This window comes from Pseudoalteromonas sp. MSK9-3 (assembly GCF_003590335.1).
In the GTDB taxonomy this organism is placed as follows: domain Bacteria; phylum Pseudomonadota; class Gammaproteobacteria; order Enterobacterales; family Alteromonadaceae; genus Pseudoalteromonas.
Genome location: NZ_MIET01000011.1, coordinates 1 through 115343 on the forward strand (window position 1 = coordinate 1; position 115343 = coordinate 115343).

Here is a 115343-nt window from a genome sequence, read left to right on the forward strand (position 1 = left end):
AAAGTATTGTTTTAAATCTTGGGTGCTTAGAGTATCGGGTGAGCGATCAAAGTAGAGCGTGATGCGACGAACAGCACGAGCGTATGCATCAATGGTAGCGGGTCGTTTACCTTGTAATTTTAAGTTGGTAAGATGTTGAAGATAAAGGAAGTCGAAATGTTTTTGTTCGAGGTCATTCATGGTATTAACTCCGGCGTGACACCACCAACATGGCGGTGTTCCAGAGTTTAAGTATGAATGATGTTTTTCTGCCGCTTAGCGGCTCGTTCAACAAGTTGCTCAAAACGGATTTCATAGACTGTGGCGCTTTTTGCTTTTTGCTTTTCTGCTTCGCAGGCAAAAATCATCCCAGTTTATTCCACCGTTTAGCAAAGCGTTATATTTCTTGGAGATTTAGCATTTGAATTATAGGGAAGTTATATCTTCAGTGGATGTAGGTTATGGTTATATAAAATCAGGGGTATTTTTTTCTATTCTATTCTATTTTATGCTGTTCTTCTATATATCCTCAAACAAAATGGCGCTTGGGACTTTATTGTTAATTCTCCCGAAATATCAAAAGAAGTTTTAGCTGCGGCTGCATTCGTACTTTTTTTTATTATCGCTATCTTTTTATTTTGTGGGGCTTTGATTTTACGTGGAATACGTGAAGTCAAAGCGAATGCAGACTGGATCGCTGCAGTTAAAAATAAGGCTGTTGAATTAAAGTCGCCAAGTGATAAGTTGCAAAGTAGCTTGTACTTTGAAGTTTCAGACTTAAATAAAATAGAAAAAGAAGTTATCGATCTTGGGGATAATGATGAGTCAATAACTTGGACTTTTTTCCTTCAAAGTTCTTCTGATATTTCATTTGAATCATTTGGGGAAATTGATCTAGATTCTTTGGCAAACTATATTACCAGTAGTTTTAAGGTTCCATTTATCGTTAGAAATATCGATACTCAAGGCAAAGAAATATCAAATTTTGACTGACCCCCCCAAAAAAATTGACGTGCAAAATAGGGTTTTTACGATTTAACGAAATAGTTAATTCAAGTGAAGAGGCCATGAAATTAGCACGAACGAGTTAGCAGCAGAGCTTACTGAATTAAATCAATGTGTTAACCTGCTTAAGTGTTCGGACTAGAAAAGTGCGTGTGTGGTGTAAATATCATTGATAAATCGGCGTAAATTAGCTCTAATGGCAGGATAAAACGTACTGAGTAATGCAGGGATGGCTTAATCACGAAAGACAAGCCGATAAAATAGGCTCGAAACAAGTTACGCCACTAAAAGCAAATAGCAAATCTTCGCAGCATAAATAAAACCAACTCTGACACACTGAGCAGGTAGCGGCTCAGTCCAAGAAGCGATTATGCAGCACAAACAACGTGCCGCGTAAATACTAAATAGTTAGGCATCAAATGGATATCACAATACGGAAAGCTGAAATAAACGATAGGTCTGTACTAAATATGTTGTGGCAGTTTTATCTGTATCATCAAAGCGCATTTAGTCTAGAAGATTTAGATTCTGACGGTCGATATGACGTAGATGAGGAATACCTTAGCAGCGCTCTTACCAATGAAGAGGATTGCACAGTTTACCTTGTTTATATATCAAACCAGCTAGCAGGATTTGCTACTGTTGAGCCCACTGAAATTGCTGGCAAGGAAATGCCTGAGTTAGCTGATATATTTATTCTGCCCAAATACCGAAAACAAGGCGCCGCAAAGTTTGTAGTTCAACAGTTGATGCAAATTGAAACTAATCACTGGCATGTGGCTGTGTATTTAAACGATATTGTGGCATTAAAATTTTGGAATACGTTATTTCCTAAATTAAATATCGAACATGTATATAAAGTTGAGCCAGCTGAAACCGAGGGCTTTCACGAGTTTGTGGTGATAAATACCTAACAAGAGACTATGGCGTCAATAGTTAATTTAAAACTTTTGGCGCTAAGCATCGAATTTAGGATCACAATCACCTTCCTGACACACGCAATAAGGATAATTTCAAATGCGTGTCAACTTTTAAACTCCTTATAACTTATGAAACGGGTATGCTCTTTCAATTGATCGCAGTATTAAGTCTTATTGCAGATGCTTTATTGGTTACATATATCGCGTATGTCTGATCAACCCTTCAATGTTAGATTTTTTGTTGTTAATCACCTTCAGGGGGAATAATAAAGCAAAGTATTTTCTATTTAACTTCCATGGCTGGATATGTCCCGTTGTTGTCTTGAACAGGTATCTACGAGTGCTGGGTGCAACATTATACTATGTACTTCTTTAACAAACCGGTACGTAATAATGAAAAAAGCACTATTAGTGATAGATACACAAGATTCATTCTTTAAAACAGACTATTGGCAAGAGAGAGACTTTGAGTCGTTTAAGCAAAATCTAGCTCAATTGACACAGACTTTCAAACAGAATAAGAATCCAATCGTTAAAATTCTTCACGCTAGAGAAGATGTTGAAGAGAGTCCGTTTAACCCCCAATGTGGTCTTGTTAAACCAATGGCGTTTTTAGAGGATAAATTTGATAAAACTTTTTATAAATCGGTGCACAATGCCTTTACTGACACGGGGCTTGAGATGTGGCTTAAGCGTCAACAGATCAAAACGCTTGTTATAACCGGGATCAGAACAGAGCAATGCTGTGAAACAACCGCTCGTATTGCCTCTGACCTTGGTTTTAATGTCGAGTTTGTAACCGATGCGACCCTTACATTTGATATGACTTGCGCAATTTCTGGGAATAAATATACTGCTGAAGACATTAAAGCACGGACAAACTTAGTGTTAGCGCAAAGGTTTGCCACAATACATTCGTATGCAGATTACCAATAGGCACTTCAAGTAAGATGACGCACTCATATACTAACTTTTACTTTGTACTTTTAGCACAAACTTTACCTCTTGATTTTGCAGGCCCGTTACAGGTTTTATTAGAGGCCAAGCGCCAAGGAGTTAAACTAGATATTAGGTATGTCAGTGCGTCAAATAGCTTAGAACTAGATGGGGGGTTACAGTTGCAAGCGCTGTCAGCCTTGCCATCAAAGTTGAATGACAATGATGTTTTGATTTTGCCTGGTTGTAACAACGCATTTCACACTTTCGATAATGCGCAATCGAAACAAGTGGTAGAGTGGCTAAAAACGACCGTCACCAGCCAAACTGTGCTGACTATTTGTTCCGGCGCGATCTTAGCTGCAAGAGCTGGGTTGCTAAAACACAAATACTATACAACACATTATCAGCTAATTGAAAAAATGCGTGTGGCTTTTCCTGAATGCAAGGCATTAGAAAATCGAATTTTTGTAGATGATAAGAATATATTAAGTAGTGCAGGAATAAGTTCTGGTATAGATATGGCCCTCTATTTTGTCGCATCTCGATTTGGTGAAAAAATCAGTGCCAGTATTGCACAAGAAATGCTTGTTTACTTTCGAAGAACTGGGCATGAACCACAATTAAGTGCTTGGCTTAAACACAGAAATCATATGCACCAAGCAATCCACATTGTTCAGGATACAATTTGTGAAAATGTGGCCGAAAACTTCACCAACAAAGCTTTAGCTGCATTAGTTTTCGTATCTGAACGCCAATTAAGTCGGCTGTTTAGCATGCATTTAGGGCTAACCATCGGTGAATACACTGCTCAAATAAAAGTTGCCCGTGCAAAAGAGCTACTGCAAAAAAGTACTCATACGATAGAAGTGATCGCCCAGCAATGTGGCTACTCGAGTAGCCGCCACTTTCGCAGAGCTTGGACTAAATATGAACGGACCACTCCTCAGGTATTTCGCCAAAACCACAGAGCGCCAGAGTAGGGGCCTCTTTGGTTATGTTAGAGGGAGACTGATAAGTAGAATTACTATAAAGGGCTTTATGTGTGGGCAACTTCAGTTATCACACGATTAATTTTAAACGTTGCATGACTCAGTTTTATCAGAATATCAAGTTGCCACTTTTGAATTCAAGTGATGGGCTGTTTAAACCCAGAGAGCGCGTGTAATGAGCGTTTAACTTACTTTTTATACTGCATATAAATATAACTCACCAGCTATAAAAAGTGCCTGAGCATTTAGCTGCACTCAGGCATATCTATAGTGTTAAAGCTAATTAGCTAACAGGTTGTTTACAGAGTGTCGTCCAACCACTTAAAGAACTCACGTTGCCAAACAATACCGTTTTGTGGTGTCAGCACCCAGTGATTTTCCTCAGGGAAGTAGAGGAAACGGCTTTCTAAACCACGCAACTTTGCAGCTTGAAAAGCTTGAATGCCTTGACCTAAAGGAACACGATAATCTTTACCCCCATGGATCACAAACATCGGTGAATCCCATTTATCTACATAATTGATTGGGTTAAACTCATTATAACTTTGGTTAATTGAGGCATTACTTTGATCCCAATAAGGGCCGCCAAACTCATGGTTAACAAAAAATACTTCTTCGGTCGTACCATACATGCTGCGAAGGTCAAAAATTCCACAATGTGAAATAAATGTTTTAAAGCGTCCATCATGGTTGCCCGCTAAGTAAAAGGCAGAGTAGCCGCCAAAACTTGCACCGATGGCACCAATACGTTTTTTGTCTACATATGGTGCTTTGGCAACATCGTCAATCGCATCTAGGTAGTCTTGCATCGGCTTACCACCCCAATCTTGAGTAATATCTTCGTTCCACTGTACTCCGTGGCCAGGCATACCTCTGCGATTAGGCGCTACGACGATATAGCCTTGAGAAGCCATTACTTGGAAGTTCCAACGAAATGAGTAAAATTGTGATAAGGCCGACTGAGGGCCACCTTGTAAATACAGTAAGGTTGGATATTTTTTGTTTTTATCAAAATTAGGTGGATAGATCACCCAAGTGAGCATGTCATGACCATCCTTTGTGGTGACCATGTGTTTTTTCACTGTCGGTAAGTCCAAGCCTGCATAAAAGTCATCATTTACCGTGGTCAGGGCCGTTAAGGCTTTTTTATTCAGGTCGAAACGGAAGATTTCTGATGCACGGTTCATGCTGCTACGGGTGACAATTAACTGGTTGTCTAATGCAGCTACAATGCCATTAACGTCGAATTGCCCCTGTGTGAGCTGTGTTATTTTCGGTTTGGACTGAGTATTTACAGCTACTTGGAATAGTTGGACAGTGCCATCTGTGGGGGCAACAAAGTAGACGTGTTTACTGTCAGAGCTCCATTTAAAGCTGTTGACCGTGCCATCCCAATGTTTGGTTAAGTTTATTTCTTTGTTTTTGACCCGTACTATTATGTCGTTCTTATCAGCCTCATAACCTGGCTTGTTCATTTGTAACCAAGCTAACTGCCCATTTGCTGAAAACGCCGGATATTTATCATAACCGAGGTTACTTTCGGTTATATTTGTTGTTTTTTTACTGGCAAGGTTATAACGATAAAGGTCGGTATTCGTACTAGTGACATACTCGGCCCCAGTGAGTTTTTTACTCACATAGTAAATATTTTCCCCTTTAGGGCCCCAAATATAATCACTTGACCCGCCAAAAGGGGCTGTTGGGCTAGAGTGAGGTTTACCTTTCATGATGTCGACTTTAATTTCAGTCGCTAAGTCTTGATAAAATACATGGTTAAAGCCACCGTCATTCCAGGTGTCCCAATGCCGGTAGTTTAAGTCATCAAACACATATGCGTTGGCTTGTGACAGATCTTTATGTCTGTGGGTAGCTAATACGGATCCAATATTTACTTTTTCATGGAACAGTTTTTTGCTGCCATCAGGTGAAATGTTACTGTCTTGTAAAAGACCTTGATAGGCTTCTAAAAGCTGAGGGCTCCCACCTTTTAGCGGTATTTGATACACTTTGCTAGCAAAGTCATTATTTGCAACACTGGGTGTGGTCACACTATAAATAACCTGATCTTTTGTTTTATTTAAGCCCAGCGCGGTCACACGTTTGACTTGCCAAAGCTTTTCTGGGGTCATCACTTCTTGAGCCGACGCTCCCACGCTGACTGCAAAGCCTAAGCCTGCAGATATAATCACTCGCAACATAGCGAAATGCCTCCGATAATTGAAACTCGCCTAGACTACATAAATTGATAGTAAACTCAAAGAAATCGAGATAATTTACAGACAACCTTTTGTTTATATGAGTTATGCTGAGCCTGGTCCTTAAATTGCAGTATTTGTATACCGCGTAGTAACTTGTTTATTTTCTAAGTCGATGAAATGCTTTTTAGCACACCAGTCAAACTCAGTGTTGTTTAAATTGAACACCTGAATGTGCGTTACGTTGCGCCAGAAAGTACATTATTGAGTGCGGTATTGAGTAGCAATGTACCACTACCAGGTCCAACAGTAAGTAACTTCGCGCCAGTCGTTGGCTCTCCGTTATAGCGCCTTACGTAGATTTCACCATCTGGGCAGCGTTCAAAATAGGTGTAGTGAGGTTCACTTCCAATTATTGTGCAGCCTTTGACCCGCAAAATTGAGTTAGGTAGGGCGTTGCAAAGCTCTTTAATAGCGGCGTAGCTTGGCAGTGGAGGGAGGTCTATAGAACTAGATGCCCAATGTGCTTTGTGATGCTCAAGGTGCTCAGCTTGATTCTGTGAAGGGGTAACTTCAGGTAATTGTTCTAAATCGAGCGCGTCAGACGATATTATATTTGCGCTGGGGTTTAGCGATGACAACTGAGCTTTAACGTCGTTTATTCGGCTTTTATCTACGCTATTTTCGTGTGTAAGTACAATGAGTGAAGAGACTTGGACTTGATTAGCCTCAAGCTCGTTGTGCTCTGCACGTAATTGCCAATTTTTAACATCAACCACAGATATTTGAATAGGCGGTAAAAAGCGCTCATTGATCCCAACGCCTAAAAACCCCATGAGTGAACACGCATCAGTTGTACCATTTGCCTCAATAAGGGTTATGCCTTTTTCGCGTTTTGGAATACGGTTTACTGCTTCTCGCAATTCTGTGATGCCACTGCAACAAATACAACTCCCGCTGAGTGCTTTTAAGTATTGAGGGTCTATGTCATCACTTAATTGGTCGGTATCAAGCTGTGCATTTTCGTAATCATTTAACACCACGAAAGGCTGCCACTGTTTTTCTACTGCGTTATTTACGAGTTTTTTTAGCAAGGTTGTTTTACCTGCTCCTAAAAAGCCCACAATTACTACGATTGCTTCCATTTTACTTCTCTTAATTAGCACTGCGTTATTGATTTGGTAGCATGATTTAACTGAAATATAGCGTAATCGTCATTACACTATATTTCATACTATACCGATGTATTTAATGTATTATAAACAGCTGCATAGCTTGTTTTAGCGATTAAACATTAAAGGCATCGCACTTGTATGATGATCTAGAATGTCACCATGATCATAAACACATTGCCCATTGACAAAGGTATATCTGATACTGTGTGAGAATTGGTGGTCAATAAAGGGTGACCACGCACAAAGATAGTTATTATTTTTATGTGTTACTCGCTCACTGGCTGATGCGCTAACCGCCACTAAATCAGCAAAGTATCCTTCACGTATAAAACCACGTTGATGTATTTTATAGCGTTTTGCTGGGTTATGGGATACTTTTTCCACCATTTTTTCAATGCTGATAACGCCTCTCTTAACCTGATCTAACAAACTTAATAAAGCATGTTCTACAAGTGGCAAGCCAGCTGGTGCATCGCTGTAAGCCGCTTGCTTTTCTAGCCATGTGTGCGGCGCATGATCTGTCGCAATGATATCAATTCGATCCTCATTGATGGCGTTTAGCAAAGCCAGCCTGTCATGCTCTGATTTAATGGCTGGATTACATTTGATCAAATTACCTAATCGGTCATAGTCTGACTGGTTAAACCACAAATGATGTACACAGGCTTCAGCTGTTATTTTTTTTGTTTCTATCGGACCGGACGCAAATAATGCTAACTCTTTGGCTGTCGTAATATGCAATACGTGCAAATCACTATTATATTTTTTAGCAAGGTCGACCGCATAAGACGATGAAGCATAGCAGGCTTCGACATCTCTGATCTGGGGGTGGTGCTGGATTGTTAAATTTTGTGATGAGAGCTTGGCTAGATTTTGGCTGATGATATCGCCTTTTTCACAATGAGTGGCGATGAGCGTAGGGCACTCCCTAAATATAGCTTCTAATGCTTGTGGGTGCTCCACTAATAAGTCACCCGTTGATGCGCCCATAAATACTTTTACGCCACATACAAGCTTGGGATCACAGGCTTTTATTTGCTCTAAGTTGTCAGGTGTTGCGCCTAAATAGAACGAGTAATTTGCCAAAGAGTTTTGCGCTGCAATATCATGTTTATGGTTGAGTGCTAATCGTGTTGTGGTCGCGGGGCTAACATTGGGCATTTCCATATAACTTGTGATCCCTCCAGCAACGGCAGCCCGAGATTCACTGGCGATACAGCCTTTGTACTCAAGACCTGGCTCTCTAAAGTGCACCTGATCATCAATCATACCTGGAAGTAATAAGTCGCCCTCCAGATCAATTACCTGGTAGTGGCCTTTTGCGCTTATTTCAGAGGCAATAGTATCTATTGTGTCGTTACAGATCAGTAAATCGGCATCAAAAGTATTATTCTCATTAACGATTTTTGCATTCTTAAGTAGGGTTTTTTTCATTTTTAGGACCAAGTTATTTAAAAATCTAATGGCAGTTTTTTCGTGTTAATGTGCCTGTTTTTGCAGCGTTATGAGAGTCATGTATTACTGACTTTGCCGCTTAAGGGCGCGTTATTTGAGTCTTGTTTAAATGGACATTTATAAGTGAATATCGATTTTGTGTTATGTTATATTATAACACATTAATACAAAGGAAAAGCCCATCATTAGACGTTTGTCGTATTGGGTTAGTTTTATACAAATTAACAGGGGAAACCGTGGGGATTGTCGTTTTCAGTCTAAATAAGATTAGTTCCTATTTCCATTAACACCATTTGATATGTTATAACAATATATATATTGAATGAGTGAAGAGAATGTAATGATAAAAACTGAAGTTGTAATTGTTGGAGCCGGGCCTGCCGGTTTAGGGTGTGCTGCACTGCTCAAGCAAATGGGAATTGAAGATACCGAATTAGTCGTTTTAGAGAAAGGTGAAATAGGTCAAACTTTTTTACAGTGGCCTGAAAGTATGCGCTTTATTACACCTTCTTTTCCGTCAAATGGTTACCATCAGACAGACTTAAATGCCATTACTCCAGATACTTCACCAGCCTTTTCGATTGGAAAAGAACACCTTGATGGTAAAGAGTATGCACAGTACTTAAGTATGGTCACCCAGCATTACAATATTAAGGTTGAAACAAACACGTGTTTAAAGCGTGTTGTAAATTTGGCTGATGAAGATGGCTTTGAATTAGAAACTGAGTCAATGACTATTCGTTGCATTTACCTTATTTGGGCCGGAGGTGAGTTTCATAGCCCAAATTTATCAGCGTTTCGTGGTGCTGAACTATGTAAACACAATAGTGAAATCTCGCAATGGAATGACTTAGACAATGGCGAGTACTTGGTAATTGGGGGTTACGAAAGTGGAGTAGATGCAGCCTATAATCTCGCGAATACCGGCAATAAAGTGACAGTATTAGATTTTATTGGGAATGATGACACCAATACCTATGACCCAAGTTTAGTATTGTCACCTTATACTGCAGAGCGTTTAGCCAACTTAAGTACGCGTGGCAATGTTGAATTAGACGATAAGTTTAGAGTCGAAAGTGTTGTAAAAGGGGATAATGGATATACCGTCACATCGTCTTGCGGCAAGGTTATCTCATCAAAGTTCCCACCTATAAACTGCACTGGTTTTGATATAAACCTAGGCCCTGTGTCTAAGTTATTTGACTATCAAGCAAATGGATATCCGTCTATCAATAAGTTTGATGAATCTAGTAAAGTCAGCAATCTGTTTTTAGCTGGATCTCGTTTGTACCATGATCCAACTTTATTGTGTTTTATATATAAATTTAGAGGTCGTTTCTTTGCTCCATGTAGTGTAATTGGCGAAGAACTGGCACTCGATATGTCGATATTACGGCATTATAAAAAGTCAGGCATGATACTCAATGACTTAGATTGCTGTGTTGAGCAGGAGTGTTTTTGCTGATGCCACAGCATATTGAAGTACAAACATATTACCCAGAACCTCAGCAAGACAATCATTGGTTACTCATTGGTAAAGAAAGTGTCGGGAAGACTGCGTTTATAGAACGGCTGGTCGGTAATAAACCAACCAGTAGTAACTTGCAAGGAAGCTCGTTATTTTGCCATGAATACAGTTGGAACGACTACGCCATTATTGATACGCCCGGTATTCAAACACACATGGACAGTGTGGTCACATCACAGGTATTAAAGAAGCTTCATAGCAATAGGCAAGTTATATTGATGGTAAAGTCGACAGACTTGATTGACGATTTGCACGACCTTTGGCCATTAATACAAAACCGTTCAGGCATTGTGGTAGTCACTTATTGGGACAAAGTGAAGCATAGGCCTGATGTTGCTCAAGAAGTAGCGCGTTTACGAAAAACGACTCAGCTTGAATGGATCACGGTAGATAATAGGTGTTTAGACCAGCAGCAGCGGATCACTATTGATAATGCACTCAAGCAAGCAAGTATTTTTCCAAGTGAGCCACCAAAAATACTCGGAAACTGGTCGGTTGTGCCCAAAAAGGCATTTTTTGAAATGCCGATTGTTGGCCCGTTATTGTCTCTTATGTTGCTTGTGTTACCAGCTTTAATCTCGGTATTGAATGCTAACGCTTTTGCTGACTGGCTTTATCCTGATGCAGAAGGTGGGGTTGATTGGCTAATAGCGCGCTTTGGTGTCATGCCAGATGTATTGCATCACATGCTAATTGGAGAGTACGGCGTCATTTCAATGCTGCCTTTTCTATTGTTGTATGCATTACCAACGGTACTAATTTTTTCTGCCATTATCGCATTGTATAAAACAACGGGGCTAGTAGATAGGTTATCGTACTGCTTAGACCCGTTCATGCATAAGCTTGGGCTTAGCGGGCGTGATTTAGTAAGAGTGATTATGGGGTTTGGCTGTAACGTACCAGCCATTATTCAAACCAGAAATTGTTCATGTTGTACGCGAGGTACTTGTGTATCAGCTATCTCGTTTGGCTCAGCCTGTTCCTATCAACTTCCAGCTACGATTGCTGTATTTTCCGCAGCGGGAAAACCATATTTGGCGTTACCATATTTGCTGTTTCTGGGGGTTACGACGTGTTTATATCTGCTGCTAACAACCAGCAAATCGCAAAGGCGGGCGTCAATGTCTACCAACTTACTAAATCGGGGTTTTTTACAGCCGCCTAATATTAGGTTTGCACTAAGTGAGATGTTTGGCGTGATCAGAGAGTTTATAACGACAGCTTTACCTCTTTTCATTGGCATTTGCTTTGTTGCCGGCTTTTTATCTTGGTTAGGCTTTATTGACTTTATAACGGCGCTAATTGCACCGTTTATGACGTTATTGAATTTACCTGAAGGGGCTGCAATTGCGGTTATTTTGGGGGCGATCCGCAAAGATGGATTAGCAATAGGGCTCATTGAAAGTTCATCTCAGAGTTTAAAAGTGGTAGGAATGTCTGATGTTCAGTTATTGGCGGCGGTCTACCTTGCGGGTGTGATGTTACCGTGTATCGTGTCTTTACTTACTATCGTACGAGAAATGCGCTGGCACTTTGCGGCTAAAATGGCGTTACGACAAATGACTTGTGCGTTTGTGTTTACCGCGGTGCTTAGCTGGGGGTGGGGTTAATAAGACGTTTTTAAGGTGCGTGATTCACTCATAGCCATTTGAAAATAAGGACTATGAGTGAATATCATCTGTTATAAGACCCAATCATATCTGATGCTGATTGCGTCTATAATTCGACTTACTCAAGTCCTTTTTTGGTGTACAGCGTAACTTTGTCAGTTACTAGTGTGACTTTTATGTGTTTGCTGTCATCACCCCAAGTACAATTTGTATGCAGTGTTTTTTCTTCACAGTTGTCTGCCGAGCCTAGGATTTGTTCAAGTGCAGCTTTATCCATTCCTACTTCTACTTTATTGTAGTTCTCAAGCGTCACTTTAGAACAGCCAGCAAGTGTCAGTAGCCCTGCAATAATTATTAGCTTTTTCATGTCTTTTCCTATTGTTAGTGTTTGTACTTTCTAATTTGAAATATGATCCCGAGTTTTGGATGATCTAAGTAATGCATATCACCACTGTACACTCTGGTATATTGTGACATACGTGCTGTTTGTGTATCGCCAGTATCAATGTCGTATCGAATATCAAGCTCTGTGGTCACATATAAATAATGTCGAACATGTATTTTTATGAGCCCTTCAATTTGCCAGCTGTCCTGTTGAACACTTGGTTCAATGGCGAGTTTTTTGGGCAATAAACTCACATACCCCTGCTGCGAAACAGCTTCCGATATACGATAGCTAACTGGTTCTACAAAACGTTTACCAGCAAATATTTTAATAAATGGCGCGCGTCGTTTGCTTTGCTCTGGGAATCGCCATCCAGTATGCAATAGCGGCTTTAAGCCTTTGCGCTTTAATTTACTCACCGTGTCATCAAATTGCAGCTGTTGTTTTGATAACAAATAAATATTATCCATATGTTCTTGTGATAATGCATATGGCGTCAAAGGCAGCGTATCAAATTTTGCTAAATAGTCCGCGTCATCCTTACATAACCATGACGAATTACCATTGGTTAATTTGACATTTAACGGGCGTGGATCAAAAAAGCTATCGCCCGCTAAGCATTGTTGCTGCCCTTGTGCATTGAAGCCTTCTGATAGTAAGTTTCGCTTTTTTTTGCCGTCAATTGGCTTATGCTCCAAGCTAAAGTCTTCGCGTAATAAAGGCGAAGACTTTTGTTCAAAGGCGATCAGCTCAACTTCAAACCAGCGCACGGCGTGGGCATTGCACGTCCATGCAAGCGCGATAATGAAACCAAGTGTTCGTTTTACTCCATGCATTTAATTTAGCGCCTTTTTCTCAAAATCATCCATCATTGCATTGATTAATTTCATTCTCTCTTGGCCATTTTTCTCTTCTATTGCAAAACGCAATTTGCTTGCGCCCTCCATTTTATAGATGGACGGATTGCTTTGTATCAAACCTATAATGAACGCTGGGTTAACCTTTGTCGAGCTGTTAAATTCAAAGTATCCACCTTTTATATTTGCTTCGACTTTATTGATGCCAAGTTGACTCGCTTTAAGTTTAAGTGCTTGTATTGCAAATAGGTTCTTAGCAGCATCAGGCAACAGGCTAAATCGGTCTATTAGTTCAACCTGTAATTCATCGAGTTCGAGTAAATCGGTTGCACTGGCGATACGTTTATACATACTCAAACGGATGTTCACATCTGGAATGTAATCATCAGGCAGTAACGCTGGCACTTTTAAGTCAACGTCTGATTGCTTTTGTAATAGGTTTTCAAGTGTGGGTTCTTTACCGTCTTTGAGTGCTTGAACTGCTTGTTCAAGCATTTCCATATAAAGTGTAAAACCAACAGATTGAATTTGACCACTTTGGTCGTCGCCGAGTAGTTCACCCGCGCCACGTATTTCTAAATCGTGGGTTGCGAGTGCAAAACCGGCACCCAACACTTCTAAAGATTCGATAGCTTGCAAGCGCTTAACAGCATCTTTGGTCAACGTTTGTGTGTTACGAGTGAGTAAGTAGGCATAGGCTTGATGATGGCTTCGCCCAACTCGACCGCGAAGTTGGTGCAATTGCGCAAGGCCGAGCTTGTCAGCACGGTCCATAATGATGGTATTGGCTGATGGGATATCTATGCCAGTTTCAATGATGGTTGTACAGACTAATACATTGTGCTTTTGATGATAGAAGTCTCCCATTAACTGCTCAAGCTCTCTTTCTCGCATCTGGCCGTGGGCTACGGCTACGCTTGCCTCAGGCACCAAAGCGGCAATATCAGAGGCCGTTTTATCAATGGTTTCAACATTATTGTGCAAGAAGTAGACTTGGCCACCCCGTTTTATTTCTCGTAAAATAGCTTCTCGGATCAAATCGTCATTACGTTCTTTAACGAAAGTTTTGACCGCCAAGCGTTTGGCTGGTGCGGTGGCGATGATAGATAGGTCGCGCATACCGCTCATGGCCATATTTAACGTACGTGGTATGGGTGTTGCGGTAAGCGTTAGTATGTCTACGTCTGATCTTAGCTGCTTTATTTTCTCTTTTTGACGCACCCCAAAACGGTGCTCTTCATCAACAACGAGTAACCCTAAATCATTAAACTTAATGTTTTCTTGAATAAGTTTATGCGTGCCAATCACAATGTCTATGGTGCCATCGTTTAGCTTATCTAGGGTGGCTTTTTGGTCCTTTGCACTGTTAAATCGAGAAAGTACACCGACTTCAATGGGTAAATCAGCAAAACGGTCTTTAAAGTTCTCAAAATGTTGCTGGGCGAGCAAAGTGGTAGGCACCAGTACTGCCACCTGTTTGTTGTCGTTAACGGCTGCAAAAGCACCACGCATGGCAACTTCTGTTTTACCAAAGCCTACATCACCACACACCAAGCGGTCCATGGCTAGGTTAGATTGCATGTCTGCTAACACGGCTTCAATGGCGTTTCGTTGATCGTCGGTTTCTTCAAACGGGAAGCTGTCGCTGAATTCGCGATAAGCTGCCCCATCTATCTTAAATGAAAAGCCTGGTTTACTTTGCCTTTTCGCATAAATATCTAACAGCTCGGCGGCTACATCTCGTACTTTTTCGGCAGCACGTCGTTTGGCTTTTTCCCATACATCAGACCCGAGTTTATGTAGTGGGGCAGAAGCCTCTTCACCGCCGGAATAACGGCTAAGCATATGTAATGCAGACACCGGCACATATAGCTTTGCTTCGTTGGCGTACGTGATGGTGACAAATTCGGTGGCAACGCCAGCTGCATCTATGGTTTGTAGGCCAAGATAGCGGCCAACACCGTGGTCTAAGTGCACTATGGGCTGCCCTTCTTTGAGTTCCGCTAAATTACGGATCAAAGAGTCTTGGCCTTGTTCGTATTTGTGTTTTCTACGCCGGCGTTGTGATACTTTGACACCGAGTAGTTCTTGTTCAGTTATGATACTTAGGCTAGGCTCGCCGCTAAGGTAAACGCTTTGCTCAAGGGGACTTACTACTAAGCCCACATCACTTTTACTGCTAATAAATTTTTGAAAGGTATCGAACTCTTTAAGCTTCAGTCCGGTTGGTTTTAGCAAGGTGAGTAATGATTCTCTTCGCCCGTCAGTTTCTACGCTGAATACCACGCGTGCTTTTTGTTTTTTCTGAGCTGTAATGTACTTTAAAATATCAGCATAGGGATCGGTGTGTTTATGATCAATACGAACGTTTGAAATCGTTTTAGCTGATAAGTTCGTCTGTCCAGCTTTAGTGCCAAGTTTGGCTTCACTCAAGCGAATTCGAGGGTGGCGGTTAAAGTTTTTAAATAACTCTTCAACCGGTTGATACAAACGCACAGGTTCGAGTAGCGGCCTAAGAGGGTCGACCTTTCTGTTTTCATAGCGTTTATATACATCTAACCAAAACTCTTCAGCGGCATTTTCTATGTCACCCAAGTGCATAACGGTGGCATTGTCGGGTAAATAATCGAAGATGGTGCCTAAGTTTTCATAAAATAAAGGCAGGTAATATTCTATCCCTGATGGCCAGTTTCCTTTCGTCACTTGCATGTAGATAGAGTCTTGCTCTGCGCTGGCACCAAATGCACTGCGATAGCCAACTCTAAAACGCTCAATATCTTCTTCATTGGTCGGAAATTCATGCGCAGGTAACAAATCGATTTCACTTACCTTGTCACTTGAACGTTGAGTTTCAATGTCAAATAAACGAATGGTGTCTAATTCATCATCGAAAAAGTCAAAGCGATAAGGCGTCGTGCTTCCCATTGGAAACAAATCAACAATAGAACCTCGAACTGCAAATTCGCCATGCTCCATAACTTGTTGGACGTGACGGTAACCTGTTTCAGTTAGTGAGCTTTTCAGTTGCTGGGCATCCACGGTGTCGCCCACTTTAAACTGTAGTGCATTGCCATAAATAAATGCCGGCGGTGCTGTTCGCAGCATTAACGTCGCTACAGGGACAATCACCACGCTTTGTTTTTGCTTTTTAAGGGCATTTAGCGTTGCTAAGCGTTGCGATATGATGTCTTGGTGCGGTGAAAAGTGATCATAGGGAAGTGTTTCCCAATCAGGAAAGACCATGACCTGTAAATCTGGTAATAAATATTCTAACTCAGTTTCAAGGCGCAGGGCAGAGGGCGTATCTGGGGTGACGATAACAACCAATTCTGGGTTGTTTTTGATCCCTTCGCTTAATGCAATACTTAAACCGCTGCCGCTTAGTTGGCCCCAGTGTATTTTATCCTGTGAATTTTTAACCCAAGGTAATTCGCTCCAATGCGCTGACGCCATTGAGTACTCCTAATCTATTATTCTAATTGTTAATCGCGGTAAATTTTACAAAGATCTTGATAATGGTCGATTCTTCTATCACGTAAATAGGGCCAAATCCGACGCACAGATTCACTGCGTGCTTGATCAAGCTCTACAACCGCTGTTTGTTCTTCGTTTTCACTGGCATGTAGCAGCATTTCACCTTGCGGGCCGGCCACAAAAGAGTTACCCCAAAATAATATGCCATCACTTTGCTTGCTTGGATCAGACTCGTGACCAACCCGGTTTACACTGATGACGGGTACTCCGTTAGCAATTGCATGGGCACGCTGTGAAATGATCCAGGCATCTCGTTGTCTAATTTGTTCTGCTTGGTCGTCTCGAGGGTCCCAACCAATGGCGGTTGGATAAATTAAGATCTCGGCTCCGGCCATTGCCATTAGGCGTGCACCTTCAGGAAACCATTGATCCCAACACACTAATACGCCGAGTTTCCCAACCGAAGTGTGGATTGGTGTAAATCCCATATCACCGGGTGTAAAATAGAATTTTTCATAAAAGCCGGGATCATCAGGAATATGCATTTTTCTATACTTTCCTGCAATGCTGCCATCATTCTCAATGACAACGGCGGTATTGTGATATAGGCCTGTGGCCCTTTTTTCAAATAAAGAAGTTACTATAACCACGTTAAGTTCTTTGGCTAATTGACCATAAAAATCAGTGCTTGGGCCTGGGATCGGCTCGGCTAAATCAAAAAGGCCTGTTTCTTCAGTTTGGCAAAAATATAAGCTACGGTGAAGTTCTTGCAGTACCACAAGTTTGGCGCCTTGGCTTGCTGCTTCACGAATGCCTTGTTCTGTTTTTTGTATATTACTGGCCAAGTCGTCGCTGTTACTGTGTTGGACAATGCCAACTTTGAGTGGTTGAGCGCTCATAGTGTGTTCCTACTTTAAAAAGCCACGGGGTAGTTGCATCGTAATACAATGCAAACTGCCAAATTGATGAATAAGTGGTAAACAGTCAATGCCTATTGCCGTGTGGTTAGGGTATGCTTTTTGTACTTGCTGAACAGCTAAGCTGTCATGGTCATCGCCGTATATTGGTACTAATACCGTGTTATTTAAGATCAAATAATTTGCATATGTGGCTGGCAAGCGCTCATTGTCTTTATTAAAAATCGGCTTTGGCCAGGGTAAAGGAATTAAACTATAAGGTTTGCCTTGCGCCGTTATAAATGACTCTAGTTGCATTTTCATCGCGGTTAAGGCATTAAAGTGCTCATCATCAGCACTGTCACAAGCAACATAAACGAGGGTGTTGTTAGGCGCGAATCGAACCAACGTATCGATATGGCTATCGGTATCATCGCCTGCGAGGTATCCATGGTCAACCCATAAAAACGCGTGTGCTCCGAGTTGCTCAGATAATGTGGCTTCAATTTGTGTCTGACTTAGCGTTGGGTTTCGATTTGGATTTAGCAAGCATTCAGATGTAGAGAGTAAGACGCCTGATTCGTTAATTTCAATACCGCCGCCTTCAAGTACAAACTCACTGGAGTGAAACGCGACTTGCTTATTCATAACCTGCGCTGCAAGTTGTTTATTAATATTGTTATCGAGGTCTGCGGCATATTTGTTGCCCCAGCCATTGAAAACGAAATCAACAACGCGTAACTCACCGCTAGGGTTGGCTGTAGTTAGCGGCCCGTGATCTCTAGCCCATGTGTCATTACAAGGGGCTACCACAAATACGATGGTGCTCATATCAACATCGGCTTCAGCTAATAGAGCGAAAATGTGCATTTTCAGCGCGTCTGAGTGGGCAACGATCAGTACTTTTTGTACTTGCGATATTTGCTGGCACAAAGTGACGTAGACAGGCTCTACATCAGATAAAATATCCACCCAGTCGGTGTTTTTATGGGGCCACGTAAGCATGATAGCATCTTGCGTTGCCCATTCAGGTAAAAGTCTAAAGCTCATGATGTTACACAAATAAATTTCTAAGCAATTAGTTTATCATTCTTAGCTATGCTGTCAGCTATTTTGTGCTTTATTCTGTGCTAACTGACGCTTTTTTAGTTGTCTGGTTTGTGCATGTAAACTTGCTCTTACGACGAGTTCTTGGTCTGAGTCTCTAATTTGAACAAAGGCAAGGGTATGTTGTATTTTTTCAGGTTCAAGACGCTCAGTTGCAATCACCTGTGTATAACAATAAATTGCACTGGCTTCATGGTTTAAAAAAAGCTTTGTTCTCAGGTGTGTTCCGATGGCCATTTTTTCAGGTAAGGTTACTTTTAAACCTCCTCCGCCGTAACTATCACAGTAGACATTGTCTTCATCAGGCTGCTCTGTTGCTAAAATATGGCTCATGATAAGATCTATTTTACGAGACTGAGCTTGTAAAAATGATGCAAGCTCGGTAGCGACATCCCCTAAATTCCTTAACGGACGTAACGCGTTGCTGTCTAGTTCATTGATCTCGTTTGCGAGCTTGAACAGTGCGGGAATATTGCTTTCGAGTTCCGCTTGAGTTTGTGGCACTTGAGTGCTCTGGACGACAAATAAATTGACTTGATTACTATCGTCTACTTGGAAGTATTCGTCGAAAGTACTTTGTAGGCTACCGCTCATATATAGTTCTATAACTGACTTTTTATTTAATCTTAACGGCTTATACTAAAAAACGCCAACTTTGCAGTTGGCGTTTATTTTTATAGGCTAAGAGTTAAACAAGTCCTTCTTGTGTTTCGACATGTTCTTTTTTATGTTGCATTGCAATTTCATCTGCTAATTCTTGCTTCTTTCTGGTTTCTGTTAGTTTACGGTTAGTGAGCCAAAAGAAAAACAAGGGAACAAAGAATATTGCGAGGAATGTCGCTGCTATCATACCTCCCATTACCCCTGTCCCAACGCTGTGCCGTGCGCCAGCACCTGCACCTGAGCTTAAAACAAGCGGGACCACGCCCAATATAAAGGCCAATGATGTCATAATAATGGGTCTAAAACGTAACCTCGCAGCCTCAAGTGCCGCTGCACTGGCACTCCAACCCTGTTGGTATTTCATCAGCGCATATTCAACGATGAGTATGGCATTTTTACTAGCAAGACCTAGTAGCGTGACAAGTCCAATTTGAAAATACACATCATTAGTGAGGCCAGCTATCCAAACAGAAATAAGTGCGCCAAACGTGCCAAAGGGCAGTGCTAACAATACAGATAAAGGCAAAGACCACCGTTCATACAGTGCAGCGAGTATTAAAAACACCATGATCACTGCAAGTCCAAGGGCTAAACCGGTTGTGCCTGAACTTTGCTTTTCTTGGTAGGCAGATCCTGTCCAGTCGTAAGTCATGTCGGGCGGTAATACTAACTTAGCAATACGTTCCATTTCTGCAATGGCTTGACCAGAGCTATATCCCGGCGCAGCTTCGCCCAATAATTTAACCGCTGACAAATTGTTATATCGCTCTAAGTTTTCGGGCCCTCTGCTATACTCAACTTTTGTGAATGCTGATATAGGCACCATGTCTCCTTGGTTATTCTTCACATAAATTCGGCCCACGTCTTCTGGTGTCATTCTAAACTCAGCTTCAGCTGATAGTAGTACTTGCCAGGCTCGCCCAAATTTATTGAAATCATTGACGTAATAGGTGCCTAAATTAGCGCCCAACGCTGTAAAAGCACTATTAATATTTACTCCCATTGCGCGTGCTTGCTCTCGATCCATGTGAACTTTGAGCTGCGGTGCATTAGGCCGCCATAATGTTTGCAAGCTTGCCAATACTGGGCTTTTTTGTGCTTCAGCCATCACTAATTGCATACCTTGCTTTAGCTTTTCATGACCGCCAGCTCCTTTATTTTGTAAGTAGACTTCAAAGCCGCCAGTGTTTCCTAGGCCAAATATCGGTGGAGGGTTAAAGGCAAGTACTAGCGCTTCATTAATATGCGCCGTTTTCATATAGAGTTCACCAACGAGTGACTTCGTATCTATTTCTCTTTCGTCCCAGTGCTTTTGGGTGACAAATAGCGTTGCGGCACTATTTTTGTAACCGCCTCCGATAAAGTCAAAGCCCGTGAAAGCGACAACATTTTCATTCGCTGGATTTGACTGTACGGCTGCTATGACTTCATCAACCACTTTTGCGGTGCGCTCTAATGACGCACCATCGGGTAAGAAAATCGCTGAGACATAATATCCTTGGTCTTCATCAGGTACTAATGAGCCTGGTGTATTTTTCCATAGTAAACCTGTTGCGGTGATCATGGCTGTGACTAATACTAACCCCAACAAGCCCCGTCGCACCATAAAGCTTACAGCACCCACATACTTACCGGTTATCTTGGTAAACCATGCGTTAAACCATAAGAAAAAAGCGGCTGTTTGTTTATGCTCTTGTTTTAAAATAAGCACACACAGGGCAGGGGTCATTGTTAATGCAACAACACCAGACAAACTCACCGCAATTGAAATTGTGATGGCAAACTGTCTGAATAATTCACCGGTTAACCCGCCTAAGAAGGCGATTGGCACGAACACTGAACACAGTACTAACACAATGGCAATGACGGGGCCACTGACCTCTTTCATAGCTTGTATTGCCGCATCTCTGGCTGATGCTTTTTGTTCATGCATGATACGCTCGACATTTTCTAACACGACGATTGCATCATCAACCACAATACCAATTGATAGCACCATGCCGAATAAAGTTAAGGTATTGATCGAATAACCTAGCATATACATCCCCGCAAATGTACCAAGTAAAGAGACGGGGACCGCTAAGGTTGGAATGAGCGTAGCGCGCCAATTTTGTAAAAATAAATAGACTACCAAGAACACCAAAACCATGGCTTCAACGAGCGTTATGATCACTTCTCGGATTGATACTTCCACAAAACGGGTCGTGTCGTATGATGTTACATGTGCTAAACCAATGGGGAACTGCGTTTTTAACTCTTCAATCGTACGATTAACTTGGTCAGCGACGTCTAACGCATTGGCACCAGGCTGTAGGAATATGCCAAGTAAAACTGCTTCTTTACCATTGAATGTACCCGCAAAATCGTAATCCTTTGAGCCCAATTCAACGCGGGCAACATCTTTAAGCCTTAGATTTGACCCATCAGGGTTAGCACGAATTATGATGTTATCAAACTCTTCGGGTGTAGATAGGCGTCCTTGTGCAGTAACGCTGTAGACTAACTCTTGGGCATGCTCAGAAGTGGGAGTTGCACCAATTTTCCCCGCTGCATATTGGGAATTTTGCTCGCGAATAGCGCCTGCAACTTCTTCCACAGTAACAGCGAGTTGGCTCATAATGTCGGGTCTTAGCCATACACGCATTGCATAATCTTTTGCACCGAAAATTTGCACACTGGTTGTGCCGGGTATTCGTTTAATGCGGTCTAGAATGTTCATTGTTACATAATTAGAAGTCCACAAACTGGTCCGAGTGTTATCGGGGGAGTAGAAAGCGTGTACCTGTAAGAAACTAGATGAACCTTTAGTCACTTGCACGCCTTGTCGACGAGTCTCTTCAGGGAGTCTTGCTTCAACTTGTTTTACCCGGTTATTAACGTCTACCGCGGCTTGGTCAACATCAGTGCCAATTTCAAACGTAACGGCAATGGTCGTTGCACCCGCACTGGTGCTGGTTGAACTCATGTACATCATGCCTTCAACACCCGTAATAGCATTTTCAATGGGCGCTGCGACAGTTTGTTCTAGCACTTCTGCTGAGGCACCAGGGTAAGCTGCGGTAACTTGCACGACAGGGGGGGCGATTTCTGGATATTGCGCTACAGGCAAGCTGCGCATAGCGGCAAGACCAGCCAATACAATGACGATAGAAATAACAAATGCGAATATAGGTCTATCAATGAAATAACGAGAGAACATGGTGTTACTCTCCTTCACTTACGATAGTAATGGGCATACCTGGAAAGAAAATGCGTGCAATACCTTCTGTGATCACAGGCTGCCCATCAGTCAAGCCACTCCTGATCACCCAAAAATTACCATCATTGACTCTTACCCATTCACCCACTTCAACGGGGGCGGGTAGCGCAACCATTGCGCCTTGCTCATTTTCAGTGGCGACATAGACGAATTTACCCGTGCCATTGTCTAAGACTGCACGTTGAGGCAAGAGGACGGCATTATTACGCACTGCGCCAATAAGTTGAACACGGACAAATTGACCTGGTCGTAGTTGGCCATTTGGATTATTTACCTTGGCCTGCATTTCACTGGTGCCGGTGTAGCGATTAACGCGTACATCACTAAAATTGACTTTTCCTACATTATTGTGTCGTGAGCCATCTTGTAATATTAGCTGAGCTTCAAACTCGTTATTCGTGGGTAGAGTTAAACTGCCACTGTCGACATCTTTGCGCATTTGCAACTGCTCTCGCTCAGAAAACCCAAACCTTACCCGCATCGTATCTGTTTCTGTGAGCTGAGTGAGTAATATTTCGGGACCAGATACATAGCTTCCTTCGGAAATAAGCTCACGACCAATAATGCCAGATACAGGTGATTTGACTTGGGCATATTCCAGATCGAGTTTAACTTCATTTAAGACGACCTTTGCAGAAGCTAAGTTTGCAACAGCAATATCATAGTTAGATGCAGCGTTATCAAAGTCTCTTTTTGATACTGAACGCTCATTTTTTAGCTTGCGTAATCTATCACGCTCTCGCTGAGCTTGCTCTACACTTGCTTGTGCGGCATTAAGCTCTGCTTGCGCTTTTTCAACTTCTAACGTAAAAGGCACAAGGTCGAGTGTAAATAGTGATTGGCCTGCAGCTACTTTTTGACCCTCTTCAAAGTTGCGAGATGCGACAATACCGGATACTCGAGCTCGAATTTCTACCTCTTTATTACCTGCAAGTGTGGCCGGTAATTTTATTGTGATAGGGGTAGACTCCCTTGTGACTTTTTGAATACTAACTTGTGCGGGTGGCATTCCACCTGGCGCAGCGGCTGGCGGGGCTTCTTGACATGCACTTAAGAGCGCAACAGAAGTCATTGCGATAGAAAAAAGTTTTACACGACTGCTAAACTGGGGGTACATAAACACTCCAAATCCTATTTTTATGCCATTTAATTGATTTATAGACATAAGTGTTATTGTGAGTTGGCAATATAGTGGGTCAGGAGGATTGACAACTCAAAAAGACTACCTTGCACTGTTCATTTCATACCCTATAACGAATAAAGTAAAGGCTGAAGGTCGACTTTTGTGCAAGTATACGCAAGTGTATACCGATTTTAAATCTAGGTAAACGGTGTCGTGTACTTTTTATTTCGCCAAGTTTTGATTAAAATAAGAGACTCATACTCTGAATATAAGCTCACTATGCCAGACTTTTCCGTAAAACAGCAGGATATACTGCAAGCGGCTATTGCTCAATTTGCACAGTTTGGTCTTTCAGCAACCACAATGGAAGGGATCAGCAAAGCTGCGAATGTGTCAAAGCGAACACTGTACAAGCACTTTCCAACTAAAGATGCGCTCTTTGATACGGTTGTAGCTCAGCTTATTGAACGGATCACCCCGTTAACGGCGATTCAATTTATTCCACATTATCAATTTGACACACAACTTAAGCATTTGGCTATGAGTGCCCTTGAGTTATTAAACGATGAAGATTATTTAACGCTGTCGAGAATTGTGATCATTGAGTCTATGCGGTCTAGAAAACAAGCAGACAGTTTGAATCAACGATTTATTGACTGTGAGAAGGCAATGTTACAATGGTTTAAAGATGCTTCAAATACAGATTGTTTAGGATCAATCAGCCCTGAATTTGCAGCCGGTTTTTTTTGGGGGGCATTAAAAAAGCTCAGCTATTGGGACCAAGCAATCAGTTGGAAAGCGCCGCTAGATGAAGCAGCGCTTAACGAGTTAGTGGAGCAGGTGTGTAATATATTTTGTAACGGGGTTACTCAAGGCCAATAAAACCACCTGTTTGGTGCGCCCATAGCTTAGCATACACGCCTTTCATGCTAAGCAATTTCTCATGAGATCCCTCTTCAATTATTTTTCCGCCATCCATCACTATCAGCCTATCCATTTGAGCAATAGTGCTCAAGCGATGAGCAATCGCAATAACGGTTTTGTCTCCCATTAGGTCGTTTAGACTACCCTGAATAGCGGCCTCTACCTCAGAATCTAATGCAGAGGTTGCTTCGTCGAGGATCAATATTGGGGCATTCTTCAACAAGACCCTTGCAATTGCGATACGTTGTCGCTGACCACCAGATAGCTTAATGCCACGTTCACCTACTTGGGCGTCAAAGCCGGTATTGCCATGACTGTCCTCTAATGTTTGTATGAAGTCATAGGCTTGTGCTTTTTTGGTCGCAGCCACCAGTTGTTCATGTGTTGCATCGGGTCGACCATATAAAATATTGTCAGCGACACTTCGATGTAGTAAAGAGGTATCTTGGGTAACCATGGCAATATGTTGTCGCAGACTCTCTTGTTTCACCTCACTAATTTTTTGATCATCAATGCATATGTCACCTTCGGATAGGTCATAAAATCGTAATAATAGATTCACGAGGGTGGATTTACCTGCCCCAGAACGACCCACAACACCAATTTTTTCACCTGGTTTGATGTGCAAGTTTAGGCCATCAATAACATATGTTTCACTCTCTTTGTCACGTCGTTTATAAGCGAATTTAATATTATTAAATGAAATTTGACCTTGGGTTAAATTGAGCTCTTTAGCTTGCTGTATATCTGTCACATCTAATGGCTTTGAAAGGCTCGAGATCCCATCGGTAACAGTGCCTATATTTTCAAATAGGCCACTGACTTCCCACATAATCCATTGCGCCATGCCATTTAACCTTAGCGCCAAACCGAGCGTGATTGCAATTGCACCTGCTGTTATTGCACTGAATGACCAAAGGTATAGCGACACCGCTGCGATAGTAAATACAAGTAAATAATTAATCGCTTGAATGCTTACATTTAGACCCGTTACCAAACGCATTTGTTTGTATACTGGGTCGATAAAGACTTCCATACTCTCTTTTGCGTACTGTTCTTCACGTTGGGTATGAGAAAAAAGCTTAACGGTTGAAATATTGGTATAGCTATCAACAATTCTCCCTGTCATTTCTGACCGTGCATTTGCTTGAGTTGTCGCAATACTTTTTAGCTTTGGCACAAAGTACATTTGTATCGCGATATACAATGATAGCCAGATAACTAATGGGATCATGAGCCTAATATCTGAACTCGCAACGAGCGTCAGCATGGCGCCAAAATACACCAAAATATAAACTAAAACATCCAGTAACTTCATTACTGTTTCTCTGACTGCAAGTGACGTTTGCATTACTTTAGTAGATATTCTTCCCGCAAACTCATCTTGGTAAAATTCCATGCTTTGTTTTAACAAATAACGATGTGCCTGCCAGCGGATCGACATAGGGTAGTTGCCAAGTAGGCTTTGATGGATAACGGCAGAATGAAATACTGTGATCAGTGGCAACGCAATAAGGGTAACGATCCCCATGTAGATCAGCTCGTCTTTTTTGTGCTCTAAGAGTGTTTCTGGTGTATAGGTAGATAGCCAATCTACTAAGTCACCCATGAACCCAAATAGAGCAACTTCTAATATTGCTAATAGCGCCGCACTCAGCGACATTGCAAGTAAAGGCCACTCCATTCCTGTAGTATAAAATCTACAAAATGAAAAAAGAGAGTTCGGCGGGGGGACTATATCTGTATTTGGAAATGGGTTAGTGAGACGTTCGAAAACTTTAAACATTAAGTTACTCCATGACTGCAAGCTTATAATTGTACCTACCGCTGGATAAATAGCCAGTTAAATACAAGCATAGTAGAGATACGGGGAGTTTCGGACACGGCTTTAGTGTTAGTCAAAATTTAACATGAAAATGGTCACGATTTTGAAGCACAGTAGGTGAGGATATCTAGATGCTCTGTGTGTTTTTTAAAGACGGTGAGTAGCTATATTCATAAGGTTGTTATAAATACATATAAAAAAACCGGCCAGTAGGCCGGTTTTATAAACGAAACTAATGTTTAGTTGCCATTTTCATCAGCATATTTTTTACATGCTTCTGTATCTTCACATTCACCGTACAAGTAAAGTGAGTGATTTGTTAGGCGGATCCCATTTTCAGTCGCTATTTGTTCTTGGCGTGTTTCAATCATATCGTCTTCAAACTCAACAACTTTCCCACACTTCAAACACACTAAGTGATCATGGTGTGTACTACCTGACAGTTCGAATACTGATTTTCCGCCTTCAAAGTGATGACGTGTGACAATGCCGGCATCGTCAAATTGGTTCAGTACGCGGTATACAGTCGCTAGGCCGATTTCTTCACCTTTATCGAGTAAAATCTTGTACACATCTTCTGCACTGATGTGTTGGTTATCAGGCGATTGTAAAATTTCAAGAATCTTAATTCTTGGTAATGTTACTTTTAAGCCTGCTTTTTTTAACTCTAAGTTGTGATCAGTCATTCACTCTGTCTCAATTAATTATAATTTTGTCTTAAGCCATAACACGACGCTGCTACGACCTAAGAATAACGCGCTAATGCACGAAGTGCAAAGTAGTCTTGAAATTAGTCTTCTAGTTCTGCAAGACACATTTCATCATATACTTGCTTAGACCATGCTTTAACACGTTCTTCTGTCAATTCTGGTTGACGATCTTCGTCAATACCTAAACCAACAAAGTGATCGTCGCCAGCCATCGCTTTAGACGCTTCAAACTGATAACCCTCAGTTGGCCAATGTCCAACAACGATAGCACCACGTTCAGTTACAATGTCGTTTACCATTCCCATTGCATCAAGGAAATACTCTGCGTAGTCTTCCTGATCACCACAACCAAAGATTGCGATTAATTTTCCTTCGAAGTCCACTTCTTCTAGCTCTGGGAAAAAGTCATCCCAGTCACATTGAGCTTCGCCGTAATACCAAGTAGGGATACCGAATAAGATCAGATCAAATTCAGCAATTTCTTCTTTACTACTTTTTGCAATGTCTTTGACGTCAATGAGTTGTTTACCCAACTCTTTTTGAATCATTTTAGCAACATGTTCTGTGTTACCAGTGTCACTGCCGAAAAATATACCTACGCTTGCCATTAAATACTTACCTTCTATCTGTTATTCGCCAATTTCTCTTGCAAGATAGTTTCTATCAGAGCACTGCGACTGATGTTTTGTTCATCGGCCATATCGCTCAAAGCTTGATAAAGCTCTGAAGAAACCTTAAATTCAACACGTTTTAACCCTCTGGCGCGATCTCTTTTTATTTGATTACGCTTGTTAACCTTTAACTGAACCTCTCTAGGGAGTGGGTTTGTTTTTGGTCGACCTGGGCGTTTTTCATTTTCAAATAAATCAATCGTCGTCCTATCTGTTTCAGATTTGGCCATTTTTATCCAACACCTGCACCTTGCCAAAACACTTGGATAAGGCCTTTAGCTATGAAACCCGAACAGCCAAGAAATAATACTAGCCATACAGTATATCGACCAAATTTGGGTACATTGCCTTTTTTTAAAACGTCTTGAATCGCCATTCCGATAAAAAAGAAAATACCCGCTAAAGCGAAATACAGTCCTAGGGTTTCAAATTCATTAATATACTGGCTGACCATATGCACCCAACTGAAAACTTAAACGGCGGCTACTATAACATATTCAATAAACATAAATTAAGGCCGGTACAACAAAAACAGAACATTTATTGAAGAAAATCAAGAATTGATTTATTTACAGCTGCAGGTTTTTCTGCATGCAGCCAGTGGCCTACTCCGTGAATGACTTTCGCAGTCGCCTTTGGAAAGGCTTTGACAATCGCTTCTCTGTGCTCAGCTAATATATAGTCAGAATTATTACCCTTAATAAACAATGTGTCACACTGGCATGGTGACGCACTGGTTATATTGGCAACAATATTTGAGTACGCGTTTGCTATCACTGGGAGGTTAAACCGCCACGATAGCGCACCAGCAGCATTTTTAGCTAAACTTTTTAATAGAAATTGCCGTACGCCTGGAATTTCAATATGTTCACTCAGGATTTCATCTGCTTGTGTTCTATTTAAGACGTTGGTGTGTGCACTAACTTTATTTAATCCGACAATAATTTCATCATGCCTAGGCGGGTATGTAACAGGCGCAATATCTAAAACGACCAATTTATTGACGTGATGGTTAAACGACGATGCAAATTGCATCGCAACTTTACCGCCCATAGAGTGGCCAACAACATGGGCTTTATCAATATTTAGATGCTCAAGTAATGCTTTAATGTCGCCAGCCATGTGTGGGTAGCTCATATCATCACTATGGAAAGACTTACCATGGTTACGTAAATCCACATTGTAAACAGTAAAATGCTCAGACAACGTCTTAGCAATCACATTTAAATTTTCAAGAGACCCAAATAGGCCATGCATCAAGATAAGGTTTGGGCCTGATCCTGTTTGCTTATAATTTAATAACATACGTACTCCTCATTACAGGGGGTAATTGTGCCAGTCAAATACATAAATGCAAACCCGTAGAGTAATCTGTTAAATCAGGATATAATCGTTTTAGATGCATCAATATCAGTAATGACAGGAAAAGCATGAAAAAAATAGAAATAGATGACGAGCTTTATCAATATATTGCCAGCAACACACAAAGTATTGGTGAGAGTGCTTCGCAAATTTTACGTCGTTTATTGAATTTGACTTCTGAGAACAGTGTCCAAGTAACCTCTGTAGCAGAATCGAAGACAGAACAAGTAGAACCTGTCAAGGCGACTGAAGAGACTGTCACAAATGTGTCAAAATCTTCAGCTAACGTATTTAACATATTGAATAAAGAAGAGCTGGCTATGCAAAAAGGCGTAGTGGGCCGATTCTTGTTTATATTGTCAGCCTTACATCGTACACATAAATCTGCATTTAAAACTGTACTCGATATCAAAGGCCGCGACCGTATTTACTTTGCAACGAGCAAAGATGCGTTACTTGAAAGTGGTAGTAGTATGAACCCTAAAAATATTCTAGACAGTGAATATTGGGTGATGACCAACTCAAATACAACTCGTAAAAAAATGATGCTTCATGAGGTTGCACTTGGCCTTGGTTATAATGAAGCACAAGCTGAAACTATCCGAGACTACCTATAAGGAAATCTTAATGGCAATTCACCCTGGTGCAGGAAAAAAAGCTGCGCAATCAGAGTTAGTAAACATCCCTAAATTGATGTCCGCTTACTATTTGAACGAACCGGATCTGGAGCAAAATCCAGAGCAATGTGTTGCATTTGGTACTTCAGGGCACCGTGGGTGTTCATATAATGTAAAATTTAACGAATCGCACATATTGGCGATTACACAAGCTATTTGTGATTATCGTAAAAATAATAATATTTTTGGCCCATTATTTTTGGGTAAAGATACGCACGCGTTATCTGAAGCTGCCTTTAATTCAGCCATTGAGGTGTTAGTTGCCAATGAAGTACAAGTCATCACGCAAGAAAACGATGATTACACGCCAACACCAGTAATAAGCCATGCGATTGTGACCTATAATAAGTCACACCCAAATGAACTCGCAGATGGCATTGTTGTCACGCCTTCACACAACCCCCCACAAGATGGCGGGTTTAAATACAATCCACCCAATGGCGGGCCAGCAGATACCGACGTTACCAAGTGGATTGAAAACAGAGCAAATCAATTACTTATAGAAGATCTTGTTGAAGTTGAATTGTTTCCTTTCGCCAAAGCTAAACGCTCAGGCTTTATTAAATATGAAGACTTAATGACGCCTTATATTGATGACTTAGAAAATATCATTAATTTAAAAGCGATAGCTGAGGCCGGCGTTACAATTGGCGTTGATCCTTTAGGTGGTTCAGGCATTAATTTCTGGCCTATTATAGCCAAGAAATATGGCTTAGATTTGACGGTGGTTAATAATGTTGTTGATCCAGCGTTTGGTTTTATGCCGCTAGACAAAGACGGTAAGATCCGTATGGATTGTTCTTCACCGTATGCAATGGCTAATTTAATCGCGATTAAAGATGATTTTGACATTGGCATAGGTAACGATCCAGATTACGACCGTCATGGTATTGTTACCAAAGATGGGCTAATGAACCCAAATCACTTTCTTGCAGTAGCCATAGATTATTTGTTAAATCACCGAGCATGGCCAAATGATGTAAAAATCGGCAAGACACTGGTTTCATCTGGCATGATTGATAAAGTTGTGAATGCAAATAACCGCGAGGTATATGAAGTACCTGTTGGTTTTAAATGGTTTGTAAAAGGTCTAAACAAACAATGGTTGGCATTTGGTGGTGAAGAAAGCGCTGGCGCGTCTTTTTTACGATTAAATGGCGACGTATGGAACACCGACAAAGATGGTTTTATCCTTGGATTACTCGCGGCTGAAATTCTGGCTGTGACTGGAAAAACACCATCAGAGCGTTATAAAGAATTGGAAGCACAGTTTGGTGCCCCTATCTATAAAAGAATCGATGCGCCAGCTAATGCGGCGCAAAAAGACAAGCTCAAAGCGCTTAGCGCCGCAGATGTAACTGCTGACACGCTTGCAGGGGATAAGATCACACAGGTCTTAACGAATGCACCAGGTAATAAAGCGGCGATTGGTGGATTAAAAGTTGTTACTGAGTTTGGTTGGTTTGCTGCTCGTCCATCAGGTACTGAGGATATTTATAAAATATACCTTGAATCATTCAAAGGCGAAGCACATTTAGCTCAGCTAGAGCAAGAGGCCAAAGAGTTAGTTGATTCTGTGATCAGCTAGTTGTTATTTAATAAAAAGCCATGCTTGATGCATGGCTTTTTTGTATCCTTAAATAAGCTGACAGACACCAGTGTAGTCGGGTTAATTAAGGGTACTTACTCTCACATATATTATATTAGGTGGTTGTATGTACCTTGAAGATTTAAAAAAGAACGGGGATTTTTTAACCCTAACGCGCAATAACGAGTTCCATTTACCTGCCAGTAGTTTTACGTTAGACAACGGGACTTTGGTTGAAGTGCTCGATACGGGTGTGATCCAGTTTACGCCAAGCGGGCGCACTTCCAAAGATGTCGTACTGTCTAGTGCGATACATGGCAATGAAACCGCACCAATAGAAATATGTGATCAGCTTATTCAGTCAATCATTAAAGGTGAGCTGGCACTAAAGCAACGGGTGTTATTTATATACGGTAACCCCAAGTCAATCAATATTGCTAAACGTTTTGTCGAAGAAAATTTAAATCGATTATTTAACGGTGAACATGCTAAAGGTGATATTCAAAACCCTGAACGTGTAAGAGCTGAAAAGTTAGAACAGTACGTTACAGCATTCTTTAGCGACGTTGAAGAAGGTCGCTACCGTTGCCACTATGATCTACATACCGCTATTCGTGGTTCTAAAAATGAAAAATTTGCTGTATACCCATATTTACATGGTAAACCTTGGAAAAAGCAGCAATTACAGTTTTTATTATCGTGTGGGGTAAACACGGTGCTAACAATGCGCGCCGCAGCGACAACATTCAGCTATTTTTCATCGTTTGTATTCGGTGCAGACGCGTTCACAGTTGAACTAGGTCAAGTTAAGCCATTTGGCGAGAACGATATGAGTCGATTTGCTAAAACCAAATCAACACTGTCAGCATTAATTAGTCAGGAAAGTGTAGAATATAAGCAATTTAATGCTAATGACTTTGAGCTTTTTCAAGTTCACCGCACCATCAATCGCACGCAAGAGCAATTTACGTTTCCATTCCCTGAAAGCGCTGTAAACTTCACGGGGTTTAACGAAGGAGAACTATTGGCCACTGATGGCGAAGTGGAATATTTGGCAGAAGTTGATGGTGAGGCAATTATCTTTCCAAACGCAAATGTGGCACTTGGTCAACGTGCATTACTCACCGTCATTCCAATGGAAGTCAGTGATAAATTTATTTAATATATTGATATTATTAAGTTTATAGGCCCGTATTAAAAACTTTCCACTCTTGATTATGCAAATTAGGGGTTATTCACCTACTATCTGTTGAATAACCCTTTACGTTAACGTAAAGTGAAGGTCGCTTTAATTTAATCAATTTGCATTTGTCGCACAGATTATTCTTATAAGAAATAACGCGAATGTGAAGATACTCCAAACCCTATTATTGGTATCTCATAGCTTGCAAATGTGTTTCGACAACAAGAGAAGGTAGGTTATGACTAACCCCAATAACATATCGCTAAATATCAGTCATGCGCTGAAGTTTATTGATAGCCATGCCCTAGATATTCCAACACTGACTATCCTCGGTGAGAATGGTGAAGTTTTAGAGGGTGCCGCAGCACCAGATATCGACAAAGACACAGCGATAAATTTATACTCTACAATGCGCTTTATTCGTTTACTTGATGAACGTATGCAAGCAGCTCAACGTCAAGGGCGTGTTAGTTTCTACATGCAGTGTCTAGGGGAAGAAGCGGCAATAACCGCCAGTGCTGCAGCACTAAAACCTGAAGACATGATCATGGCACAGTATCGTGAACAAGCCGCACTAGCATATCGTGGATTTACGCTAGAGCAGTTCATGAACCAACTATTCTCTAATGAAAAAGACCTAGGAAAAGGCCGTCAAATGCCTGTGCATTATGGCTCAAATGAACTGCATTATTTAACAATATCGTCTCCACTAGGTACTCAAATCCCTCAAGCTACGGGGTATGCATACGGTCAAAAACTAAAACACATAGACCCAGCTACTGGCGAGTTAAATTCTGAAATAGATAACCTTACTATCTGCTACTTCGGTGAAGGCGCTGCATCAGAGGGGGATTTTCATGCCGGTTTAAATATGGCGGCCGTCCATGAAGCGCCAGTGCTGTTTTTTGCCAGGAATAACGGGTATGCCATATCAACACCAGCAGACGAGCAGTTTAAAGGTGATGGTATTGCGTCTCGCGGTGTTGGCTATGGCATTAAAACAATTCGTGTCGATGGTGGGGATGCACTTGCTGTTTTTGCCGCTACGCAAGCAGCACGAAAAATGGCGGTAGAAAATGGCGAGCCTGTTTTAATCGAGTCAATTGCTTACCGCTTAGGTGCACACTCTACATCGGACGATCCGTCAGGTTACCGCAGTAAAGAAGAAGAAGCTGAGTTTAAAGGGAACTGCCCAATAGAACGCTTTAAAAAGTGGTTATTAAAGCAAGGGTGGTTGAACGAGCAAGAAGATGAAGCAGAAAAAGACAAAATCAGAGAAGATATATTAGCGGCTCTGAAAGTTGCAGAAAAAGTACAAAAGCCAGCTTTAGAAGAGTTAGTGTCTGATGTATATGACCAACCAATCCCAGCGCTACAAAAGCAATATGAAGAACTAAAAGAGCATATTAAACAGCATCCAGAAGCGTATCCGGTGACAGCAGGGAGAATCAAATAATGGCCAAAATGAATATGTTACACGCCATTAACTCAGCACTAGACATTACAATGGCTGAAAATAATCAAGCCTGTATTTTTGGTGAAGATGTAGGCCATTTTGGCGGTGTATTTAGAGCAACATCGGGCTTGCAAGAAAAATATGGCAAGCATCGCGTATTTAATACGCCCCTCACAGAACAAGGGATCCTAGGTTTTGCAAACGGACTGGCCGCCTTTGGTGCCCCAGCGCTTGCTGAAATTCAGTTTGCTGATTACATATTCCCCGCGTTTGATCAAATTGTGAACGAGTCTGCAAAGTTCCGCTACCGCAGTGGCAATGAGTTTGATGTTGGTAACTTAACGATACGCACACCTTACGGCGGTGGTATTGCGGGCGGGCTATATCATTCGCAATCCCCAGAGGCTTACTTTGCACATACTCCAGGTTTGAAGTTGGTTGTGCCTCGTAATCCCCATCAAGCGAAAGGGTTACTACGTGCTTGTATTAAAGATGACAACCCCGTAATTTTCTTTGAACCAAAGCGGTTATATCGTGCCTCGATTGGTGAAGTACCTGAAGAAGATTACACCATTGAAATTGGCAAGGCTGAAGTAGTTAAAGAGGGATCTGATGTCACGCTATTGGCGTGGGGTGCACAAATGGAAATTATTGAGCAGGCTGCTGAAAAGGCACAAGAGGCCGGCGTGAGCTGTGAAATCATCGATTTGCGCAGTATTTTACCATGGGATGTTGAGACAATAGCTAAATCAGTCGTAAAAACAGGTCGATTGATCATCAGTCATGAAGCGCCAATTACGAATGGATTTGGGGCTGAAATAGCCGCGACTATTCAAGAAGCATGTTTCCTACATTTAGAGTCTCCAATAATGCGAGTATGTGGTTTAGATACACCGTACCCTCTGGCATTAGAGAAAGAATATGTGCCAGACGCGCTAAAAGTGTTTGCGGCAATCAAAAAGTCTGTAGAGTTTTAAGGAAATAGTCATGGCGAAAGAATTTATTTTACCAGATATTGGTGAAGGAATTGTTGAATGCGAAGTAGTTGAATGGCTGGTTGCTGTTGGTGATGAAGTTAAAGAAGATCAACCTATTTGTGATGTAATGACAGACAAAGCATTGGTGCAAATACCCGCGGTACACGATGGGGTTATCACCACGTTACATTATCAAAAAGGTGAGATAGCCAAAGTACATGAGCCACTTTTTGCTATGAATGTGGCTGGCGTAGGCTCTGTAAATGACCCTGAGCAGGCTCAAGATCAAACACCATCTAACGACGATATTCATTTTGAAGATTTTATTCTTCCAGATATTGGAGAAGGGATTGTTGAATGTGAAATTGTGGAATGGTTGGTTGCGCAAGGTGACGAAATAAAAGAAGACCAAGCGGTTTGTGATGTAATGACAGACAAGGCACTAGTGCAGATCCCGGCTAAGTATGATGGTGTAGTAGAAAAGCTTTACTATCAAAAAGGAGAAATTGCCCAAGTTCATAGCCCATTGTTTCAAATGCGCTTAACTGGGGCTGGACAACAAACGTCAGCGACAGCTTTACAGCCAAGCAATGACGTAAGCAGCGTTACTGCACCAAGTGAGGTTGTTACAACTCAGTTACCTAAAAACGGAAAGGCCATAGCCTCTCCCGCAGTAAGAAGGTTGGCTAAAGAGCAGGACCTTGATATCAATCTGATCCCAGGTTCAGGTAAAAATGGGCGAGTCTATAAAGAAGATATCAGTCGCTTTACATCACAACACAATACGATTCAACCAATGGTGCCGAGTACAGCTTGCTCAGCAACGGCTAATCAAGCAAATACTGCGGCACCCACAGCTCACAATAACAGCCGAGTTGAACCAATTCGAGGCATGAAAGCGGCGATGGCTAAACAGATGGTTGCATCGGTTTCTACCATTCCGCACTTCACCTTTAGTGATGAAATAGACCTGACTGACATCATTGCACTAAGAAAAGAGCTAAAAGAACAATATGCTAAAGACGGCATAAAGCTCACAATGATGCCGTTCTTTATCAAAGCTCTATCGTTGGCGATTAAAGAGTTTCCAATTGTAAACTCTCAAGTTAATGAACAGTGTACTGAAATTACGTACTTTAATGACCATAACATTGGTATGGCTGTAGACTCAAAGTTAGGGCTATTAGTACCTAACATTAAGTCATGTCAGACTAAATCGATTGTTGAAGTGGCGCAAGAAGTGACACGTCTAACGAATGCGGCTAGGGAAGGTCGTGTGTCTCCTGATGATTTAAAAGCAGGCACAATTTCCATTTCAAACATTGGTGCGATAGGTGGTACAACAGCAACACCAATCATTAATAAGCCAGAGGTTGCCATTGTGGCTTTAGGTAAATTACAACACTTACCGCGCTTTGATAATGAGGGCAACGTGGTTTCACGCGCAATTATGCAAGTGAGTTGGTCTGGCGACCACCGTGTTATTGATGGTGGAACCATCGCACGCTTCAATAATTTATGGAAAGCCTACCTTGAAAATCCAGCTAAAATGATGATGGCAATGAGTTAAACTGCGTTTCGCCATTAATAAAAAGCCAGCAATAAGCTGGCTTTTTGATTTGTGTAAAGTTGTTGGTGCCTTTTATTTTCATTTGTTTACATGAAATAAATATAATTAAAACACTAATCTAATTTTTTACTTTAATCGTATTTTTTCACTAAACTATAAAATAGTTACCTTATTGGCTTTGCCTGTTCTGAAAACACGTCAAATAATCAGATATATTAATAACTTAATAAGAAGACCCACTAAATTTTCATGAATAAAATTAATGTTGAAACATTATGAATCCTGATTCTCTTTTGAATTTTAACACTTTTCGATCACAAACCATCAATTAATTACATTTACTAATGCTTGGGTGCCTATGACTTAATTGCATTAAGTTCCAATTAAAGATACTTTTGTTAATAAATAATTAAAACAATTATGCTAAGGACGTAGCTTAAATGAAACTACTATCTCCCATCTTATTATCGATATGCGCATTATTCATCACACATAGCGCAGATGCTCGCCTTGAAAACACGCCAAACGTCAATGGACTGTGGGAGGATGTGAACAATGCTAATTTCTCTAATGGTCACATGATTGTCTCTCAGGACGACGATGTTATTTATGTAACGCACTATGTGGAATTCAAAGGAACGCCTCTGGTGGAGTATGGTATAGGGAGCCGAGTCGGGAACACCATAGAATATAAAGTAAAAGTGACTCAACCTATCCCTGGTTGGACGACCGAAGGTGTTCATACATTAACCATATCGAACGACGGTTCTCAACTGATAGGGTATTACACTTCCGATGGCGATAAAGGCCCTTTAAAGTTTAAAAAAGCCGGTAAATAACCACTTAAAATTATTTCACTCCACATGGCACTAAACAATAGAAATATTGTTTAGTGATTCCGTGTGCCTACTAAAAACAACTAAATGGAAAAACTATGAAATATAGTCCAAACCGTGTCAGTAAAACGGTTAGAAACGCATTACTTTTATCAATGGGTGTATTTACCAGTCACGCCTTTGCAGTTGCCCCCGGAGCACCGAGTGTTGGTTGGATGGAGCTAAATCATTCACTTATTACAATTACAGACTCTTTGGCATACAAAGATGTGGTGGTAAAGCCAAGTATTGATGTACCCGTATCTTGGAGTAAATGGACTGGAACTGCAGGTGAAACAGTTAACATATTACTCGATGGCAAAGTCGTGGCGACAAGGGCGTTAACTGAGGTTGCAGAATCTCAGTCTGGTGTTGAAACGGTCACCCTTTCACAAGGTGGTAATTATAAACTGACTGTACAACTTTGTAACTTGGATGGTTGTACTGATAGTAGTAATAGTAAACAGTTAATCGTTGCTGACACAAAAGGGAGTCATTTAGCACCTTTACCTATGAAGGTAAACGACGCTCGTTTTCCAATTGAAATGACGAATAAGTCTTACGTAAACACAACGGGTAAAGTTGTTGCTGCTTATGCTGCGGAGTGGTCGGTTTATCGTGTACAAGGGATGGACTACTACATTGATAATATCCCTGCAGAAAACTTAACCCATATAATATATGGATTTGTCGCAATAACAGGCCCTAATGCGTCATTTCAAAGTGAAAACCCGACGGGCTATGAAACGTTTCAAAAGGTAAGTGCTGGTTTAGGGGACTTTGAACTTGCGCCACCTGATCCGTGGGCAGCTTACATGAAGCCGGTTGGTGACCAAGTTAATGGTGATCCAATAAAAGGTAACTACGCACAGATGATGGCGTTAAAAAACCGCTATCCTGACTTAAAAATAGTCCCTTCGATCGGTGGGTGGAGCTTATCTGACCCATTTTATTACATGGCTGACGACGCAAAACGTAAAACTTTTGTCGAATCATGTCGTAAATTCTTGCGCACGTGGGAATTTTGGGATGGTATCGATATTGACTGGGAATTCCCTGGCGTACCAGCTGCAAACCCTAATTTAGGATCTCCTGAAGATGGTGCAACATATATTAAGTTGATGCGTGAGTTACGTGCCATGTTAGACGAAGAGGGCGCACGCACGGGTCGCCACTATGAGTTAACATCTGCAATTAACGTCGGTTATGACAAATTAGATAAAGTGAATTACGGTGAAGCCATCAAGTATATGGATTATATAATGATGATGTCGTATGACTATTTCGGTGCATGGGATTTAAATGCATTAGGACATCAAACTGCTGTATATCCATCTGATTTTAGAGTAAACGATAGACGGACTTTAGAATATAACCTAAGTACGGGTGTCGATATTCTAAATGCACAAGGTGTGCCTAGTAGTAAACTGATCGCGGGTGTTGCAATGTATGGTCGAGGCTGGACCGGCGTAGAACATACTCCTGGCACACACCATATGACAGGTAAAGCAACTGGACCATCAAAACCGGAAGATGCATTTAAGCTAGAACCCGGTACTCTAATGTATGCCAATATCGCACAGTGGAAGAATCAACCTGATTGGGAATATCATTATGATTCGGTAGCGCAGGGCGCATATTTATATCGTCCTAGTACTGGTGATTTGATCTCGTATGATGACCAAAATTCAGTTAATGCGAAAGGCTCTCTTGTCATGCAACGCGGCCTAGCAGGACTATTTGCTTGGGAAATTGATACAGATAACGGTGATGTTTTAAACTGGATGCACGAATCATTAGGGCACCCATTGGCTGATGGTAGTAATGCAGCGCCGGTTGTCAATGCAGGTCAAGATCAGCGTGCAATCTCTGGTTCAACAGTGTCTTTAACAGCTAGCGCTTCGGATGCAAACAATGATGCCATGACGTATAAATGGCAACAAACAGGTGGACCCGCTGTTACGTTAACAACGAGTAATACACTTAACGCTGCGTTTGTCGCACCAGATGTTACGACTGAGCAGCAACTCTCATTTAAGTTTATTGCCGATGATGGGAAAGGTGGGATCACAGCGGACTCTGTTATTGTTTCAGTTTCATTGGAGGTAACGAATACTCCACCAATCGTAAATGCGGGAGCTGATCAACAAGTTGTATCTGGTTCAGTTGCAGTAAAACTTGATGGGTCAGCAACTCGCGACAATGATGGTGATACGCTTACGTACACTTGGCGTCAAGTTGCAGGTAGTAATGTAGCAATCACGAATAGTAACGCAACAATTGCATCATTTGATGCACCAACGGTTACGACTTCTGAACAATTAACATTTGCACTCGATGTGTCTGATGACGGTGTAACAGTTTATACTGATGAAGTTATTGTGACAGTGTCTCCTGAAGGTTCTACACAAGCACCTCCTTATGAAAGCACGGTTGCTTATAATACAGGTGATAAAGTTTCAACCTATGATAACCAATTAAAACAGACGCTTACTTGGCAAGCAAATTATTGGATCCAAGGTGAAACCCCAAGTCGCTTTTCTGATGCATGGCAGTTACTTACTGACGTAGAATTCCCGTGGCACATCGATGTTGCTTACAATGCCGGTTCTGAAGTTAACCACTGTGATGCAAATGCAGTGTGCACGCGTTATAAAGCACAATGGTGGACCAAAGGTGATGAGCCTGGTACTGCTGGTGTTTGGAAAAAACTGTAAATAGTAAATAATAAAGTAGCTCTGATAGAGCTACTTTTTTTAAAAATGCAGATTTAAATTTAAACCGAGTTTAATATTGTATGCATTTTTAAAGTCTAACGTATCTAAAGCAATCAGTAAGTTTAGCCATTGGGTACTTAAACTAAGTTCTGGTACTTGATTCTGTATATCGTATTTGATGCCAATTGTTGCATGCTTAGCCCTATATTGAGCGCCAACCAGATAAAATGACGTATTAGCTCGGCGGTAGAAATCAAATAAGTAGTCAATATTTGATGCAATATACTTTGCACCAAAATTTAAACTTATAGGAAGGGCTTTAGAAAAACTTTTTTCTGATTCAATTCCGCTAAGCAATGGTCGAAATGAAGAGAAACCTTCATTGTCTACAAAGCTGCCTTTAGTATTAATTTCGGCCTGAGTATTTCCTATCATCTTATACTTAAATCGATTGAATAAGTCATTCGCCTTTAGTGATAAAGTGAATGTGTCTGAAGCTATATATTCAAAAGCAATATTTGCAGAATATCCATAACCACTTGTGTTCCAACTTCTTTCATTTGGCCGCTTTAAAAAGTTTTTATGTGTATAGTTTTCGTCTAAGGTTAGCTCACCTAGAATTTCGTTAGTATTATTACCGGTAATATTCCCATTTAAATTGGAATTTCTAAACTTAACAACATCCCAGTATGAAAGCTGAAATGATGCCTGCCAAGCTTGACGGTCTATAGCATAGCCGAAAGCGATCCCTCGACTTTTTTGCTCATGAAAGTTTAATGAAATACTATAGGGCTTATGAGAGTTTAATGGGATATCGCGACTATTTTGATAATAAGCAAGTGCCGTATCATAGTTTGCAGTTAAAAAGTAATCGAGCCTATTTAAACTCGATAGACTGTAACCATTATAATCTAATTTGACTTCCAATAGAGATTGAGAAAAACCAATATCAGCATCAGGTGACGGGGGCTCTAACCAGCCATCGTCGATAATTTGTTTAATTGGGGCAATGTTACTATGAGAATGACTGAAGAAGTTGGTACTTAATGTACTCGCGTTAGAAAATAACGGCAAGAATAAACCGACATAAGGAAAAATAATATATTTAGACATGAAATTTTCGTTGTGATGATACCAGGCCCTTAAGCCTGGTATATAGAATGGAATTAAAGGGTTTCTAAAGAACCATCTTTATATCTGATCATTGTTAAGTTATCGCGCTTTATAATTATCGCTAACTCTTCTGAATCTAGTGTAACCTTTCCTAATTGTGCCTCTCCATTAACCGTAATGGACTTGTCAAAAATTTCTATTCTTACTTTTTCAGGGTTAGTAAGTAATGTTGTCTTATTTTCTGAATCATGAACAACACTTAATTTTCTTGCACTATTTGTATCAGGCTCACTATAGGTTAGAGAAAGGTTAAGTAGCTGGTTTTTGCCATTGGTATCATCCATAAACAAGTATACAGATGTTTCATATTCATTGAACGATGAAGATACGCTGATCCCAGTGGCAATTTTAAGAGAGTTAAGTAAGTCTTGATAACTACCAACATCGAGTTGCTCTTCGGCATTTTGTATCATGACAGTCAGTAATGCAAATATTGAGTTCGCATTATCATCGCTAAAATCTCCAAGAAGTAGCATGCTATTTGGGATAATAACTAATTCTCGATCCTCACTACTTAGCGTTGAGTTCGTAACAAAATCAAACTCGAATTTACCACTAAAATTAAGGTTGTTGTCCTGACCTTTGCTCTTTAATTCAATATTAAGGGCTAAGTCACCACCAGACAGCTCATCTGAACTTCTCTGTTCAGAATCAGTTAAAAACTCAATATTAGCATAACTTGCCTGTTTCACTTTAAGTTCAAAAGAAGGGGTCGATAGTAGACCATTCAGCGAAATTTTTTCAGCTTTATTACCTGCATGAGTTTGAATGCCTGCCGTGATCTGAATAACACTTTGCTCGCTAGAAATATTCGCAATAAAGGTTCGGCTAGACTTGTTTAACGTTACGGTGCCCATCATCTCAGGTAACGCAGTGTAATCTTTTATATTAAAGACATTATCTGTTGTTAACCCTTGGTTGATTTCTCTGTTAATTTCACTAATTATAGAGATAGTTTCGTTTAATAATGTAAAGCTTTCTAGCTCACTCTTAAGTAGCTTTGTGGTATCTTTTAATACTGGCTCAAGCTCTTTACCTTGAGAGATGATGCTTGATGTCGAGTTGCCAGATATATCAAATAGATTTGCAAAAACTCGTATATCATTAACCATTGCTTTTGCTTTATCTAAGTTTTCTCCAGGTGTAAGCAAAGTTGGAGTTGGTTCTACTCTTGAATCATTATCAGATATTGTGGCAATTTTAGACTGTTGCGTATTTTCAATTTCTACTGCGAGCTGATCTACTACTTGCCTTTGTTCTTCAGGTAATGTGTTAGCAATAAATTGCGCAGCGGTTACCGCTCCACCATAGGTATTATTGACCGAAAACTCAAAAGACTCATCTTCATCTTGAATGGCCAAAAGTTTGCCTTGCGCACTCTTTAAATCCTCAATGGCACTTGTTAAGCGTGTTGAAACTGAGCTAAAATCTTCTTCATCTTGATATAGCGCATTAGCAATGCCTGAATTAAAAATAGAATATTTTAGACCTTCGATATTTTCTTGATTATTTACGCTAGATAATTGATGTGTTTTCAATGGTTTTACTTTGGTGTAAGTATTTTCCAATGAAAATAAGCTAGCAATATTTGCAGACGTAATATTAATACTTTGCTCATTAATATGTGTATCTTTGAGAAGTTCAGCTGTGATGTGTGATATCACAGAAACATTAGATTGCACTTCAGTACTACCATCTGAGACATATGCGATACTGCTTAAATTGAAATCAGTGTTAATTTCACTATATTTCATGTCTTGAGAAAACGTAAAATGACCACAGCCTAATGTAGCTTCACATGTCGCAATCGTATTTTCGTTAGATGAGACCTCAACTTTTATAGGGCCTGTATAGTTACTAATCTCAATCGAATAAAAACCATTTTCATCGGTAGCTACCGATGAAGTATTAATTTCGTTTTTTTCAAAAGGGATTTTTGTATTATTTATTATTTTATATACGGTAACTGTAGCACCTTGAATACTGCCATTTCCAACATAACCAGAAACTTTAGTTGTGTTTGAGCTGGTTGTGTTTGAGCTAGTTGACTCTAATGATACACTGGGTTCAACATTGCTCACATCCTCTGATGAACCACACCCTGTGATAGATGCTGTAATAACCAGTGCAAGTATCGACTTTTTCATGTTTTTATTAATTCCATATCCTAATATATTAAAGTGAATTTTATCCAATTAAATACACTAAGTATAGCATTATTACCTATAACAGGGCCACACAGTAGAGCGCAACTAACAAATTAACATTTTAAGAAAAAAGTGATAAATATTACTAATTACAAAAAATAATTAAATAAGATAGCATTGTAATCCGCCTCGTATCTCCATAACCTGATATCTATTGAGTATTAAATCAGGGAAATACTTCTATTAATAGCAATGAGCTCCACTCTTTAATTTATTAATCTATAGATTGAAATTATTATGAAAAACTAGGAGTGAATGTTAAAATCAGGCCATCCGCCAAAAAAACATGTAGAGTAGGGTGGTAGCAACCAAAAAAGACACAACTTAACATAATAAAATTGATCAATTTGCATGCTCATTGTTCATAATGCGTACTTTTCTCCAATAATATAAATGAGTAATCTTCATACTTAGAACAATTATCATTCGATTTCTTAATTTTTGTCTTACATTGTCTCTTAACGTGGTTTTAAAATAGGCATTTTGTTGGTTTTGAACAACGCTTAAATCTGGCCTTATTTTACCTTTAATAATCTAGAACAAACTTTATAGTAGGCTACACAGTAACTTTACTTCTATAATTTTCTTAGCTATTTACGTAACTAACCATAGAATAGTCATTATGTTAAATAGAGTGAATGTTTTTTTTAACGCTGTCTAGCTAGAAGGCAGCTACGAAAGACAGCTAGATCGCGGAGAGAAACTTGAAGAATTATAACGTTTGGCAGACAATAAAGAGATGTTGATCCCAAAATTCAATGATGCAGTAAGTCACAGTTTAAAAAACACATAGCAACAACAGCAGCCAAACAAGCTTTAGGACGACAGTTAGATGATGGAGCAAAATTAATAGTCGGGCACTTGAATAACAATTCGGTTGATAAAGTTATTGCCAAGTCAGCTTTGGATCACAGCACCTTGGTGGTCATTAATGACGCGATGATCAGTGTGTCTTTGGCAGCAATTGGATTTGAGCAAACAGCGAATTTGATGCTGTTAATTCAGCAAGCAAGTTCAGCTGCATACAATCAAAGCGTGCTAAAGCTAACAACTGATAGTGCGCTGATCACTATTCAAGTGATGACTGATTTTAATCGTGTGGTTGCCGTAGAGAAACTTTAAATGGTGTTAAAACTGGGTTTAAACGTTATTTAAACTCGCTTTAAACACGTTTTAAAGTGAACGATTGTGATCTAATTCTAAACGTATAATGAGCAGGAATGATCGTGGAATGAGTCAAAATGAGCGGGTTTTGTCTAAAAACAAACGTAATTTGATTTGTGATGATTTTAAGGCTAGGATATGCGAAGTCCTTAGTTAATAGGGGCTTCAGAGCAATCAAATCTAAAATATCACTTCATCATTAAATCTAGAAATGAACGACCCCTTACAACAAAAATGTTGTTGTTTTACTTCATTTAACATAATATAAATTATAGGAAGTAAATGACACTTAATAGGGCTATTCTTTATCACTGGTTATCACGTCTTTAATTCCTACACAATGTCCAATACTAGACGGTATCGGACATTGTGAGTGCTTTTCATATATTTTGCTATGTAATTTAGTGTAATCATATAAAAGCTATTGAGCTTGGTAAAACCATCGCTTAATATGAGTTCAGATGTAAAAAAGAAGTCTCTTATATGGAATTTGTAAAACCTCTCGAGCCAATATTAATTGTTGATGATGTAAAAGAAATACGTGAATATTTGATAGATATTTTAACTAACTTAGGTTTTGAAGAAATATTAGAGTCAAATGACTTTGACTCAGCAAAACCACTCTTAGCGTCCAAAAAACCCGGTGTTGTATTTTTAGACATCGAACTCCCTGATACCGACGGTACTCAAATTTTAGAGTTCGTTAATGATAACCACCCAAACACCCATGTTATTATGTGTTCTGGGCACAACAGTCTTGAAAATGTACAAAATACTTGGGAACTCGGCGCGAAAGGATTTATTGCTAAGCCATTTAATGCTAAAAAAGTCGATACAGTATTAAAACGATTAGAATTAAATACATGAATCAACTTGTTACCCCAGTTATTGATGCGCTCGCGGATATCATTTTTGGCAAAGACCAACAAATAAAACTGGCTGTGTGTAGTTTATTGTGCAAAGGACACCTCCTTATTGAAGATTTGCCAGGTATGGGTAAAACCACATTATCTCATGGGTTGGCGGATACTCTTGGTTTAAGCTATCAACGCGTTCAATTTACCAGCGATTTATTACCGGCAGATATCACTGGGTCAGCTATATTTAACACCACTGATCACTCATTTACTTTTCATCCAGGGCCAATATTCAGTCAAGTTCTACTGGCTGATGAAATAAATAGAGCAAGCCCTAAAACACAAAGTGCTTTATTAGAGGCAATGGAAGAACGCCAAGTGACAATTGATGGCACAAGTCACCTACTACCTAATCCTTTTTTTGTTATTGCTACGCAAAATCCACTACATCAATCAGGCACGCACCCCCTACCCGAGTCTCAATTAGATCGCTTTTTTATGCGCATAAGCATTGGGTATCCTGATGAAACGGCCGAAAGAAAATTGATTATGGGGTTCAGTCCAAAGCGAACAACCGAGGTGCGACCGGCACTGACAGATCAGCAATTACTTGAACTACAAGATCAGGTTACTGATGTTAAGCTTCCTCCCCCTGTTATCGACTATATTATTTCTTTAGTTCAATTTACACGCAATAGCGGGTTGTTTCATGATCCATTGTCACCCCGGGCGAGTATTGCGCTGGGTTCAGCAACTAAAGCGTGGGCATTAATGGCGGGCAGAAACTACGCTATTCCAGAAGATGTGCAAGCGATATTTTCACCTGTTGCAGGTCATAGATTGAACCTATCGGTGAAAGAGCAAGATAAAGTAGTATCGGACATATTAGATCAAGTATTGGTTCCTGTTTAATGCGTTCACGTATTAAATATTGGTTTGCGAAACACGTAGACCAAAAGCACACGGCTGATCACATGCTCTTTAAGCATGATTCTATTTATGTTTTACCCTCCCAGTCAGGGCTACTATTTATTGGCATAATGCTGTTAAATTTCATTCTAGGAATTAATTATCAGAATAATTTGATACTGGCTGTATCGTATATTATGGGCGTTCTTCTCGTCGTCTCGCTATTGTCGGGTTATATTAACTTCAATCGTTTAGGGCTTAAGTTACTCTCTGTTAATGATAATCATGAGGGGGTATTAACTGGTGCTAGACTTGAGTTAGAGTCCACCAAAGAACGATACAATATCATTATAAAACATATAGATACTGGTAGTGAAGTGACCGTTAGTGAGGTGTTTAAAAATACCATAGCTCATGTGGCTTTACCGTATAAACGAGGTGTTTATACAATAGGAAGATTTAAAATTATCAGTCATTTCCCATTTGGTTTAGTCACCGTTTGGAGCTACTTACACTCAAATAAAGCATTACATGTTTACCCGCTCCCTAAAGAGGAAAAAACAGAAATAAAGCATATTTTCACAGGGGCTGACGGAGACACTAATGTGAACGATGTGCAAGCCATTGATGAATTTAATGAGTTAAAACCTTACCAGCAAGGGATGAGCCTAAATAAAGTGTCATGGCGTCATTTTGCAAAAAACCAGCAACTACTGGTTAAAGACTATACATCTGAGCAGCCTGTAAGTGTCGGCTTTGATTTTGACCTGATAACAGGTAATGTTGAAGAGCGATTGAGTAAACTCTGCTTTTTAGTGGTAGAGGCGAGTAACAATCAGCAGCCATTTGCCCTTAAACTACCAAATGCAACTGTACCAATAGGTACGGGTCAAAGTCATCGAGTTAAGTGCTTGGAGATATTAAGTGAATACTAAGCTATTGGTGATCTCTTTCATCTATTTGGTTATGACGGTAATGTTGTTCGCTGAACTAGGGATCCCCTTCGCCACTTCAATTTCTGTACTCATTGTATGGCACGTGACGCAATGGAAATATATTAAATCTGCGCCCTCTAATGCACTCCTTAATATCGTCGCGCTGATAGGGATGACTGTGCTTGGTATTTCAATTGGGTTTAGTAATTCAGTGTCACTGTTTGTGGCATTAATGGTTTTAGCATGCCAATTAAAAGTTATCCAAGCGAAAAATGAGAAACAAAATAGGCAGATCATGGTACTTAATTTTTTTACCATCCCCTGCGTATTCCTTTTTTCGCAAGACCTGTTTACGACCATAGTCGTCGTGACAATGTTGGTGATAAATTTAGGCGTGTTAGCTGCTATTTCTCATAAACAGCAGCTGTATCCTGCAACGAAAATGGCGGTCAAAAATATATTGTTGATCATCCCTGTGAGCATGTTACTTGTGGTTTTTTTACCTAAGATCCCTTCTTTTTGGCAACTACCCGGGGCTCAGGTCGCAAGAACTGGTTTATCTGAGAATGTAGACCCATTTAGTATTTCAGAGTTATCTCAATCAGATGATTTGGCATTTCGGGCAATACTAGAAGAGCCAACCGCGTATTCTCCGCCGTTTTATTGGCGAGCATTGATACATGATAAATTTGATGGCACATCTTGGCATATGGCGCGTGAGCAAAATATTCCCGTTAACGTTGTAAATAGTGACATTTCATCAGACTATAAAGTGATCGCAGAGCCAAGTAATTTGCCATGGCTATTTGCACTAGGCAATGCGATCAGTAACTCTGATGAAGTATCAACTAACCAGTTTGGTACGCTGTTTAGTTCGAAAGTCCGAAGCCGTAATTTTGAATATAATGTTCACACCGCTACTGAATCATCTAAAATGTCTTTAACACGTTGGGAATACCAACGTTATACGCAATTACCACAAAAGTTAAACCCCAAATCGACTGAGCTTGCTCGGCAATGGGATAACAACACGCAATCCACACAAGAATTTATCGCACGAATGCGCGCATACTTCATGGCACAAGGTTTCGAATATACACTAACACCTGAAGTCATTGAGAGTGCTAATACCATTGATGAGTTTGTGTTTGAGAAAAAGTCAGGCTTTTGTGGTCACTATGCGTCTTCAGTGGCCATGATGATGCGCAGCGTTGGGATCCCATCTCGCCTTGTCTCGGGTTATCTGGGGGCTGAATATAATGAAGCCAATGATTACTATAGTATTTATCAATATGATGCCCATGCATGGGTCGAATTTTTCATACCTAATTCAGGATGGCAAAGGCTTGATCCGACAGCGTGGATATCGCCTGAACGATTAATAGGGTCGCTTTCACAACATACCACTTTATCAGAGCAGTTTAAGTCAAACCTTGGGATCAGTTTAGTTGCACTGTCTGGTGTTCCGGGCATGGAGTGGTTAAGACTAAAGCTTGAAGAATATGACTACAAATGGACTCGCTGGGTACTTAACTTTGATAAAAGCAAGCAACAGTCATTTTTACACGATTTACTTGGCGATAATGCACAGTTTTTGTCAGGAGCTATTACATTGTTTACATTGGGTCTTCTGTGTTTATCGGTGTTTTGGTTTATGCAAAGGAAAATCCACATAAAGCGCCCTCTCGCCGTTGATTTGTATGAGCATCTAAAATCTGTTAGTCCTTATCATGAGAGCAACCTTACGCCTTTGCAATTTATTTCAAAGGTCTCCGAGCAATTTCCTGAACATAAAAGTGACTTAGATGAGTTCTACAGTCACTTTAGTGCAGCGAGGTACCAAGGTAAAACATTTTCTGGCCAACACAGAAAATCGACTATGAAACTGATAAAATCCATAAAAACAAAAACAAAGAGAAAATTATGAATGCAGTAATTATCGGAGTACTCCTCATGCTTACACTTTCATTAATACGGGTAAATGTCATTGTTGCTATGACTGTAAGCGCCATGATCGCGGGGTTATGTGCTGGGCTGGACCTGTCTACCACCTTAAATTCATTTAATGATGGCTTGTCTGGTGGGGCCGAAATAGCCTTAAGTTATGCCATGCTTGGAGGGTTCGCAGTCGCTATTTCCAAATCTGGATTAACCCAAATTTTAGCACAACGCTTACTGAAAAAAGTAGAAGGGTCACGAGATAGCCATACTCACTTGCTTAGTCTTTTGATCATGACCATTATTTTATGCTGTGCTATTGCATCACAAAATTTAGTGCCTGTGCACATCGCGTTTATCCCCATTTTGATCCCTCCTCTGCTTGTTATATTAAATAAGCTTGAGTTAGACAGGCGTGCTATTGCTTGTATCTTAACGTTCGGGCTAGCGACATCCTACATGGTATTACCGTATGGTTTTGGCGGTATATATTTGTATTCAATATTACATAAAAATCTTGCTGATAATGGCTTGAGTATTGTTAATACAGATGTCCCGACGGCGATGATCATTCCCGCTATCGGTATGCTTGTTGGACTTTTTATTGCGTTACTTGTTACATATCGTAAAAAACGGACATACAACTTTGTTGTGCACGACGATAATACAACTTTAAAAGAAATAGATAACCCTAAAAAAGTTATTATTATCGGCAGTATCGCAGTTGTGTGTTCTCTGTTAGCACAAAACATTAGCGGCTCAATGATCCTTGGCGGCCTTGTTGGTGTAATGATGTTCAGTGTATTTGGTATTGTAAAGTGGGAGCAAAGCTCCGATGTGTTTAGTCGCGGCGTTGCGATGATGGCAATGATTGGCTTTATAATGATATCAGCTCAAGGCTTTGCTGCCGTGATGAAATCTACCGGGGATGTAGCGAGCTTAGTATCAGCCTGTGCAGTGTTTATAGGTGACAATAAGCCATTGGCCGCCGCTATGATACTCATTGTCGGGCTCCTTATCACTATGGGTATAGGCAGTTCTTTCTCGACTGTGCCTATCATAGCAACGCTGTTTGTGCCTTTGTGTTTAGAGGTTGGGTTCTCTGCCATGGCCACTGCCGCATTAGTTGGTACTGCCGGTGCTTTGGGTGATGCAGGTTCCCCCGCTTCAGATTCGACATTAGGGCCTACATCTGGTCTTAATGCAGATGGACAACATGATCATATCTGGGATTCAGTAGTTCCTACTTTTATACATTTTAACATTCCACTGCTCATTTTTGGGTGGATAGCTGCTATGGTTTTATAAAATACGCTGCTAAATGCGTCTCAAAATGCAAAAAAGAAACGACGTTTTTTACGAGATGTCGTTTCTTTTTACGTAATACATTGATTTAGATATCATTAAAGTTTCACAAACACGTCAACAAAACTTAGCCTAAATATTGCTCTATTACCCTTAGATAAAATAATATTCTCGATGGGATTTAATTATGGCTTTTAATATTTCGGTAGTGGGTTTAGGGTATGTTGGTTTAGCAAATGCGTTACTTTTGTCTCAACATAATAATGTTTGTGCGTTAGAGACAAACCCAGATAGAGTAAACTTGATTAACCAAAAAAAGTCTCCAATTCAAGACTCAGAGATAGCGCACTTTTTATCAAAAAATAGTACTGAGATTTTTGCCACCAGTGATCCATTCCTAGCACTAGAGAATGCAGATTATATAGTTATTGCGACGCCGACTGACTATGACCCCCAAACTAATTACTTTAATACATCGAGCGTGGAAGGCGTGATAGCGCAGGCTCTAGAGATTTCACCACAGGCGACCATTATCATTAAATCTACCGTCCCAGTTGGATTTACTGAGCAAATGAAACAGCGATATCAAACTAACAACATTGTATTCTCTCCTGAATTTTTAAGAGAAGGGAAAGCCTTGTATGATAACTTATACCCATCGCGGATAATTCTGGGAGCTTTAACTGAACAGGCACAAACTTTTGCCAACTTGCTTAAACAAGGGGCACACACAGACGACGTTGAAATACTCTTAACGCATTCAACAGAGGCTGAAGCAATTAAACTGTTTTCGAATACTTATCTTGCCATGCGAGTGGCCTTTTTTAACGAACTTGACACTTATTGCGAAGCAAAATCATTGAACACCAAGGAAATTATTGACGGAGTAAGTTTAGATCCACGTATTGGTGGACACTACAACAACCCTTCTTTCGGCTATGGTGGGTATTGTTTACCAAAAGATACCAAGCAATTACTTGCCAACTTCGATGGTGTGCCAAATGATATGATCTCTGCGGTTGTATCGGCGAATGATACACGTAAAAAATATATTGCAGAGTCAATTATGGCCAAGGCGCCTAAAAAAATTGGGGTTTATCGGTTGATCATGAAAGCAGACTCTGACAACTTTAGAGAATCTGCCATTTTAGATGTGATATCGCATTTGCGCAAAGCCGGTGCTGACGTAACTGTTTATGAGCCAAAGCTCGAAAAACCGTTTTCCGATGACTTTTCTTTATGTAATAACTTAGACATGTTTAAGTCAGACTGTGATTTAATTATCACTAATCGTGACGTCGATGAGCTAAGAGATATTACTGATAAATTATATACTCGTGACTTGTTTCACAAAGATTAATATTTTCTAGCAGGTCGATGTGATTATTGGCCTGCCTCGTTTATTATTTGTGATTTAATCCATTCAATAAAAACCTGAATTCTTTCATGCTTAGGAGAGCGCTTATCGTATACAAAATAACGCTCTACTTTATTCGGGTGTGGTAATGGCAATGCAATACTAAGTGCGCCTGACTCAATATGATTTTGACATAAATAATCAACAATCAGTGCAATGCTGTTGCTATTTAGGATAGCAGTCAGCGCCATATCCGTGCTGCTAACCGAAGTATATATTGTATTTTCGCTAACCTCACTAATATCATGATGCTCTGCCCACTCTACCCAGTCATATGGACTGGAGCTTCCAATTTTAATAAGGGGGTGACCTAACATATCTGCACACTTTTCATTTTTTAACTCTTCGAGTGTACTCACAGAACAGACCGGATGAACTGTCCCATCACCAAAATGAAGGCACTCATATTCTTTGGGCGTTTTCTGCCTAACATTCTTTCCAAACCGTATAGCCAAATCAATATGCTGTGCTGTTAAGTCGTCAAATCCAGCGGAAGACTGAATATTGATAATTATCTCAGGGTGCAATTTTGAAAACAAATGTAATCGTGGCATTAACCAAATTGCAGAAAAAGCTTGCGTTGATGATATGGTTAATGATCCAGCAAGTGGTTGCTTAGAGAGGGTATCTAATGACTCACTCAGCACTGATAGTGCATTGTTTGTTGCTAAAAATAAGACTTCTCCACTTTGCGTCAACAACATACTTTTTCCTTTTCGAATAAAAAGTTGCTGCCCTAGTAAACGTTGTAATTGGCGCATCTGCTGGCTAACAGCAGCTTGTGAAATACATAGCTGATCCGCAGCTAAACTATAGCTGGCGTGATGTGCGGCAGCATTAAAAGTACGTAGTAGGTTTAAATTATTCAGCACTTTATGCAATGGGTTGTCGCCTATAGCTTAGCTCTATAATATAAGGTGAGCTTATATTACTGTCGCAGTATTATCGTTGGTATAAATAATACTGTCAACGCATACTGGCTACATCAAGTAAATATAAACGGAACTATTACTATGTTAGTCAACACTTTTAGAGCATTGCATACAACCTCAACGCCTTTACTTCTTGCTAATGTTTGGGATGTGCCCACTGCAAAAATTTCCCAAAAAAATGGGTTTAAAGCAATAGGAACATCCAGCGCAGCCCTTGCTGCTACATTGGGATATGAAGATGGTGAAGAATTACCCTTTTCAGAGTTACTTTTTATGATAGATAAAATTGCCTCAGCAGTTTCCATCCCTTTGACAGTCGATATTGAAGCCGGTTACAGCGATGTTCCTGAAGAAACCTTTGAACATATAAAATCACTGGTGAAGCTTGGGGTTGTTGGTATAAATATTGAAGACAGTAAAGTGTTAGACGGCGAACGTTCATTAGTAAACGCAGATAAGTTCGCCAGTTTTTTGTCTGTGATCAAAGGCCATCTTTATAAAAATAATATAGACGTGTTCATTAATGTGAGAACTGATACGTTTTTACTTAATGTTAAGAAAACTATAGCTGCAACTAAAAATAGAATTACGCAATACCAAGCTGCGGGGGCTGATGGCATATTCATTCCATGCATAACCAATGACACTGACATAAAAGCAGCCGTGAGTCATACCCGTTTACCCGTTAATGTAATGTGTATGCCTGAATTAGCCAACTTTACTGACTTGACTGACCTGGGCGTTAGCCGGATCAGTATGGGTAACTTTATACACCAACAACAGCTTCAGCACTTTGAGAATACCCTGATAGATATACAAGCAACAGACTCTTTTAACACTCTTTTTTAGCTGTTCTTGTTAAAGAGTTAATTGCACTACTTAACTCAGAAAACTTTATTGGTTTCGTCAGCACCTTATTCATACCGGCATTCAAGCAATTGATTTTGTCGGTTTGCCCAGCATTGGCCGTCAAAGCAAATATTGGCACATCCAGCGACATTTCTTCTCGTATATATTTAGTCGCTGTCAACCCGTCCATGACCGGCATCATCATGTCCATTAAGACAAGATCAAATTGTTTCGCTTTAATGGCATTTAGCGCTTCAGAACCTGTTTCTGTTAGCGTTACACTGTGATTTAACTTTTTCAAGAGGGCTTCTATCAAGACTTGGTTCGGTTTATTATCTTCCGCTACTAAAATGTTTAGAGGTTGCTGTATTTGCTCTTGCTTACTGGTAACGGGTGTCACGTCAACGGTTTTAACTGGAAGAGTAACCGTGAATGTTGTGCCTACACCTAATAAACTGTGGCAATTTATAGTCCCTTGCATCAGTTCAATCAGTTTTTTGGTAATACTCAACCCAAGTCCTACGCCCTGCTGCTTTCGCTTTACACTGTCACTTACCTGACTAAAGGGCTTAAATAAACGATTTAGATCTTGCTCAGCTATACCAATCCCAGTATCTGATATTTTAATTGTTAACAGATTATGCTGTCTACTTATGTGTAAATTTACACGTCCGTGGCTGGTAAACTTAAACGCATTCCCTAGTAAGTTAAATAAAATCTGCCCTAACCGTGTGCTGTCTCCCTCAATAATATCTGGTACTGATTTATCTATGATTTGTTCAAAAACGAGCTTTCCAGGCGCGGTATGTGCCTCAAACTGAGCTGAAATACTCTGAATAAGTTCTTTTAGATTAAACTCACTGTTATCTAAACTCAGTGTGCCTGATTCAATTTTAGAAAAGTCTAATACATCTGATATCAAACCTAGCAATAGATTCGCGCTGCTTTGTGCATATGAAAGCCACTCTTTTTGCTGCTCTGTAAGCGCAGTGTCATTGAGCAGTTCTACCATTCCAAGTATTGCATTCATTGGCGTACGTATTTCGTGAGACATCACAGCTAAGAACTGAGATTTTGCCGAGTTAGCACTTTCTGCTTTTTCTTTGGCTTGTTTATAAGCTATCTCTCGGTCTTTTGCATACGTAATATCCTTAGCAATTCCCATGTAGCCGCTAAACTCCCCGGTATCACTAAACTGCGCTTTACCACTCAACGAGATCCAAAGGTGCCTTGGCACATTTAACTCAAATTCAAATTCAAAAAAGTCACCATGTTGCGTCATAATATGTTGAAATTGCGCCCATTTACGCAGCTGGGCACTTTCATTCTCTGAACGGAGCTTTAATGGTGATTGACCAATAAAATATTGCTTATAGAGATCGTCATCTGCGGCGAGTTCGTCTACACAAATAAATGCATATTCTGAATCCATTCGCCAAAACCATTCAGAAGCAAGTTCTTTAAATAAGTCGGCTTGCTCAGTCATTACTGCGACCAAAGAGAGTAAATGGCTCGTGTGAGAATGAGATTTTGTAAGTGACTCTACCTTGATAAACACCTGCTCCAATAAAATTTGCATCGTAAAGCCTTGACTAAAAACAGCGCTCGGTTCATGGCTCAACTCAGAAAATACTAATATGCTATTGCTGCATGAAGGCGGTAACTTGAATAGAAGGATGTTAGACAGGTCTGCAGGTATGTCTGTTTTATTAACGACAAGCTCAGGATTTGCATAACCATCGCTAACAAATACCTCTGTGAGATTCTGATCATCTACCACCTTGCTCAAGGTCCAGTCGAGATAATTCAAACTGGTATCCGAGCTGGCGATAGCGCGATAGATCAGAGGCTCTTTCTCAACGAGAATAGCGCAATTTTTATAATTAAATAGTGGCAATAATGCTTTATTTAATCGATAGAACAGTGCAGTTAGATCTTTACTGGCATTTATCGAACTGAGTGCTGCTTGTAATTGGTCTAAACTAAACAAATGTCCGTTTTGCATTTTTATTCACCGTTATTTTAATTTGCTTTGCACTTTGCAAAGGTAGTTGCCTTTATGAATATAATCAAATCATATTTTCATTCATATTAATAAATTCAATAACTTATAACCCACTTAAAGTTGGAATAAAATCTGCTTTGTAATGGTATATCCCAAAAGGTTAGAAATGGAGTGATTATGAAAATTGTATGTTTAGGTGGCGGCCATGGGCTAGCGCAAGTGTTGAGTGCGATCAGACCACTTTGCAGTGATTTAACCGCGATTGTTGCAACCACCGATAATGGTGGCAGTACTGGCCGGCTCAGAGAGTCACAAGAGTGTGTTGCACTCGGTGACATACGTCGATGCTGCTTGCAACTTACAGATAAGCAATCTCTTATTCATTCAATATTTGAGCATCGATTCGATGGTGGCGAGTTAGATGGGCATAGCCTAGGCAACCTAACCCTCCTAGGCTTAATGCAGCTAACAGACTCACCTACAGAAGCCGTTGCATGGTTTAATGCAATGCTTGGTAATGCAGAAACAATATTACCGATGTCGGACTCAGCGACAGATCTTGTCGCCAGCTACAACAGTGGTGAACAAGTCATTGGGGAGTGTGAAATAGATGCACTGACAGAGCTGCCAGATAATATAGGGTTATCAAAAGCCGTGCCAGCAGCAAAGGGCGCGGTCGAAGCAATTATGAAAGCTGACCTGATATTGATGGGGCCTGGCAGTATCATTTCAAGTGTGATGCCTCCATTATTGGTAAAGGAAATAAGTACGGCAATCAAAGAGACAGCCGCTTGCCGCATTTTTATTGAAAACATAGCCCAAGAAAACAGCGTAGCCAGTAGTTTACAGGGCGAAACAATCATTGACTGGATGCAAGAAAAGTTAGGCTATCAATTTTGCGATTTGAGTATTTCTCCACAAGCAATAGAGGAAATTGTGGTGCATTGTGATGAATTGAATCAAGGTCAATCTACACAGCATAATATAGAGCAGCTAAGTCACGTGTTTTCACAACTACTGAAACTACCTTTGAGTACAAAGGTAAACTCAACATGTACTATCAATTAACTCACGAGCATGAGAAAAGGTAACTAAACTCTGTGCATGAACATCGGTAATTAATGTGCTTACTTCAGCGTTAACGCCGCCAATTTTGACCTGGTGTTCTATTTTTTCACACAGCGATGCAAGTTCTAAAGCACCGTAACTTCGGCTACTGCTTTTTAAACTATGCGCTGTTATCTCTAGTACATCTTGAGGTGAGTCTATATCCAGCTTTTTTATTAGCTCTAACGACTCAGTTAAGTAAACCTCTAATAGCTGTATCGCAAGTTGCTCACCAACATCTTGTTGTAACTGAGAAAAAGTAGCTTGATTTATCATGAAGATCCTTGGAGTTAAATATGGAATATGATGTTGTATTATTTGTAGACTCTTCTATTTATGGTGGTATTGAGTCTCACCTTGTCGAACTTGCCAAGTTGCTACAGCGTAAAAGTGTTACATGCAAAGTATTGTTTTACCAAGATCACGGTAATCAACTATTTTACAATAAGCTAGAATCTAGCAATATTCAATTCGAATTTTTAGAAGGCACTGCTTTAAGTGTGATCTCTACCTTTAAAACGTATTCTAAACACACGGTTATACATACTCACGGCTATAAAGCAGGTATATTTGGGCGCCTATTGTGTCGCTATTTACGTTTAAGATGTGTGAGCACCTATCATGCGGGCGAAACTGGGCAAGGAAAAGTACGGTTGTACAATATGCTCGATAAAATTACTGCATGCTTGTCAATTAACTTTGCCGTTTCAAACAAAATTAAGAACCAGTTAAGCCAAGCTGAGGTCCTTGATAATTTCGTCGAGACTACGCCTCTTGCTGAATGTAATGGTACATACCATCATAGAAATAAATTAAAAGTAGGCTTTGTGGGTCGGTTATCATATGAGAAAGGGCCAGACCGGTTTATTGACATAGCAAAGAGTATGGCTGACCAAGAGCGTTTTGAATGGCATATGTTCGGCGGCGGTATGATGGATGCATCTCTTACTATGCCTGAAAATGTTGTGGCCCACGGGGTCGTGCCTTCAGAAGCGATATGGGAAAAAATCGATGTGTTATGTGTTACTTCACGACAAGAAGGCTTACCCATGGCTATCTTAGAAGCAATGAATCATGGTGTGATGGTGATCAGTATGGATGTGGGTGCAATTTCGACTGTCATAACACATAATTTGAGTGGCTGGATTGTACCCGTTTATGACGCCCAGCAGTTCAGTAATAAGCTAAAAGAGATCATTCGTATGGATCCAGAAAGTTTGACCATGATGAAACAATACGCGCACAGTGTTGTGGCACAACGGTTTTCTGGGCATGAGCAGTGGAATATGTTGCACGAAGCATATTCTGGCCACTGTTCAAACCCTGTTCAAGAAAACGGTTAGATAAAAATTCAGAGAGGCTAAGCTTGTAACTCCTCCCAACTTTTGATTTTTCGATATATAGTCGATGGACTGACATCGAGTAAAGCAGCCGCTTTAGGTATATTATTTTGACATAACGTAATCGCTTGTTCGATGTAGCGTTTTTCTATAATCCATAAAGGCTCAATTTCCTGCATATTCGATAAGCTGTTGCTTATCGGATTTACCACGGCAGCGGCTTCTTGCGGCATATTATTATTAACAAGCGCGGTCTTGCCAGGCTGTGGCGTCAACGGTGCTGGGTTTGGTGTATTTGGAAGCGCAGGAACCATGTCTAATTCAATCCACTGGGCATCATTCAATACCAGAGTATTACGTACGGTATTCTCTAACTGTCGAACATTTCCAGGCCAGTTATAGTTCATAAATGCGTGTTTAACGCCTTCAGCCATACCTTTATACGGGTGAAACTCCTCTTTACTTATTTTTGAAAAAAGTGCTTCGGCTATTTCAATAATATCCGCCCCTCTATCTCTCAATGGAGGTAAACTTACTGGGATCACATGTAATCGATAATATAAATCTTCTCTAAAACGCCCTGCTTGTACTTCAATGAGTGGATCTCTATTGGTCGCACATACAAAACGCACATCCACTTTGACCTCTTTTTCGCTGCCGACTTGTTGATAGCACCCTGTTTGTATAAAACGCAATAATTTACTTTGTAAATTAATATCCATTTCACACAGTTCATCTAAAAACAGCGTTCCACCATCCGCTTGGCCTGCCGCCCCTTCACGGTTGGCGATTGCTCCGGTAAATGCGCCTTTCAAATGACCAAATATTTCACTTTCAATCAGGTCTTTAGGGATTGCCGCACAGTTAAGGGCTACGAAAGGTTTTTTTGCCCTAGGGGAAGCTTGATGCACTGCTTTAGCGCACAACTCTTTACCTGTACCACTTTCACCAGTTATAAACACGGTTGCTTTGCTTGACGCCGCTGAATTGATTATTTGATAAACAGATTGCATCACAGCAGAGCTACCAATTAAATCAAAGTATCGCCCATTTTCATATTTAGCTTGATACTTCTCAACCGTTTGTTTTAAGTCTTTCAGCTTTAGAGCATTGTTAATCGTGATCCGAAATCGATCTGCTTCAATGGGTTTTTCTAAAAAGTCATTTGCCCCGAGTTTAATTGCTTTAATGGCCATTTCTTTAGTTGCATGGCCTGTTAAAACAATAACTTGAGGTTGATTGTCGCCTTGTAACGATGAAAGAATATCCAACCCATTCATATCAGGTAACATCACATCAAGCAGTATCAAGTCAGGGTCAAATTCACTTATCGCGATTAAGGCTTCCGCCCCTGTTGCAGCAACTTGCGTCTTCATACCTGTTGGTATTAAGTAAGACTGATACATGAGCGCTAAAGACGCAGTATCTTCAACTATTAGAATTTTTGGCGGCATAGGCAACTTCCTTCGTATTATGCGCGAGAATAACGTGTTAATTAATAACAATTAACGATGCATCGTCAACTTCTTTTGATAAACTCACTTGAGAATTTTGCCAAAGTATAGAAGCAAAGTCGCCATCATTCAGTGATATATTTGACAATAACTGCTTGATTTGTTGCAGTTCAGTAACGTCGTTTTCTCTGTTATCAAATAAGCCATCGGTATACACAAGTATATGCTGTAAATCACTCAGCGACTCAGAATAAACGTTATATTGGTGCTCTACTGATAAACCCAAAAGAGGATCGACGCCTTGTAACTCCCTCACGTTACCTTCTTTATCAATGGCAATGGGCGGTGGATGACCTGCATTAAGCCAGTAAAAACGCTGTTCATGTACATAGCCAACTAATAATGTTACTAAACTATTTTTGCACAATTGTTCTTCATAGAGGGCCTGGTTCAAGCCATTAAGCAGCGCGTTACAATTGGGTTTACTGGCCAGAAACCCTCGAACAAAGCCTTTAATAGCAAAGCTCTCTTTACGAGCTTGAATACCGTGTCCCATCATATCGCCTAAAATAAAGCCATTCTGTTGATTTGGAATGGGCATAAAAAAATCCCCCCCATCCCCGACCTCAATTGAACCAAATAAATGGGCCCTAAAACCATCACTCATTTCATAATCAATAATATTACTTGGCGTTTGCACCTGATATTCAAACGCTTTGACCCGATTAGTGACCCGCTCTAAGCTTTGCAATAAGCGCACCTTTTTGACTGGTTTTACCAGGTAGTCATCAATGCCTAAGCGGTTTATTCGCCCTATAATATCCTCGGAGTCAGTGCCCGTTAGCATTACCACTGATAACGTACTTCTATAATCAGAACCGTTCAATTTAATTAGTAAAGGCTCTGATGTCTGTTTTTGTAACTGATAATCTAAGATCAAAACCTGTGCATCGTGTAACGTAATTGCTTGCCAAGCTTCAGTGAGGTCTTGACAAGATATCACATCATAATCGTCTTTTAAGTATGCATTTATGAGCGCTAATTGTGCCTTGTCATCATCGACATAAATCGCTTTAGGTTTATCTTTGCCTTGTTTTAAAGGAACCGAAAAGTAATTTTTGTTATTCGTCGTACAATAACCAGCTTCGGGGAAGTAATGCCTAATTAACTCGACCCCCATCCCCCCTTCGACCAAAATACCGCTGTTAATATCCCAATCAGATTCATTGAGTTCGAATAAGTTATAAGGCGATAAATCATCTACAATTTCAAGCGTATAATCAGATGTGTTAGTGCGTGTTATTAACAATACAACGGTTTCATCTTCTCCTTTACTGTGACGCAAAAGGTTGGTTAGGTATTCAGTTATAACAAGTCCTGCAGCATCTAAGTCATCGTCAATAATGGATAAGCCCCCTAGAACATGCTTAAGAACCTGCCTAATTTCTGTAATTGCTGGCGCTATTAGACTAAAACGCCGATGATATATGGGTTCGTTCATTGCTTACTTATTATTAATGTGGATGAAATAGCCAAGTCTGTCGGTTGACCTTATTAATTAAAAACTGTGTTAACCTTGGCCAGCGCACGCGGTGGCGTTCTAAACTAGATAGTAGCCGCTCGCCTAAGGGCGCAAACTGATGTTGCGTAACAATGATGCGAATATTTTGATGTCCGCCTTGCTTGATATTTTTAATACTTGTACACAACGATTCTTCGTCGTTTACACCAAGCCCAACTGTCACCATTGTTAAATCACTACATAAACTTAACGCATGCAGTGGTACGTTACCTCTATTCATCTTCATGGCGGGCGACATATCCATCAAAATATAATCATATTCTTGTAGCAGTCGTTCCACCGCTTCTTTCATTATTTGCTTATTCTTGGCTGACTCTAATTCGGATAGGTTTTGCATTGTTAGCAAATCTATTTGGTTATGCTCAATAATGTTAAGTTGACAGGATATGTCGCTAAAACGCCATGGTGAACCAGAAGACTGATCTATTTCATCTAACTTAAGTGGACTGATCGGATTTAAATCAATAATGAGAACGCGATGACCGTGTGCTTTAAAGCGCTGCGCGACACTTGCACAAACCGTTGACGAGCCCGTATTACCCGCTAATGATATAAATGTCACACACCTAGCTTTGTTATCAATAATTTCATTACCGATATCTTCAACTTCTTGGTATTGATGTGGAATAAGATTCATAAGCCCACCACTAATGCAATTATAGTAATGAAATCAACAAAGTTATCTTTGAATTGACTCATTAGATCCTGCCCTTTATCTGGTATGTATAGTGTATCTCCTGCTCTAAGTACAGGAATGTTGACTGAATTTGGATTCTTAACAAATGCTTCTAAATCAAAAACTCGAGACTGTTCTTTACAGCAAGAGTGATTCACCACCACTATTTTATCAATTAATGCAGAACTTGTTGGTCCTCCGGCTTCAGCCAAAATATCAAGTAATGTCATGGTATCATCATAATTATAACGACCAGGTTTTTGAATCGCTCCCATGATCCGCACAACTTGCTCTTTAGGCTTTCTTAGCCAATCCTTTGTTTTTTCGGGCACAAATATTGTATCGCCAGGTAATACACTGGGAAATAGTGTCTCGTCGCCCGTTTCGAAATATAACGCTAAATCAAGCTTGCTAACCCGCGCTTTAGTCTCATTTCTATGCGTAACACGAATATTTCTAATATCTGCGTTACCATTTGGGCCATCGGCAGCCGCCAAAATATCGATAAAATGCATGTTATTATTGAACGAATACCGCCCTGGCGAGCCTACCTGGCCCATAATATAAATCGACTTGCTCGACTCTTGTCTGATCCACTGAGATTTATTGTCAGCAGGGTCTACAGGGAGCTCTTCTACAATCACGGTGTCGCCAGCTTGGAGCTCTGGTAAGGGGGTTTTACCATCGGTGATCGTATACTTTTCTAAATCAAACCGTTTCGTAACTTCGCCATTTCGCACAATTTTAATATCATTAATATTTGCCCCCTTTGTTGGCCCTCCGGCATGGCCTAGTAAATCTGTAAAGTCCATTTCTTGGCTCCATTCATAGCGGCCGGGAGATATAATTGCGCCAATAATTTTTATTGCTCTGCTTGGAGGGATCTTCAACCAACTTTTTTCGTTCAGATCCGTTTTTTCAGGCACAAATATGACATCTCCCGGATTTAGCAATGGAATTTCTGCTGATACAATTCCTTCACTATACCCTTGTAAATCAAATAGTATGTTGTCACCTGCGGGAGTCAGTATTCTTATTTGCCGTGTTTCTGCAAAGCGAGTAGGCCCGCCTGCATTGGCTAAAATATCCAAAAAATTAATATTATCTGGGGCTTCATAGGCTCCTGGCTTTTGTACTTCTCCCATAATATATACGGTACGCGCCGTGGTATTAACATCATCAACCATAATTGGCACGTATATCGTCGACCCTGCTTTAAGCTCTGGCATGTTATCTTTATTAGGCTTATCTAAATATGCTTTTAAGTCAAAAACCTGTGGTGTTTTGTCTACAATCACACGAATTTTTGTGACATCAGCATAACGTGTGACACCTTCCGCCCTCATTATGGCATCGAGTACGCTCATATCTTCTTTGAACGAAAAGCTACCCGGGTTATGTACTTCGCCTAACAACGTTATCGCACTCCCCGCTGAAGCATCTCCAGTTGCGCTTAAGGTTTGTGCGTCGAAGTCTATTTGTACGTTACCCAGCAACGGAGATACAGGTACAAATACAATGTCTCCACTGAGTAGTTTAGGCAGTAATTTGACGTTCCCAGAGTCTAAATACGCTTTATAATCAAACTCAATAATGGTTTCTTCTCGTCTTATTTGTAACCTATCTAGTTGAGCGCCTGGCTTCAACCCTCCGGCTTTTGCGATGACGGTTTGAATGTTACCGTCGAAAGGAATGCTGACTTGTTCAGGCTCATTAACGTAGCCTAAAACAGTGATAAAAATATCGCGTGCTCGCAATTCAATGTAAAAATCATCCATTGCACGGTAAACATCGCTAAGCGTAACGCTGAGCTCTTTTTGGAACTCACTTACCGTTTTGCCTTCAGCCTGAACCCGCCCGATTTCAGGTAAAACGATGGAGCCATCTTTGCCTACCTCAAATAACGTCTCGAACTCAACCTCGCCTGGCACATATAAAAAGAGCTTGTTACCAATTTGAATCTCATCGTTATCATTACCGTGACTATATGTACTAAAAAAGCAAAAAACTGTGATTAAAAAGCAAAGAACTCCCCGCATAGTGCTACTCCTTCGTCGCTTTAATCACCTTTGTCCATTCAACTAACGACCCTGCCTTTACTGGCTTACCGTCATTGATCTCTGTCAGTGATAAAATTATGGCTTCTACACGTCTATCAGAATGCCGTTCTGCATCGCTATTATCTGTATTACTATAGGGCTGTAAACTTCCTTGAGTTAAGGTAGTCACTTTTTGCTGCTGAACACCATAAACTCCCAACCAATGCTTAACTGTTTCTGCACGCTTAAGAGCTAGTTCGTAGTTATTGTCGTGGCTCCCTATTTTGTCTGTATGTCCCACGAGGAGAATAGAAATATCAGCTAACTGCTTAATTAAATCAGCTGCCTGTGCGACTCTGCCCATATATTTTGGCGTAATTTGATAGTCATCAAATGCAAACTGGTTATCGCTATTCAATAACTCTGTAATTTGAGAGCGTACTTGGGTGGGGACTTTAGCAAATTGTTCTGACTGTGGCTTGTCCGCACAATTTGTCATGGCTCTTACGGTGTCAAAATGACCAGATAGTTGGTTAAGGCCGTGATAATGAATAAGTAGATCATGTTCCGCGTCGGCCCACATTGATGCCGCAATTAAACGTCGGATCCTGTTCTCGTATATTTGTGCTTTTAACAATTGGGCTGGCATACAATCTCTGATCCCTTGGGCTTTTAACAAGTCGAGTTTCAATACCAAATGCTCAAACTCATTGGTAACGATGCCTACGTCATCTTCAAAGATATGGTCGCCATCACCTAAATGTTTTTTACCCTTTGCCGCCTTGTGTTGGCTATAATGTTCAGCCCAACCACCTTGGCCTTCTTCAGGCCAAGAAGCACACCCGCCTATCATGACTAATACTGAAAAAAATAGTGTTATGTGCTTCATAGATTCTCCTTGCTTATAATTCAAGCTGCTCAATAAAGGGAATGGTTTTATCTACCCTCAAAAGGCTCATAAGTTTGAAAGGCTGACCATTAACTTTTAACAGCGCTAAGTTTTGTCCTTTCTTTTCAATTCTTTTGTATAAGAAAACCATAGCTCCTATACCCGAAGAATCAATAAATTCTGTTTCTGAAAAGTCTAAAATTATGTTTGTGTTGTCGCATAACGCCAGTTTTTCGAATTCATCTCGAAAACTATCGACGGTAAAACCTGAAAAATCTCTTGGTAAAGGAAGAACACGAGGTGTATTTGAATAGGTTGCTTCAGTCATGATAATCACCAAATATTTACGTTAAGTTATGGTAACTACTACAACTATAATGCCAAAATTTAATACTTAGTTAATAGTATGTTTTTCATGGAAAAAATACGGTTAAATCGCAAAATGCAAAAGTCACTTGATAAAATCATTGCATTTTGCGAACCAGAATGTCATTACTGACCTTTTCCAAGTACAACTACCTGAATCGTTTTGAATAAAATGGTAAACTCCATTTTTATCCAGCTTAGTGGAGATGACATACTTAACACGTACGCATAGTCCCAGCCAATTTTACTTCTGGCATCTTCGACTGACTCGTCATAGCCATTCATCACTTGGGCTAAACCTGATATACCAGGCTTGAGGCCGTATGTTCTATGACAAAAATAAGGGATTGATTTTTCAAGCTTCGCGTAAAAAACTGGACGCTCAGGTCGAGGTCCAATTAACGACATTTCACCAATCAAGACATTCCAGAGCTGTGGTAGTTCATCAATCCTAGTTTTACGTAAAAATGAGCCTATAGGCGTGATCCTGGGATCGTTTTTACTGGCCCACACTGCACCACTTTTTGCCTCTGCGTCTACGACCATTGAACGAAACTTGTAGACGTAAAACAACGAGACTAACTCATCTGTACTTTCACCTACTCGTAACTGGTTAAACAGCACAGGACCCTTAGAGGTTAGCTTAATAGCGATAGCTGCCCCCAGCATGATTGGAGAGACCAGAATAAGACCAATCATCGACCCAACGACATCTAATACTCGTTTTGCACACTTAACACCATTACAGCGCGTTTCAGCACTCGAGACACGTTTCCACGGAGAGTCGTAAAAACCACGCTCAAATTTAACAATCCCTATGAATGCTATCCAATAGCTATTTAATACATAAGCAATTTCATCAAACCCGTACAAGTGGCGTTTTGAGTTAAGGCGTCCTTTAATCGCAGAAACACTATGTATCAGGAGCAATGCGCCGCTTAAACATACAGACCAGAGGCTTTGAAATATAATTACATCCAATAATATTACGCTGTACATAATCAACATGATCAGGGGCATTAGACCTCTCAGCACCTTGTGTGATAAAAAGTTAATACTCGTCCAGCCTAATTTCGGATTCATAAGAGGGAGCAATAGTTTTATTTGTTGCCAATTACCAGCACCGAGTCGTTCTCTTCGCATATAGTCTTGGGCTTGGCTATCGCATTCACGCTCATACACAATGATATCTTCGTTTTTAATGGCATTGCCACCATGTGCGAGTGCACGCATAGACAATACAAAATCGTCATTAATCGCGTCAGTTTCAACTGGTTCGACATGACTCGACCTTACCGCAAACATCGCACCAGGCACTCCAATTACCGCTCCCACGTTAGACTCAAGGCCTTTGAGGGTATTTTGATACTGCCAGTAAGACTGTTGTGCTATTGGTGCCGCTTCGTCCAAAGTATATTGTCCGGTGGTAATTGCAGTATTACCATTTTTAAAGTCTTGTTCTATTTTGTCCAATGCATCGATGCTAAGTAGCGCACTGACATCGGTGAACACTAAAATATCATATGACCCTTTTGTTTCTTTAATTAACGCGTTAATGCCCGCAATTTTGCCCTTATTATCATTTTGCAAATGCAATATGCAATGCACATTGTTCGCTTCTAGTTGAGAGGCTGCTTTTTGCGCTAGTTCATAACTGTTATCACTACAGCCATCGAAATATACATGGATGTCATATAAATCGTTTGGGTAGAGTAATGCACCTAAGTTGTGTAACTTTTCTTGAATATGGTCTGCCTCATTATAAGCACACATCAACACCCCAATTTTAGGCCTACTGGACGATGTTGATGCAATCGGATCTTCATTACATTCTTTATTTTTCAGTTGTTTAATGATTTTAAGTAAAATGACATATCCTACGTGATGGTAGACAGCAACACTTAATAAAATCAGAAATAGAACAGCAAAGATTGTCATGTTAATTATTCCTTATGCAGTAAGGCCCTTATAAAGTTGATCATATTGCGAGCTCATTTGCGTTACATCAGCAATCGCGATTGCATGTGCCCGAATAGATTGGCCTCGGTCTAGTTTAATTGCTTTAGTAAGAGCAAATGGTAGGCCACTCTGCGCTGTCGGACTTAATAAAATGCCTTGCTTTGGTGTCAGCACTTCGTGGATCCCACCAACATCGGTTGCAACGATGGGCAGCCCGCATGCCATCGCTTCCAAAATAGACAACGGTAAGCCTTCTCTTTCTGAAAATAAGCAAAAGACATTGATTGCGGAATAAAAGACCTGCATATTTTGCACATTCCCTAAAAAGTGCACTCTTTCTTCTAAGCCCAGTGAAATGATATGAGCATGTAGCTCTGCTTTTAAGCTGCCGTCGCCTGCAAGTGCTAAGTGATAGTCATCAGGTAACTCTTTCATACTGGTGATCAGTGCTTTATGGCCTTTTCCTGGTTCCAATCTGGCCGCACACCCTACAATTTTAATAAACTTAGGTAACCCCAGCTGATACCGGGCGTGCTCCATATTAATCGCCGCAAACTGAGTACAGTCAATGCCGTTTAATATCGTGTCATTGGTTGTAATTGATGTACGCTCAGTAAAATCATCGGCAACAACTTGTGCATCAGCAACCCAATGAATGGCGCAAATCTTATTTAAAAGTTTGGTGATCAGCCGCTGCTTAAAATTATTTAAATACCATGCATCATGAATGGTTGAAACATGTTTCACTTTTTTACGTTTTAAGCAGGCTAAACTTGCATATAGCATGGGTCCAATATGATGGCTATGTATCACTTCTATTTCATGTTCATCTATAATTGCAACTAACTTTTCAACAACCGCCAATTCAAACTTCGGTTTCTTATCTAAAAATACCAGATGCGCTTCCATCTCTTTCAATTGTGGCCACCCTGCTAACGCATCAACCTTTGAACCTTGTAACGCCACCACAACACTGTTTTCAGCAAAGCAACTTTTTTGCATCAGAGTGACGGCCATTTTCTCTAAACCACCAATTTTAAGATGCTGTACTAGATGTAATACTCTCATGATTGTTCACCTTCTATCTGTCGATTGAGCACTTCACCAGTGACGATATCGTTTTGATTCAATCGAATAATGGGAAGCACGGTCAATACGGGCTGTGCAGCTAACTTTTCTATTGTTGAAAGGTCTTTCAAATGGCTGTCGCATAGCGTTGCTACAAACACACATGCAAAACCAGTAAAAATACCAAGTACGATCCCCAAAATGGCCGATACAGATAGCGCTGTATTAATTGCCTTGGTTGGGCTGTACGCGCGTTCAATCGTTTTGACCTTATCAGGCCCTTCATATTTAACCAGCTTGCCCGTGACTTTAGCCATTTCGTACCGGCTTAGCATGTCTTTATACAAACTCTGTTTTACATCATAATCACGTTCAAGCTTACGTAATTTTTTCTCTATATCACTGGTGATCAGTAACCGTTGACTGAGTTTAGCTGCTTGCTCTGAGATCATGTCGAATTCTTGTTTATGCTGCTGCACCATATTTTTAGCTTCTTCCAAAGCTAGAATTTGTGACACTAATACAGTACTTTCTCCATTGGGTCCGCTCGATAGCGTATTTGCCATTTGCCATAATTTATCTAGATTGTTGACATCTAGTTCACTACCGTGGCTCAGTAGTGTTTGCTGGCGACTTTTTAAATTAGCCAGCTCACGCGTTTTTTCTACGACTTTACTGTGTCTATCGGTATAGCGGGTTTTAAGTAAACTTAGATCAGATTCCGCTCTGATTATTTTCTCTTCCAAACGGCCCAAAATAGGATTTGCTTGCCCAAGTTTACTTGCTAATGCTTTTAATTTTGCCTCAGCGCCAGAAAGCACAACAAACTTTTGCTGTTTGTCGTTAACTAATTTATCAAGCATTTGCCTATTGCTATTTAATACATCGGGTAATGTATCGCTATATTTCACTTTAAATTTTGCTAAATCATCTTCAGATTGTTCAAGCTCTGTTCGAAGGGCATCAAGCTGCTGATAAAAGAACTGTTCAGAGGTGTCTAAAGATGCTTTCGTGGGCGCCAATAACCGCTCAATGAACTTTTCTACGACTTTTTCTAAAATGAGCTTCATTTGCGTTGGGTCATGCCACTTTAAATGGATCCTCACAAGCTCATCGCCAACCAGTGACAGTGACAGCCCTTGACCAAGTTTTTGTTGAACTATATCAATTTGGTTAGGAGTAGCCCCTTCAGGAAGCAAATTTGCCTCTTTTGCAACAGCGCTCAGTACCTTTCTACTAATAACGAGGGTACGTAAAGCCGCCATTCGATTGGATAATTCAAAAGAAAACGATAGCTCATCTAAGAACGGGTTAAGTAGCGATGACTCCTCAATTAAGATAGTAGCATGGTTGGTGTATTGCTTTTGCGCCGTTGCCGCCAAGAAAAAAACCACAATCGGCACGATAATTAAAGGCACAGCGAACAGCTTCGCTCTGCTATATAAAGCATAAAGAGCGAGGTAAATCAGTCTTTTGATTTGCTCTTTTACTAACATATACTCCCTACCACCACTTATTCGCAAATTGCAAAGAAACAGTCTTAACGATTTGCATTATGAAAAAAACGTCCAATTTTTCGGCCCTTCCTTGTTATATTGCAGGGTATACGCCAATAATTAATAACTTACGCTACTTACTAGTCAAACGATGTTAGTTGCTGCTCTACTGACATTGCCTTAGTAGCCCAACTATGTTGAGCAGCTAAGTTAGATTGATTATCTCGCCAGCTCCCATTTAACACGTGATTTAACGCAATTGCTGAGTCTATTCGCTCAATGAACCCACTGTGATCGTGTGCTATCAGTATCGTCTCAGGGTATTTCTCTACTGCGGGGAAGCACGTTGACACGACTGGCGTCCCCACGGCCAAGTATTCTTTTAACTTTAAAGGGTCGCAGGCTCTGATCTGCTTATTGTCTATAAATGGTAACATTGATACATCCCAGTGCTGTGAAAACTCAACAAGTCTATTATGTTCAACCGCTGCGATATGCGTCACATTGTCGAGATTAAGTAATTTATCGATATTTGTTGAAATATGCCCAATCAGAATGAGTTCGTAATTTGGACGTGTTGTCGCTAATTTATACAAAAGGGAAATATCTAACCACTCATTCAAGGACCCATAAAATCCTATTTTATAACGCTTAACACTGCGGATCTCTGGTGCAATTTTGACGGGTTTTGTAAATAGGTCATAATCGACCCCGTGGGTTAGCATATAAGTTTTATGACTGGGCATTTTTTTGTATAAATGGTCACTTATCACGTAAATAAGATCTGCTTTTGCAATAAGCTTTCTCTCAATGGGTTCAATCATGTCATGATCAACACCAGACAACGCAGTAAAGTCATCCCCACAGTAATAAACAACTTTGTCTATCGGTCGTACCTTAATCATCGTGATCGCAGTAGGAACACTTATCCAATATAGAATTGGCTCGTTAGAATCAAATTTCTTTTGAGCAAATACAAACTCATTAAACGTTTGAATGTAAATATTGTCATGCCAAGGTAAAACAGCCAAATTATAGACTAGCGGTTGTCTATTATCACATGAGTTGATATCAGATGTATTGCTCCTGTTTTTCTTAGTAAAGAGCTTTTTTGCTTTACTGAGTAAGCGGTTCACGTCTTTGAGTTTGATGCTAGGCTTTCTCATGCCAATAGAATTTATCCAATGTACTTCATGGCTTTTAGATAGCTGCTTAAATAAATGCTGCGTACTGCTCGGGTGTGCCCCCCAATCTTCACCAAATACAACAAATTTCATAGTTATGCTCCTTGTGGTATTTGTTTAACTATTTTTGCAGGGTTTCCTGCAGCAATGGTATGGCTTGGCACATCTTTAGTTACCACACTTCCCGCTCCAATAATTGCTCCCTCCCCTATTGTTACGCCTGCAAGTACCGTAACACCAGTACCAAGCCATGCGCCTTTTTGAATAATAATAGCCCCTATTTGTGACTCGTCATCAGGTAGCCCTTTCGCACGCGCTTCACTATCAATGGGATGCCCAGGAAACCCAGCTAAAAATACCCTTCCTGCCAGCCTCACATCATCATGTAGCTCAATATCAGTACCAACAGAAAATGCATTCTGCCACCCAACATCCACGTTATTACCAATTAACAACTTAGCTCTACGTGAGTCGCTATACCGCCCACAGAATGTACTGATCCCTGACATACGAACATTATCACCCAGTTCAATATCAAGGGGCCCTAATATTTGTGGCAAACCACTATATAAACAAAGCTGCTTTTTACTTCCTTTGACCTGACTTTTAAGAAGCGGTGTGTAATAAAACACCCTTAGTACTTCACTGAACACAAACAAAACCAGATGATGTAACTTGAATAAGCAGTGATGTAACACAGGTATGACAATCATTTGTGGATTGCGAATTCGTTTGGCAAATTTGAATAGCTGTTTAGCAACAGCATTATCGCTATTCTTAAGCCATGCTTTTAGTGTAACTACCATAATTTTTATCCTTATTATGATCTGCTGCCAACTTTTCCAGAGCGATTGTTAATGACAATATAATATACAATGGCCAAGTAAACGCCTGGGTTAAAAATGTGCCCGATACCATAAAACCAATAAGCCCAGCTTTTAAAGCATAGGCATTAATAGCCACTTTTGGATCGAAGTTGACTTCATTTGTACGAATTGTTCTGTTTAAACTGCGATATATCCCTACAATCACGGTAAGAAAAACCATTAAGCCAACAAACCCTGTCTCACCCAGAACTTGAAACCACGTACTATGTACTGCATGGTTCTTGCCATCCCAGTGCGGGCTATAAAAGAAATAATTTGAATAAAAGTTGTTTACCCCAACCCCTGTCAATGGGTTGCTGAGCGCCATATTAATAGCAGCTTGCCAGGCATATATTCGGCCCATTGCAGAAGCATCGACCCCACCTTCTGCCGCCCCCCCGCTCTGTCTGTCTGTGATCCCTGCAAATATGACCATGGCCAGCATACCAACGGCACCAATGGCGCCAACAATGAGTGGATTTTTGACTTTTTGATACACGAAAAAGCTTAAAACAGCTGCGATCCCTAATAAGCCGCCACGGCTTTGTGTCGCAATTACACCACTGATCACTAAAAGTAAACCAATGCCAGCCAAGCCCCTACGTAATTTGTGACCACTACTATCAAACAATTCTGCGGCTAAGAATGACACAGGAAACATTAAAACAAGCGATAGATCATTAGGGTCCCCGAGCTGAGAGCGTATGTCACGAGAAATAGTGACACGTGTGCCCTCCACTAGACCAATCCCGTTTGCCTTATTTTGTAATGCAACCAAAGCAATCGACACACCCGAGCACATAATGCCAATTCTGACTAAATTGAAATGAGACAACGTCGTCATCCACCAACTTATTGCAAACACCATAATAAATACTTTAGTGAGAATACCCGACCAATAATCAATAGCTAAGCCACGATTAGACGCAGCAAAAACGCATACCGTTAACCAAATAAACAATGCAAAAAACAAGATATGACACGAATTCCAGTGAGGTTTTAATTGTTTAGTAATAAACAGATGCCAGAAAATGCCTAATAACGACGCCAGTGCTAATAACTTAGGGATTTTGAATGGCATCAATACCGGGAAGGCCTCATGGAGTCTAAAGTAGCTAAAAAGAATAAACAAAATTACAAACGCGGTGCTAACGCGCACCGCGGTAAATGCAGCAAATGGCATGATAATAATTGCGAAAGCGGCAATTGGCCCTATAATCTTATAAAGGGCTAACACCAATAAAGTTGCGAGTGCTCCACTGAGTAATAACTGATTCTTTTTAACCCACTCAGACATAGGCGCTCCTTTTTGGGAGCGACTTGAGCCCTTGCATGACTTCTCGACGATATACTCGGCTTAGATTACACAGTAATAGCACCACCACTGAGCTTTGTATAAAATACATATAGCTCGGTTGAACATAAGCAATAATAGAGATTGTGATCAAACTCGCCCATGGAATAAACAATACACGATATTCATAGGTAATATGTTCTAGCCGCTGACTGACAAATACGAATACTAAGGAGCGAAGAAACTGAACGGCCATTAAGGACACAATAACACCGTCAATCTGATATACAGGGATGCTATAATAAAATGCGCTAATAATTAATACTGCGCTGCCCGCATTAATGTAGCTCACCCAAACACCACTGCCATATTTATAACAAGCAATATTAAAAACGTCACTATGGTGACGAAAGACAACCACCATTATCAGTGCGATAAGCCATATATCATTACCATGATACGTGCTGGGCAAAGCAATATTAAAGAGTACTGGTGCCACAACCATCATCACAGCACACAGTAATAAACCTATATTTAAGCTCAGCAGTGCTTTATAACCATATTGTGCAGGGGTATTCGCAAGCACATCGAAGCGCTTAGCAAACCACCACATTCTTACGGGCTCAAACGTGAAGGATGTCATTAACGCAAATTGCGCTGCAACAAAGTAAACTGCTAATGCACTTTCACCTTCCTGTGCCACAATAAACCAGTTTTCAGCACCATTTGATGCGTACAAACACAAAGAAGACACTAAAATAGATAATAAAAAAAGACCATGGCGGCTATTGAGCTGCCTTTTCGATGTTCTTACGTTTGCTAAAGTCGGTATTAATAAAAATAAAGACACAAAAAGGATCAAAACCGCTGTTGCTGCACCTGAGAACATAACCCCAACTACGCCAAATCCAGTAAACAGCAACGCAATACTTAACGTTGTTTGTAGCACCCCATGCGTGACCGCCAAATAACAGTAGTGTTTAGCGTTATCAGTCAAACGATAGTAACTGTAAGGTATTGCAAGTACAGATGATGCAAATAGATTAATACTTAATAAGCGCAGGTTTAGACCAGATACGTTACCTGGCAACACACTAATGAGGTGCTCTGTAAATAAAAAAGCAATAACCACAAATGTAAAGCAAACGCCAAGGCTAACAACAAGACAGTCTCTGAAAAATACGACTCGCTCACTCTCGTTCTCAAAGTGTTGACGAAATAATAACTCAGGTAAACCGAGACTAAGCAGTAAAGAACACACCGCAGAGATAGAGACTAAAAAATTAAGGCTCCCATACTCATCTTGCGATAATATGCGCGTCGCAATCGGCAGCATTAAAAAGCCAAGTCCCTTTAAAACCAAAATTGCGACACCATAGTATGCTACTTGCTTAAACCCACCCATAACTGAGTCCCTGTATATTAACCGCAAAGTTTATAATGCTTGTACCCAGCCCGATAACTTCTCAGCCTGCGCTTTTGCATTAAAATGTTTAGTCACAAAACGCTTTCCATTTTGGCCCATAGTGAACCGTTGATAAGGTGAAAAGTCGCAAAATTGTGACAGCATTCTTGTTAAATCCATAATATCTGAGGGCTTACACTTCATCCCCACTTTTTGGTTTACAATTTCTTTTGCCCCCATAAGTTCAGTGGTCAACACCGCGATCCCTGATCCCATTGCTTCTTTGAGCACTAACGGCCCTGTGTCTCTATCACCATTTTTAGCGATGCAGAACGGCGCAACTAGCGCAGAATAGTTTTTCGTGTTATCAGCAATCCAAGTTGGAGGTTTACGGCCTAAAAAGTTCACGTTATTGGTAATCCCCAGTGCCTCCACCATAAATTTTAGGTCATTCATAAGGGGTCCATCACCTACAATATCTAGCGTAATGTGATGTGTGAGTAACGTATTTTTTAGCGCAGGCATTAAAAAGTGTAGTCCTTTTTTTTCAACTAAACGGCCAATAAATAGTAATTTAACATCGTTATAAGCGCCTGTTGGCGCTTGATTAAATCGTTCTAGATTGATCCCACAATGCAAAAGCTTTACTTTGCTGTGAGTATAACGACTAAATTGATTCGCCATATCTTGGCAAACGGCGACAGAAAAATCACACAACGAAAGCTTTTGCGGAATATCTGATTGATTAACGTACACATCGTGTCCATGACCAATTGAAGACACCGTAATATGAGCGAGCTTGGCCCCAACAATACCGTACGCCAAAGAGCCATGCATAAAATGACAATGTAAATGGTCAATACGTCTATGTTTAATAATATTGGCGATACTATACCCGTACGCAACTAGGGAGGATGTTGCGATAGACTTCATTTTTGTCGCCGACGATATCCCTCTGACCAATCTGGGAATATTAAATACACCCAGGAGTAGCTCTGCACGAGACGGCTTTTCGACTTCAATCACTGTCACTTCAGGGCTAAGCGCGTCACATTCCCCAATGTTCTCGAAAGTAACTACCGTTACTTGATGGCCGCTCGCTACCAGCGCATTAATTTCTGTTACTACAAATGTCTCAGAGGCAACAGGGAAGCTCGGAACTAAAATACCAATATGTTTCATATTACGCACTCCTACGTGATGATAGTAGTCATACGCAAGTGCCATGCCGACTGTATTTCAATAAATATGCGCTCAAATTCAACCGTTTTGCAATCAAATTTGCAAAATGCAATGCAATCAAAGAATTCTCATAAAATTCTCACGTTTATGCTGCAAAAAAAGTTGGCGCCTTAATTGCGTAGTACATACTACGAAACAATGGAGTGCATACTATGAAACCCGACATCTCAGTGATCATCCCCAATTACAATTGCAAAGCCTATATTGGAAAAGCCCTCGCCAGTGTCATTAAACAAACAAACGTCGATGTAGAAATTATTGTTATTGATGACGGCTCAACAGACGGTAGTGTTGAATGGTTAGAAAAGGCACAACAAACCTATCAACAACTGGTGTTGATAAAACAAGCCCAATGTGGCGTGGTTGCAGCTCGCAACAAAGCGATAACTCACGCAAAAGCTGACTATGTTGCTTTTTTAGATGCTGATGATTATTGGAGTGAAGACAAGCTGTCTAACCAACTCGCGTTTATGAAGTCCAACCCTACTTGCACGCTTAGTTTCACAAACTATATGCATGTAGACGAACAGTATGAGCAAATTATAGATTGTTTTTCATACTGGCCGGAATTTTACAAAAAACCATTAGAGGGGTCGACGCACTATCAACTACTAAATAAAGGCCAAGACCTTCTGCTTTACGCGAATGTTATTGGGACATCGACGGTGATGGTCGATAAAAGTGCCATCATCAACATTGACTGTTTTGACGGGAAATTAAAAAGTGCAAGTGATTGGGATTGCTGGCTAAAATTAGCATCTGCGGGCGAAGTTGCGTACACTTATCAATGTGCAATGAATTATTTAATGCGGTCCGACTCTATAACATCTAATAGAATAAAACGAATAGATGCCATGAAGTTGATTTTAAACCGCTTTATAAACAATAATAAAGTAAGTTGGCTAACCCAGTTAAAAGCGGGTGCACGCTTAAACGAATGCTATGGTGAGTACCATAGAGAAATGGGACAAAAAATACCAGCTTTGGTAAGTGCAACCAAAGCTTTTATGCTTTACCCTCATAAACGTAACTTACGGCATTTGTTGCATGACCTAAAGAACTTAACCGCATAAATAGGAATTGGCTATGCATTCAATTTTGATAATAGACGACGAGGAAGCTGTACTAAGAGCACTTGGACGTTTGTTTAATAGAGAATATCAGGTAGAGCAACATAACGATCCGCTAACAGCGGTATCAAGTATGGAGCACAAAAGTTTTGACCTTGTTATCTCAGATATACGTATGCCAAATATGGATGGGTTTGCCGTTTTGAAACACTTTCAATCTCTGCACCCTGATGCGGGCCGTATTTTAGTCAGTGGATATGCAGACATAGAAGATTGTCAAAAAGCGGTTAGAGATGGCCTTGCCCACATGATAGTGTCTAAACCTTGGGATAATTTTGAGCTAAAATCAGTCGTTAAACTTGTTTTAGAAAACAGTGAGCTCAAGAAACAAAATCGTGAACTCCTAGCCAAGTCAAAAGCTTAAAGAGTGTTCTAACAACAAATGGTCACTGCCAACAAAAGGCGTGACCTGTAAGGTGTGAATGTTAATATCTGGGCTTGTAACACAATGATCTATGGGTAAACCCATTAGCGCACTAGGCCCTTTTTTTGTCGCAGTCCAACTATGGTAATGACCGAGCGCGGTATAGCACCACTTACCTTGATTGATAGCAATGTAATTTGACCAAGGCACAGTATTTAAATCCCCTACGACTAACCAAGGCTCTTCCAAATCATTTAACAACAAAGAAACCTGAGCTAGAACTTTATTTCGCCGATGCCATAACGCCTGTGTTCTTGGTGATGGCGGGTGAACGGCGACAACATTCAATATTTTCTCGTTCACTAAGAGCTTTAAATGAGCATAACCAGATTTAGGGCTGTCAATATGAACTACCTGTCGATAAATAATTGGATACTTGGATACCACACCAATTCCCATTGGAAAGCCTTCAATCTCCTTATAACCAAATCGCGTATATTCAGGCTTAACACTTGCAAACAGCTCTCTGTGTTGGTCTGAAAATTCAAATAACACTAATAGATCCCAAGCTTCTTGATTAAGACGTGTTAAGTGTTGTGCTATTTGCTGATTTGAATACCGTAAATTAACTTGCTTGGTATGTAATGTATGTACTTTCTTATCAACATCAAACAAAGGTTGCGGTATAAAATGAATAGAGACCGCAATCATGCTTATTGCGAGCGTTATTAACCCAAAGACTCTGCTTTTTATCAATAGCAACACAGCAAAGGCAAGCGTCACAAGTAAAAGCTGACCTCTTAGACTGTGTATGATGTCAGTAATATAACCGTAATCAAACACACTATATGCTAAAGTGAATACAATTAAGTAACTAACCCCGAGAATGTAAATCATAAAGTCCCTCCTCTTTAATGAATAGCTTTAAAATTAAAGTTGCGCAATATGGTTAAGCACTAACATTAAGAAACATCAATGTATGATGTGTTCTTTTGAAGTTATAGTTAAACAAATCTCTTTGTTTAACTATAACTTTTATTTATCTAAAGCCATAAAGCATTTTTTCACATACAACAGGCGTCGGTCGGTGATTGTCATCAACTGCAACAAAGGTAAAGCTACCTGAAATTGCTAAGTGTTTATTATCTTTGTGCATCCTTTCTAAATAGATTTTCACTTCTACTTTTAAGCTCGTGTTACCTACATGAACCACCTTTGAGACTAGCTCAGCAAATGTGCCGGCAGGTATAGCCTCTTTAAAATCTACACGGTCTGACGAAATTGTAACAAGTGGCTTTCTGCAGAAGCGAGTCGCAGCAATAAAAGCCGCCTCGTCCATCCATGCTAGTGCATCACCGCCAAACAAGGTGTTATGGTGATTCGTCCTACCCGGAAATACTGTCTTCGTAATCGAGGTGATAGACTCTTCGATTCGTTTTGTAATTACTTCATCTTTATTTATATCGGTCATTTTTTACTACTTTTATTCGCCAATGTATCATTCATTAATAATTGTGGATCTAACCGCTCGCCAAACCAGTTAAAACGCCAATCTAAGTGAGGCCCAGTTACCCGCCCTGTTGCACCTATATCAGCAAAGTGCTTTCCTACTGACACCGAATCACCGACATTCACGTGAATTTTATCAAGGTGAATATACGTAGAAGAAATGCCATATCCATGATCTATGATTACAGTGCCACCACTGTAATACAGGTCATCTTCTGCAAACGTGACTGTACCACTTAATGGTGCCCATACCGGCGTGCCCGTTTTGTTCGCAATGTCTAAGCCATAATGCGGATTACGAGGTTTTCCATTAAAAAAGCGCTGGCTACCGTACACCCCTGAGATCCGCCCTTTTGCAGGTTTAAGTACTGGGTCTAAAAAGTACGTTAAATTAGAGCTCGTGGCTCTTGCCAATTTCACCGCTTTGGCCTCGGTTCTGATCCGCTTAAGCACTGAATCGGGTGGTGACACATATTTTTTTGCAACACCTGTTATCCGGTCAATATTAAACGTTCTTTTTGTGATCATAAAATCAGCCGACTCAGACTTCCCAGCGGTCGTTACCCAAGTTAACGAATGCTGTGATTGAGCATCTCTACCAAACCCAAATACAAATTGACCATCTTTCGTTAGCTTCAATGGTTTGTCATTGAAGCTAACCGACTTAGCATCTGCAATTTTGCCGATAACCATCCCTCCTTGAGTCAGGTTTCCAGTCAATTCTAGCGCCTGAGCTGAACAAGCCCCAAATAGCACTCCAACCCATAATCCCACGTATTTAAGCATTCGCAATGGCTCCTTTGCCAACTCCTTCGTACGCCTTAACTGTTACTTGTTGAGAAGGATGTAACTTTTTAATTTCACACGCCAAATACTCCGCAATACACTCGACCGTTGTATCACACGGTAATATATCACATCGCGCCTGACTAATTGCCAGTTCAAAATAGCCCTGTGTTGCTTCATAAGCAAAACAATAATCAGTTGATAGTGCAGTCACATGTTTTAAATCAGCAGCCGATACCTGATCTTCTAGAGTTCCTAAGTAGATGTCCTGCCATTTCATTGCCCACTCTTTTTGCAACCTTGGCATACTGATACCATCTAATGCGATACCAATTAATGACCTATGACCATGCACTATCCGCTGGCAGTTACCATCATGTTTCTTTAAGCCATGGCTATAGTGATAATAAAAGCTTGTAGCAGGCTCTGGACGAAGCGCTATGCCTATGTCTTTAACATTACTTGGCATTTCAGGCATAATGACTGACTTTAAAAACGCGATAACAGCTGATTCATCTACTTTTTCACTCGGTAATAAACACACGGCTTCGCTTGGAGCGTTCATTGCTAAGTGATAGTTATCTCCAAATTGACAATCTAATTCAATTCGATCATTCCTAATCTCAGCGTTACCGTTTACACCCTTGGCTATCGCAAGTTTATGATCTATTGTTTCATCAATGATTTTTTTTATTTGTTTTTTTACTAATGCAAAATCTAAAACCATCGACTCATCGTTTAATTGGCCGTGGAGCGTTAAATCAACAATCCAACTTTCTCCCACAGCACCTCGCTGATTACATAGGTAAGAAAAATCGATAACAGTGAGAGCATCTACAAAAAGGATCATAAACTTCCGATAAATTAGTTTAAATTCTGGCGATATTATAAAGATTTTTAAGATAAAAATCGCCTATATATGCAGGTAGAATTCAATTTAAATGCGAATTGTTCTTATAAAAGGTTGAAATTTAACTGTTCGGAGTTGTCTAGCGTACAAGTGTACGCTAGAGTAGCGTGGATTTTAAAGCAAAGATTGTGAACTATGGAACCGAAAAATAGCTATACAAAAGAAGAATTAGTACTTTGTGGTCAAGGCGAGATGTTTGGCGAAGGCAACTGTCGCTTACCAAGCGACAACATGCTGATGATGGATCGTATCATTGAAATAAATGATGACGGTGGTGAGCATGGTAAAGGGCTTATTATCGCAGAGCTTGATATTAACCCTGACCTTTGGTTCTTTGACTGCCATTTTAAAGGCGACCCAGTAATGCCTGGCTGTCTTGGCCTTGATGCAATGTGGCAATTAGTTGGCTTTTTCCTAGGTTGGTCTGGTGGACCGGGTCTTGGCCGTGCACTTGGTGTGGGTGAAGTAAAGTTCACAGGTCAAATCTTACCAAATGCAAAGAAAGTAACTTATCGTTTAGACATGAAGCGTGTTATTAAGCGTAAATTGTTTATGGGCATGGCCGATGGTACGGTTGAAGTTGACGGCCGTGTAATCTATGAAGCAAAAGATCTAAAAGTAGGTCTTTTCCAAGATACCAGCGCATTTTAATGTTATGTGTTTAAACAACAAAGCCCCTTAAAAAGGGGCTTTGTTGTCTCTGAATTCTGTAAATTATGTTTTAAACATATTTCTGTTTTCGATTGCTTCTCGCCACCCGCCTAGCCACTCTGATCTTGATTCTATTTGTTGATACGGGCATAAATCTTTAGACCGCCCGGTTAGTCCGGCTTTAAACCCTTGAGAATGTGCTCTTTCTAAACGGTCTCTTTTCTGTCTCTTCATAGGTAAATTCCTCACCTTAATATGTTCAGTAATGCGTCAGCTAAATTAGCATCAACATTAAATGAATAGTTAATAACGTCATAAATATCAAATTCACAGACATCGGATACCAACCGAATTTAACTAACTGTCTGTTTGTATGAAGTTAAAAATTTCTGTCGGCGAAGTCACCTTACGCCAAACAGCTATTGAAAATTTCAGAATAATAAGCAATGAAAGCGTTTAACACGTAACGTGTGTCACTATCATTTAGAGGATTGGCCAAACCCAGACCTTCAATAAATCACATTAGGCAAAGCGGTGCAATACCAATTTTATAAATGTAAAACCAGCAACCCATACAAAGAATAAATAATTCACAAAAATAAAAGTAAACCTATAAAATAGCTCTTACCAAGTAAATAGAGACTTATTTCAATCCAAAATTGATAAAAAAAACATTCATATTTCTGACATATAAACATGCTATAAAATGTCCAATTATTACAGTGGATTAAGTTTCAATTTAGAATTTTAGTCGTAATAGCTGCTTAAAAATATTTTTTCTAAGCCACTCCAGCAGACATGTAGCTGCGCTTTGCAAGACAAAATCGCGCAAAAATTGTTAAGATTTAAGGTATAACAGCTCACAGATAAGTACGAGGTTCATTCAAAAATACGAGTGCCTGAGCCAGCCACTAAAAATAAGAGGATAACACTCAATAAACATGTCCTAATTTAGATAAGGTAACTACACCACATATGTTATTGCGTTCTTAAACGTCGGATTGGTAAAAACGAAAAAGGCACTGATTTACGTTAGTGCCTTACTGCTTTATTTCATGAAACGCATCATCCTTGGAATTCACTCCAAATTCGCTCAACAAATAGTCTAGCGTAGTTTGAACCTTTGCACCAGCTCGGCTAAACGAGCAGCCTGCTCATTTAGTCCCTGTGCTGAATGAGCAGCCACTTGCGTATCTTGTAATGAACTCTGGCTTGATTGTTCTATATTTGAAATGTCTTTTGCCATTTCGCTCGCTACGACAGATTGTTCCTCGGTTGCAGTTGCAATAGACTGGATCATGGCAGCAATTTCAGATGCGCCTTTTACAATCCCTTCTAATTGCATCCCCGCATTTTCTGCCATTTCAACACTACTATTTACTTGTTCAACTGAGTTCTGCATCGACGACACCGCATGCTCCGTTTGTGACTGAATAGATTGTACCGTTGTCACAACTTCATCTGTTGCCTTAGAAGTCCGTTCAGCAAGTGTTCTGACTTCATCTGCCACAACAGCAAAACCACGCCCCTGTTCACCAGCCCGTGCGGCTTCGATTGCTGCATTCAAAGCCAATAAATTAGTTTGTTCTGCAATGCTACCGATCACCCCTATAACGTTGCCTATCTGACTGCTTAGTTCACCTAAGTGTGTCACATCGTCTGCCGTACTTTGCACATCAGATGATGCATTTTTTATCTTGGCCACTGTCCCTTTTACTGTATCGCCGCCTTCTGTCGCTAAACTCCTAGCGCCATCAGCATGACTTGCTGCTACTTGGCTTTGCGATGCAACCTCTGATACGGTGGCGCTCATTTGCTCTATTGCGGTAGCGACTTGGGTTGATTGCTCCGCCGATGATTGACTTCTATTAGCTATTTGATTATTTGTATTCGCAATATCATGACTTGATACCTTTACTTCAGACACAACACCCGTGATTGCGCGAAGTAACTCATTTAAGCTTGCCGACATTTTATTGGTCGCCCCTGCTAATGCATCAATCTCATCTTGCCCTGAGTGGCGTATATCTGCTCTTGAAATATTGCCTTCACTAATACTGTGGGCGGTATCTAGCACCATAGATAACCGAGAAACAATCGACTTACTTATCACAAATGCAACAATACCAGCGGTAATTGCAGCAACTAATGTAATTAAAATAATGATGAGTAATGTGGTATTCAACCCGTCGACGAGAATGTCTAGTGCTTTGGTAGCATCTATGCGTTCTTCATCTGAAGACACCGACAAAATCTGCGAAAGCTCTTTTAAGGTATTGCTAGACAAACTTTCTATCGTTGCTTGTGCTTTTGTGTATGACGTCGGATCATAAGAAGAGAAAACATACTGTGCCTCCTCTTTAATTTTACTATACAGTGCTTCAATTGCCCTTATATCTGTTAATTCATTCGGCTTTTGTTCCAGCGGTTTCAATAACGCTAAAAAGTTCGCAAAGCTTGATGAATCACCTTCAAAGTCTGTCGCCGCACTCTCATCCCCTGTTGTATGGGCTATTATGGCAGATATCATATCACCGGACTCATCGACCAATTCTAAATAGTACCGAACACCTGGTAGGTCGTCATTAAGAGACTCCTGTAAATCAGATGATTTCATCGCATCGTTAAACTCTTCCTCTTTTAATTGGTCGAGTAAGTCTTCTAATTGTTGCCCCGTTTCTTTTTTTAATTTGTTTACCCTACTTTTCACATTTTCGTAGGCTAGAGGGTCAAACTTCGCAAATACATTTTGCTGTATCTGAGTTTCATAATCTTCTATCAGCTTGACAATTTTAGCCATTTTTTCACGATCAGACTGCTTAGCTGACTCGTATCCATAAAGCTCTTTTTGCGTAATGCGAAACTCTTCGTAATATTCATTAAATTTGTTTACTTGAGATTTATCACCTGCCATGTATTTCATTGCCGAGTGATTGAGCTTATTTTCTATAACGAGAAGCTCGTTATACAAAATCATTCCAGGCAGGTCATCGCCTTTAACTTCTAGAGCCCGCGCTGTTTCCGTCGATACTTTGAACCACACTGTTGTACTTGATATAACCATCATGGCTATGAGCACACCAAACGATAGAAACAACTTTTTACTAAGATTCATGGCATTTACCCTTGTATAATCTTACGATGATCCGCTCCATGGTCTCGCGTGCATTCCCAGCGCTTAAACTCACACAAAAGTATTGCTCATAAGTTGATAATTTGCCAATAATAAACACAGTTTACATCGATGTAAGGACCAGATAACTGACGGGTTTTAGAGGGTGACTATATAGAAATAACGAGAGAGTATAGATAAAGAAAAAAAAAGCCGTGGCCCGAAGGCACAGCGGCTTAACAATCAGAATTTTAGATTTTCATCGTTTACAATGCAGTTTCAAGCTCCGGAAGCACATCAAATAAATCAGCGACCAAACCATAATCGGCAACCTGAAAAATAGGTGCATCTGGGTCCTTATTTATTGCAACAATGACTTTTGAATCTTTCATACCAGCTAGATGCTGAATAGCACCACTTATGCCTACGGCAATATATAGATCTGGCGCTACAATTTTACCTGTTTGCCCGACTTGCATATCATTAGGCACAAACCCAGCATCAACAGCTGCACGAGAAGCGCCTATCGCTGCGCCCAACTTATCTGCAATACCGTTTAATAACGCAAAGTTTTCGCCATTTTGCATTCCTCTACCGCCAGAGATAACAACTGGTGCTGCATTCAATTCAGGTCGCTCAGACTCTGTTTGTTCAATGCTGACAAACTCACTTAGCCCATTTTCAATCTCTATTGCCAACGAGTCTACTTCACAAGGACTTTGGCTTCCCTGACTGTCAAATGCACTTGCACGAACCGTGATCACTTTAGTCTCATCTAAAGACTTGACGGTCGCAATTGCGTTGCCAGCATAAATGGGTCTTTTAAATGTATCGCCATCAACAACTTCAATAATTTCAGAAATTTGCGATTTATCCAATAATGCAGATACACGGGGTAAAATATTTTTTCCTGTTGTTGATGCACTGGCAAAAATGTGTGAGTAACTTCCAGCGATTTCAACAACCAAATCAGCAGTATTTTCAGCAAGTTGGTGCTCAAATCCGGCGTTGTCAACAACACGAACCTTGGTGACACCACTGATTTCACTCGCAGACTTAGCTGCTTCACCTACATTATGCCCTGCTATTAAAACGTCTATATTTGTGGCCACTTTTGTTGCTGCATTAACAACTTTTGACGTTTCAGACTTAAGTTGACCGTTATCATGTTCAGCAATAACTAATACGTTCATGAAATCACCTTTGCTTCAGTTTTCAACTTCGTTACTAATTCATCCACACTTTCAACCATAACGCCCGCTTCTCGCTTGCTAGGCTCTTCGACTTTTACTAATTCAATACGTGGTGACAAGTCAACATTAAGCGACTGGGCTTCAATGGTTTCTAATGGCTTACGTTTTGCTTTCATTATATTAGGTAAAGACGCATAACGAGGTTCATTAAGTCTTAAATCCGTTGTCACAATCGCAGGAAGCGTTAATGACACGGTTTGTAACCCACCATCAACTTCTCGGGTCACTTGCGCTTTGCCATCTTCTATCACAACCTTAGACGCAAACGTACCTTGACTTCGCTTGGTGAGCGCTGCAAGCATTTGCCCTGTCTGATTATTGTCAGAATCAATCGATTGCTTACCTAAAATAACCAGTTCAGGTTGCTGCTGCTCAACAAGTTTAGCGAGTAATTTTGCAACATGTAACGACTCAAGTTTTGCATCCGTCTGAACATGAATTGCCTTATCAGCACCAAGAGCTAGTGCCGTGCGTAATTGCTCTTGGCATGCTTTATCACCAATAGACACCACGATTACTTCAGAAGCGCTACCCGCTTCTTTTAAACGGATCGCTTCTTCTACTGCAATCTCACAAAAAGGGTTCATTGCCATTTTAACATTGGTTAAATCAACATCAGTGTTATCAGGCTTGACTCTTGCCTTTACGTTGTAGTCAATCACGCGCTTGATTGGCACAAGTACTTTCATAGTTACTCCGTCATATGGTTATTCATAACGCTGACGCCAACGTCAACATATTTATTTTATGGATTCAGACTACTTCCTGTTGACGTAAACGTCAACCTAAAATAACCTTAGTTTAACTTAATAAAAACTAAAGTCGTTCTTTAGTTAATATACCGTCACAGATAATGAGGTAATTATGGTTGAACGTGAAACCATGGAATTCGATGTAGTCATAGTTGGAGCGGGCCCAGCAGGGCTTTCTTGCGCCATTAGACTTGCTCAACAAGCACAAGAAAAACAACAAGAACTCATGATTTGTGTCGTTGAGAAAGGCTCAGAAGTTGGCGCGCACATTTTGTCTGGAGCTGTTTTGGAAACAAAAGCACTCGATGAACTAGTTCCAAATTGGAAGGAATTAGGCGCCCCTGTCACAACTGAAGTCACTCACGATGATATTTACTTATTCCAAACTGAAGAAAAATCCATCTCTATCCCGCACATAGCTGTCCCAAAAACATTTAAAAACCACGGAAATTATATCGTTTCAATGGGTAATGTGTGTAGATGGTTAGCCGAACAAGCCGAAAATTTAGGCGTAGAAATTTTTCCCGGATTCAGTGCCCACTCACTCATTTTAGAAAACGATGAAGTCAAAGGTATTATCACCGGTGATATGGGCGTAGCAAATGACGGCCAACCCAAAGACAGTTATATGCCCGGAATGGAATTACGTGCTAAGTACACCGTTTTTGCTGAAGGTTGCCGCGGGCATTTGGGCAAGCAACTAATCAAAAAATTTAACCTTGATCAAGATGCAACACCGCAACATTATGGACTAGGCTTCAAGGAAATATGGCAAGTACCTCCAGAACAACACAAGGAAGGCACTGTTGTGCACGGAACAGGTTGGCCACTTGATAAAGAGACATCGGGTGGTTCATTTATGTATCACGCGGAAAATAATCAGGTTGTTGTCGGGTTAATTGTTGATCTAAATTATACCAATCCATACCTCAGCCCCTTCGACGAGTTTCAACGTATGAAACATCATCCGGTGTTTAAAGCGACATTAGAAGGTGCAGAACGTATTTCATATGGCGCGCGCGCAATTGCCAAAGGTGGGTTTCATTCATTACCTAAAATGCACTTCCCTGGTGGCTTGTTGATTGGCTGTGATGCAGGCACTCTGAATTTTGCCAAAATCAAGGGAAATCACACCGCGATGAAATCAGGCATGCTTGCAGCTGATAGTATTGTAGACGCACTCGCCAGCGATTCCCCCTCAACCGACTTAACTGATTTTACACACAGATTTAAATCAAGCTGGGTATACGACGAACTCTATCAATCTCGTAATTTTGGCCCTGTTATTCATAAGTTCGGTAAGATCCTAGGAGGCGCATATAATACAGTCGATCAAAATCTGTTTAATGGTGCCTTGCCTTTTACATTTAAAGATAATTACCATGATCACGCCGTGTTACAGCCCGCCATTAGTTCACTGTTCATTGATTACCCAAAACCCGATGGTAAGCTCAGTTTTGATAAGCTATCTTCTGTATTCTTATCGAATACTAATCATGAAGAATCTCAACCATGTCACTTACAGCTTGCTGATACGTCTATTCCAATTGATGTTAATCTTGCTAGATTTGCAGAGCCAGCTCAACGTTACTGCCCTGCCGGCGTTTATGAAGTGACAAAAGATGACAACCAGCAACCGAAGTTTGTGATCAATGCCCAAAACTGCGTGCACTGTAAAACATGCGATATTAAAGATCCTAGCCAAAATATCACTTGGGTAACCCCAGAAGGTGCTGGCGGGCCAAACTATCCAAATATGTAATCACAGCACTACATAACTTAAATTCCAATCTGCAGGGGCCACACGGCCCTTTTTATTTGCCATAAAAGAAAACGCAAAAATCTAAATTTTGCATATACTTGAATAATACTTTAGGTATAAGGGGCAATATATGGCACGTAATTCAGAAGTGGTATTTCGGTTTTTGGCTGAGCCTACCGATGTAAACTTTGGCGGTAAAGTACATGGCGGTATTGTCATGAAGTGGATTGACCAAGCAGGTTACGCTTGTGCTGCCGGGTGGAGTGGCAGCTACTCAGTCACGGTATCAGTTGCAGGGGTAAGGTTCAAGCGCCCTATTCTTGTCGGTCAAATTGTTGAAGTATCAGCACAAATCGCTCATACGGGCAAGACAAGTATGCAGATTTTTGTAAGTGTTAAATGTGGTGACCCCCAAAAGCAAGTCTTAACTGAAAGCAACCATTGCGTGATAAGTTTTATCGCGATGGACCAAGCTGGTTACCCCATCCCCGTGCCATTATTTGAGCCATCCACTGAAGATGAAAAAAAGTTACAACTTTACGCGATCAAAATGAAGGAAATAGCCATTGAAACAGAGTCTTTATTACATCGTACTATTGAAGATGAATAAGGCTATTAACTTTAGTATATAAACAAACTGGGTTAACCCAGTTTGTTGTTTAAGACGCTGTTTAACCTAGCTACATGGTCATGTTGCATGCATTAATTTAACCGGTCCTCAATGCCAATATTGCTGGAATATCAAAATCCTCAGAGTATCTTACAAAGTCTGGGTTCTTAGAATCAATGGCTAAGATCGACATCCTGTCTGCAAGCTCATTTCCTTCAATACCCACATGACCATTAACATGGTAAATTTTTATAGCTGACGATAACGTTTGGTATAGCGAATAGGCACGCTTAATAAGGTCTAAGTTTTTAATTTCACCACTTGGTTTAACCCAACCTTTTTTCTCCCAACCTACAGCCCATTTAGTAATACAATCAATGGAATATTTAGAGTCACAATAAATCGCTACCGACTGACCTTTAGATAAATATGCTTTAGCCAGGAGTAATGCTTGCATGAGACCTTGAAGTTCAGCCGTATTATTAGTGCCTTTTGGGTGATATAGCCCATACCAAAGCGCACTCAGTTTATTATTTTCATATACCGCAACCCCAGTCCCCGCTTCACCGGGATTGGGCTCACAGCCCCCATCAGTGAACACTTTAATGTCAAATGGCATGTTTGCAATGTCTGACTGAGACAGCGGCACCTCCTTTTTCTTAGGTCCACTATGCGCTTTATCACTGCTATTTGACGTCTGCTGACCGCTAAATGCCTGTTCTGCCTCCGCTAAGCTCGGAAAAGACTTATATTTTGCCCCCGAGAAGCCGTCAACTTGAGCTTTACAGGCAAGCCATGTTGTAAATATTCCACTTTGATGCCCTTTCCAAACGACATAGTATTTTTTCGCCAATGTTCTAATCTCTTTATACTTAATTGATAATACCGGGAGCCAGCATGTCCCTAGTATATCTAGTTTTTACACAACCAACTCTAACAGTATAGAAACGGTCTATGTACTTGCCGTAAACGATGCGGTCTTATCGAACAAAAGCTGTCATATTTTATCCGAGATATCACCGTACACTGAGAGCATGACTACAACGCTGTTGCCAGACGCACCATAGTGTATGTAAGTTGACGCCCCTTTACTCCAAGGTGTTTCAGATAATACAGCCGATACTTTAGTGCCTTGTACTGTCTTATCTTTGCCAGCAGCATTTATGGTAATCTTACACAACGATGTTCTACATTCAATCCGAGATACATCGATGTCTGAATTTTTATCCGCAAAAAACGTTTTATAAATGTTGAATTCATAGTAATGAGCAAGCTCAGCATGAATTTCTTCCCTTTCGAACAACGCTTGCACTTGTGAAGCGCTGACTTCATTACTTACAACGCGGTTTACTGCCTTATTAGACAATCCCTTTGATTCAGATATCGTCTTAGGGTCAACATTCTGAACGCTGGGATCCGTTTCAAGTTTTGCAGGCTGACGGTCATCGTCTTTAACTGTATTCTTAGCGTAATGTTTATTATCTGATGCTATTTGAGCAGTATCTACCAGCTTACTATCAAGCGTTTCTGATACATTATCAACATCAGAATTACCTTCTATGCTATCGGCGATTTGCATATTTAAATAATAAAGTCCCCCTATAACACCCAACAATATCAACAGTATTTTCTTCATAATGCTCGTATTCCAATTGCGCAACACATCCTGTTGTCACAACTCTTTTGTCAATTTTCACGAGCACTCTATTTAATAATAAAAAGAAAGTAAACTACTGATTTAATTTATTAAATAATGGCTAGTACTTAAGAGAAGCTTGTTGACGAGAAATACCAAAAGCCAACAATGATTGCATAAGGGAGTTGCGTGTATTTTATAGGGAGTGACCGAAGAACAAACCACGTAGACCGGTAATTTTTATTTAATTGTAGATAGTGAAGCGCAGTAAACCCCAAATTTATCTTGTGAACATATCGCTGTAAACCAACTCGACAGCGACTCGCAATAGAGTCACTGTCGAAATAACGATAACTTAATTAGAACGATAGGCTGTCTAACAGCTCATCATCAACTCGATTTGCCAGCGTCACTTTTAATTTAGGTGTACGTGCCATTTCTCGTTTAATCGCAAAGTCAGCTTCATCATTACGTGCCCAACTACGTCGTGCAATACCATTATTAACATCAAAGAGTAACATTGATTTCAAACGACGTTCTGCAGCGGGTGTGCCATCTAACAGCATGCCAAAGCCGCCATTGGTGACTTCACCCCAACCAACCCCGCCGCCATTATGGATTGACACCCATGTTGCGCCCCTAAAACTATCACCGATAACATTGTGAATTGCCATATCAGCAGTAAAACGGCTACCATCATAAATGTTTGAGGTTTCTCTAAATGGTGAATCTGTACCACTTACATCATGGTGGTCACGCCCTAAGACCACAGGCCCTATCTCACCACGGTTAATGGCATCATTAAAAGCTTTCGCAATTTCTATGCGGCCCTGTGCATCTGCATACAAAATCCGCGCTTGAGAACCGACCACCAACTTATTCTGTTTGGCATTGTTGATCCAAGTGATGTTATCTTGCATTTGCTGTTGAATTTCTTCTGGCGACTCTTCCATAAGTTTATTCAACACATTAGCTGCAATTGTATCTGTTTTGTCTAAATCTTCTGGTTTCCCAGACGCGCATACCCAGCGGAATGGTCCAAAACCATAGTCAAAACACATCGGTCCTAAAATATCTTGCACGTAGGATGGGTATTTAAAGTCTATGCCATTATCAGCCATCACCTCTCCGCCAGCACGAGAAGATTCGAGTAAAAATGCATTGCCATAATCAAAAAAGTAAGTTCCTTTTGCTGTATGTTTATTCACAATATCAGCATGGCGCTTAAGCGTCGCTTGAACTTTATTTTTAAATACCTCAGGCTCTTCTCTGATCAAACGATTTGCTTCATCATAGCTAATATCTGTAGGGTAATAACCACCTGACCACGGGTTATGTAATGAAGTTTGGTCTGATCCTAAATGCACAAAAATATCGTGTTCATAAAACGCTTCCCATACATCAACAACATTGCCAATGTAAGCAATAGACACGACCTCCTCATTGGCTTGCGCTACTTTTAAACGCGCAATTAGCTCGTCCATATTATCAATAAGCTCATCAACCCACCCTTGTTGATGCCGCTTAGTCGCCGCTTTTGGGTTTACCTCTGCACATACCGTAATACATTTTGCAATGTTACCTGCTTTAGGCTGTGCACCACTCATGCCCCCAAGTCCTGCGGTTAGGAATATCTTACCTTGTGAGGTCTCTCCCTTGTTCAATACTTTGCGAAACGCATTCATCACTGTAATTGTCGTGCCATGTACAATGCCCTGTGGGCCAATATACATAAATGAACCGGCGGTCATTTGCCCATACTGTGTCACACCCAAGGCGTTAAACTTTTCCCAATCATCCGGCTTAGAATAATTAGGGATCATCATACCATTGGTCACTACAACGCGCGGGGCATCTTCAGACGATGGAAACAGACCCATAGGGTGGCCTGAATAGATATGCAGTGTTTGATCACTTTGCATTTCACTTAAATACTTCATTGCCAGTAAATATTGCGCCCAGTTTTGAAAAACAGCGCCATTACCACCGTAAGTGATTAACTCTTCAGGGTGCTGGGCAACCGCCGGATCTAAGTTATTATCAACCATTAGCATGATTGCAGCTGCTTGCTCACACTGTGCTGGATAATCCCCAACTGAACGGGCCTTAAGGTCGTAATTAGGCTTAAAGCGATACATGTAAATGCGGCCAAAGTCTTTAAGCTCTTGAGCGAATTCATGAGCTAACTCTTTATGCCACTCTTTGGGGAAGTAGCGCAGCGCATTTCTTACTGCTAATTGCTTTTCATCAGCACTCAAAATATCTTTACGTTTTGGCGCTCTGTTCGCATCACTTGGATACGGCTTTAGCGGCGGAAGCTCTGATGGAATGCCTTGTTTAATTAATTCTTGAAAATTCATCGCTATCCCTCTTAATTTACAGTAAATGCTTGTGTTTTAACTAAGGTGATCATGGCATCAATATCAGGTTTAAGTAATCTGTCTTCTTCTAATTTTGCCACTTTTTCTCGGATCACTTTTAGGTTTTGCTCAATTATGTCTGAACATTTATTCGGCCGTCTAAATTCAATTGCTTGTGCTGCATACATCAATTCTATCGCAAATATTTTTTCGATATTGCCTAGTATTTGATTAAGTTTGCGCCCAGAAATACTACCCATTGAAACATGGTCTTCCTGACCCATTGAAGTAGGAACGCTATCGGCAGATGGCGGGAAGCACAGAGACTTATTCTCAGTAACAAGTGCAGCTGTGGCATACTGTGGGATCATCATGCCTGAATTTAACCCACCTGAGCTAGTTAATAACCTAGGTAATCCATGTAACCCCTCTAGTAACAAATAACAGCGTCTATCTGAAATATTACCTAATTCTGACGCCGCAATTGACGCATAATCGAGCACCATAGCCAGCGGTTGACCATGAAAACCACCTCCAGAAATTGCTTCTTCGGCGCTAACAACGATTGGGTTATCTGTCACTGAGTTCATTTCTATCTCAGCCATTTCTTTTAAATGATAATACGCATTGCGTGATGCGCCATGTACCTGCGGAATACAGCGCAGCGAATAAGGGTCTTGAACACGGTCACACCCTTGATGGGCGGCCATGTTTTCTGATCCGTTGAAAAAGCGACGCATCCTCTTAGCCACTTCAACGTTGCCCACAAATGCACGGATCTCATGTAGTTCAGCTCTAAATGGTGACTCACTGCCCTGCATACCTTCAATACTCATTGCACCGGTTATATCGGCTAAGTCCAGCAAATAACGCATTTTCGTTAATGCAGTGATCGCGTGAGACAAAATAAATTGCGTACCATTAATCAGTGCAAGCCCTTCTTTGGCGTGCAACTCTAATGGCGCTAAACCATGTTCACGCAACAACGGAGCTGCGGGGACTACTTCGCCATTTTGCCAAAGTTCGCCCTCACCTATTAAAGGTAAAAACAGATGAGACAAAGGAGCTAAATCACCTGATGCGCCAACTGAACCTTGCTCCGGCACCACAGGGATAAGGTCTAAATCAATAAATGCCAACATTCTTTGAATAACGTCAAGACGGATCCCTGAAAACCCCTGACTCAGGGCATGGACTTTAGTAATGAGCATTAATTTTGAAATAGGTTTAGCAATTGGTTCACCCACACCAACCGCGTGCGTGATCAAAAGGTTCTTTTGGAGTAAATGTGTTTCTTCAGGAGATATTTGCGTATCGCATAGAGGCCCAAAACCCGTATTAATACCATAAATAGCTTTATCTGAGCTCGCCATTTTATCAACATTTTGGCGACTTTTATTTACTTTATCTAAGGCTTCTTGACACAAATGAGCTTTTACACTGCCATCGGCAATGGCATTCACCATGTTAACATCTAGGCGATCTACACCATACTTAAACATCATTTTATTCTCCATATATCAACTTCTTGCGCACATATACGCTTATATTTTTACTATGCTAACTTGCGATTGATGTTTCATAAATGCATAATAATCGACATTCATTCCGATTTTATCGAACTTAATAAAGACGAGTGCCATGCAAGTTCATGATGTTGATCTAAGACTCTTAAGAATTTTTGTTGCTATCGTAGAGTGTGGCGGCTTATCTGCGGCAGAGTCACGTTTAAATATCGGGCGCTCAACCATTAGCTCCCACCTATCTGATCTGGAAGTCAGGCTCGGTATTAAACTCTGCAAACGCGGCCGAAGCGGCTTCGAACTCACCGAGTCTGGGCGAATTACTTATCAAGCGTCATTGGAGCTACTCCAGCAATGTGAGGCCTTCACTACCACCATAGCCAGTTCGAAAAATGAACTATCTGGGCGTGTCACTATCGCAATAATAGATACAATGGTGAGTGATCCTAGGTGTGGCGTTGCTCGTGCCATTTCAGCACTCAAAGCGAAAAGTGACAAACTTCAATTTGATATAAACGTCTGTGAGGCACGCGAAGTTGAAACATCCGTGATCAATGGCCGGTCATTAATAGGGCTTGGCGTAAGCCGTCATCATATTCGTGGACTGGATTACTACCCGCTGCATAACGAGAATAACTATTTATATTGTGCGGCCGGTCATCCATTATTTAATTGTCACGAAACTGCGATCGAACAACTCCTCAGCGACGCTGAAGTCATTACCAGCAACTATATGCGAGATAAAGAAACGCGTAATGACGGCCTTAATTATCAAAACAGTGCGATTGCCTATCATGATGAAGGCATTGCACACTTAATATTATCCGGTGAGTTTATCGGTTACTTACCCGAGCACTACGCAAGCTACTGGGTCGATAAAGGCCTATTTAAACCTATTTTACCCAACAAGTACTTTTACCAAATACCCGTTGCGCTTATAACCTCAAAGAACAGTATAAGTTCCCCACTGGCAACAGCACTAATTGACGAAATTAAACGCTGCCACTGATTTGGCTATTATTACGAGGTTTTATTCCAGCTAATAAAACCTCTTACATTTATGAGAAAAAATGCAAAATTACCAAGCGCCATCCCCATACTCGACATAAAAAATATACCTAAAACAATCCAGATAATATTTGATGCGGCAAACACGATAAATCCCAGCTTTTGCTTGTTACCTAATAAATAAGCTGCATACAAACTCAGCGCCATTGCGAACCAATCTACTCCATAGTGTGCGAATATACTGCTCATTTATACTCTCTTTTATTTTAATAAATAGCGCGTCACTGACGTTTTAAGTGCCACACTCTCATCGTTGCAATACTGACAGCACTTCAACCTTATTAGACGTACCGGTCGCACCCGCTTTCACTGCGCCACCCAAAATATACACTTCGTTATTAACTGTCACAGCGCCCAACCCATGAAGTGTAGAGCCCATTTTAACTGACTCTGTGACCCATACATCTTGGTTTACGTCGTAACGCCATACATCATCAAACGTGCGAGTTTTCATGGTTTTTTTATTTTCTTTATCATAAACATAGGTATATTCTTCACCACCAAATACATAAATGCGCTTGTTAATTACGGCAGCCGCTAACCCAGCGCTTGCCTGTGGCATAGACGCTAATTTCACCCAGCTATCTGACGAGGCATCGTACTTATGCAGTGTTGCCAAGTTTTTATAGTCGAGTGCATTAATGCGCCCGCCCATCACGTACCATTCATTATCAAGGGTAACAGACGCCGCAGAGTTGCTTGCCAGTGGTAAAGGAGCGGCTGACTCCCACTTTTTATTTCTCAACACCCAGTGTTTATCTGTGTCAACCAGCTGCCCATCAACCAACGTTCTTCCACCAGCAACGTGTACTTCATCATTAACCACACCATAAACAGACTCTCCTTGTGGGATCGGTAAATCTGGCCCTCGTCGCCATTTGAGACTGTCTTCCTGATATATATACACTGAATTTTTTACCATCCACGCGTTTTCCTTGGATGCATCGAACCCGCCTATGGCGTATAACATGTTATTGTTGCTCACCAAGCCTAAGTGATGGCGCGGCTCTGGCAGGTTAGGTCCAAGGAGCCACTCTTTAGTCATGTCATCATAGATATAGGTTTTTTCTGACGCTGCTAGATGCGCTAACGTCGCTTGAGCAGGTTTTACTTTTTCAAACGCACCCGCGATAAATATACGACCTTTAAATTCAGCTGGATAAACTTCTTGTAATGCCACTGGCAGAGGCTTTACTGAGCGCCAATTCATGCCTGTCTCAAGTTTGGTCGTTAACTTTTCACTGCTGTTTGAAGCTGCCTGTTTGCTTACTACCGTCATTATTCCTAATAACAAGTAAAAGATTACGCCTATTACGTTCCATTTTAACATTTAACTATCCCTAAAAAAGCCATACATCATGCAATAATGATAATTCGCAAAGACGACCCTGATCAACCAGCTCGCGGCTATATTAAGAAAATATTCACGTCTAAAAATAAATAATAGTATGAATAACAATGACTTTTAATGTCTATGTTTTTAACTATTGGTAATTCATACGGCTATTTCATGCTTTGAACAGTCATAAATTCAGTAAAAACACACAGAAAAATTCAAAGTACATAAATATTCATGATGCTGTCTTATCGCTGAGTAAGCAATAATGATTGTGGTAGATAAATAACTAAATTGAGCCTACTCACAATCATTTAGAGCTTATACGTAAATTTATCATTGTAAAAATTGGAACCTTCCTATAAAGTGCTCGCCACACATGAAACCATGTGTTGTAGTCACTGGCAAACTAAACGAAAGTTTAGGACGCAAAGCCACCGGTCTAAAGAACTTATTGTTCCACGACAGCGGGGTTGCTTCACTTTATGGAATAGGTGAATTTCGATACGGAATATTTCGCCAGTATCTGCCTAAACTTTACTTTATAAAAGGTACGATATGAAAATGAATTTAGCCCCTTATAAAAAGTACGCCATCATTAATATGGCGCTTATTTTTGCATGGTTTATCTCACTCTCAAGTTCTGGAATTACGGTGTCTAAATCAGACCCTAATTGCGGTTTTATTAGCGAAGCAAAAAGCATGGATATTTGCTACAAATTACACGGCAAAACACGTAACTAGCTTTCCAAACCCCCAAACTGATTAGAGTGATATATGACAACATCCATTTCAATTTTTGTCGCAAGCTTGTTGGTTGCGTCAAGTGCATCTCATGCCAGTAACTTTTGGCAAAATTATCAAGACACCAGAATTAGTGGATCAGACTTACGCGATCCTTCATCACAAATACACGACGATAAAATTCTGAGTAACTATTCTTACGCGGGTTATCAATTTGCAAATGCCCCTATTCCTGACGTAGCTGATCTGGGCTATAAGGTATTTGAAGTTACACGCTATGGCGCTCAAGCCAATGATAGTGTCTCTGATAAGGCGGCAATGCGCGATACCATTGCAGCCGCAGAGCAATACATAGACGCAGGCGGAACCGGCGCTATTATCAAATTTTCGACAGGCACCTTTCACATTAATGATTCATCTGATGTGTCTAATATTGATGGTTCAGATACCAGTACTGGCGTTAGAAGCAGAAAAAGCGCCACCATAAAACTGTCTCGTTCCAACATGATATTACAAGGCAGTGGCCGTGATACGGTACTTTATATGGACCAACATTTAGATCTCATTTATCCAACTAAAATGTGGACAAGCCCTTACATGATTGAGGCTGGCTACAACTACGACAACCGAGACCCAAATGTCAAAGGAGTGCCTCAGCCCTACACTTCCCCAACTGGCGACAAATTTATTGCGCTGGTTAAGTCCTCTCATCTGCGCTCCTCAACACGAACGATTTCTGTAAATGACAGCAGAAATTTAAAAGTCGGTCAGTGGGTGATGTTAACGAGGCTAGATAATAGACAAGCGACCATTGATGGTGCCGTGTCCCCCTACAAGGCAGATAGCAGCTGGAAAAAAATCAACAAAGGCTTGCGTTCTCAAGAGTATCACCAAATATTCAGCATCCAAAATGACCTGATTACTTTCGATGCAGTCATACATCATGATATCGCTGCAGATGGTTATTGGGGGTTGAAAAAGACGCAGTTCATAAAGCATATTGGTATTGAAAACCTGACCATTAAAGGGAATTGGCATACTGACTTTAAACACCACGCCAGTGGAATACATGACGGTGGGTGGAGTGCATTACGCTTGAGTAACGTGGCAAACGCTTGGGTGAGAAATGTGCAATTTGAAAACCTTAATCAAGGCCTATCTATTGTTAACGGTGCTGCCAGTACATTAGAGAATTTAACCTTTTCTGGCACTCCGGGTCATATGAGCTTAGATATAAATGCCTCAACGCATATTCTCGCCTCAAATATCAATGATACAGCGCAGCACTGGCATGCCGCTGGGTTTTCTCATAGAGCTGTCGGTAATGTTATAAAAGATGCTTACCACGCTCCAAACCGTTTTCATAATTTACATTCTGATATGCCATACGCTAACCTGATAGAAAACAATGTGGGAGGCTGGAACTATGGTTTTATGGGGGGCGCTGTAAGCAGTCAGCCCAATCACCTCAAACACCTCGTGTTTTGGAACGTAACAAATACAAGCGACAACAAACAGCCTGAAAAGTGGGCATTCATGCGTCACGACAGCAAATATGGCCGTGTGATCATGCCTTATGTTGTTGGTATGAAAAGCCCTTCATTCTCTGAGTTTGAAAGCCAACAAACATATGACCGTTCATTGCCAGATACGCCACAAGCATTTGTTCAAAGCACAGCGACTGTTCACAGCCTTTATGAAAGCCAATTGCTACAACGACATTGCGCGCCGCATGTCATTGCTGAAAACTTGATAGGTTACTGGACCCTAAAAAACAGACTATGCGATCAATCTGGCCATGACCAAGAAGCACAACTGGTTGGCGAACATATAGGCCGCTTTAACGGCGTAGGCGAACGCATTGAACTCGGAGACTTTGATTCACTCAGCCGTATTGAGCTTGATTTCAAATACGACTCATGGAATCCAAATAAAACTGGATTTATGATATCAAAAGATAATTATGGCACTAAAAACCCCTATTACATTCAAGTCAATAAACAAGGTGTGCTCAGTGCACGTGTAAATGGGTCGGGTGTTAACGCCAAAAACTATGGAGATGGGCAATGGCATACACTTGTTATGCATCTAGATGGCAATAAATTGTCCCTGTCGATAGATGGCATACTCATCGGTTATAAAGAAGTCACCGTGCCACCAAGTAATAACGTCCCTCTCAGCGTTGGTTCAACACCCAAGAATACTTACCCATTTATAGGAGAAGTTGCCAACATCAAAATATACAAATAGTGACATACATGCGTAGTCACGTGTATTATAAAAGCCCCATTTAGGGGCTTTTATACACTCATCAGTGACTCAAATTATCAAAATTGATAGCTTAACCCTAGAGATACTTCATCAATATCATTTTCTGATAATGGATAACGCGAATATTGTAAATCAACCCCCACTGAGTCAGAAAGGTTATATGTAAGCCCTAAACCATAATATAAGTCTGTTTGCTGATCTTCATATCGTGTATGGAATCGACCATCACGGGTGCTGTCTACGTGGTACTTCCAATCAAATGCACCAAGAAATACCTTACCTTCAAAGGTATTATATTTAAACGCATCATAGCCCACTTGTAGCGCAAACCCTTCAGGTAATATTGGTGCAACACGACTCACATCAGCCTGTGCGGTATCAGGCGAAGCTACGTTCCCACTAAAGGTTACTCTTCCTTGCCCCAAATCAATATAACGAACACCAATCGTAAACTGAGGCAGTAACTCATGATACAGGCCAGCAGACCAACTATCGCTGCTATCATCAACATTACTGACGTTTAAGGTTGTATTTGGTTGGCTATGATCCGCGCTAGATTGACCGACCATTCCTTGTATTGACCAAGAATTTGCAGCAGCAGGTACACTCACCAAACATGTCGTTGAGATCAGCGCAAAACTTGGTAATGCCAGTTTCCTACGGCGAATAACTAATGCAGATATCATGAGTAACAACATTCCTCCCATACTTCCAGATGATTTATTTTCTACAGTAACAGCAGTCAAAGCTTGTACTCTAATGGTCACAACCCCTTGTGATTGCGCGCCCTTTTCGTCTTTTAATTGATACGTAATTGTATCTTGCCCTTCAAAGCCTTGTTGCGGTGTATACGTCAATGTATTGTCGACATTGACTTTTACAGTCCCTGTTTGTGCTTGTGCTGATACAAGCGATAATACATCTCCATCAGCGTCAAAGTCATTGGCCAGTACATCAATAATCAAACTACTATCACCCATTACTTGCGCTGAATCTGCGGTTGCAACGGGTGCTGAGTTGCTCGTTAGGGTGACTGTTGCTGTACTATTTGACGTCCCCCCATTGCCATCTTTAATACTATATTGAATAACAGCAACACCGATTAAGTTAGCCGGTGGTAAATACACCAGTTTATTGTCAATGACATTCACAACCCCAAAGTCCACTGTTGCACCCGTGATAGATAATACATCTGAATCAGCATCACTATCATTTGCTAAAACATCAATGATAACTTCTTGTCCTACTGAGACCTCAGCTTCATCAGCAACGGCCTCTGGACGTGCATTATCTGTAATTGGTACTGCAATACCTCCTGGATCAATTACCGTTCTATTCGCCAAGCCATCGTCGTCATTTGGCCCGCCATCTACAATCTGTAGCTGAACACACCACGCCCCTTCTGTTAGCCCACTTTGCCAAATACTGCTACCTGGAGGAGGACAAAACCCAGGCTCTCCTTGAGCTGATAAAATTGCATTATTGCCAGACGTATCAAAATCAACCCACTGGCCATCTCTGAGTTTTCGATAAACGCCATTGGCGGGCACTGGGCTTCTTTGTGGAATGACCAAACTATATGTATCACCTGATTGCGGTAACCCACTGGCGATAAAATCAAATAAACCGCCGATGTTTTTCGCAGCCTCGTCTTCTGGCAATTCGCTTTCTAGCAATTGCACGCCACCGGTACTATTTTGCGATACAGTCGCCCCCTTACGTAAACACACACCAGGGTCACCTTCCACCAAAAATTGCTGTGATTCACTTGCCTGTTCTTGCATCACGTTACAATCACTGATCGCGTCTTGGAAATCAGGGATACCATCACCGTCTGAGTCTATATACCCTTCTTGTTCATCCGGTATTAAATCGCCATCAGTGTCGTTGTTGCCGAGCACCACCAGCTCAGGAATGACTTCTAAATACAAATCCTGCTGAGTTGACAGACTTGGCGATGCATTATCAGCTGCGCTAACCGTAAGCTTATAAATACCCGAGGCAAGTCCTTCAGGCGAAAATACAAATTGACTAGGTTGACTACTTTGGTTAACAAGTGCAACATCTGCTTGCCATGTTAATGTCACGATATCTGCAGGGTTCGCGTCAAACGTGTCTGCGCTCACCGTTACCAATGCTTGATCTGAGGTTAACGTTAAACGCTTTTCACCAGATTGTTCCACCCTAGTTGTTATTGATGGTGCGACATTTTCCTCAATAATAGTCACTGTTGAGGTCGATTTAGCCCCTGTATTTAGCCCACTGTCTAAGCTTACGATGATGGTTTCAGAACCCTCTGAAAGATTATCACCAAAAACGTTAAACGAAATTTGTCCCTGAACACCGGATTCAATGACAAACTCTCCAGATTCGAGGTCATGGTCGTTACCATCCGCCGAGCCACCCACACTATAAGGTATTCTCACAGGGTAAGAGACTGCAGGACCATTTAGGTAAACGTCAACAGTATGGGTTTTTTCTTCAGCTACCAAACTATCTTTTTGTAAAGAAATAAGCGGATGTACAGACACTGATTGTGTCGCGACAGCTTGCTGTCCCAGCTCGTCTGTCGTTTGCCAATAAGCAAGATGCTCTCCGGGTGCAAAAACTGGTTGACCACCCACAAATGAAACCGCTAAAGGATTGCCATTGCTGTCTGATGCAACCGCAGTTCCAAGCGCCACTTTTGTGTACAGCCCAGTCGCATCCACTACAACATCTGTAGGAGGCACTATGCTTGGCACATCAACCGTATTTGATGCAGAGAATGTTATATTGGCAGCTGCGGCACTGCGTGCCCCTTGCGAGTCTTCAATCATGTACTTAACAATAACAAGGCCCAATGTATTATCACTGCTTGTATACTGTATTTGATTATCTACGATATTAACTTGCCCAATTGATGCGCTTGAGCCAATAATCGTTAAAGTTTGATTTTCAATATCTGAATCATTTTGCAATACATCAAGCAAGTACACATTATTTGGGGTAGGAGTTAGATTAAATACGTCGTCTTGTGCAACAGGCGCATCGTTTACCGCAGTAACGTTAATCGATACTGTTGACGTATTTGACGTCAACTCACCATCATTGGCGCTATACGTAAAACTATCAGTACCAAAAAAGTTGGGGGTTGGTTGATAGGTAAACAAGCCTGATTGAACCGTTAGTGACCCATTTTGTGGCTGCGTAACAACCGCGATGGTTACAACGTCATTGTCACTATCTTCTACAGACGCACTGACCGTCGAGCTAGCGTCTTCATTTAAGGTGATTTGCATATCACTGGTGATAGGCGCTGCATTTACCGCTTCCACAGTAATATCAAAACTCTCTAACGAAGAACTCAGCGTCCCATCAGATACACTGAGTGTTACCGATGAATAAACACCGATGTCTTCTCTACTCGGTGTGCCGCTTAAAGAGCCACTCGCACTGTCAAAAGAGGCCCATTGTGGCTGCCCAGAAATAGAAAATGTAAGTTCTGTTGAGTCCTCATCACTGGCTTGAGGTGTAAATGAGTAAGTTTCATCTTGTAGTACGGTCAATGAAGGCGTACCTGAGATTATTGGTGCATCATTCACATTGCTCACTGTCAAAGCAAAGCTTGGTAATGTCGCGGTTTGCTGACCGTCAGTCACACTAATAATGATATTGGCATAATTACCCACGTCATCGTTACCCGGTGTGCCACTCAATGTGCCATTGGTTGCGTCAAACGTTGCCCAAGCTGGTTGCCCTATAATTGAAAAGCTCAGGTTATCCTGATCAGCGTCACTTGCTGTTGGTGTAAAGCTAAATAAAACATCTTCATCTAATTGCGTTGATGGTGTTCCAGAGATAACCGGCGCATCGTTCACACTTGCAATGGTCATCGTGACGGTTGCCGCATTTGATGTTAGGCCTTGCTGATCATCTACGGTATAAGTGAATGAATCTGTGCCAAAGTAATTTGCGACAGCAGTATACGTGATCGCCCCAGCTGCATTAATTGCAACTTGTCCGTTACTCGGTTGGGCCACTACTTTAACGGAACTTGCGTCTAATGTACTGTCAACATCGGTGTCATTACCTAACACGTTCACTTCAAATTGACCGTCTTCTTGTAGCTGGGCTGTATTATCTACAGCGACTGGCGCATCGTTCACCGCGGTGATGTTTACCGTTACTGTTGCCGCAGATGAAGCAAGGTTATCACTGTCAGTCAACGTATAAGTAAATGTCAGTTGTCCATTTTGATTTTCTTTTGGCGTTATATTTAACGAGCCGTCAGTATTAACAGTGACTGTCGCCTCTGTATACTCACCAACACCTTGACCTTTGTTTTCAAGGGTTATATCTGTCCCATCAAAACTACTGTCTTCTATATCTGAGTCATTACTCAATATCGCAAGCGTTGTGGCAGTATCTTCATTGGTGGTTACTGTATCGTCCCCTGCCGTAGGCCGGTCGTTTATCGCACCAATATTCACCGTCACTGTCGCGGTATTTGAAACCAGTCCATTAGAGTCAGCAATAGTATAGGTGTATGTATCTGTGCCATTTTCATTGGCATTTGGTGTATATACCATGGTGCCATTGGTTTGATTTAAAGCCACAGCCCCTTTTGTTGGTTGAGTAACAAGCGTGATTGCTCCCGATGGATTGGTATCTTCTACATCCGTTGCATTTGCTCGTACCGTCAGAGCATTCGTCGGTGTATCTTCATTCACCGTTTCCGTAAAGTTTGCTGCAATTGGCGTATCGTTAACCGCATTAAGGGTCATCGTAACGGTTGCTTTACTTGATGTTAAACCTGTACTGTCTTTAACCGTATAAGTAAATGTGTCTGCACCGTTTTCATTTGCTGTAGGCGTATAAGTAACAATTCCGTTAGCAATAGTGACTGATCCCTTCGATGGAGAATCAACAATAGCCGCCGATGCAACGACCATATTATTTTCAGCGTCGGTGTCATTCGCAACCACACTGAATGTAATCGGTGTATCTTCATCAGTAGACGCAGAGTCCGCAACCGCCAGTGGTGCATCTTCAACGGCGTTTATCGTCATCGTGACGGTTTTAGTGTCAGACTGAGCCCCCGATGTATCTTGCACTTTATAAGTAAAGCTATCACTATGATTTTCGCTACCACCATGCTGATAACTAAAACTACCATCACTATTAAACGTCAATGTTCCGTATTGAGGATCGGTCACTTTAACCGCAGATAATGTATCACCGCTATCAGTATCATCATCTGTGGCATTACTTAATAGTCCATTCGCCGCAGTTTGACTCAGCAGTTCACCTTCATTTAAACTAAACGCAAAGTCATTGCCAACCGGTGCATCATTGGTATTGACCACTTCAATATTAAACGTCAGGGCATCACTGTCCTCGGTACCATCATTCACTTTAATGGATACACCCGTTGTTGTACCTACATGTTCATCCGTTGGTGTGCCAGTCAATGCGCCAGTTGCGGTACTAAATGCCGCCCAGCTCGGTGTGTTCTCTATCGAATAAGTGTGCGAATCACCACTGTCAGTATCGGTGAGTGTGGGTGTAAAGCTATATGCAGCATCTTCATTAATCGAAGTGATCAACGTCCCCGAAAGCACAGGCTTGGCATTATAGCGTTTTGTGGTTGTCGCAGTCACCGCCGTTGCTGCATTACCAGCAGTATCACTGATTGTCGCCGATAAGGTAAGGGTCCCTTCATTTAGGTTGGCAACATTGACATTGCTTATTTGTGCAGTGGTCCCTGTGATCGTCGTCGCTGAACTACTGCTTACCGTACTTGCCCCATCACTAATTTGATACACAAACGAGCCACTGCTTTCTAATCCTGTTAACGTAAAGCTCAAAGCAGCTTCATTGCTGGCATTAATTAAACTTTGATCAATAGCGGCTGTATGGCCCGTTGGAGCAACGTTATCCAAATTAATTGTTTGAGTAGCAGAGCTCGAGGTATTCCCAGCGCTATCAGCTTGCGTGGCTGTTACCGTGAGAGAGCCATTATTTAAACTACTAATATCAAGTTCGCTACCTGATAGTGTCCAATTACCACTGGAATCCGCTGTCGTATTTTGACTAACCCCCCCAATATCTACCGTCACTGTCGCACCAGACTCGGCACCACTGCCTTGTACTAATACATCATTGTCTTCGCTGGCATTCACAACCCCATCACCTTCTATTGGAGTAGTGATTGTTAAAGCGCCCGGCGCTGCATTATCCAAGGTAATAGCAGTAGTTGTTGCAGTTGAGGTGTTACCCGCTGCATCAGCCTGAGTTGCAGATACCGTTAAACTGCCATTATTCAACGCACTAATATCAAGCTCATTACCCGATAACGTCCAATTCCCACTTGAATCTGCTGTTGTCGTTTTACTCACACCACCAATATTTATCGAAACTGACGCACCTGACTCAGCGCCACTACCCTGAACCAATACATCATTATCTTCACTTGCATTGACAATACCGTCCCCTTCTATCGGTGTAGTAATAGTCACTGTACTGGGTGCTTGGTTATCTAGTGTTATTGAAGTGCTTGCTGCAGACGATGTATTTCCGGCTGTATCGGTTTGCGTTGCTGATACCGTTAAGCTCCCGTTATTGAGCGCACTGATGTCTAATTCATTGCCTAACAGAGTCCAATTACCGCTTGAATCTGCCGTCGTACTCTTACTCACACCATCAATATTAACCGTGACCGTAGCACCAGACTCCGCGCCGCTGCCTTGCACCAACACATCGTTATCCTCAGCGGCATTCACAATACCATCACCTTCAATAGGTGTGGTTATACTCGGTGTGCTTGCACTAGTATCAATTGTGATAGCAAGTGCACTTGAGGCACTGCTATTATTACCCGCCTGATCCGTCGCTACGACCGTGATAGAATGTGTGTTTGCAGACATCGCAGATGTCGGTGTAAAGCTCCAGCTTCCTCCCGCAGGCACAACGATAGATCCTAGCACGCCATCTTTGTCTGAGGTGAATGTTATGGTGTCTCCAGCTGTCGCCGTTCCATCTATGGTTGGTGTGGTATCTGAGGTAATATTATCTGTATTTGAACTCCCTGTATCACTTGCACTGTTTAAGTCAGGTGTACTCGAAACACTTGGGTTTGTTGTATCTAATGTGACATTCAAGCCGGTAGACGCCGACGATGTATTATTGCTAGCATCCGTCGCTGTCGCGGTAATAGTATGTGTTGTATCTGACGTTAATGACCCAGTGGTTATCTCCCATGTACCACCTGTTGCGGTGCCAGTTCCAATTACAGTTCCACCAGATACACTACTATACAACTTAACAGTAGCCCCAGCTTCTGCTGTTCCAGTCAATGTCAGCGTTGTATCATTGGTGTAATTATCTGTGTTTGAGGAGCCGCTGTCTGACGCTGCATTCAAATCAAGCGAAGATGGTGCATTTGGCGCCACATCATCACTGACTGTTATAGTAAACGATTCTTGAAATGAAGAGGTACCATCGTGAGATTGCACACAAACAATATAGCTACCAGCACTCATCGCAGCCTGCGTTTCTAATAAACTGCCATTAATTTGGAAGCTGGAGTTACCACTGTTAGCAGTACACGTGCCACTGGTTGACGTGCCCGCATCAACTAACGTGTAAGTATGGCTGTTGTCATCAACATCTGTGGTACTTAACGTGCCAACATCAGCGCCCACACTGGTATTTGATTGAGCCATACTTGATGACGTTAATGCAATATCTGTTGGCGCATCATCTACCGCAGTAATTGTCACTACGGCTTGGTTTGTACCAGAACTGTCAGACGTGCCATCATTAAAGGTGTAATCTAACGTCACGCTACTTGATGGGTCTTCAGACGTATTCGCATAGGTTATCGAAGCAATAATCGAATCAACCAGCGCTGACGTTGCATTGGTATTAAATGTGAGTTTAATGGTGCCTGCAGAATTGGTCGTTACAGTCCCCACAGACACACTATTATGAGTAAAACTGTTGCCTTGCGTTAATGTTCCTAATAAGCCTGTGTTAGCAAACACATCGGCACTATTTGCACCACCATTTCTTGCTATGGTCAAACTGGCGTTATTATAATCCCCTGTATTGCCATTAAGCGCATCAAGTTCTGTATCCGCGACGGTGACATCACTGTCTATGGTTACTGCGCTGCCGTTCTCTGTGTATGTAGCCCCTCCATTTAATGAAGAGAAAACAGGCACATCATTGCTAGCAATAAAGGTGATCAACGTATTCGCACCACTGTCTGCGACAGTAAATGATAAACTCGATGCGGGTGCATTGCTCAGTGCTAGGCTCAATTCAGAAATATTAAAGTCAGTTGCATCTGTATCAACTTGCAGCGTGCTAGAGCCATTAAAGCGCACGTTGTTAGTAGATAAGCCAGTGACCCCTGTTAACGTGATCATGTCTCCAATTGCTAAATCTGTGATGGTATCACCTGACAGGTCAGAGGTACTGCCTATAAAATTATCATTACCACCGTTACCCGTCATTGAATCTGTGCCACCACCAGGGCGAATGGTATCAGCCCCCGAACCACCCGTATACGTGTCTGCACCATTCAAGTCAGTGGCCGATATTGTCAATACATCACCATTAAAAGCACTTGCATTCAACGTAATGGCTGCCGTAATAGCACTGCCTGAGCTATTGGTTATATCAACAGTGCCGCCATCTGAAGCAAAGTTATCTGTTAAAGTAAGCGTAAAGTTACTGTTAGTACCTAACGCAATACCTTCAACCGACGACACAGATGTTCCACTAAAATCAAACGTCCCACCATCCATGACCTTTAGTGTTTCGCTCCCAGCGCCACCGGTTATCGATGTACTAAAATTACCAATATTAGCAGCATCAATGGCAACCGTTGCACCGCTACTTAAGCTCAGTGTTCCTATATTAAAGTAGCTACCACCAGATACATCTGCGCCATTAGTGGCTGATACAATATCAACCTGCGAGCTATCACCTGTTAATGTACCTGTGTAAGCACTTGAGCCTATATCAAAAGTAACAACATCAGTTGAGGAACTTGCACTGACATTCGTCGACCCATTACTGACAGTCACAGTTCGCGTATTAGTACTGTCATCCCCAATGGTATAAGACTCTACGGAAGAGAATGTAGTTAAATTACCATCCCCACTGATAACAATTGTCTCAGAGCCAGCCGCAGTCACTGTTCCACCAAACGCGTTGTGCTGACTGGCAGTCATAGTCACTGAGGCGCCCGACGCTAAAGTGAGATTATTCACATTAGAAATAGACCCTGCTGATATATTCGCACCACTGCTTAGGCTGAGCGTATCTGCAACGGTATTATCACCCGTAATGGTGCCGGTAAACGCGAGCGTTCCTAAATCAAACGTGATTGCGTCGCTCGTCGATGTTGCAGTAACAGAGTGACCTACACTGGTAACAGTCACCGACCGAGCATTCGTACTGTCATCATTTAAGGTATAATTCTCAATGGCTGATACCGTACTCACATTGCCATCACCAGAAACAGATACTGTTTCTGTCCCGCTGCCAGATACCGTTCCAGTAAAACTAGACAGTTGGGCTGCATTAATTGTTACAGTACCACCAGCTGCAACCGATAAATTCTCAAAGCCACTGACTGTCGCTCCCGATATATTTCCGCCGTTGGTAACAACCAATGTGTCTGTGCCACTTCCGCCCGCTAAAGTCCCCGTCGCACTCAGTGCATTCACATTAACCGTATCATCATTACCACTACCTGTTAGGTTTTGTGACGCGCTGCCTAACGTAAATGTATTCGCTGCACTCAACACATACGTTTCAACCGCACTATTACCTGTTAAGCCATCGGTCGCTGAGCTTATGGTAATTGAATCAGTACCGCTTGCGGTTACCGTTGAAAAGCTATCGTGTTGCGCTTCCGTCATTGTGACCGATGCGCCACCGCTCAATGTTAAAGACTCGAATGCGCTGACGGTTGCATTGCTGATATTAGCCCCTGTGCTCATTTGCAGCACATCGGTATCACCGCCACCAGCAAGCGTACCCGTAACACTTAACCCAGCAATATTCACGGTATCTGCACTACTACTACCGGTAATATTTTGCGCTGCACCTGATAGGGTAATATTAAAAGCCGCATTTAAAACATACGTTTCTATGTCTGCATCCGCAGTCACCGTACTATCGTCATCGGCACTTGCCAAGGTGAACGTATTTGTTCCGGTACCATTTATGGTCGTAAACGTATCGTGTTGCGACTCGCTCAGCGTTAATGAGCCATTATTATAAGTCGAGAGGGTTTCAAAGGTGGTCAAACTGGCAAATTGCGTCAGGTCACTGCCATCTATTACAACAATTTCATCTGTACCGCCCCCACCTTGCGCGGTTGACCCAACAATATGACTGGCTGAAGATATGGTTAAAGTCTCATTGTCACTGCTGAAACTAATAGCAGGGCTTAAGTTAGTGCCCGATGTGGTATTAAATGATGCTGCAGAACTACTTGCCGCGGTTACATTAGCCACACTGATTACGGCAGTGCGTGTCTCGCTATTGACTGTGCCATCATTAACGACAACGGTGACAGTTCGCGATGTGGTATTCGGCGTGTTGCTCGAGTTATTATAAGTTATTGCTTGTAAGAATGTTGCCACTTCAGCGGTTGTTGCTGTTGCATTCTCCACTTTTATTTCAATTGCATTTGAAATATCCGACTTGCCTGATACGCCAGCTAAAGCATTTTGCGCACTCGCCGACACATTTATCCCTTCATCTGCATCACCTTGACCATTCGTGAGCTTAACTGTAATTGTTGTTATCGTGTCGGTATCTGTAACCGTTGGACTGGTCATGAAACTAACGGCACCTGACCCTTCAGAAAATGAGGCTGTTGTGTCATTACCTGATGTACCGCTATTTAAATCAAGCGCAGGCGCTTCGTTTACCGTAGTGAAATTAAAGGTCGTATCATCACTAATACCTGCAAAACTATTGCCAGCTGAGTCATCTACTGCGGTTGAATCTACGCGCAATGCATATTGATTGCTACCAGTTAAGCTATTCGTCGGATTTATATATACCTTATCGTTTACAATACCAATGCGGCCCGCACTTGGGCTGGTAGTTGCGCCATCACTTTCAGTCGCAACGTTAAACACCTCAAAATCACTTGACCCTGTGACATCTCGAACCGTTATATTACCCGTGCTTAATGCCACATTCTCACTAAAATCAATGACGATATTATCAGACATCGATACATTGGTAGCATTATCAGTTGGCGTAGAGTTTGCGCTGTCAAATGTGGGGGCGGTCCCATCTGTACCAGTCCCACTTAAAGAAACGTTATAGGTGGCCTCATCAGAATCATCACTCGTTATTCGCAGGTTGCCTGAAAGCGCACCCTCAGTTGTGGTTTGCATGGTTACAAAAATAGTGCAATCGTCACTAGCTGCTATAGTTTGCCCACCAACAATACATGTGCCACCCGTGATCGAAAAGTCGCTTCCGCCATTAGTTATAGATATTCCAGTTGTTGTTAAATTCCCTGAACCTTCATTTTGTAACGTGAACGTTTTTAGTGAAGGTGCAATGCCATTAGCTTCAATACTGCCAAAGTTTTCGCTTGTGGTCGTCGCGCCGTCTTCCTCCACATCTATCTCAGGTGAAGCGCTGCAAGAACCAACAATTGTACCCAAAAAAAGCGCAGTGCAACTAATAGCAGATATATCCGCTCGACAAGTTCCACTCGGTAACAAACAAGAAACATTCGCAGCAAATACCTTTTGTATCAATAAATCACTATCAACCTGTGTACTCTCGCCTGATACAATCGTTACTTGTTGAGTACTCGGTTTAAGTAACCCTTGCGCGTTCAAAAAGCTTAATGTACTGCGTACGTCTGAACCTGAATTATTCTTTCGTTCACTTTTCACTCTGCCGAAGGGATTAAATGGGTTACTATTCGCGGTATCAACTATCTCAGTTACGGCCTCCATGTGCTCTGTGCCATACGATTGCTGACTCTTTGAAGGGTCGTTTACTGTATCAGCATACGCACCACTGGCAATCAAAGAGGGTACAGCGAGTGCCAAAATGCTTTTGTTAAGACTTGTACGTTCCATGATAATTACTCCTGACAAATTTCAAAAATGAAACTAGATAGTGCGTCTGAGCTTTGTAGCACCTCGGGTGCAGTGCTATTGGTTACAATTGCAATATCGTAAATTTGTTTTACATCTCCTGAAAAAATTAAACGGCTAATTACTTTCCCAGTATTAATATCTAACAGCCAAATGCCACACTGGTTTTCCTCTAACAGCCTTTCATTTGCTGTAAAGTTCATTTTTCCGTCGGATGTACGCAGTGTGCTTGTACCCACAACCATTAAATCACCAAAGAATGTCATCCCTCTCGTGAAGCCCGGGAGCTCAGCCAAAACACGTGTAGTGCCTGTTTTTGGGTCATACACATGAATAGCCCCATCGCCAGATGCACAGTAATAGACTTTCCCCAAATGACACCTCGGTGAATGCGGCATTGAGATCTGCGATTTAATAACTTTATTTTCGAGCACATCAATAAGTACCCCATTACAGCCTAACTCGTCTCTCCACCCTTCTGCTGTATTCGATTGGCTAAAGGCAGTCGCATAACGAGGAGCACCATCAAGCATGGCCATGCCATTTAAATGGCATCGGTTGTCAGGCTTTAATTCAGAAATAAATGAAGGCTTCCAAGCTGAAATAAAACTATAGTCAGGGCTGAGTTTGCACAAACATGAAAACACTGAATTAACCACCCATAATCCTTCGGTACCCCACGCTATATCATGGGCATTAATTAAACCAGTCGATAAGCTGGCCCTTTCAACGAACAAACTATCCGCTGATTTAACACTTTGAACTTGTTCACCTAGTTCGTACCTAAACTGCGTAAGCTCTTTAAGTTCACTGTCTTGTAACTTGCTTGGCAGCGCTTCATAATTATCAAACTCACCGTTAATAATAGCCCTATGCCCACTTTTAGTTTTCTTAAAATCAATCACTTGGTTCAATGTGCCCAGAGTGATCCTATTATCATCGGCATAAAGCCCCATGGGTCTTGGAAACGCTTTTAGTTTTGTTTCTAGCTTGCCACTTTTTGGGCGCACTACGATAAGTCTTTGCGAGTGATAACTAGTCGCCAGCAAAGAAATACCGAGCTGAGACAATATTTCTGGTAAGTTATCACTGTAGGTGCTACTAAAATCTAAACTTTCAGTTTTACAATTCCCACTCGGATTTGAGGTACTCAAAATCATATTCTCCGTTATTCTTTTAGTACTACTTTTTAGTTATGGCTTATCGTGCTTTCTTTAGCTCTGAAATTTAATACGCTATGTGCTGACTTTATGTTTTCAAATAAATGTAATTGGCTTAATGGCTGCGTGACACCACATACTTTCAACTGCGCAATAATGCCAGAGACAATAGCAGCAGATGAGGAAGTGCCTCCAAAATCGGTATATCCACCCAGCGACGTCGACTTTACTAACGTAGGCGCATAATAATCAACGCATTGACCGTAGTTGGAAAACTCGGCTAGATTTCCACCTTTATTGATTGAACCAACCACAACAACCGAATCTAACTCAGATAATTTATTCATTTCACATGCCTTTTGTCTGTTGTTACCAGCTGATGCGACAATGATGGGATCATGTGGAGCCAATGCTAAATCTTTAATAACGGCGGCAGTAATATCAGACAAAAATGGCAGAACCCAACTGCAGTTAACTACATCGGCTTTCATTAACTTAGCCACGTGAAATGCCAATATTAACGAAGAAGTCCATGTTGATACCTGCCGAATAGCAATGAGCTCGCTCGTAGGTGCAAAACCTTCCACTCCAATACCATCTTGCTTCGCTACTATAACCCCAGCGACTTGGGTGCCATGATAATCGACTATTCCTGTCGTACTGGCATCCAGCACATGCTCATCAGCGTCATACTCTAATAATACGGCTAACTCATTAAATTCTGCATGGCTAAAATCAAACCCATCATCAATAATCGCCACTCGAACCCTATTTACTGGTGAATCGCAAAAAGGGGGCTTAAGTGACGATAGTAAGCTATTTTTTGAGTAGACTTCTTTTAAATGAACTTCGTGATTGGCTCTTGGTAACTTTCTAACAGGGGCTATATCTGGCTCCACCGCGACAACATCTTGATGGGCTTTTAATACAGAAAACACATCAAAAAAATGTTCTGTTTCTGGTGTGATCCAATAGACGGTCCCGCCTTGTATCTTGGCAAGAACTTGCACCTGGGTAATTTGACTATGTAATTCTGGGATCTCTTGTTCAGATAGCAAAGATTTGATTATTATTTTTTTATTAAACGCGTACTTTTGACCTTTTTCATCGATTAAAAAGTCATTGCTGTATTGACTCAAAGCAACCGTTTTTTTGTTACTCTGAAAGCGCACTGAATTTACAATAGGCTGAGCAGGTAACCCCGCGACGAATAAGCAAGCAGCTAAAGTGAAGTACACGTTAATTACATTCCAATTAATGTATTTAAATAGTAACAAACGAGTACGTTTCTGACTCTTTAAAATGAAATACATGACACTCCCTTTACTACTACCTAGCTAATCTCGAAACTTTACACACAATATGTAGATACACAGGTTTCTTAACCAAAACCTGCGTATCTACGCGTTAATTTCGTGGCGGATAAATTCCATCTAGTGCAATACAGAAATTGAGTGCCAATGCGGGTTGCATATTCTCATGAGGTTGACCAGCACCCGCCACAGAAAAGCTAGCGCTATTCATTAAATCAACATCATTGTCAAGTGGTGCGGTATACCGTAACACGCCACCACTTATGGCATTATCGAGTGCCAACTTATTATTACTTGGTTCCCCAGTGTCACCTGATTGCAGCACACCCGAAATACTGTGAGTATGCTCAGGTAACTGAGATTCGACCAATGCCACTTGAGTAGAGCCGCCAAAATAAGAGAATGGCCGCAAGGATAAACCTGGGGCTTGCCCTGCATGCATAGGCGCTCGCCCTGCTAAATCAGGCAGGCCAAATGTTGTTCTACCATTTCCTCCAAAACTGGTTCCCAATAAGCTAAAGACTGCTGTCATCTGTCCAATGCTTACAATTTGGCCACTACAAATTGACCAATCTCGAGGACTAAATGTTGCGCCAATAATACGAATTTCTCCAATAAATGGATCTGCCATCTTTTATTCTCCCCTAGTTTCTTGATGGAAAAATGCCTTGCAGGCAAATAACAAAGTGGATCGCCAAGTAAGGCATCATATTATTATGAGGCTCATTACCTCCCGCGGACTCGACAGCTGACTCGCTAAATTCTTGAACTGCACCTGTTACTGTACCGTTTAGATATGCTGTTTCATTTTGTGGACTTTTTGCAAGCACATTACCGATTGCTGTAGATGTGTTTGCACTGTTATTACTTGCCTGTAAGCTATGAGTATGCGTAGGGATTTGACTCGTTTGTAAGGTAACCTCCTCTACACCTGTTTTAGCTGCGAGTGGATAGTTTTGTAAGCCTGGCCCTTGACCAAAATGAACGGGTATACGCCCTCTCATATCAGGTAGCGCAAACGATGAACGTCCATCTCCCCCGTATTGTGCCCCTATAAGCGCAAACAAAGGCTGGTTTTGATTTACTGCCATGATGGTGCCATTACACATTGCCCACTGCCGTGGTGCAAAGGTCGTAGCCATCATCTTTATTTCTCCAATAAATGAATCGGACATGCTTTCTCCTTATTAATTTCTTGGTGGGAAAA

At 41.0% G+C, this 115343-nt stretch carries 90 protein-coding genes and 1 riboswitch (1 of these 91 running past the window's edge); of the genes, 33 read left to right on the plus strand and 57 right to left on the minus strand.

Annotation, left to right across the window (positions count from 1 at the left end):
* Positions 1-180: phage integrase N-terminal SAM-like domain-containing protein (locus tag BGP78_RS03845; protein ID WP_182912216.1), on the minus strand; the 180-nt coding region annotated here is incomplete at its 3' end.
* A gap of 447 nt (positions 181-627) precedes the next feature.
* Here BGP78_RS03845 and BGP78_RS03850 point away from each other — a divergent pair.
* From BGP78_RS03850 to BGP78_RS03865, 4 genes are all read left to right on the plus strand, one after another.
* Positions 628-972: a hypothetical protein gene (locus BGP78_RS03850; RefSeq protein WP_119860167.1), complete on the plus strand. Its 345-nt coding sequence runs from the start codon at positions 628-630 to the stop codon at positions 970-972.
* 431 nt (positions 973-1403) lie between these two features.
* On the plus strand, positions 1404-1898 hold the full coding sequence (locus BGP78_RS03855) for a GNAT family N-acetyltransferase (protein WP_119860168.1): 495 nt from the start codon (positions 1404-1406) through the stop codon (positions 1896-1898).
* Between the two features lie 399 nt (positions 1899-2297).
* Positions 2298-2840: an isochorismatase family protein gene (locus BGP78_RS03860; RefSeq protein WP_119860169.1), complete on the plus strand. Its 543-nt coding sequence runs from the start codon at positions 2298-2300 to the stop codon at positions 2838-2840.
* Positions 2841-2854: 14 nt separating this feature from the next.
* Entirely contained in the window at positions 2855-3823 is a 969-nt protein-coding gene (locus BGP78_RS03865; RefSeq protein ID WP_119860170.1) for a GlxA family transcriptional regulator, read from the plus strand.
* Positions 3824-4131: 308 nt separating this feature from the next.
* Here the strand turns inward: BGP78_RS03865 and BGP78_RS03870 are convergent, their stop codons facing one another.
* The 3 genes from BGP78_RS03870 to BGP78_RS03880 all read right to left on the minus strand — a co-directional run bounded on the left by BGP78_RS03870 (position 4132) and on the right by BGP78_RS03880 (position 8636).
* Positions 4132-6030: a S9 family peptidase gene (locus BGP78_RS03870; protein ID WP_119860171.1), complete on the minus strand. Its 1899-nt coding sequence runs from the start codon at positions 6028-6030 to the stop codon at positions 4132-4134.
* A 236-nt stretch (positions 6031-6266) separates the two neighbouring features.
* Positions 6267-7172 carry a GTP-binding protein gene (locus BGP78_RS03875; protein WP_119860172.1) on the minus strand — a complete coding sequence of 302 codons (906 nt, stop codon included), beginning with the start codon at positions 7170-7172 and terminating at the stop codon, positions 6267-6269.
* 135 nt (positions 7173-7307) lie between these two features.
* Positions 7308-8636, minus strand: a complete 1329-nt coding sequence (locus tag BGP78_RS03880; RefSeq protein WP_119860173.1) for a dihydroorotase — start codon at positions 8634-8636, stop codon at positions 7308-7310.
* Between the two features lie 361 nt (positions 8637-8997).
* Here BGP78_RS03880 and BGP78_RS03885 point away from each other — a divergent pair, with 361 nt between their 5' ends.
* Positions 8998-10122, plus strand: a complete 1125-nt coding sequence (locus tag BGP78_RS03885; protein WP_119860174.1) for an NAD(P)/FAD-dependent oxidoreductase — start codon at positions 8998-9000, stop codon at positions 10120-10122.
* Entirely contained in the window at positions 10122-11795 is a 1674-nt protein-coding gene (locus tag BGP78_RS03890) for a nucleoside recognition domain-containing protein (RefSeq protein ID WP_119860175.1), read from the plus strand. The genes BGP78_RS03885 and BGP78_RS03890 overlap by 1 nt, the downstream gene beginning before the upstream one ends.
* 118 nt (positions 11796-11913) lie before the next feature.
* On the opposite strand, the gene BGP78_RS03895 is transcribed toward BGP78_RS03890, so the two are convergent.
* From BGP78_RS03895 to BGP78_RS03930, 8 genes are all read right to left on the minus strand, one after another.
* On the minus strand, positions 11914-12162 hold the full coding sequence (locus BGP78_RS03895) for a DUF3862 domain-containing protein (protein ID WP_119860176.1): 249 nt from the start codon (positions 12160-12162) through the stop codon (positions 11914-11916).
* Between the two features lie 14 nt (positions 12163-12176).
* Positions 12177-13016 carry a CsiV family protein gene (locus tag BGP78_RS03900; RefSeq protein ID WP_119860177.1) on the minus strand — a complete coding sequence of 280 codons (840 nt, stop codon included), beginning with the start codon at positions 13014-13016 and terminating at the stop codon, positions 12177-12179.
* Positions 13017-16490 carry a transcription-repair coupling factor gene (gene mfd, locus BGP78_RS03905; RefSeq protein WP_119860178.1) on the minus strand — a complete coding sequence of 1158 codons (3474 nt, stop codon included), beginning with the start codon at positions 16488-16490 and terminating at the stop codon, positions 13017-13019.
* A 29-nt stretch (positions 16491-16519) separates the two neighbouring features.
* Positions 16520-17410, minus strand: coding sequence for a carbon-nitrogen hydrolase (locus BGP78_RS03910; protein WP_119860179.1), 891 nt, complete (start codon positions 17408-17410; stop codon positions 16520-16522).
* Between the two features lie 9 nt (positions 17411-17419).
* The gene (locus BGP78_RS03915; RefSeq protein ID WP_119860180.1) at positions 17420-18457 is read right to left on the minus strand and encodes an agmatine/peptidylarginine deiminase; all 1038 of its coding nucleotides are present in this window, start codon (positions 18455-18457) and stop codon (positions 17420-17422) included.
* Positions 18458-18511: 54 nt separating this feature from the next.
* Positions 18512-19108, minus strand: coding sequence for a PilZ domain-containing protein (locus tag BGP78_RS03920; protein ID WP_119860181.1), 597 nt, complete (start codon positions 19106-19108; stop codon positions 18512-18514).
* Positions 19109-19202: 94 nt separating this feature from the next.
* The gene (locus BGP78_RS03925) at positions 19203-22376 is read right to left on the minus strand and encodes an efflux RND transporter permease subunit (protein ID WP_119860182.1); all 3174 of its coding nucleotides are present in this window, start codon (positions 22374-22376) and stop codon (positions 19203-19205) included.
* Between the two features lie 4 nt (positions 22377-22380).
* Positions 22381-23553, minus strand: a complete 1173-nt coding sequence (locus BGP78_RS03930; protein WP_119860183.1) for an efflux RND transporter periplasmic adaptor subunit — start codon at positions 23551-23553, stop codon at positions 22381-22383.
* A gap of 219 nt (positions 23554-23772) precedes the next feature.
* On the opposite strand from BGP78_RS03930, the gene BGP78_RS03935 reads away from it, so the two are divergent.
* Positions 23773-24441: a TetR/AcrR family transcriptional regulator gene (locus BGP78_RS03935; protein ID WP_404936034.1), complete on the plus strand. Its 669-nt coding sequence runs from the start codon at positions 23773-23775 to the stop codon at positions 24439-24441.
* Here the strand turns inward: BGP78_RS03935 and BGP78_RS03940 are convergent.
* The 6 genes from BGP78_RS03940 to BGP78_RS03965 all read right to left on the minus strand — a co-directional run bounded on the left by BGP78_RS03940 (position 24425) and on the right by BGP78_RS03965 (position 28994).
* Positions 24425-26269: an ABC transporter ATP-binding protein gene (locus tag BGP78_RS03940; protein ID WP_119860184.1), complete on the minus strand. Its 1845-nt coding sequence runs from the start codon at positions 26267-26269 to the stop codon at positions 24425-24427. The two genes, BGP78_RS03935 and BGP78_RS03940, sit on opposite strands and share 17 nt — an antisense overlap.
* A 278-nt stretch (positions 26270-26547) precedes the next feature.
* Positions 26548-26994, minus strand: coding sequence for a ferric iron uptake transcriptional regulator (gene fur, locus BGP78_RS03945; protein ID WP_010363449.1), 447 nt, complete (start codon positions 26992-26994; stop codon positions 26548-26550).
* Between the two features lie 104 nt (positions 26995-27098).
* Complete coding sequence (fldA, locus tag BGP78_RS03950) at positions 27099-27626, minus strand: flavodoxin FldA (RefSeq protein WP_119860185.1); 528 nt, start codon at positions 27624-27626, stop codon at positions 27099-27101.
* Between the two features lie 14 nt (positions 27627-27640).
* Entirely contained in the window at positions 27641-27919 is a 279-nt protein-coding gene (gene ybfE, locus BGP78_RS03955; protein ID WP_010363446.1) for a LexA regulated protein, read from the minus strand.
* 2 nt (positions 27920-27921) lie between these two features.
* Positions 27922-28143, minus strand: a complete 222-nt coding sequence (locus BGP78_RS03960; RefSeq protein WP_010363444.1) for a DUF2788 domain-containing protein — start codon at positions 28141-28143, stop codon at positions 27922-27924.
* A gap of 86 nt (positions 28144-28229) precedes the next feature.
* Positions 28230-28994: an alpha/beta fold hydrolase gene (locus tag BGP78_RS03965; protein ID WP_119860186.1), complete on the minus strand. Its 765-nt coding sequence runs from the start codon at positions 28992-28994 to the stop codon at positions 28230-28232.
* Between the two features lie 125 nt (positions 28995-29119).
* On the opposite strand from BGP78_RS03965, the gene seqA reads away from it, so the two are divergent.
* The 8 genes from seqA to BGP78_RS04005 all read left to right on the plus strand — a co-directional run bounded on the left by seqA (position 29120) and on the right by BGP78_RS04005 (position 40094).
* Positions 29120-29668 (plus strand): replication initiation negative regulator SeqA, encoded by a 549-nt coding sequence (gene seqA / locus BGP78_RS03970; protein WP_119860187.1) that lies wholly within the window; start codon positions 29120-29122, stop codon positions 29666-29668.
* Positions 29669-29678: 10 nt separating this feature from the next.
* On the plus strand, positions 29679-31316 hold the full coding sequence (gene pgm, locus BGP78_RS03975; protein ID WP_119860188.1) for a phosphoglucomutase (alpha-D-glucose-1,6-bisphosphate-dependent): 1638 nt from the start codon (positions 29679-29681) through the stop codon (positions 31314-31316).
* Between the two features lie 127 nt (positions 31317-31443).
* Positions 31444-32478: a succinylglutamate desuccinylase gene (astE, locus tag BGP78_RS03980; RefSeq protein WP_119860189.1), complete on the plus strand. Its 1035-nt coding sequence runs from the start codon at positions 31444-31446 to the stop codon at positions 32476-32478.
* A 259-nt stretch (positions 32479-32737) separates the two neighbouring features.
* Complete coding sequence (locus BGP78_RS03985; RefSeq protein ID WP_119860190.1) at positions 32738-33955, plus strand: thiamine pyrophosphate-dependent dehydrogenase E1 component subunit alpha; 1218 nt, start codon at positions 32738-32740, stop codon at positions 33953-33955.
* Positions 33955-34932 (plus strand): alpha-ketoacid dehydrogenase subunit beta, encoded by a 978-nt coding sequence (locus BGP78_RS03990; protein ID WP_119860191.1) that lies wholly within the window; start codon positions 33955-33957, stop codon positions 34930-34932. The genes BGP78_RS03985 and BGP78_RS03990 overlap by 1 nt, the downstream gene beginning before the upstream one ends.
* A gap of 10 nt (positions 34933-34942) precedes the next feature.
* Positions 34943-36502 carry a dihydrolipoyllysine-residue acetyltransferase gene (locus tag BGP78_RS03995; RefSeq protein ID WP_119860192.1) on the plus strand — a complete coding sequence of 520 codons (1560 nt, stop codon included), beginning with the start codon at positions 34943-34945 and terminating at the stop codon, positions 36500-36502.
* A gap of 440 nt (positions 36503-36942) precedes the next feature.
* The gene (locus BGP78_RS04000; RefSeq protein ID WP_119860193.1) at positions 36943-37341 is read left to right on the plus strand and encodes a hypothetical protein; all 399 of its coding nucleotides are present in this window, start codon (positions 36943-36945) and stop codon (positions 37339-37341) included.
* A 95-nt stretch (positions 37342-37436) separates the two neighbouring features.
* Positions 37437-40094 (plus strand): glycosyl hydrolase family 18 protein, encoded by a 2658-nt coding sequence (locus BGP78_RS04005; protein ID WP_119860194.1) that lies wholly within the window; start codon positions 37437-37439, stop codon positions 40092-40094.
* Between the two features lie 39 nt (positions 40095-40133).
* On the opposite strand, the gene BGP78_RS04010 is transcribed toward BGP78_RS04005, so the two are convergent.
* Complete coding sequence (locus tag BGP78_RS04010; protein ID WP_119860195.1) at positions 40134-41207, minus strand: hypothetical protein; 1074 nt, start codon at positions 41205-41207, stop codon at positions 40134-40136.
* Between the two features lie 53 nt (positions 41208-41260).
* Positions 41261-43414, minus strand: coding sequence for a hypothetical protein (locus BGP78_RS04015; RefSeq protein ID WP_119860196.1), 2154 nt, complete (start codon positions 43412-43414; stop codon positions 41261-41263).
* A 921-nt stretch (positions 43415-44335) separates the two neighbouring features.
* On the opposite strand from BGP78_RS04015, the gene BGP78_RS04020 reads away from it, so the two are divergent.
* The 7 genes from BGP78_RS04020 (at position 44336) to BGP78_RS04050 (ending at position 51942) form a co-directional block, all read left to right on the plus strand.
* Positions 44336-44596 (plus strand): hypothetical protein, encoded by a 261-nt coding sequence (locus BGP78_RS04020; protein ID WP_119860197.1) that lies wholly within the window; start codon positions 44336-44338, stop codon positions 44594-44596.
* A 525-nt stretch (positions 44597-45121) separates the two neighbouring features.
* On the plus strand, positions 45122-45505 hold the full coding sequence (locus tag BGP78_RS04025; protein ID WP_119860198.1) for a response regulator: 384 nt from the start codon (positions 45122-45124) through the stop codon (positions 45503-45505).
* The gene (locus BGP78_RS04030) at positions 45502-46407 is read left to right on the plus strand and encodes a MoxR family ATPase (protein ID WP_119860199.1); all 906 of its coding nucleotides are present in this window, start codon (positions 45502-45504) and stop codon (positions 46405-46407) included. The genes BGP78_RS04025 and BGP78_RS04030 overlap by 4 nt, the downstream gene beginning before the upstream one ends.
* Positions 46407-47339: a DUF58 domain-containing protein gene (locus tag BGP78_RS04035; protein ID WP_119860200.1), complete on the plus strand. Its 933-nt coding sequence runs from the start codon at positions 46407-46409 to the stop codon at positions 47337-47339. The genes BGP78_RS04030 and BGP78_RS04035 overlap by 1 nt, the downstream gene beginning before the upstream one ends.
* The gene (locus tag BGP78_RS04040) at positions 47329-49266 is read left to right on the plus strand and encodes a DUF3488 and transglutaminase-like domain-containing protein (RefSeq protein ID WP_119860201.1); all 1938 of its coding nucleotides are present in this window, start codon (positions 47329-47331) and stop codon (positions 49264-49266) included. Before BGP78_RS04035 ends, BGP78_RS04040 begins: the two co-directional genes overlap by 11 nt.
* A complete protein-coding gene (locus BGP78_RS04045) occupies positions 49263-50585 on the plus strand; it encodes a Na+/H+ antiporter family protein (RefSeq protein ID WP_119860202.1) in 1323 nt (440 codons plus the stop codon). Before BGP78_RS04040 ends, BGP78_RS04045 begins: the two co-directional genes overlap by 4 nt.
* Before the next feature lie 184 nt (positions 50586-50769).
* Complete coding sequence (locus BGP78_RS04050; RefSeq protein ID WP_119860203.1) at positions 50770-51942, plus strand: nucleotide sugar dehydrogenase; 1173 nt, start codon at positions 50770-50772, stop codon at positions 51940-51942.
* A gap of 23 nt (positions 51943-51965) precedes the next feature.
* On the opposite strand, the gene BGP78_RS04055 is transcribed toward BGP78_RS04050, so the two are convergent.
* Positions 51966-52871 carry a LysR substrate-binding domain-containing protein gene (locus tag BGP78_RS04055; RefSeq protein ID WP_259386169.1) on the minus strand — a complete coding sequence of 302 codons (906 nt, stop codon included), beginning with the start codon at positions 52869-52871 and terminating at the stop codon, positions 51966-51968.
* 141 nt (positions 52872-53012) lie between these two features.
* On the opposite strand from BGP78_RS04055, the gene BGP78_RS04060 reads away from it, so the two are divergent.
* Complete coding sequence (locus BGP78_RS04060) at positions 53013-53780, plus strand: isocitrate lyase/phosphoenolpyruvate mutase family protein (RefSeq protein ID WP_119860205.1); 768 nt, start codon at positions 53013-53015, stop codon at positions 53778-53780.
* On the opposite strand, the gene BGP78_RS04065 is transcribed toward BGP78_RS04060, so the two are convergent.
* Positions 53764-55785, minus strand: coding sequence for an ATP-binding protein (locus tag BGP78_RS04065; RefSeq protein ID WP_119860206.1), 2022 nt, complete (start codon positions 55783-55785; stop codon positions 53764-53766). The two genes, BGP78_RS04060 and BGP78_RS04065, sit on opposite strands and share 17 nt — an antisense overlap.
* A gap of 177 nt (positions 55786-55962) precedes the next feature.
* Here BGP78_RS04065 and yvcK point away from each other — a divergent pair, with 177 nt between their 5' ends.
* Complete coding sequence (yvcK, locus tag BGP78_RS04070; protein ID WP_119860207.1) at positions 55963-56853, plus strand: uridine diphosphate-N-acetylglucosamine-binding protein YvcK; 891 nt, start codon at positions 55963-55965, stop codon at positions 56851-56853.
* Here the strand turns inward: yvcK and BGP78_RS04075 are convergent.
* Positions 56833-57168, minus strand: coding sequence for an Hpt domain-containing protein (locus BGP78_RS04075; protein WP_119860208.1), 336 nt, complete (start codon positions 57166-57168; stop codon positions 56833-56835). The two genes, yvcK and BGP78_RS04075, sit on opposite strands and share 21 nt — an antisense overlap.
* Positions 57169-57188: 20 nt before the next feature.
* On the opposite strand from BGP78_RS04075, the gene BGP78_RS04080 reads away from it, so the two are divergent.
* Complete coding sequence (locus tag BGP78_RS04080) at positions 57189-58235, plus strand: glycosyltransferase family 4 protein (protein ID WP_119860209.1); 1047 nt, start codon at positions 57189-57191, stop codon at positions 58233-58235.
* A gap of 17 nt (positions 58236-58252) precedes the next feature.
* Here the strand turns inward: BGP78_RS04080 and BGP78_RS04085 are convergent, their stop codons facing one another.
* From BGP78_RS04085 to BGP78_RS04150, 14 genes are all read right to left on the minus strand, one after another.
* Complete coding sequence (locus tag BGP78_RS04085; RefSeq protein WP_119860210.1) at positions 58253-59686, minus strand: sigma-54 dependent transcriptional regulator; 1434 nt, start codon at positions 59684-59686, stop codon at positions 58253-58255.
* 37 nt (positions 59687-59723) lie between these two features.
* Entirely contained in the window at positions 59724-61187 is a 1464-nt protein-coding gene (locus tag BGP78_RS04090; RefSeq protein ID WP_182912217.1) for a SpoIIE family protein phosphatase, read from the minus strand.
* Between the two features lie 13 nt (positions 61188-61200).
* Positions 61201-61905, minus strand: coding sequence for an AAA family ATPase (locus tag BGP78_RS04095; RefSeq protein ID WP_119860211.1), 705 nt, complete (start codon positions 61903-61905; stop codon positions 61201-61203).
* Entirely contained in the window at positions 61902-63983 is a 2082-nt protein-coding gene (locus BGP78_RS04100) for an SLBB domain-containing protein (protein ID WP_119860212.1), read from the minus strand. The genes BGP78_RS04095 and BGP78_RS04100 overlap by 4 nt, the downstream gene beginning before the upstream one ends.
* Positions 63984-63987: 4 nt before the next feature.
* A complete protein-coding gene (locus BGP78_RS04105; protein ID WP_119860213.1) occupies positions 63988-64872 on the minus strand; it encodes an OmpA family protein in 885 nt (294 codons plus the stop codon).
* 13 nt (positions 64873-64885) lie between these two features.
* A complete protein-coding gene (locus tag BGP78_RS04110; protein WP_119860214.1) occupies positions 64886-65200 on the minus strand; it encodes an STAS domain-containing protein in 315 nt (104 codons plus the stop codon).
* Between the two features lie 164 nt (positions 65201-65364).
* Positions 65365-67176 (minus strand): sugar transferase, encoded by a 1812-nt coding sequence (locus BGP78_RS04115; protein WP_119860215.1) that lies wholly within the window; start codon positions 67174-67176, stop codon positions 65365-65367.
* Between the two features lie 12 nt (positions 67177-67188).
* Entirely contained in the window at positions 67189-68265 is a 1077-nt protein-coding gene (locus tag BGP78_RS04120; RefSeq protein ID WP_119860216.1) for a glycosyltransferase, read from the minus strand.
* A complete protein-coding gene (locus BGP78_RS04125; protein WP_119860217.1) occupies positions 68262-69761 on the minus strand; it encodes a sugar transporter in 1500 nt (499 codons plus the stop codon). Before BGP78_RS04125 ends, BGP78_RS04120 begins: the two co-directional genes overlap by 4 nt.
* Before the next feature lie 140 nt (positions 69762-69901).
* Positions 69902-71038: a glycosyltransferase gene (locus BGP78_RS04130; protein ID WP_119860218.1), complete on the minus strand. Its 1137-nt coding sequence runs from the start codon at positions 71036-71038 to the stop codon at positions 69902-69904.
* Positions 71039-71040: 2 nt separating this feature from the next.
* Positions 71041-71751, minus strand: coding sequence for an acyltransferase (locus BGP78_RS04135; protein WP_119860219.1), 711 nt, complete (start codon positions 71749-71751; stop codon positions 71041-71043).
* Entirely contained in the window at positions 71723-73108 is a 1386-nt protein-coding gene (locus BGP78_RS04140) for an O-antigen ligase (protein ID WP_119860220.1), read from the minus strand. Before BGP78_RS04140 ends, BGP78_RS04135 begins: the two co-directional genes overlap by 29 nt.
* The gene (locus BGP78_RS04145) at positions 73101-74510 is read right to left on the minus strand and encodes a lipopolysaccharide biosynthesis protein (protein WP_119860221.1); all 1410 of its coding nucleotides are present in this window, start codon (positions 74508-74510) and stop codon (positions 73101-73103) included. Before BGP78_RS04145 ends, BGP78_RS04140 begins: the two co-directional genes overlap by 8 nt.
* A 30-nt stretch (positions 74511-74540) precedes the next feature.
* Positions 74541-75692 (minus strand): glycosyltransferase, encoded by a 1152-nt coding sequence (locus tag BGP78_RS04150; RefSeq protein ID WP_119860222.1) that lies wholly within the window; start codon positions 75690-75692, stop codon positions 74541-74543.
* 212 nt (positions 75693-75904) lie between these two features.
* Between BGP78_RS04150 and BGP78_RS04155 the strand changes: the two genes are divergently transcribed.
* Both BGP78_RS04155 and BGP78_RS04160 read left to right on the plus strand, forming a co-directional pair.
* A complete protein-coding gene (locus BGP78_RS04155) occupies positions 75905-76825 on the plus strand; it encodes a glycosyltransferase family 2 protein (protein WP_119860223.1) in 921 nt (306 codons plus the stop codon).
* Positions 76826-76838: 13 nt separating this feature from the next.
* Entirely contained in the window at positions 76839-77246 is a 408-nt protein-coding gene (locus tag BGP78_RS04160) for a response regulator (protein WP_119860224.1), read from the plus strand.
* Here BGP78_RS04160 and BGP78_RS04165 read toward each other — a convergent pair.
* The 4 genes from BGP78_RS04165 to BGP78_RS04180 form a co-directional block, all read right to left on the minus strand.
* Complete coding sequence (locus BGP78_RS04165) at positions 77235-78143, minus strand: endonuclease/exonuclease/phosphatase family protein (RefSeq protein WP_119860225.1); 909 nt, start codon at positions 78141-78143, stop codon at positions 77235-77237. The two genes, BGP78_RS04160 and BGP78_RS04165, sit on opposite strands and share 12 nt — an antisense overlap.
* Positions 78144-78285: 142 nt before the next feature.
* Entirely contained in the window at positions 78286-78717 is a 432-nt protein-coding gene (locus tag BGP78_RS04170) for an acyl-CoA thioesterase (protein ID WP_119860226.1), read from the minus strand.
* A complete protein-coding gene (locus tag BGP78_RS04175) occupies positions 78714-79541 on the minus strand; it encodes a M23 family metallopeptidase (RefSeq protein WP_119860227.1) in 828 nt (275 codons plus the stop codon). Before BGP78_RS04175 ends, BGP78_RS04170 begins: the two co-directional genes overlap by 4 nt.
* A complete protein-coding gene (locus BGP78_RS04180; protein ID WP_119860228.1) occupies positions 79534-80391 on the minus strand; it encodes a 6-carboxytetrahydropterin synthase in 858 nt (285 codons plus the stop codon). The genes BGP78_RS04175 and BGP78_RS04180 overlap by 8 nt, the downstream gene beginning before the upstream one ends.
* A 195-nt stretch (positions 80392-80586) precedes the next feature.
* Here BGP78_RS04180 and fabA point away from each other — a divergent pair, with 195 nt between their 5' ends.
* Positions 80587-81102: a bifunctional 3-hydroxydecanoyl-ACP dehydratase/trans-2-decenoyl-ACP isomerase gene (gene fabA, locus BGP78_RS04185; RefSeq protein ID WP_119860229.1), complete on the plus strand. Its 516-nt coding sequence runs from the start codon at positions 80587-80589 to the stop codon at positions 81100-81102.
* A 63-nt stretch (positions 81103-81165) separates the two neighbouring features.
* Here fabA and rmf read toward each other — a convergent pair whose 3' ends face one another.
* From rmf to BGP78_RS04205, 4 genes are all read right to left on the minus strand, one after another.
* A complete protein-coding gene (gene rmf / locus BGP78_RS04190; RefSeq protein ID WP_119860230.1) occupies positions 81166-81336 on the minus strand; it encodes a ribosome modulation factor in 171 nt (56 codons plus the stop codon).
* A gap of 871 nt (positions 81337-82207) precedes the next feature.
* A complete protein-coding gene (locus BGP78_RS04195; protein ID WP_119860231.1) occupies positions 82208-84217 on the minus strand; it encodes a methyl-accepting chemotaxis protein in 2010 nt (669 codons plus the stop codon).
* A gap of 263 nt (positions 84218-84480) precedes the next feature.
* Positions 84481-85407: an electron transfer flavoprotein subunit alpha/FixB family protein gene (locus BGP78_RS04200; protein WP_119860232.1), complete on the minus strand. Its 927-nt coding sequence runs from the start codon at positions 85405-85407 to the stop codon at positions 84481-84483.
* Entirely contained in the window at positions 85404-86156 is a 753-nt protein-coding gene (locus tag BGP78_RS04205) for an electron transfer flavoprotein subunit beta/FixA family protein (protein ID WP_119860233.1), read from the minus strand. The genes BGP78_RS04200 and BGP78_RS04205 overlap by 4 nt, the downstream gene beginning before the upstream one ends.
* Before the next feature lie 175 nt (positions 86157-86331).
* On the opposite strand from BGP78_RS04205, the gene BGP78_RS04210 reads away from it, so the two are divergent.
* Both BGP78_RS04210 and BGP78_RS04215 read left to right on the plus strand, forming a co-directional pair.
* Positions 86332-87981, plus strand: a complete 1650-nt coding sequence (locus BGP78_RS04210; protein WP_119860234.1) for an electron transfer flavoprotein-ubiquinone oxidoreductase — start codon at positions 86332-86334, stop codon at positions 87979-87981.
* Between the two features lie 130 nt (positions 87982-88111).
* The gene (locus tag BGP78_RS04215; protein WP_119860235.1) at positions 88112-88591 is read left to right on the plus strand and encodes an acyl-CoA thioesterase; all 480 of its coding nucleotides are present in this window, start codon (positions 88112-88114) and stop codon (positions 88589-88591) included.
* 97 nt (positions 88592-88688) lie between these two features.
* On the opposite strand, the gene BGP78_RS04220 is transcribed toward BGP78_RS04215, so the two are convergent.
* The 4 genes from BGP78_RS04220 to hutH all read right to left on the minus strand — a co-directional run bounded on the left by BGP78_RS04220 (position 88689) and on the right by hutH (position 94092).
* On the minus strand, positions 88689-89444 hold the full coding sequence (locus tag BGP78_RS04220) for a viroplasmin family protein (RefSeq protein WP_119860236.1): 756 nt from the start codon (positions 89442-89444) through the stop codon (positions 88689-88691).
* A 144-nt stretch (positions 89445-89588) separates the two neighbouring features.
* Positions 89589-90227 (minus strand): hypothetical protein, encoded by a 639-nt coding sequence (locus tag BGP78_RS04225; protein ID WP_119860237.1) that lies wholly within the window; start codon positions 90225-90227, stop codon positions 89589-89591.
* Between the two features lie 359 nt (positions 90228-90586).
* Positions 90587-92587: a urocanate hydratase gene (locus tag BGP78_RS04230; RefSeq protein ID WP_119860238.1), complete on the minus strand. Its 2001-nt coding sequence runs from the start codon at positions 92585-92587 to the stop codon at positions 90587-90589.
* An 11-nt stretch (positions 92588-92598) separates the two neighbouring features.
* Positions 92599-94092: a histidine ammonia-lyase gene (gene hutH, locus BGP78_RS04235; protein ID WP_119860239.1), complete on the minus strand. Its 1494-nt coding sequence runs from the start codon at positions 94090-94092 to the stop codon at positions 92599-92601.
* 136 nt (positions 94093-94228) lie between these two features.
* Here hutH and BGP78_RS04240 point away from each other — a divergent pair, with 136 nt between their 5' ends.
* Entirely contained in the window at positions 94229-95119 is an 891-nt protein-coding gene (locus BGP78_RS04240; RefSeq protein ID WP_119860240.1) for a LysR family transcriptional regulator, read from the plus strand.
* A gap of 11 nt (positions 95120-95130) precedes the next feature.
* Here BGP78_RS04240 and BGP78_RS04245 read toward each other — a convergent pair whose 3' ends face one another.
* Both BGP78_RS04245 and BGP78_RS04250 read right to left on the minus strand, forming a co-directional pair.
* The gene (locus tag BGP78_RS04245; RefSeq protein ID WP_119860241.1) at positions 95131-95367 is read right to left on the minus strand and encodes a PnuC protein; all 237 of its coding nucleotides are present in this window, start codon (positions 95365-95367) and stop codon (positions 95131-95133) included.
* Positions 95368-95425: 58 nt separating this feature from the next.
* The gene (locus BGP78_RS04250; protein ID WP_119860242.1) at positions 95426-96508 is read right to left on the minus strand and encodes a hypothetical protein; all 1083 of its coding nucleotides are present in this window, start codon (positions 96506-96508) and stop codon (positions 95426-95428) included.
* 399 nt (positions 96509-96907) lie between these two features.
* Positions 96908-96995: riboswitch (cyclic di-GMP riboswitch) on the plus strand.
* A gap of 77 nt (positions 96996-97072) precedes the next feature.
* Between BGP78_RS04250 and BGP78_RS04255 the strand changes: the two genes are divergently transcribed.
* Entirely contained in the window at positions 97073-97258 is a 186-nt protein-coding gene (locus tag BGP78_RS04255) for a hypothetical protein (protein WP_119860243.1), read from the plus strand.
* Positions 97259-97291: 33 nt separating this feature from the next.
* Positions 97292-99508: a DUF4955 domain-containing protein gene (locus BGP78_RS04260; protein ID WP_119860244.1), complete on the plus strand. Its 2217-nt coding sequence runs from the start codon at positions 97292-97294 to the stop codon at positions 99506-99508.
* Positions 99509-99585: 77 nt separating this feature from the next.
* Here the strand turns inward: BGP78_RS04260 and BGP78_RS04265 are convergent, their stop codons facing one another.
* The 6 genes from BGP78_RS04265 to BGP78_RS04290 form a co-directional block, all read right to left on the minus strand.
* Positions 99586-111645 carry a tandem-95 repeat protein gene (locus BGP78_RS04265; RefSeq protein WP_119860245.1) on the minus strand — a complete coding sequence of 4020 codons (12060 nt, stop codon included), beginning with the start codon at positions 111643-111645 and terminating at the stop codon, positions 99586-99588.
* Between the two features lie 5 nt (positions 111646-111650).
* Entirely contained in the window at positions 111651-112823 is a 1173-nt protein-coding gene (locus BGP78_RS04270; protein ID WP_119860246.1) for a TIGR03032 family protein, read from the minus strand.
* A 29-nt stretch (positions 112824-112852) separates the two neighbouring features.
* Positions 112853-114136: a S8/S53 family peptidase gene (locus tag BGP78_RS04275; RefSeq protein WP_119860247.1), complete on the minus strand. Its 1284-nt coding sequence runs from the start codon at positions 114134-114136 to the stop codon at positions 112853-112855.
* 94 nt (positions 114137-114230) lie between these two features.
* Positions 114231-114767 (minus strand): phage tail protein, encoded by a 537-nt coding sequence (locus BGP78_RS04280; protein WP_119860248.1) that lies wholly within the window; start codon positions 114765-114767, stop codon positions 114231-114233.
* A 13-nt stretch (positions 114768-114780) separates the two neighbouring features.
* Positions 114781-115311 carry a phage tail protein gene (locus BGP78_RS04285; protein ID WP_119860249.1) on the minus strand — a complete coding sequence of 177 codons (531 nt, stop codon included), beginning with the start codon at positions 115309-115311 and terminating at the stop codon, positions 114781-114783.
* A 12-nt stretch (positions 115312-115323) separates the two neighbouring features.
* Positions 115324-115343, minus strand: the 3' end of a protein-coding gene (locus tag BGP78_RS04290) for a phage tail protein (protein ID WP_119860250.1). Its footprint extends 526 nt past the window's final position; only the last 20 of its 546 coding nucleotides appear in the window; its start codon lies off the right edge, out of view — the gene reads right to left on this strand; it ends in the stop codon at positions 115324-115326.

What these genes read in the sequence shown, in the direction of transcription:
- BGP78_RS03890 (WP_119860175.1), top strand. Translation starts at nt 10,122, where the DNA reads ATGCCACAGCATATTGAAGTACAAACATATTACCCAGAACCTCAGCAA.
- BGP78_RS03885 (WP_119860174.1), top strand. Translation starts at nt 8,998, where the DNA reads ATGATAAAAACTGAAGTTGTAATTGTTGGAGCCGGGCCTGCCGGTTTA.
- BGP78_RS04095 (WP_119860211.1), bottom strand. Translation starts at nt 61,905, where the DNA reads ATGAATCTTATTCCACATCAATACCAAGAAGTTGAAGATATCGGTAAT.
- BGP78_RS03920 (WP_119860181.1), bottom strand. Translation starts at nt 19,108, where the DNA reads ATGAGCGGTAGCCTACAAAGTACTTTCGACGAATACTTCCAAGTAGAC.
- yvcK (WP_119860207.1), top strand. Translation starts at nt 55,963, where the DNA reads ATGAAAATTGTATGTTTAGGTGGCGGCCATGGGCTAGCGCAAGTGTTG.
- pgm (WP_119860188.1), top strand. Translation starts at nt 29,679, where the DNA reads ATGGCAATTCACCCTGGTGCAGGAAAAAAAGCTGCGCAATCAGAGTTA.
- BGP78_RS04180 (WP_119860228.1), bottom strand. Translation starts at nt 80,391, where the DNA reads ATGATCCTTTTTGTAGATGCTCTCACTGTTATCGATTTTTCTTACCTA.
- BGP78_RS03930 (WP_119860183.1), bottom strand. Translation starts at nt 23,553, where the DNA reads ATGTACCCCCAGTTTAGCAGTCGTGTAAAACTTTTTTCTATCGCAATG.
- BGP78_RS04060 (WP_119860205.1), top strand. Translation starts at nt 53,013, where the DNA reads ATGTTAGTCAACACTTTTAGAGCATTGCATACAACCTCAACGCCTTTA.
- BGP78_RS04075 (WP_119860208.1), bottom strand. Translation starts at nt 57,168, where the DNA reads ATGATAAATCAAGCTACTTTTTCTCAGTTACAACAAGATGTTGGTGAG.
- fldA (WP_119860185.1), bottom strand. Translation starts at nt 27,626, where the DNA reads ATGGCAAGCGTAGGTATATTTTTCGGCAGTGACACTGGTAACACAGAA.
- BGP78_RS04285 (WP_119860249.1), bottom strand. Translation starts at nt 115,311, where the DNA reads ATGTCCGATTCATTTATTGGAGAAATAAAGATGATGGCTACGACCTTT.
- BGP78_RS04270 (WP_119860246.1), bottom strand. Translation starts at nt 112,823, where the DNA reads ATGATTTTGAGTACCTCAAATCCGAGTGGGAATTGTAAAACTGAAAGT.
- BGP78_RS04100 (WP_119860212.1), bottom strand. Translation starts at nt 63,983, where the DNA reads ATGCGGGGAGTTCTTTGCTTTTTAATCACAGTTTTTTGCTTTTTTAGT.
- BGP78_RS04045 (WP_119860202.1), top strand. Translation starts at nt 49,263, where the DNA reads ATGAATGCAGTAATTATCGGAGTACTCCTCATGCTTACACTTTCATTA.
- BGP78_RS04065 (WP_119860206.1), bottom strand. Translation starts at nt 55,785, where the DNA reads ATGCAAAACGGACATTTGTTTAGTTTAGACCAATTACAAGCAGCACTC.
- BGP78_RS04015 (WP_119860196.1), bottom strand. Translation starts at nt 43,414, where the DNA reads ATGAAAAAGTCGATACTTGCACTGGTTATTACAGCATCTATCACAGGG.
- BGP78_RS03960 (WP_010363444.1), bottom strand. Translation starts at nt 28,143, where the DNA reads ATGGTCAGCCAGTATATTAATGAATTTGAAACCCTAGGACTGTATTTC.
- BGP78_RS04025 (WP_119860198.1), top strand. Translation starts at nt 45,122, where the DNA reads ATGGAATTTGTAAAACCTCTCGAGCCAATATTAATTGTTGATGATGTA.
- BGP78_RS04240 (WP_119860240.1), top strand. Translation starts at nt 94,229, where the DNA reads ATGCAAGTTCATGATGTTGATCTAAGACTCTTAAGAATTTTTGTTGCT.
- BGP78_RS03990 (WP_119860191.1), top strand. Translation starts at nt 33,955, where the DNA reads ATGGCCAAAATGAATATGTTACACGCCATTAACTCAGCACTAGACATT.
- BGP78_RS03860 (WP_119860169.1), top strand. Translation starts at nt 2,298, where the DNA reads ATGAAAAAAGCACTATTAGTGATAGATACACAAGATTCATTCTTTAAA.
- BGP78_RS03910 (WP_119860179.1), bottom strand. Translation starts at nt 17,410, where the DNA reads ATGAGCGCTCAACCACTCAAAGTTGGCATTGTCCAACACAGTAACAGC.
- BGP78_RS04115 (WP_119860215.1), bottom strand. Translation starts at nt 67,176, where the DNA reads ATGACAATCTTTGCTGTTCTATTTCTGATTTTATTAAGTGTTGCTGTC.
- BGP78_RS04255 (WP_119860243.1), top strand. Translation starts at nt 97,073, where the DNA reads ATGAAAATGAATTTAGCCCCTTATAAAAAGTACGCCATCATTAATATG.
- BGP78_RS04010 (WP_119860195.1), bottom strand. Translation starts at nt 41,207, where the DNA reads ATGTCTAAATATATTATTTTTCCTTATGTCGGTTTATTCTTGCCGTTA.
- BGP78_RS04165 (WP_119860225.1), bottom strand. Translation starts at nt 78,143, where the DNA reads ATGATTTACATTCTCGGGGTTAGTTACTTAATTGTATTCACTTTAGCA.
- BGP78_RS04230 (WP_119860238.1), bottom strand. Translation starts at nt 92,587, where the DNA reads ATGAATTTTCAAGAATTAATTAAACAAGGCATTCCATCAGAGCTTCCG.
- BGP78_RS03915 (WP_119860180.1), bottom strand. Translation starts at nt 18,457, where the DNA reads ATGAGCTTTAGACTTTTACCTGAATGGGCAACGCAAGATGCTATCATG.
- BGP78_RS04210 (WP_119860234.1), top strand. Translation starts at nt 86,332, where the DNA reads ATGGTTGAACGTGAAACCATGGAATTCGATGTAGTCATAGTTGGAGCG.
- BGP78_RS03940 (WP_119860184.1), bottom strand. Translation starts at nt 26,269, where the DNA reads ATGTTTAAAGTTTTCGAACGTCTCACTAACCCATTTCCAAATACAGAT.
- BGP78_RS03870 (WP_119860171.1), bottom strand. Translation starts at nt 6,030, where the DNA reads ATGTTGCGAGTGATTATATCTGCAGGCTTAGGCTTTGCAGTCAGCGTG.
- seqA (WP_119860187.1), top strand. Translation starts at nt 29,120, where the DNA reads ATGAAAAAAATAGAAATAGATGACGAGCTTTATCAATATATTGCCAGC.
- BGP78_RS04050 (WP_119860203.1), top strand. Translation starts at nt 50,770, where the DNA reads ATGGCTTTTAATATTTCGGTAGTGGGTTTAGGGTATGTTGGTTTAGCA.
- BGP78_RS03865 (WP_119860170.1), top strand. Translation starts at nt 2,855, where the DNA reads ATGACGCACTCATATACTAACTTTTACTTTGTACTTTTAGCACAAACT.
- BGP78_RS04090 (WP_182912217.1), bottom strand. Translation starts at nt 61,187, where the DNA reads ATGAACGAACCCATATATCATCGGCGTTTTAGTCTAATAGCGCCAGCA.
- BGP78_RS03895 (WP_119860176.1), bottom strand. Translation starts at nt 12,162, where the DNA reads ATGAAAAAGCTAATAATTATTGCAGGGCTACTGACACTTGCTGGCTGT.
- BGP78_RS04200 (WP_119860232.1), bottom strand. Translation starts at nt 85,407, where the DNA reads ATGAACGTATTAGTTATTGCTGAACATGATAACGGTCAACTTAAGTCT.
- BGP78_RS04080 (WP_119860209.1), top strand. Translation starts at nt 57,189, where the DNA reads ATGGAATATGATGTTGTATTATTTGTAGACTCTTCTATTTATGGTGGT.
- BGP78_RS03880 (WP_119860173.1), bottom strand. Translation starts at nt 8,636, where the DNA reads ATGAAAAAAACCCTACTTAAGAATGCAAAAATCGTTAATGAGAATAAT.
- BGP78_RS04250 (WP_119860242.1), bottom strand. Translation starts at nt 96,508, where the DNA reads ATGTTAAAATGGAACGTAATAGGCGTAATCTTTTACTTGTTATTAGGA.
- BGP78_RS04175 (WP_119860227.1), bottom strand. Translation starts at nt 79,541, where the DNA reads ATGCTTAAATACGTGGGATTATGGGTTGGAGTGCTATTTGGGGCTTGT.
- BGP78_RS04150 (WP_119860222.1), bottom strand. Translation starts at nt 75,692, where the DNA reads ATGAAACATATTGGTATTTTAGTTCCGAGCTTCCCTGTTGCCTCTGAG.
- BGP78_RS04205 (WP_119860233.1), bottom strand. Translation starts at nt 86,156, where the DNA reads ATGAAAGTACTTGTGCCAATCAAGCGCGTGATTGACTACAACGTAAAG.
- BGP78_RS04110 (WP_119860214.1), bottom strand. Translation starts at nt 65,200, where the DNA reads ATGACTGAAGCAACCTATTCAAATACACCTCGTGTTCTTCCTTTACCA.
- BGP78_RS04030 (WP_119860199.1), top strand. Translation starts at nt 45,502, where the DNA reads ATGAATCAACTTGTTACCCCAGTTATTGATGCGCTCGCGGATATCATT.
- rmf (WP_119860230.1), bottom strand. Translation starts at nt 81,336, where the DNA reads ATGAAGAGACAGAAAAGAGACCGTTTAGAAAGAGCACATTCTCAAGGG.
- BGP78_RS03995 (WP_119860192.1), top strand. Translation starts at nt 34,943, where the DNA reads ATGGCGAAAGAATTTATTTTACCAGATATTGGTGAAGGAATTGTTGAA.
- BGP78_RS03900 (WP_119860177.1), bottom strand. Translation starts at nt 13,016, where the DNA reads ATGCATGGAGTAAAACGAACACTTGGTTTCATTATCGCGCTTGCATGG.
- BGP78_RS04280 (WP_119860248.1), bottom strand. Translation starts at nt 114,767, where the DNA reads ATGGCAGATCCATTTATTGGAGAAATTCGTATTATTGGCGCAACATTT.
- BGP78_RS03965 (WP_119860186.1), bottom strand. Translation starts at nt 28,994, where the DNA reads ATGTTATTAAATTATAAGCAAACAGGATCAGGCCCAAACCTTATCTTG.
- BGP78_RS04265 (WP_119860245.1), bottom strand. Translation starts at nt 111,645, where the DNA reads ATGGAACGTACAAGTCTTAACAAAAGCATTTTGGCACTCGCTGTACCC.
- BGP78_RS04225 (WP_119860237.1), bottom strand. Translation starts at nt 90,227, where the DNA reads ATGAAGAAAATACTGTTGATATTGTTGGGTGTTATAGGGGGACTTTAT.
- fabA (WP_119860229.1), top strand. Translation starts at nt 80,587, where the DNA reads ATGGAACCGAAAAATAGCTATACAAAAGAAGAATTAGTACTTTGTGGT.
- BGP78_RS03875 (WP_119860172.1), bottom strand. Translation starts at nt 7,172, where the DNA reads ATGGAAGCAATCGTAGTAATTGTGGGCTTTTTAGGAGCAGGTAAAACA.
- BGP78_RS04160 (WP_119860224.1), top strand. Translation starts at nt 76,839, where the DNA reads ATGCATTCAATTTTGATAATAGACGACGAGGAAGCTGTACTAAGAGCA.
- BGP78_RS04215 (WP_119860235.1), top strand. Translation starts at nt 88,112, where the DNA reads ATGGCACGTAATTCAGAAGTGGTATTTCGGTTTTTGGCTGAGCCTACC.
- BGP78_RS04140 (WP_119860220.1), bottom strand. Translation starts at nt 73,108, where the DNA reads ATGTCTGAGTGGGTTAAAAAGAATCAGTTATTACTCAGTGGAGCACTC.
- BGP78_RS04000 (WP_119860193.1), top strand. Translation starts at nt 36,943, where the DNA reads ATGAAACTACTATCTCCCATCTTATTATCGATATGCGCATTATTCATC.
- BGP78_RS04245 (WP_119860241.1), bottom strand. Translation starts at nt 95,367, where the DNA reads ATGAGCAGTATATTCGCACACTATGGAGTAGATTGGTTCGCAATGGCG.
- BGP78_RS04125 (WP_119860217.1), bottom strand. Translation starts at nt 69,761, where the DNA reads ATGTTAGTAAAAGAGCAAATCAAAAGACTGATTTACCTCGCTCTTTAT.
- hutH (WP_119860239.1), bottom strand. Translation starts at nt 94,092, where the DNA reads ATGATGTTTAAGTATGGTGTAGATCGCCTAGATGTTAACATGGTGAAT.
- fur (WP_010363449.1), bottom strand. Translation starts at nt 26,994, where the DNA reads ATGACTGATCACAACTTAGAGTTAAAAAAAGCAGGCTTAAAAGTAACA.
- BGP78_RS04130 (WP_119860218.1), bottom strand. Translation starts at nt 71,038, where the DNA reads ATGAAATTTGTTGTATTTGGTGAAGATTGGGGGGCACACCCGAGCAGT.
- BGP78_RS04035 (WP_119860200.1), top strand. Translation starts at nt 46,407, where the DNA reads ATGCGTTCACGTATTAAATATTGGTTTGCGAAACACGTAGACCAAAAG.
- ybfE (WP_010363446.1), bottom strand. Translation starts at nt 27,919, where the DNA reads ATGGCCAAATCTGAAACAGATAGGACGACGATTGATTTATTTGAAAAT.
- astE (WP_119860189.1), top strand. Translation starts at nt 31,444, where the DNA reads ATGTACCTTGAAGATTTAAAAAAGAACGGGGATTTTTTAACCCTAACG.
- BGP78_RS04105 (WP_119860213.1), bottom strand. Translation starts at nt 64,872, where the DNA reads ATGAAGCACATAACACTATTTTTTTCAGTATTAGTCATGATAGGCGGG.
- BGP78_RS03925 (WP_119860182.1), bottom strand. Translation starts at nt 22,376, where the DNA reads ATGTTCTCTCGTTATTTCATTGATAGACCTATATTCGCATTTGTTATT.
- BGP78_RS04275 (WP_119860247.1), bottom strand. Translation starts at nt 114,136, where the DNA reads ATGTATTTCATTTTAAAGAGTCAGAAACGTACTCGTTTGTTACTATTT.
- BGP78_RS04005 (WP_119860194.1), top strand. Translation starts at nt 37,437, where the DNA reads ATGAAATATAGTCCAAACCGTGTCAGTAAAACGGTTAGAAACGCATTA.
- BGP78_RS04195 (WP_119860231.1), bottom strand. Translation starts at nt 84,217, where the DNA reads ATGAATCTTAGTAAAAAGTTGTTTCTATCGTTTGGTGTGCTCATAGCC.
- mfd (WP_119860178.1), bottom strand. Translation starts at nt 16,490, where the DNA reads ATGGCGTCAGCGCATTGGAGCGAATTACCTTGGGTTAAAAATTCACAG.
- BGP78_RS04120 (WP_119860216.1), bottom strand. Translation starts at nt 68,265, where the DNA reads ATGAGAGTATTACATCTAGTACAGCATCTTAAAATTGGTGGTTTAGAG.
- BGP78_RS04155 (WP_119860223.1), top strand. Translation starts at nt 75,905, where the DNA reads ATGAAACCCGACATCTCAGTGATCATCCCCAATTACAATTGCAAAGCC.
- BGP78_RS03855 (WP_119860168.1), top strand. Translation starts at nt 1,404, where the DNA reads ATGGATATCACAATACGGAAAGCTGAAATAAACGATAGGTCTGTACTA.
- BGP78_RS04135 (WP_119860219.1), bottom strand. Translation starts at nt 71,751, where the DNA reads ATGGTAGTTACACTAAAAGCATGGCTTAAGAATAGCGATAATGCTGTT.
- BGP78_RS04085 (WP_119860210.1), bottom strand. Translation starts at nt 59,686, where the DNA reads ATGCCGCCAAAAATTCTAATAGTTGAAGATACTGCGTCTTTAGCGCTC.
- BGP78_RS04145 (WP_119860221.1), bottom strand. Translation starts at nt 74,510, where the DNA reads ATGGGTGGGTTTAAGCAAGTAGCATACTATGGTGTCGCAATTTTGGTT.
- BGP78_RS03985 (WP_119860190.1), top strand. Translation starts at nt 32,738, where the DNA reads ATGACTAACCCCAATAACATATCGCTAAATATCAGTCATGCGCTGAAG.
- BGP78_RS04260 (WP_119860244.1), top strand. Translation starts at nt 97,292, where the DNA reads ATGACAACATCCATTTCAATTTTTGTCGCAAGCTTGTTGGTTGCGTCA.
- BGP78_RS04170 (WP_119860226.1), bottom strand. Translation starts at nt 78,717, where the DNA reads ATGACCGATATAAATAAAGATGAAGTAATTACAAAACGAATCGAAGAG.